Source organism: Chryseobacterium sp. 22543 (genome assembly GCF_052044565.1).
Lineage (GTDB): Bacteria > Bacteroidota > Bacteroidia > Flavobacteriales > Weeksellaceae > Chryseobacterium.
The window spans coordinates 647,850-763,192 of the sequence record NZ_JBQENH010000003.1 but is presented as its reverse complement, the minus strand read 5'-3'; the positions used below and the strand labels follow the sequence as shown (position 1 = coordinate 763,192).

Here is a 115,343-nt window from a genome sequence, read left to right as displayed (position 1 = left end):
GAAAGGAGACTTACAGGAGAACTGGGAGCATCGGATTGCTAAATCAATATTGGCTTTACCTCTCTGCGGTAGAACCAATCATTTTTTATAAACTGTCATATAAAATATAACTTTTAATTTCTGATGTAGAAAGCAATGTAAGAGTAAGATAAAAATATTTTATATTCTCTTATAATTTAACCATTTTCTTGACAAGAAGAATAAAAGAGATATTATGAGAACAATTGTAAAGGGCCACAAAAATATCTTCGATAATAGATATAAAATGAAAATACCAGCAAAAGATATAATAGAGAATATTAAGAATAATTTTTCTTTCCCAATAAGCTTTAAAAAATTATAAACAAATAACATTAGAAATCCAAAAAAAGTAAACTGTCCAAAATTATTTTGTAAATAATTGTAATTTAAAGCATTATTATAATCTGGACTTAACCAGATATAGGCGAAAAACATTACGCCGATAAAAGACATAATTAAAATAATAATATCTTTAGATTTTAGTGTTTTCATACATAATATATTTTAGCAACCTGCAGCTTCTAGACAGTCAACAGCTCCCCATCCAGCACCAACAAAGCCTATAACAGCACCTCCCCAAGCTCCGAAGAAACCTCCTGAAGCTCCTCCAACAACTCCACCAATTACAGTAGCTGCGATCATTCTTGGTTTCCATTTGGTTACACAAGCTTGGCAGGCTGGGTTTCTTTTTCCGGCCAAAGCAAGATTTTCTTCAACAATAAAATCAGCTTTTCCGATAACTCTTTCTATAAATTCTTTATTTTCACCGTTATACTTTAATTGAGGATATTTGTCATAGAGAGTTGCTAGTAAATCATTCATTTTATCAAGAGATTCTGATACTTCATCATTTGAATATCCTGTTAATTCTACGAAATACGCTTCTTTTCCACTTTCAAAATTAGCTTGATTAAAGTTCGTTCGGAAACCTTCTTTATTAGGCATATTCTCGAAAAGTGAAAATATGATACTTCCATATTCTATAAAATTCTCGTCTGTAGATAATTGTTTTACTAATTCATCTTCAGTTAATTCATCTGATTTTGCTGCTTGATTATTTGAAATGGTTTTTGATGACACAAGATTATCATCGACATTATTATCATTATTTGAACAAGATGTGAAAAGGGATAAGGACACGATTGTAAGAACAGTTAAAATTTTTTTCATTTTCTTTAGTTTAATTTGTTTGTATATATAATTGTGAATGGTTTGTGATAATACGTAAATAATTACCAAACCTTAAATTATTTACTTTAATGCTCTGGGATTTTCATGATTATTGTTATTTGACGAAAATAAATATTTTATCATATAAATCAAAATTTTATTTATATTTTTTGTTAATACTTAAATATACAAGCTTGAAACGACAAAACTAGTCGTATTAAATTTGAAGTTTCATCAGTCAACTAAGGTCCATTATTGGTCTTTTCTCTGAGGCTGAGCTGCTGTACCTTTTCCAAAGTAAAAATTTTTGTTGTGTTATTTATTAAACTGTAAATTATACACAACGTATCTTTAGTTGAGTACTTTATATAACAGATTATTTAGATGGTTTTCAATATGGTTTTTCAGAGACTACCATTTGACTTTATATATTAAGTAATACAATAATTTAAGCCATGGATAGCAATTTATGCTTTAGTAAAAATATAATACGACGTATTTTGTCGTTTTACAGATATATCTTTGCCTTATTAAAAAAAGTTAATCAATTTCATTTGGGCGAACTTTAAAAGGCTTAATTTTGCAGGCATAAAAAACATAACCATGAACAATAATTATTCTATACAGTTTGTGTATTTCTAATATACACGACTATAAACCACTATTCATTAACGTTAACTACAATATAGCATGAAAAAACTCTACATGGGTGCATTATTCTTATGCACTATTGGGATATTTGCTCAAGAGGTACTCTGGCAGAAAGACATAAAGTCCAATTCACAGGATTTTTTAAGCCAGATTACTACTACCATTGATGGGCAATACCTTATCGTGGGGAGCAGTATCCAAACGGACAAGCTCCAGCAAAACGGCAAACAAAACAATGGTTATGACTTTCACCTGATAAAATTGAATCAGCAGGGAGAACAGGTTTTCGAGAAATATTTATCAGGAAATAATCACGACTATTTATCTTCCACTGTCACTACCCAGGACGGTGGTTTTCTGATTTCTGGGACGTCCTATTCAGAAAAAGGACTTGATAAAAAAGAAGACTCAAAGGGAGGATCAGACATTTGGCTCATTCGGATCAATGAATTTGGTGATGAATTGTGGCAGAAAACATTAGGCACCTCTTCGAATGAAGAAGCGAGAGCAGTTATCCAGACTATCGATCAGGGATTCTTTGTTGCGGGGAATGTACAAAACTCCATTAAAGGTTATGGTTCTAAGGACGTCTGGATTGTAAGACTCAACAAAGATGGGAAAATATTATCTGAACAAACATTGGGAGGACGCGGACTTGATGAAGTTGAAAAGATGATCCCAACGAAAGACGGTGGAGCATTACTGGGAATTTATTCCAGAAGTGAAGCTGTAAGTGGAGATAAGACGGGTAAACAGACAGAAAACTTTGGTGAAGGCGACTACTGGATTGTGAAGCTTGATAAAAATGGCAAAGTTGAATGGGAAAAGAATTTTGGAGGGAAAAATGATGACCATATCAGAACACTAGCATTAACTTCAAATGGTTTTATTGTCGGCGGAGAATCCAGATCAGAAAGGTCAGGCAATAAAACTGTTGGTATTGAAGAAGGCATAGACCTCTGGTTGATTTCTTTAAATGAAAGAGGTGATGAGCAGTGGCAGAAATCCTATAATTTCAAGAATCGTGATATCCTGATGGGGATGAGTGTGATTCATTCAGCGGACGATAAATCATCCAAAGGAATTCTTTTAGGGGGGTATACTCAAGCTGAGGGAAGAATACAAACTGATGATGAAACGTTCTGGATGCTCTATATTGATCAGAACGGTAATGAGCAGTGGAGAAAGCACGTGGGTGGAGAATCAAGGAAAAAGGAGGAAAGGCTTTCAGATCTGAAACTCAACAGAGATGGTTCTATTATTCTGGCAGGAACCAGTGCAGAAGAGCTGGGTAAAGAAAACTGGAAGATTGTAAAATTAGGAGACAAGCAAGTAAGTGAGCTTCTTCCCCAATATGATATCAAGATCTATCCAAACCCTGTATCTGATTATGCTTATATAGAAATTGGCTTTGATTTTAAGGATGCAGATATTTTGTTGTACGATATGAGTGGAAGGCAGCTTCAGAGTCTGAAAACAAAAAATAGAGTGACAAAGATCAATACTCAGGCTTTGGTGCAGGGGGCTTATCTGGTGACGATAAAAACTGATACAAATAAAACGGCGAATGCAAAGCTGATTAAAAAATAAAATATAAATAATGAAAAAGGTATTTGTCATAATATTGTGGCTTTTAAATTTAGCTGACTTAAATGCACAAAATCAAAATAACATTAACCTTCCCACTTCACCTGAAGTGGCAATGTTTAAAAGGTTTGGAGATGTTCCTGTTGGTACATATACAGGAGTAGCACAAACGAATGTTCCTATCTATACAATTCGTGAAGCAGGATTTGAACTACCTATTAATTTGAATTATAATGCGTCCGGTATTAAACTGGATGATCAGGCTACATGGGTAGGATTAGGCTGGAATCTGATGCCCGAGGGCGTAATATATCAAGATGTCAAAGGAAAGGCGGATCAGAATGATGTAAGTTATGCTACCCCAAACGAATATACCCCATTTTATAACAGACTTGAATTATATCCGGGAGGAACAGGACGGTTTAAAGTGGTAAAACAAAAAGGATTTGTTGATTATGATTGGTGTACTATCGGTAACCAGCAAAACCCAGGATGTTTCCCTCCATCATCTCCAAGCGGATCTGATGGAAATACAGTTGTAAATGATATAGTATATAAAAAAAATGCTGAGGTAGATATTTTCAGATTTAATTTCTTTGGACATAGTGGAAGTTTTTTCATTAATCTTCAGACCCGTGAGATTCTTCAGTTGGAGAAAAGTGAAGATATAAAATTTGAAGTTTATAATGATCAGATTATAGCTACTGATGATAATGGGATAAAATATTATTTTGGTCAAAAAGAAATATTTTCCAGCTACAATGGAACGCCTTTATCAGAAGAATTTTCAAGTAGAAGCTATAAAATCAGCAAAATAGTATTTCCAAATACGAAGCAGATCTCTTTTGAGTATCAGGATGCAAATTATAATTTTTATTCTTTTTCCCAACAGAGAAATATCAGAACTTCTGCTTATAGTTTAGGCCCCACTGATATGTGTTATGGAAAAATAAATTATCAGTTTGAACCAGCACAGGCCACATTAAATAATAGTAATGTGAAAATTTTGAAAAAAATTAAAACAGATGAACTTGAAGTAATTTTTAACCTTGGAGATAGACAGGATATTAATCTATACACTTGGAACAATCTTAAGAGACTTGAATCTATTGATTTTATAAATATAAGAAATAACAAAAAATTTAAATCTTTAGATTTTATTTATACCTATTTCCCTTATCAGGATGATTTTCCATCTGCCATTACTGAATTGCAAAACTTTACTCAGATGAAAGATGCATTTGGTAAAAGATTAAAGCTGGATAAAGTTTCTTTTTTTACTTATGATAATATCGGTAACAAGATCAGTAGCAATGAAGAATTTAAATTTGACTATGAGCTTTCCGCTACCTTACCTCCAAAAGTTTCTTTTGCTAAAGATTTCTGGGGATACTACAACGGACACTATAATAATAATTTATTACCTGATTTAAGCTTTTATCTCACTCCCGCAATGGGAGTACCAGTATATTACGAAGGGAATAATAGATATTCTAATAAAGACTTTGTAAGTTCTTATATGCTTAAAAGAATTGAATATCCTACTAAAGGCTATACTGATTATGAATACGAGCTTAATTCCTTTAAGAATCAGTTTATCCCTAGCCATGACCAGATATTCAACCTATCCGAAACAATCCATCTAAATAATAATGGTATTGGGGGATATAGCCCTTTAAACAATATATATGATTTTCCATATGACAAAGGAGGTTCTTTAAACTTTCATGCTGAATTTTCAGGAGGATTTGATGGTGGTCCTACTGGACCACAGTCTAAAAGATATAATTATTATCAGATGACTAATGCTAATGCCAGTATTAAACTGTTAAAAATTAAAAAGAATGCAGATGGCGGGGAAACTGTATTGGAAGTTATTAAAGAATGGAAGTTCGGGGAACTTACTAATAATACTGATTTCAGTCAGAATTATAATTTTCAGATGGATGGGGTATTCAACTTTATCAATTATAATGATCCAACAATTCAAAATAGAGTGGTTTTAAATATTGATAACAGTATGTATCAAGCTGCAGATATTTACCATTCCGCAGGCGTTAAAGTTTCTTTTACTATCGTTAAAAAACCTGATATAGGAAGTGATTTTACTTCTTATGGTCACGGACCCAGAATAAAATCCTTAAAAAATTATTCTGGTCAGGGAACTTTAGCAGAATGGAAACAATATGAATATGAAAGTGGAGTTCTTCAAAATAAAATAAGTCCTTTAAGGCAAATGGATTATTACTGTTTTAATTGCGGACAGGCAACCAACTGTTCAGGTTCTTATTCCTATAACAGTTTTTGGTCTATTACGGACCAGATTTCGTCTGGTGAATATGATGCAGTGGGATATGGTAAAATTACTGAAAGTACAGTGGATGTTAATAACCCGTTAAAAATAAAAGGAAAAACTGAATATCATTATAATAATGTAGAAAATGCTGTAGCAGACTACTTCCCTGTAATTAAAAATCAGCTTAATGGACTTTTACAACAAAAAGTGATCAAAGATGCAAATAATAATCCTATTGAATCTGTCACATATAAATACAAAAATCTAGTACCATTTAATCAATTTTATAGTGTTAGAGCTGAAAAGAAGTTTTTATTGAGTGGAAAAGATCCTATAATAGCCTCAACTGGAGAGTATGACGGTATTGCTAAATATCATTTTTATACTACTCCTATGATGGCAGAATCTCATAAAATTGATTCTATAATGACCCAACGATATTTTGGCAATAAAATTATCGAAAGCAAAGAACATTTCACTTATAATACCCTTGGATCAGTTGAGAAACATGAAGCAATAAATCCTGACCAGACGATAATTACAAGTTATAAATATTCTGAAGGAGGTAATAATCCTTATTTATTTAGTAAAGGAATTACTGGAATTCCACTGGAAACTGAAGTAAAAAAGAATAGCAATATTATTTCCAAAATAAAAACTCAATATCCATTATCCCAAGCTGATGCAGACTTAAAAACGTCAAGCCTTCCAATACCTTATGAAGTGCTTAACAAAAATTTGTACTCTGACGATATGGAAAAAATGGTTGTCTATAATCAATACGATTCCAAAGGAAATTTACAACAATATACTGCAAAAAATGGTGTTTCAACAGTGATCGTTTGGGGTTACAACCAAACCCAGCCCATTGCCAAAATAGAAGGAGCCAAATTAGCTGATATTCAACAGTCCTTAATTGATCCTATTGTGACAGCTTCCAATACAGATGCATCAGCAGCTCCCAACAACGATGAAACAGCCTTCTTATCAGCATTGAATACCTTCAGAGCTAATACTGGATTGTCCGGTTATCAGATTACCACCTACACCTATGATCCATTAGTTGGAGTAAGAAGTATCACGCCACCATCAGGAATTAGTGAGTTTTATATCTATGATCCATCAAACCGATTAAAAGAAATCCGTCAGCAGGAAAAAGACAGCAGTGGAAATATGATTTATAAGACGCTGAAAGAATTCAAATACAATTATAAAAATTAAACACCATCATGAAAAAACTTATAATTCCTGTAGGGATTCTTATAATTGGAACTACCCAGGCACAGCTTACCAATACCGAAAATTATGTTTATTCAAAGACGTATTTATCAGATTCTACGCTCCCCAATGTTAAAAGCTCAGAAACCGTTCAGTATTTTGACGGGTTGGGAAGGCCCAAACAAATTGTTAATGTAAAAGCCTCTCCATTAGGAAAAGATGTAGTTATACCCATTAAATATGATCAGTTTGGAAGACAGGTTCACGATTACCTTCCTGTTCCACAGGGAGGAACTCTCAATGGCGGTATTATTACCGATCCATTATCCAATGTGAGCAGTACCCCTTATGGTTCAGAGAAAATCTATTCAGAGAAGATTATTGAAAATTCACCACTGGACCGTGTTTTAGGACAGAAACAAGTGGGAACTGCCTGGGATAACAAACCTGTACAATTTGGATATGATGCCAATGCCGATGGCGAGGTTAAAAGATATACTGCCACTTTTGATTATAACAATTTTACTTCGCAACTAATTTTATCAGGTTCCTACGGAACAGGGCAGCTGTATAAAAATACGGTAACCGATGAAGACGGAAACACAACTATAGAATTTAAAAACGGACAGGGGCAGGTTATATTGGTCAGAAAAGTAATCAGTGCTACAGAAAGCGCCAATACCTATTATGTTTTCAATGATTATAACCAATTGGCATTTGTGATCCCTCCCAAAGCCTCTTTAGAAGCAGATCCTAATACGGTACTGAATGATTTATGCTATCAGTATAAATATGATGGAAGAAACCGTCTTATAGAAAAGAAGCTTCCTGGTAAGGGCTGGGAATATATGATCTATAACAATGCCGATCAGTTGGTGATGAGCCAGGATGCTCTATTAAGAACAAAAGGACAATGGCTTGTTACCAAATATGACCAGTTTGGAAGAGTAGTGTTTACAGCTATTACCAATAATAATAGTACGAGACAGTCTTTGCAAACTACTATTACAGGAGCTGCTTATACGTTTGAGATAAGAAGCGCTGGCTCTTTTACAGTAAGCGGAATGCCTATTTATTATACCAATAGGGCTCTCCCGGGAAGTCTGGCCCAGGTCTTAAGTGTTAATTATTATGATACTTATCCTGCAGGCTCCTCTGCTGTCACCAATGTGTTTGCCCAGCCTCTTCTTACAGATAACCCGGCTAATGAACAAACTACCAAAGGACTCCTTACCGCTTCCTATATCAAAAATATAGAAGATGATAAATGGACCAGAAATTTTGTCTGGTACGATATCAAAGGAAGAAACATAGGTTCAAGAAGTAACAATCATTTAGGAGGGTATACAGTGGTCAACAATAAACTTGATTTTACAGGAGTTATCCTTCAGACCAATACCTACCATAAAAGGCTTGCTGCAGATCCTGAAAAGGCTGTTGTAGAAAAATTCACCTATGATACTCAGAACAGGCTTCTGACTCACACCCATCAGGTGGGCAGCAACCCTGTTGAATACCTCGCTCAGAATAAGTACAATGAAATTTCCCAACTGGAATCTAAGAAAGTAGGAGGAACGGCTGCTGTATCCCCATTACAGACCGTAGATTACCAATACAATATCCGGGGCTGGATGACAAAGATCAACGATCCTGCCAACTTAGGGAGCGATCTTTTTGGTTATAAGATCAATTATAATCAGATAGAAGGATTGGAAATGCCTAATTCAGATTTTTCTGATTTAAAGATAAAACCAAAATATAACGGAAATATTGCTGAAGTATCATGGAAAACCTTAACAGAAGATAATGAGCCGCTGAAAAGATATGGGTATGTTTATGATGGTTTAAACAGGTTATCAGCAGGGTTCTATCAGAAAACAGGAGCAGAAGCTGCTAAAGAGTATTTTGAAAAGCCGGAATATGATCTTAACGGAAATATTACACGGCTTAAAAGATCCGAAGGTATTCTTCCGGGAAGTACTGTGGCAGTGAGTATCGATAATCTTAAATATGATTATTCCGGAAACAGGCTGATAAAAGTAACCGATGAACAGCAAAATCCTTCTGGTTATCCTTATCTTGCTGTTCCTAATCCGATTGAGTATGATAATGGCAATCTCAGCGGGAATGGAAACATGACCAAACATTTGGATAAAGGGATTTCCTCTATTGAATATAATTATTTAAATTTACCAGATAAGATTACCCAAAACTCAAAATTGACAAGCTATCTTTACAGAGCAGACGGCGTAAAAGTAAAGAAGCTCTTTGGAGATCTGGAGACCCATTATCTGGATGGCTTCCAGTATAAAACTACATTTTTAAGAGAATCCTGGGATGGAGAAGGAACTTTCATTCCTGATCCTAATGAGATTCCAGAATTGAAATTGAGGATCATTCCTACTTCTGAAGGATATTATGATGCTCTTCTCAACAAGTATGTCTATAATTTTACAGATCATCTGGGAAATGTAAGGTTAAGTTATACTGATACAAATGGAGATGGTATTATCCAGCCAAGGAGATATAATACATCAACATGTTCCCCAATATTTGGTTGCCTGGGAGAATGGAAGCCGGGAGAAATTGTAGAAGTAAATGATTTTTATCCTTTTGGATTACTGCATAATTATACAGCTACAACGCAGAATGCTTATCAGTATAAATACAACGGCAAGGAGCTTCAGGAAACTGGAATGTATGATTTTGGTGCCAGAATGTATATGCCTGATATTGGAAGATGGGGAGTGCATGATCCTTTGAGTGAGTTACAGTTTGCTTACAGTCCATATTCATATGTCTATGGAAATCCTATAAGATTTAATGACCCAACAGGAATGATCGGAGAAGAAGATCCACCAAAGAAAGGTTCTACTCCTAATAATCCTATTGAAATTGGAGAGATTATATTGACAAAAAATGTAACTGATTCTAAGCTATCATTTATGGGTATCCAAAGTTTAAGTGCTTATCATGGTTCCCAGGATAGATTAGCTTTTGGTATAAGAAATAGTCAAGCAGCTCTTGCTACTGAAAAATTTGAAAGAAATCTGGCTTTTACTATGGGAACTTTCCTAATGGGTGGAAGTAATCTTGTGGCTTCTGCAGGTTGGGCTACTCTTGATGCAGTGGTTGATTATCAGGATCAGGAAACCCAAGAAGCTGTGGGAGCAATACAATTGGCGGCAGTATTATTTCAGCTAAAAAAAGGAAATATAAGTGGAATAAAAAAATTAGCTGACGATATTGTCGAACAAGGTTTTTCGTTAAATAAGCACGGTGAGCTAACTAATGGAGTATATACAGTGTCGCAAGGAGCTATGAACAGGCATGTTTTTGCTGGTGTTTATGGTAAAAGTCTTTTTTATCGAACAGTTGACGCTAATGTTGCTGTTTTAAAAGCAGCCCAATATGCTGATGAAGCAGGTTTGTGGATTGGAAATAAAGCAAAGGTTACAGTTACTAATACAAATATTGGTGTATTAGCAAATGGAAAACATACAAATGTTATTAATGTTTATAGAAAACCTAATGGTACCATTCATGGTTCTCCAGGATCAATGAGATAATTATTATGGAAAATATTACCGAGAAAATTAAAAATGTTTTATTACATGATGGAAATTGGAAGTTTTCTGATTTTTATCTTAATGTTGAATTATTAAAAAATACTGATATTCAAATCTCTTTTTGGGAAGATGAAGAGAATTGGGCAACTTTATTAAGCAATAATATAATTATAGGTTATCTATGGAAAGAATACCCTCTTTTAATTATTGAGAAAAACTATGAAAATATTGTCCGCTTAAATAAAAATCAATTTCCATTTTTGTGTACAATTATTGTTGAAAATTTGGATGACAAGAATTTAAAACTAGATTATAATATTTTGAAAAATCAATTATTAGATTGGGAAATTAATTATAATATTTTTTCAGCAAATGACTTATGGTTCAATACAAACAGTATTTGATTACCTCGGATGATACGAGCGTCTCGCTCGTTCCTATGTAAACAAAAAACCTCGCAAAATGCGAGGTTTTTTGTTTACATAATGCTTTGCAGCTTAGTTTGTTTAAGGAACGCATCAAGGAGAGCGAAGACGTGTTGTTTATCGTTCTCTTTTAGTTTCTGGATGTCGAGAATTTTAGAGACGATATTTTTTTCCAAAAGAACATCTGTAGCACCTACAAGATAATCCAGAGAAATTTCCAGAGCTTCCGCAAGTTGTGTAGCCACTTCAATAGATGGTTTTACTTCCTCACGTTCATATCTTCCCTTTGAATATTTACAATCAGCAGGAAAAAGAAAAGACCATCCTTTAAAGAATTTTAGAATAAGAACACCGAAAAGGCCTTTAATTACAGGGTTTTTAACGGAAGAAGAATTACAGAATATTGAGAAAGAGTTTAGAGAAAAGAAATACAAAAAAGGACAGTACAGTTTATTTGGAAAAAGAAACCAGGTTATTTTAGGATTAATCATTTATCAAGGCTTAAATACAGGAAGTTTGCGGGAATTAAAAGTAAAAGACATTGATTTAGAAAAAGGAATGATAAGAGTTCCGGAAGCGACAGAAAACCGTTTAAAAGAAAGAGTTTTACCGTTAGAAGCATCACAAATTTTAGAGCTGTATAAATACATCAATGAGACAAGAACCGAATTATTGCAACTCTCAAAAACCGTAAAAGAAAGCGAAAAGCTTTTTATCTTGAGCGAAAACACAAGATTTAGCAGCATAACATCTGAAATCCGAAAACAGATCAATATTGCAAGTCTACAGCTCATTAGAAACAGCAGAATCAATCTTTGGCTCAAACAGTACAATTTACGGGAAGTTCAGTATAAAGCCGGATTTAGATATTTAAGAAGTCTGGAATATTTTAATCAAACAGAACTCGAAAACCTGAAACAGGAAATTGAAAAATATATTTCCTAATATGCCACAGCAAATTACATAATCAAAATTATACGCACGGCAGCCGCAAAACGTTGTTCTCCACTCCGCAAAGCTCCGTTACGCACAAAACCCGATCAGTGCCTATAATTTGGGATTATGTAAAATGCTTTCCTTGCAACAGGCACAGCCTTTTTGCGCCAACGCTCTGCGGTTTTTGATTGGAATTTTAGCCACAATACAACTGAATCGCCGTTGAAATTGCAGTCGGTAAAAGAATGTGGATTTGTGGAAAAATCCGGAGCTGAATCCCGGCGCAATTTTTCCCACAAGTCCACATTTACAACAACACCGAGAATCATTTTTTTGTTTTTATAGCATTACTTGCCACAATAATTAAAACTGTAAATGAAATCGTAAAATAAATAATCTGATCCATGATGAAAAATTTATATTAAAAGTTATTTTGTAAAGTTAAAGCCCAGTTAAAACAGATTCTAAAGAAAATGCACTGAGTTACTTACATATTTTATCGTAAAATTATTGGATAAATCAATTTATATTTTGACAAAATGAGAATACTTATTTTTTTCAATTGAAAGAAAAATATATCTTTGAAAAAGCAACAGAGAAGCGTTCAAAAAGTAAGCGGTTGCGCGAGGAAAAATGAAGTATAGAAATCTCAAAAAATGGTGCAGACTACGGAATGTATGATTATGGAGCTAGATTCTATATGCCTGATTTGGGTAGATGGGGAGTAGTCGATCCATTGGCTACTGAAATGAGGAGTTATAGTCCTTATAACTATGCTTTTAATAATCCAATAAGATTTATTGATCCTGATGGGAGAGCTCCTGTCGGAGGCCCGGGAGATGGAACTGATGGAAAAACTTATAATATAGAGGAAATTGTAATAACGGTTAGACGAAAAACAAATAATTTTCTGATAAGAACTTGGAATGCAATCCAAAATGCTCTTGCTCATCAATATAGTTCTAAGACCAATGCCGATAAATATGGAGGATTAAACTCTTATCGCCAATGGCAGGCTAGTCCATTTTATAATGAAGGAGAAACAAAAACAGATAGGATTTTTCGATTAATTGGGAATAGTAAAAGAGAAGAAATGCTAGATTTCGGTGGTGGTGGATACAATATGTGGGGTGGCTATGGGCGAGCAACAAAAGCAGTTAATGCAATAGAAGAAGCAAGCAATTTAATACCTGCAAAAAGTACAGCACCACAAGTTGGTGAAAGCTTAGGACTAACAGTAAGAGAAGGTAATATTTCAATAGGAGGTAATGCGAATGGGCGTTTTGATTTTGTTGTTACTAAGTCAGGAGATTTAAAAGTTGGATCTGGTCATTATTATTTGTCTGGGGAAGCTAATAATGTACAAGCCGCGGGGCAAATACGATTGCACAATGGTCAAATCGTAGAAATAAATAATGTTTCAGGACATTATGCTCCTTCTGCTCGAGAAGCACAAAATTTCCCGTCAATAATATCTAAGGCAGGAGTAAACACAAGTAACGCTAAGTTAACAATATTTAAAGAATAATGAGTAAAATTAATATCACATCGCCTATAAAAGAATTATCAGATTCTTTATTTAATGATAGAAAAACAGAACAGTTAAGATATTACCCAATAGACAGATTTTATATAGTTGATAATAATTATTTAGGAAAAATATTATCAGCGAATCATTTAGAATTTCTTTTTTACAATTTAGAAAAAATGAACCCGACCTATAGTGTTCAGTTATTTGTATGTTTACCAGAGCTATGGGAAAAGCTAACTTTTAATGATGTAATCACTTTGATTGAAAACTTTACCAGTCCTTTTGCTTTGTATACTTTGGTAGAGTTTACATATAAATATTTAGAGATCGATGTAATGGATGATATATTTTATAATGAAAAAGTAGATATTAAATTTAAAAAAGACTGTCTTAGCTATTTTATGAAGACCATTGCAAACCTATATATGAATGAATTTGACTATATGGAATTAGAAGATAACTTATATGGAGTAAATATTGAACAAATAAAAAAGATACGGCAGAAATTTAAGAATGACAGTAATTTCAAAAAAGTTATGCTTAAAGAAGACGTTTATAAAAAATTATCAGCAATTCAAATATGATAAGAATTAATCTATTATTCTTAGAATAGAATTATTTAATAGATTATCCCCAATGAATTGCACTTTTACTTTGTAGAGCATGAATATAAGATAGTTATAAATAGTTTTAATGATTTTACATTGATATATTTTAATAATCAAGAACGGGTTCTCAAATTGATATCATTGTTTATTTATTATTTAATAAGTTAATAATGACTAGTCCTGAAAAAGGTTGACTAGTTTAATATTTCAAATATACTTAAATCAGAGTAGGAATTTTCCTATTCTGATTTTGTTTTTTGTATGTTTTTAATTTCACTTTGTAGTGCCACCGAGTGCCAAATATAGATAATCAGCGGCCATTGATGTAAAAAACTTTTTCTCTTTGTATCTTAAATCCTTACTCAATATTTAAGTTATGGATAACAATATAAACGAAGAACTGAAAACAGTTGAAAAGACTGGCGATAGCTTACTGGTACTCCATCATGAAACGGGTACTGTTGGGATTGTTAAGGGATTGGATGATCATGGGGAAGTAAATAGAGTAAGTCCTGAGGATCTGAATTATGATGAAATGCTAAGTATTGAGCGTAATGAGAATTCTTTTACTGAATTTTATTCAACATTTTATCACCAGCTGAAGGAACCTTCGGAGTTTTCTTTCTTTAAAGTGACGGAATATGAAGCGAAGCAGACAGCTGTAAACCTTCAGAAGTATATGGATAAGGCTACGGATGAAGAGAAAAAAGAGCTGAAGCAGTATGGGATCTCTATTGATTTGGTGGAGGCACATAGAAAGCCGGGAGAGGGGAAGACAGCAGGTAAGGGAGAGGATGATGGAAATAATTATTTATATACGGCTGAGCAGGTAGGTTGGAAGCTAGAACTATATGCTGCGTACAACCAGTATTAAAGCTCTTACCTTACTATTAACTCAACATAAAACTTCACTGATTAAAACATGAAAGGTAACAACGGTAAAAAGTTTGATGATTATTTGATTTTAAATGATGATTTCAGTACAATATTTGAGCTTAGAAAAAATCTTTAGCTAAATACAAACAGCACTTATCTTACTGTAGATTTCAAACCGCTCAATAATAAGTGTAATCGTTAATGTTTACTTAAAAAATAAATAACATTCTATTTCCTCTCTTGTTTTTATAATGTAATATTTTCGATTACAAAAAAAACTAATGCGAAAACTCTTCATGAATCTATGTGTAATGTATACTGGTCTTAGTATGTCAGCTCAAGAAGTAGTATGGCAGAAAGACATCAAATCCTATACTCAGGATTTTCTAAGCCAGATCATCACAACAATCGATCAACAATATTTAATCACAGGAAGCTCTTTACAGTCTAGAAGCCAATCGCAAGCAGCTAATAGTCAGAAGCAGAACAACGGTTACGATTTTCATTTAATAAAACTCAATCAGCATGGAGAAGAAATCTGGGAAAAATATTTCTCAGGATCAAATCATGATTATCTATCTGCTACCGTTACCACAGAAGATGGTGGATTTCTTTTAACCGGAACTTCCTATTCAGGTAAAGGTTTGAATAAAAAAGATGATTCCAAAGGAGGTTCTGATATCTGGCTGATCCGGATCAACGAATTCGGTGATGAACTGTGGCAAAAGACTTTGGGAAGTTCTTCTGATGAAGAAGCAAGAGCAGTTATTCAAACAACAGATCTAGGGTTCTTTGTTGCCGGAAATATACAGAATGCCTCAAAAGGATATGGATCTAAAGATGTCTTCATTACCCGACTGGATAAAGATGGAAAAGAGTTGTCACAAATAATCTTAGGGGGAAAAGGCTTAGATGAAGTAGAGAAAATGATTCCAACGAGAGATGGTGGAGCATTGCTTGGAATCTATTCAAGAAGTTCGCTGGGAGGAACAAAGAGAACCGAAAACTTTGGTGAAGGTGACTACTGGATCTTGAAGCTTGATAAAAGCGGAAAAGTAGAATGGGAAAAGAACTTTGGAGGAAAAGGAGATGACCATTTGAGAACTCTGGCATTAACTTCAACTGGCTTTATCATTGGTGGAGAATCCAGATCAGAAAGATCAGGGAATAAAACCGCAGGCATTGAAGAAGGATCGGATCTTTGGCTGATGTCTTTAAATGAAAGAGGTGAAGAACAGTGGCAGAAATCTTACAATTTTGGCAATCGTGATATCCTTATGGGAATGAATGTGATTCATTCAGCAGATGCTCAATCTTCCAAGGGAATTTTATTGGGAGGCTATACCCAGGCAGAAGGAAGAATAGAAACTGATGATGAAACCTTCTGGATGCTGTATTTGGATCAGAATGGTAATGAGCAGTGGAGAAAACATGTCAAAGGAGAATCCAGAAAGAAGGAAGAAAGGCTTTCTGATTTAAAGCTGAACAGAGATGGTTCAATTATTCTGGCAGGAACCAGTGCAGAGGAACTGGGTAAAGAGAACTGGAAGATTGTGAAGCTGGGAGACAAGCATGTTGATCAGCTCATTGAAAAATACAACATCAAAATCTATCCGAACCCAGTTTCCGATTATGTTTATGTAGAAATTGGCTTTGACTTTAAAGAAGCAGATATTCTGTTGTATGATATGAGCGGAAGGCAGCTACAAAGTATAAAAACAAAAAACAGAGTAACCAAGATCAATACTCAGGCACTCATTCAGGGAGCTTATCTGGTTACCATAAAAACGGATACTAATAAAACAGCGAATGCAAAACTTATAAAGAAATAAGATGAAAAAGAATATTTTGTTTTCAATAACATTTCTTGTTGGGATGTTTTGTCATGCTCAAAACTCAAACCTTACCAGTGTCTTTATAAATAAAGCAATATCTCCATCAGCATCTGTTGCAACACTTGGTTCCTATGGAAATAAGTCAGGAGTTGACAATAAAGGTAAATACAACACATCAATAGACATTCTAAATTTAAAAACAGGGAACCTAAATTATAATCTGGGAATTTCTTATTCGAGTGGCGGTTTAAAGTTAAATGACTGGGGAGGAAGACTGGGATTACTTTGGAGTGATAATTTTACATCAGCAATTTATCGAACTGTAAGAGGATTGCCCGACGAGACATCACAAAAAGTTGGAAACTTACCTATGCCTGACTACGGGCAGTTTCTGACTACATTAGACCAGATGTCAACAGCATTGGAAGGTAACTATCCATATGGAATAGATGGTGAATCAGATATCTTTGAGTACAATATATTTGGACTTACGGGAAGCTTTATGATTGTTAACGGAGAAGTACTTCAGATAAACTACACTGAAAAACTTAAAATCGAATACAGCAATAATTTTTCATCATTTACCATCACATTGAATAACGGAGATAAATATTATTATGGTGTAAATGATACTATTGAATATACTACCTATGATACAGTCTGCTCAGAAGAATATGCACCAGCACCTAAACAGAAAACGGCTTGGTTTTTAACAAGAATGGAAGATACAAATGCTTCCAGCTTTATTAATTTCATGTATTCTGATGCATATGATTATTACGTTGAAGATAAAAGCCAAACCATAACGATCAAAAATAAGTTATATCCCGGAGATGATGTTGCAGATCAAAATAACCCATATGAATGGAATTTTACTTTTAATAGCAATGAGTGTACAAGAACAAAAATATCTAATACAAAATATTTAACTTCAGTATCTTCTCCGGATTTTTCTTTAAACTTTTCTTTCTCCAATAGAAAAGACAATCCTAATGAATGGCTGATAAAAAAAATTGATCTAAAATCAAATAATAATATTTTAGTAAATACTGTAAAGTTTGATTATTTCAAATATGGAGATAATCCTGCCGAGACTCTATATGGTGATCCTATCAGATATTTTTTAAAGAAATTAACTATAGGAAAAGCTGAAGATCAAAATTACAATTTTACTTATGAGAATCCTGGTGCTTTACCTGCCCGATTTACATACGGACAGGATTTAAATGGAGTTTATAACGGATATGCAAATATAAGCTTGCTTCCCGCGGAATATGTTTCTAAAATGTTGCATATTTTTACAGTTGTAAATCCAAATGAATTTGCAATTCCTGCAATTCAAACTGGTATTCGTACTTCACATTTTCCAGAATCTTCCTATGGAATGCTAAGTTCTATTAAATATCCTACTTCAGGACAGGAGAAGATTTTTTATGAGCCCAATACTGTTATTAAAGATACTGCAACGAATATAGAAAGTGAGTATTATGGTGTAAGGACAAAAAAAATAGAATTATGGAGTAATGACAATGAAAAAACAACAAAAAATTATTTATATAATAAAACTCACTTTGATTCTATCTCTAATAAAATTACATTCGATTCTCAGGTCTCCTCAGTTACTCCGGAAGAGCTTGATGACTATGGAGGCCACTTATCTGCAACATATACCAGCGGAGCTATTCCTGTAGTGGGCTTTCACTACAAGTTTTATAAAATCAATTCAAACAAATTAACAAGTTTGGGTGTTTTTCAGGGAGATCCAATAGCATATACTGATATAACAGAAAAAATAGACAACAGATTTAACATAACGAAATATGTAGTATTTCAGGATGTATTTACTCAGCCTATTCAAGGAGAATTGAATTCCTATTCTCAAAACAGCTATTATTTCTGGAGTGCCAACCGTATTTTAAGCAAATATGATGGCGAGCTGTTGAACAGTAATTATAAAGTAAAGAAAATTTCTAAATGGCTTTATACTTTTAAAGATTACAAATTTATTGATAATTATGTTCCTGCAAGGGATTATCAGCCTTATAATGTACCTTATGGTGACAAGTGGCAGGCTTATTCAATAGGAAGATATGTAGTTCCCAACAGATGGTATAACAACTACAAAGAAAGCGAAACCATTATTCTGGATAATGAAGAGAAGCTTACCCAGCAAACAACAAATACTTATTTTGATGTTAGCAATTTTAATAATCTGAAGACAAGCGTTAAGGTTTCTTCTGATGGTAGCTCGGATAAGATAGAATATCTATATGCTAAAGATCTGTATACAAATAGTGATTTTGTTTTGAGGTATATGGTTGGAGTACCAATGTCTGTGACTCAGTACAAAAATAATACCCCTATTTCAAAGACAAAAGTAAGTTTTGGTACAAGCTGGCTTGGACATACTAAACTACTTCCACTACAGCAGAATACTGTTCCTTTAAACTTAATCAATACTTCAGGAGAATTATTTCAGCCGGAAATTACTTATGATCAATATGATACTAAAGGGAATCTAATACAATATACTACAAAAGAAGGAATCCCGGTGACAATATTATATGGATATAATCAGACATTACCCATTATAAAAATTGAAGGAATCTCATATGTTGGACTGATGGATGTTTTAGGAATGGATGATAATTTGTTAGCCTATAATAATCTGGATATCTGCCAGAAATCAAACAACGATATTGATACCGGTAGTGAAGATTTACTGATAGCTTCTCTGGACAACATCCGTCAGAATCCTAATTTATTAAGAACTCAGATTACGACATATACCTACGATCCACTTGTTGGTCTTACTTCTAAAACGCCTTCATCAGGGATGAGAGAAAAATATGTTTATGATGCCTCCAATAGACTGATTCAGGTAAAGCTTTTGGAAAAAGATGCGCTCGGAGTTTATGTATATAAAGCCAGTAAGGAATATAAGTATAACTATAAAAATTAATAGACCATGAAAAAGTTTTTTATTTTAACCAGTCTCTTTATTTTAAATGGATATACTTACGCCCAGACCACACCAAGCAGTACGGAAAATTATGTATATACAAAATCTTACCTAACTTATCCTTCACCAAGTGATCAAAATCAGAATCCCAAAACATCAGAATCTGTACAATATTTCGATGGAATCGGAAGACCTAAGCAGGTTGTTAATGTTAAGGTAACTCCTTTAGGCAAAGATTTAGTAACAACAATTCCATATGATGGGCTTGGAAGGAATGCAGATTCATGGCTTCCCGTCCCTATGAATACTCTAAATGGTGCTATTCAATCCGGCGTAGATGTTCAAGGTATCTCTTATTACAGTGACAGTAAGCCTTTTGTACATAAAATCCTTGAAAATTCTCCTTTGGATAGGGTTTATTCCTTGCTACAGCCTGGAACACAATGGCAGGCACATCCGATAGAGTTTAAATATGAAACAAATTTTAATGACGGAGTAAAGGTGCTGGTGACAAGCACTTCATGGCAAAATGGAACTATGCGTTCAATAGTGAAAACTTCAGACCAACTTAATTATGCTAATACAAAACTGTCTAAAAATACATTGACTGATGAAGATGGGAATAAGACGATAGAATTTAGGAATGGAGATGGACAGGTTATTTTAATAAGAAAAGTTTTAGAATCTGGTAAAAATGCCGATACATATTATGTTTACAACGAATATAACCTATTAGCATTTATTATTCCACCCCAGGCTTCGTTTGTTTTTTTGGATGGTGCAGGTAACAATGCCGAAATACCTGATAATATTTTAAATAATCTATGCTATCAATACCGGTATGATTCGAGAAACAGGATGGTTGAAAAGAAGCTGCCGAATAAAGGATGGGAATATATGGTGTTTGATAAGCAGGACAGATTGGTTTTAACGCAGGATGCTCTTATGGGGTCTGCAAAAAAATGGTTATTTACAAAATACGATGAATTTGGAAGAATCGTTATGACTGGAATTTATAGCAGTCCATACAATTATGGCAGTACTGGAAGAGCGTCAGAGCAAGTAAATGTAGATACCAAAGGTAGCAACAATACGTTAAGGTCTGCAACATCTGGTACAGTAGGGTTTACAAATAGTGGGATGGATGTCTATTATTATAATACGGCAAGTACCTATCCTAATTCCATTGAAAAGCTTTTAAGTATTATGTATTATGATACTTACCCTTTATATAGTTTTAATCCTAATTTCCCATCAGGTTCAATAACAGACAATTCTGCATTAAACCAGGTAAGCACACGTGGTCTTCCTGTCATGACATTTGTTAAAAATATTGAAGATGACAATTGGACAAAAAATTATAATTACTATGATGATAAAGGGCGTATCATTGGCTCACACAGTATTAATAGTTTGGGAGGATATACCAAAACGGAATTCAAGCTTGATTTTTCAGGATCACCTAAACAAAGCATTACGAGACATAAACGATTAGATACTGACACAGAAAGAGTTATTACCGAAACTTTTGAATATGACAATCAAAACAGGCTGCTTGTGCATAAGCATCAGGTTGACAGTAATCCCGTTGAAATTCTTACTCAGAATAAATATACTGAACTTTCCCAGTTGGAATCGAAGAAAGTAGGTGGTGTAAATGTAGCAAACCCTTTACAAATAATGGATTATAAATATAATATCCGTGGATGGCTCACAAAAGTAAATGACCCTACAAATCTTAATGGAAAACTGTTCGGATATGAGATAAAGTACAATAATCCTGTAAATACACAGTCAGTTGGAAAATTTAATGGAAATATCACTGAAATTGACTGGAATAACGGATCCGAAAATCTACTGAAACGCTACAACTATGAATATGATAAACTAAACATGTTGGTTAATGCTTTTTATAGAGAGCCGTCTACTGGAAATACCGGTTATTTTGATGAATATCTTAGCTATGATCTCAATGGGAATATCATGACATTGAAAAGGAATGCTCCTCCTATATCAACTGGAACTACTTTTACCCAAGTGGATGATCTTACTTATCAATACACTGGAAATCGTTTGGATAAGGTCATAGAAATTTCTACGAATGATACGGGATATGAGGGAGGAAACAATATCATCGATTACGACCTGAATGGAAATATGACCAATATGAAAGATAAGGGAATCCAGAGTATCATATATAACTATTTGAACCTGCCCAATTCATATTCAATCAGTCAGAATAGCCCGCTGGGTGTTGTCTCCGGTTTTGCTTTAAATTATATCTATAGAGCAGACGGAACAAAATTCCGAAAAGTTTATAAAAGTGAAGGTGGTAAAGGAAGTACAATGATCACTACGAACATGACAGATTATCTCGATGGGTTCCAGTACCAGCATTCTGAAGTCTCTACCTGCCTTTGGTGTCGCACAAGTGTTGCGTATGAGCAGGAAGCATTTAAAAATGAAAGCGATATTAACGCCTTAAAACCTATCCAGGCTGTATGGAAACTTGATTTTGTACCTACAGCAGAAGGGTATTACAGCTTTACAGAAAACCGTTACATTTATCAGTATAGGGATCACCTTGGAAATGCAAGGGTAAGTTTTGCAAAAAGTAGTACTGGAACTCTTGAAATAACCGACACCAATAATTATTATGCATTCGGTATGAACCACATTGGAATAAATAAAGGATTATTGGGAAGCTATATGAATTACAAATACAATGGTAAAGAGTTGCAGGAAACGGGGATGTATGATTATGGAGCGAGACTCTATATGCCAGATTTGGGAAGGTGGGGTGTAGTGGATCCTTTAGCAGAGAAATTTGTTAACTGGTCTTCTTATAATTATGCTATGAACAATCCACTCAGGTTCATTGATCCTAATGGAATGGATATTATTGAAGTAAAAGGGGGGTATAAATATACCGAAGAACATGCTGTAGATGTTTTTAACTTAATAAAAGCTTCAGTAGATTCTAAATCTGGAAAAAGGCAAGGAAGCATAGGCATAATAACATTTGGTAAGGAAAAGGTTTGGGGGGAAGCAATGAAATTTGCGGTTCCGGAATCAATAATGGCAAATGTTCCAGCTGGAAAAGGGCAGGGTGGATATGGTGATTTTTATAATGCCTTAAAAAGTATTTCTGATCAGAGTCCTGATGGAATTGGATTTTTAGGCGTATTTTCACATGGAGGTAGAGACAGAGGGAATAGACCTACTAACGGAGAAGGAATGATCTTTGCCAATGCAGATTTACATCGGGATGCAGATAATGTCTATACATCGGATTTATCTAAACTAGGCAGATCTGTCGATTCGGGAGATATCAAATTTGCAGATTTTTCCACGGTATATTTAGGAGCTTGTAATGCTTCTACAGCATATGTATCAACAAATTTTCCAAACGGACAGTCTTTTGCATTAGAATTTGCTAAAGCTACTAGAGGTGCTTTTGTATGGGGTGCTGCAAATGAACATATGAATGCTGTAAACCCTAATAACCCTCGTAATACGAAATTTTATCCTGAACGCGGTGGTACATTAATGATTAATTACTGGCCTCGTTGGAGCCCTACTGGGCAAACTGTTAAAGCAAGAGAACAAATTGTGGATGTAGTAGAACTCTCAAAAATTTATAGAAGATAATTATGAAAAATATTAAAATCCTAACAGTACTGTTATTCTCAGTTGTTTTGTTTCAATGCCAAAAGAAAGAATCACACAGAGAACACGTTTCTTCAACAGACAAGAAGAACGATCATCGTCTTGTTCTAAATATTGGTAAAGATCTTTTTTCAGCCAATGTACATTATATGAAACTTTATAAGTATAATGAACAAAACAATTGTAATCAGAGTAAGGCGGTTTCAGTAATTTATGATAATCAGCTATCTTCTTGCTTTGATTATGTTAAAACCATTAATGGAAAAGATATTGAAGATTTCTTGGGAACTATTAAAAATCCAAATACATATGGAGGAGAAGATGTAGCATGTTTTGATACCGACTATTCATTGATCCTTTATAATATAAAAGGTGAAGTCGCTGGATATATAAATATAAGTGAAAGTTGTAATAAATTAATTTCTAATCCAGAGATTAAGGGAAGAGAGTTTTATTCTAAAGATGGATTAAGAAAAGTTGGATTCTCAGAAAAAGGGAAAGAAAAAATCAAACAGATCTTAAAGCTATGATCTAGAATACTCAGTTATTATTGGTGTAAAGAGTAATATAGTAATTATAAAATTATTATATTTAAAAAGAAACACTCCACATTATCTAGTGGAGTGTTTATATTATAAATTAATTAATTTCTTTCTCTTTTTTATTGCCCTTTTAGTAGAACTTACTGATCAAGATCATTAATATTTAATGTTTATCACATTGGTTGCTATTTAAAATTTGAGTTATAAAAGTGAATACAACCTGCCTGTTAAATAAAACCTTTCCCTGCCATTATAGTAACAAACCTGTCCTACTTTATATCTTGCACAGTACACATAATTTAATTTATGGATAACAATAAAAACGATGAATAGGTTCCCGTTAGGAAAAAACAGGCGATACCTTATTGGTGCTGCATCATGAAACGGGTACTGTTGGGATTATTCAGGGATTGAGTGATAATGGGGAAGTGAATAGGGTTAGTCCTGAGGATATGAACCGCGATGAAATGCTTAGTATTGAGCGTAATGAGAATTCTTTTACTGAGTTTTATTCAACATTTTATCACCAGCTGAAGGAACCTTCGGAGTTTTCTTTCTTTAAAGTGACGGAATATGAAGCGAAGCAGACAGCTGTAAACCTTCAGAAGTATATGGATAAGGTTACGGATGAAGAGAAAAAAGATCTGAAGCAATATGAGATCTCCATTGATGTGGTGGAGGCACATAGAAAAGCTCGGGAAGGGAAGATCATAGGTAAGGGAAAGGATGCTGGAAATAGGTATGTATATACGGCTGAACAGGTGGACTGGAAGATGATGGAGAAGCTGGGCTGGAATAAGGAAAGACTGGAAGAGCTGGGGGCTTTGGAACCGATGCTGAAAGGATATAAAACCCCGATGCTTGTTCCGGTAAGTATTGAACTGGGGAAGATATCAGGTACGATTGAAGCGAGGCTTTCTCTTTAGGCTAATGATTTTGGAGAAGTGGAACTCAGGTTTCATCCGGTAAGAAGGATGCCCGACTTTTCCAAGCCTTTCTTTGGGCATGTATTTTCAGAAGAGGATAAAAGGAATCTGATGGTAAGTGGGAATATGGGAAGGGGGTGGATCTGGTTCATGGGATTACAGGGGAGTCAGTGCCTTCCCTTATCAGCAGGGACAGGCTGACCAATGAGCTGTTGCAGCTAAGGGCTGAGTGGGTGAGAATTCCATTGATGATCAAAGGAGCGACTTTGGATCAGGAGCAGAGAAAGATATTAAGGGAAGGAAAACCCTTGTTTATTGAAAATATGCTTTCAGCAAGGGGGACCCTGTTTAATACAGCGGTTCAATATAATGCGGATAAAAGATATGTGGAGTTTTTGCTGGATAAGAAGGTAAGGGGGATGGGAACGGGAGATTTCAGGCAGGTTCCGGAGGTGTTCAGAGGGAAGAGGCTTAAGAAATGGCAGGTTGAGAAGTTAAAGGCTGGGGAGGTAGCGTATGTGGATGGGCTGGTGGATATAAGCGGGAAGGGGTATCAGGGATATTTGAGGTTTGATAAGGGAATAGGAAAGTTTGAGTTTTCGTTTAAGAATACTTGGAAGGAGGAGAAGAAACAGGAGCAGGGGAAGAGTAGGAATAGAGGGAGGGGGATATGAAAGCCTTCTGTGGGAAGGCTTTTGCTTTTGGGGTGAAGCAAGTGTTTAGGGGGTTACAGTTTAATTCTTTATATTTCACTGTCTTTTAGGGAGTTGTTAATTTTAAATAAGGATACTTTTTTCTGATCTTTTTCATACTCTTAAAGTTAAAGAGTATAAGAATTATGTCCTAACAAAGTTAGCAACTCCAATATTACTTCTTTATCAATTTCTGAACAGAAATTTTATTTCCTGAATTGATTTGTGACCAATATACTCCTTGCTTTGAGATCGGCAGTTGCAGCTGTTCTGGAGTCTGAGAGCATCTGAAATTTTCTTTTCCATAAATAAGTTTACCCGAAGAATCAAAAATACCAATGCTTACTTTGGTCTCTTTTTCACATTTTATATTAATATTGTCTGAAAAAACTGTCGGGAAAATCTTGAAGTTATCTGCTTTTTTAGACTCAACAATTCCTAAGTTATTGTATGTGTATTGTGCAAGTGCAAATTTGCTGTTGCTGGGAAAATCTGAAGAAGAAGCCAATCCTGCAAGAATTATTTTTGAATCAAAAACCAACGATGAATACGGAATATCCTGAAATCCTGAAAAATCTGTAATTACAACACCGGAATTTCCGAATTGTGTATCTAAAATCCCAGATAGATTAAATTTCATCATCGCAAAATTTTCATTACCATTGGTCGCCGAGTACGTAGAACCAACTGCGATAATATTATTTGAAGAATCTAATTTCATATTTCTCAGCTGACCTCCGATACTTGGAAGAAGTGTCTGTACAACACCGTTCGTTCCGAAAGAATTTTCAAAAGAACCATCCACATTAAATTTTATTATCGTAAAGTTAGATGAAACATTGTTATTGCTTGATGAGAATGCTTCTCCGCCCAATAAAATACTTCCGTCACTTAAAACAATATTGGTATTTGACAGTGAGCTACCTATATTCGTAACATTAAAATATCTGTATCCTACGGTGGCAAATGAAGTATCCAAAGTTCCGTTTGGTAACAATCTTAATATAAACATTCTACCTTGGTTGGAGCCTGTCGTCAGCAAAAGATAGCCTGAACAAACGATTGTTCCATTTGGAGCAATATTTACGGCATTCAAATAATGGCGGTGATTAACAGGTGCAATAGTGAATAGTCCGGTATTATTAAACGTAGTATCAAATTGACCGTTCTGTAATAAACGCAAAACGTAACCTTCTGTCAATGCATTCGTGCCTCTTTTGTTACCGACCACAATTATTTTTCCGTCAGATTGCAGTTCACCGTTAAAGACATTGTCATCTGACTGAGCGCCAAAATTGATTTCCAGAATACCGTTTGTACCGAAATTTGTAACATAATTTCCATTTTCATCAACTTTACAGATGATGATGTTAAAATAGCCGTCGGTGGCAAGCTTAGTTCCGAGAATGATCATCTCGTTGTTGCTTGTCTTTAATATTTTTTCAATTGATTTAAACGGAAGCTGTTTGATTCCGTTGCTCTGAAAAGAAGTGTCAAAAGAACCATCAGAATTGTGTCTCACAAGATAAGCGCTGGTATTGTCAGTACCTCCAACCAGTATTTTACTGTTGCTCACAGCAATCATCGACCCTATTTTCTCAAGATTTGAGTTTGCATTGATGTCATAAACCATTTTTCCATTGGTTCCAAAATTATTATCAAGTACCTGAGCAAAAAAGAGGTGTACAGATGATAACAAAACAATAAATATCGCTTGATATTTCATGATTATTTATTTAACTAATTTCTGATATTTGACGATGGAGTCAGCGGTTTATCCTGAAATTCAGCAGAATTTAACCACGCAAATATAGGTAAAAACTTCAATGAAAGAACATTAATCCCACTTTTGAGAATGCTACCACTTTCATCATAAAGAAGGTTCGATAAAAATGTCTGAAAAATATCTGAATAAATTGATTCGTACATATTCTAAAATACTTCGAGTATTTTTAATAATGAATTTTGAAGTTATTAAATAAAAAAAGCATTAAAAATCAACCTTTTGTAGCCCCATCAGGGATCGAACCTGAATCTAAAGTTTAGGAAACTTTTATTCTATCCATTGAACTATGAGGCCTGTTCTAAATGAAGCGTTTCTTGCTTCTCTAAGCCGTAAGTTTGCTTATGAAGCATCAACGAAGTTGATTACATCTTTGCTGCCTTTAGAATATAAAATTTAAATAATTAAACCTTTGCGTAAAAAATGTAAGCAGTATACATATTTTTCCAGATTTTAACTGAGTCGAATAATCTTCAGAAAGCTTTATTTAAAAGGGTATATGGGTAAAAGAATCTGCCCTTTAGGGGCAGATCCAGTAGATAAATACATCTCATTTTTTTAATTAGACAACAATAAAAAGCACAGCCGACAATGCTGTGCTTAAATTTTTATTTCAAATTTAATTGCAATTTCAATAGTAGTAAGAAAAGCAAATAAAGTTTCCACTTCGATTTTTATTACATAGTAAATGTAGTAATAATTTTAATACGAAATATGAATTTAATGTTAAAATCCACAAGTTATCCACAATTTGTTGTGGATAAGTCTGTCGTTAGTTTAAAATCCAGACTTTTGCTGCCTCAATATCCATATCCTGTCCCTCTTTGGGTTCTACCGGAATGTCCGGATCTATCTTTCCATAATAGACTTTTCCGTTACGGTCCATTTCGTAAGAAGTAGCCAAAGCAAGGCTTTTACCGTCACTTAACGTATAAGGTCTGTTTGCTGAAGTATATCCTGCTGAAGGCTGACCAAATAATTTTACATTGTTTTTCCCAATAAAAGCAATGGTAGTGGCTTCTCCGGAGCTTGCTGTACTTGGGCCAATTAGTACCGCTATTTTTGACTGACCGCTCTTAAGCTCATAAGGTTCTTTAATTTTATGCGGACCAAATTTTCTGTTTTTATAGATCCATGGACTCTTTTTACCATTGTAAACAAAATAGCCCAATGTTCCTTCACCGATCAGATTACCAAGTCCACTGATCATAGGGTGCATATTTCCTCCGGTGTTAGTTCTTAGGTCTACTATCCAGCCTTTAATCGCATTTCCGGAATCCAGTTTTTTAATCATATTGTGAATCTGTAAGGCAAAAGTATCCCCAACTTCTGTATTTAAAGAAGCAAAACCCGGCACTGAAACATACCCGATGTTCTGATCGATCAGTCTGGAATCAGGCTTTGCATCATTAGTATTAGCAATTTTTTGCTTCTCAGTACGTTCTTTGCCATCAATGAAAGAATGATTATCTCCTGCCTCTCTCAGGTTTTTGATGATATAATTTAAAGCAGTATCAGTATCATTAACGGTTTTCATCCCTTTTGAAAGATAGCCCAGATTTGTTTCAATATTTTGCCAGTCTAATTTATCTGAAACTATAGAATTCTTTTTCACAATATCTTTAAACTCCTGAATATATTTTATAGAAATTTTAGAAGGCTCCTCTTTTGAAAATGCAATTTTATTGAGCTCAAAATGATCAAACCAAACGGTTCCGTTTCCTGTAAACACCCCTCCAAGAAGCAGGCTTTTTACATTTTTATCAACAGTGAAAATTAAAGAATATTTTGTCCAGTCTTTATTCACAGCAATAGACCTTTGCTGTGATTCTGAATTTCCGAAATCAATCATCCGGCCATTTTCATCTTTTACTTGGGTCCATAGATTGATTATTCCATTGGTATTTTCAGATTTTACATAAGCACTGATTTCTATTTTCTCTAATTGCTGAATGTCAAGAGGAACTTTTTGGGAAAAAGATTGGAAATTTTTGGTGTCATTAGTCTTTCCTGTCAACTGCATTGAGGCTTTTCCTCCGAAGTATTGTGTATAATCTACCTTTCCTTCGTATAAATCCGTTTTTTTAATATTCCAGTGATTGGGTAATCCATCTGTCATGTTTTCAAACCCTGCATTTTGTATTTGAGCTTCCACTGAGCAGAACAGAAATGCTGCTATCATAGTGTAGGTCAATTTTTTCATAGTTATTAATTTGGGCTAAAATAAAGAACTTGTCAACAAATTTATACCTTGTTAACAAATTTTAGTAATGGTTTAGAAGGATTAACATATTATAGACTTACCTATGATTTCTTACAATTACTGCTCAGAAAGGTATTTTAAAACAAAATCATTTAAGATTTTTTTCTCTTCATCACTGCCTTTATTGTCCATATGACCATGATTGATGGAGGTTGATTGTATCGTTATAGAATACTTCTTTTGTTCTGCTTCATTGGGAAGTACTCCTTCATCAGCCGGATAATCGTTAGAACGTAAAGTATAAATTTTAGGAACAGAAGTTCTCGGCAGGAGCATTCTCCGATTGTCCATTGTGATCAGTTTATACACCAGATTAGGATGCTGATTGCCGAATAACGCTGCCATATCACCACCATTGGAGTGACCTATTAATGTCAGATGTTTATAATCAAGTTCCGGTTTTACTTTTTTAAGTTCATGAAGTACAAACAGAATGTTATCCGAACCACTTTGCCAGAAAGGTCTTCTCACCAACTGTAAATTTCCTTCTGTTGGCAAAGGATTGTCTGTCGTCAGTTCATGTTGAATGCTTACTGTAAAATAACCTTTTGAAGCCAGTTTTTCCGTTAAATAAGAATACACAAAGTAATCTCCGCCTTTATTGAAACCATATCCATGATTGAAGATAATAATCTGTTGGTTAGAAATCTTTTTATCAGTTTTCGGCTCATAAAAGGCGACAGGAATCTTACGGTTTCTGCTTTGATCAAAAAAGGTTAAAGTATCCAGTTTTACTTCGTAATCATGACTTTCAGTGTTTTTATTTTGTACAGCACAGCTGGTTATAAAAAGAGGAATGGCCAAAAGAATAGAAAAGGAGTACTTCATGGATTGTTTTTATTTGACAGAATAAAAGAATGATCTTAGTTCATCTGCAAATATATGAGGTAATTCCAATGCGGCAAAATGACCACCTTCACTCATCTTTTTAAAGCTGGTTACATTCACGAAACGTTCTGCCCATTCTTTGGGAAACTGAGCTTCACGGGGAAATACGAGTACTCCGGCAGGGACATTGCTCTTTTGATGAACGTGAGTTCCGCTCCATAAAGCTGCAGCGTCTTCTTTGTACATTCTGGCAGAAGATCCTATCGTCTGAGTTACCCAGTAAATCATAATATTGGTGAGCATCTCATCTCTTCCTCCAAATGCAGTTTCTATTAGCTCTGGTGGAGATCCGGCGTTTATAAAGCTTATGATCCAGCCTGCAAGCCCGATAGGAGAGTCGTTTAGCCCGTAAGCAAGAGACTGGGGCTTGGTAGACTGTACCATTGCATAAGCTCCTTCACTATACCACCAGTGCTGGACAAACTGTGCGAATTGTTTTTCATCTTCACTCATTGTTGCAGGATCTTCCTGGCCGGTTGGGTATCCAACGTCTGTAAGATGAACCGCTTCCATTACATCAGGGTATTTTGAAATCAATGCTTTTACTACTCCCATACCTATATCACCTCCGGCAGCACAGAATTTTTCATATCCAAGCACTTCAGTCATCAGTTTTTTCCAAAGATCGGCGACTTTTGCACTGTTGACCGCCGTTTTATCAGAAAAGCCAAATCCCGGAATAGAAGGGATAATCAGATCAAAACTCTGTTCACCTTCGGTAAGCAAAGGAATAATTTTATGAAAACGGTAATAACTGTCCGGCCAGCCATGGGTAAGAATCAAAGGTTTGGGGTTGGAGCCTTTTCCTCTGATGTATTGAAAATGAATCAGGATTCCGTCTATGCGGGTTGTATACTGTGGAGGTTGATTTAGCTGCTGTTCATGCATCTTCCAGTTGTAATCGTTTACCCAGTAGTTGGTAAGTTCTTTTAGATAAGTTTCGTTGGTGCCGTAGTTCCAGCCAGAGCCTTCAGGTTCTTCGGGCCATCTGGTGTTTTGGATGCGGTTTTTGAGGTCGGCTATCACCGATTCGGGAATGTTAATAGTAAATGGTTCCATATCTATATATTATATTGGTGTAAAGTGATGATTTGAAAGTTGTTGACAATAAGGATGTTATCAAAGTTATAAACTTTCTCTATTAATAAGTGTTGTCAAAATCATAAATTTTTTGATTTTTTAGTGGCGAAAAAAATGTAACTTTAGTTCATTAAAATCTCGTAATACATATTACTGATTCAGGAGTCATTCTGAAACCTGAAAATCTAGGTTCAATTTCTGAACCCAATACCTCTATCATATAAAACTAAGCAAAGACAATACGTCATTTGCCCCTATCAATGTCATTAGCTTAGAATTGGCTATTGATATTTAATATAAAAAAATCATTATGAATACCTATAAAATTGCCGTAATCGGCGGAACAGGAAAATCCGGTCAATATCTGGTACAAAACCTTTTGAAAAAAGGATATTCCCTTAAACTTTTAGTAAGACATCCTGAAAATTTCACCATTCAAAATTCCTTTATTGAGTTGGTAAAAGGAGATGTAAGAGATGACACAGCTGTCCGTACACTGATTGAAGGGACTGGTATTGTAATAAGCACGCTAGGCCAGCCAAAAGGAGAGAGATCTATATTCAGTGATGCGGCGAAAAATATCATCAAAGCGATGAATCATTACGGGATCAGTCGCTATATTGTAACCACAGGTTTGAGTGTGAATACATTATCTGATCAAAAAAACGAAAACGTAAAAATGGCTACAGACTGGATGTACCAGAACTATCCTGAAACGACGGCTGATAAGCAAAAAGAGTACGAACTTCTTATGGAAAGCAATCTGGACTGGACTTTGGTAAGATTACCATTGATTCACCTCACAGAAGAAAGTTATGAAACTGAAACAAATCTTACTGACTGCCTAGGGGAAAATATCAGCGCTTCAGATCTTTCAACATTCTTAGTTTCTCAAATTGATGATGTTGAATACCTAAGGAAAAGTCCGTTTTTGTATAATCTGAAAGAATAAAAAATCAGAATATATTAATGTAATGAAGAATCAGCCACAATGTTCTGTGGCTGATTCTGTTTTAAATATCTTTATTTTTTACGGCCATACATGAGTATCCGCTTAAAAGCATAGATGGCCGGATATTTTGTAAACCTTTGTGCTATTCGGGATTTAAATTCGGTAATGAAACTTTCTTTTTGATTTCCTTCCAGAAGTTCCAGATAAGGTAATAAGGCTGTTCCTGAAATAAATTCATATAAAGCCTCATGATCATCCGCAATAATGGGATAAACTTTCTGATATATTTCTATATCCTGAATTCCGTTATCAAACAAAATCTGAGCATAATCATCCATTGAAAGTACTGGTGAATCACGGTTGAAATGATTCAACTGCGATGCATAAGGTTCTTCATTTGCCATTGCTGTCAGAATCTGATTGAGAACATTTTCTTTCTGAACGGGCATTTGAATGGCGAGCTGCCCTTCAGGAGATAGCAGTCCAATGATCTTAGGAAATAAAGTTTCATGATCGTCCGCCCATTGCAGAGCTGCATTACTGAAAACAAGATCCCATTGTTGTTCTGACTGTACAGCATCTTCAATGCTCTGAAGTTTAAAATGTAGGTTTTCATTTTCATATTTCTTCGATTTTTCAAGCATTTCTGCCGATGAATCAATTCCTAAAAATGTAGAACCTGTCAGTTTTTCGGTTAAAATGGAGGTTTGCTCTCCGGTACCACAGCCTAAGTCGATGGCTTTTATATTGTTTTCAGGCTTGATTAATGCTGCTAAATCGTAAAAGGGTTTGTACCGTACATCTTTGTACTGATCATATAATTCGGGATTCCAGGGCATAAAAATAATTTTGAAATGATACTATAAAGGTAAAGAATCTATCTTAAAAATAGGAGCCAAAATCTTCTCAGTTACTATTTTAAATTGACATAAAAAAAGCGACTATTTTTAAAACAGTCGCTTTTAATTTTATTATTCAAGTTTTTCCTTGATGTATTTTGCGGTATAAGATTTTTTATTTTTTATCAGATCTTCAGGAGTTCCTGCAAATACAACTTCACCACCATGTTTTCCTGCTTCCGGACCAATATCAATAATATAATCGGCACATTTGATGATATCCGGCTGGTGTTCAATAACAATCACAGAATGTCCAAGATCAATCAATGCCTGCAGTGATTTCAACAGCTTCTGAATATCATGGAAGTGTAGTCCTGTGGAAGGTTCATCAAAGATAAATAAAGTTTTATCCGTTGTTACTCCTTTTACAAGGAATGAAGCCAGTTTTACACGCTGTGCCTCACCACCGGAAAGGGTAGAAGAGCTTTGTCCAAGCTGCAGATATCCTAAACCGACTTCCTGAAGAGGTCTCAGTTTTGTTACAATCTTCTCTTCATTATTATCTTTAAAGAATTCCAGCGCTTCATTTACGGTCATATGAAGAATATCCGAGATGTTTTTCTCATCAAATTTCACCTCAAGAATCTCGTTTTTGAATCGTGTTCCTTTACAAACCTCGCATTCAAGCTCGATATCAGCCATAAACTGCATAGAAACGTTGATAACACCTTCTCCTTTACATTCATCACATCTTCCGCCATCTACGTTAAAAGAGAAATGTTTAGGCTTGTAACCCATCATTTTTGCTACTTTCTGCTTGGCAAAAAGATCACGGATGTCGTCATAAGCTTTCAGATAAGTTACCGGATTTGAACGGGATGATTTTCCAATCGGATTCTGATCAATAAGTTCAATATTTTTGATTAGTTTTTTCGGGAATTCTACAGAATCATAGTCTCCTTTTTTACCTCCCATTCCAAGTTGGATCTGAATGTCATTCGTAAGAATTTCTTTCATCAAAGTAGATTTTCCACTTCCTGAAACCCCGGAAATGACAACGAGGCTTTCCAGTGGAACATCTACATCTATATTTTTAAGGTTGTTCTGACGAGCTCCTTTGATATGAATCCATTCTTTTCCTTTTCTTCGTTTCTTCGGAACTTCAATTTCCAGTCTTCCGGTAAGATATTCTGAAGTGAGAGTATTTGCTTTTTTCAGATCTTTATAATCTCCGGCAAATACCAGTTCACCACCAAGATAACCTGCTTCCGGACCAATATCAATAATATAATCTGCGGCTCTCATTACATCTTCATCGTGTTCTACCACAATTACGGTGTTTCCAAGGTCACGAAGATTTTTCAATACTTCAATCAGGTTTTCCGTGTCTTTGGAGTGAAGACCAATAGAAGGTTCATCCAGGATATAAATAGAACCTACCAAAGAACTTCCTAAGCTTGTTGCTAAGTTGATTCTCTGACTTTCCCCTCCTGAAAGCGTATTGGAAGTCCTGTTTAATGTTAAATAGCCTAATCCTACTTTTAATAAAAATTCAAGACGGGTTGTGATTTCATAGATAAGCCTTTTGGCAACCTCTTTGTCATGATCTGAAAGCTGTAACCCATTGATTACCGGAGCCAGTTCATCCAAAGGAAGTTCTATCATCGACTGGATATTATGTCCGTCCACTTTTACCCAGCTGGTTTCTTCACGAAGTCTCAATCCTTCACACGTAGGACAAAGGGTTTTTCCTCTGTAGCGTGAAAGCATTACTCTGTACTGGATTTTATATAAGTTTTCTTCAAGCATTTTGAAGAAATTATTGATGGATGGAAAACTACTTTTTCCGTCACCTTTCCAAAGGAAGTTTTTCTGTTCTTTTGTTAATTGGTGATAAGGTTTATGAATAGGGAAGTCTCCTGCTTTTTTGATGAAATCTTTTTTCCATTCACTCATGGTTTCACCTCTCCAGCTGACAACAGCATCTTCGTAGATGGATAATGTCTTATTGGGAATTACAAGATCTTCGTCTATTCCGATTACTTTTCCATATCCTTCACATGCAGGACATGCTCCATATGGGTTATTAAAGCTGAAAAAATGAACATTCGGTTCAAGAAATTCCATTCCGTCAAGTTCAAACTTATTGGAGAATTCTTTTACTTTTTCAGTATCTGTATTTTTTAATGAGCAATAGCCGCGTCCTTCATAAAATGCCATCTGAATAGAATCCGCAAGTCTTTGTAAAAAGCTTTCGTCTTCTTCATAGGAAAAGCGGTCAATGACAAGATTGATAGTCATTCCTTTTTCAGGAGCAAATCCAAAGCTTTCCAGGTCTTCGATTCCGGCTAAGTTTCCATTGATTTCAAGTCTTGTGAAACCCGCTAGCTTTAAAATATTCAGTGTTTCTTTGAAATTGTCAGTATCATATTCTAAAGGAGCAGTCAATAAAAAAGAAGTATCTTTTTTGGAAGCTTTGATAAAATCTACCACGTCAGAAACCGAATCTTTTTTTACTTCTTCTCCCGAAACAGGAGAAAAGGTTTTCCCGATTCTGGCAAAAAGAAGCTTCATATAATCATAGATCTCCGTAGATGTTCCTACCGTAGAACGTGGATTGGAAGAAATAACTTTCTGCTGGATTGCAATAGACGGCGCAAGTCCTTTAATGTCATCTACTTTTGGTTTTTCTAATTTCCCCAAAAACTGACGCGCATAGGAACTTAAACTTTCAACATATCTTCTCTGCCCTTCAGCATAAATAGTATCAAAGGCCAGAGATGACTTACCGCTTCCTGAAACTCCTGTAATAACAATCAGTTTATTCTTCGGGATCAGGACGTCTATATGTTTCAGATTGTTAAGATGTGCATTCTTAACAAAAATCTGTTTTTTTATGTCTATTTCTGTTGTATTAGCCATATTTTGTTTATTCATAAAAGTAACTGTACAGCATTAAGGCTGCCAGTATAATGGTGTTTTGCCACAGAATATTCCAAGGCTGTCATCAATTGAACTTTTAAATATTTTCCTCAAAAATTAGCTTTGAAAAAGAATACTTTCATCGTAAAATTAAGACCCACAAAATTACGAATTTTTAGCGAAAATTTTATGCATATATTATTGTTAAAAATTATTATTATAAATGGTAAATCAGAGAAATAAAAATAAAATATAATCAATGGGAAATGATAAAATGAAACTGGGTTTGTGATTTATTCTTGTTTTACTGTTTATTTCACGGTATTTTATAAAGTTTTATAAATTATGTTATATTTTTTTTTGCTGAACTATTGTTTTGTGTTTTAAAATTATTTAAAATTGTACCCTTAAATATGTAATAAGAAATGAGAAAATTATTCAGAGATCTGGTTACACATTTAATGAAGAAAAGATAGAATTAATCCCTCACAAAGATGCAGCATTCCGCTGCATCTTTTTTTATGACAACTATCATTTGTCTGTCTTGGTGAACTCCCTTACTTTTGGAATCTGTTATAAAAGAAAAACTACGGAACGATTATGATCAAAAAGATAGGAAGTGCTTTTTTTCTGGGATCTTTACTTTGGGTAAATGCACAGGAGAAGACAACAGATATTGAAAGCATTGAATTTCAGGGAAAATTTATCTCTACACCTTATAAAAGTGCCAACCAGAATATCAGCGTTATCAGCAGAGAAGATATTGTAAATTCTCCGGCTAGAAGTATAGACGAAATTCTTCAGCAGGTACCAGGAATGGATATCAGAAGGAGAGGAGCCAATGGGGTACAGAGTGATATCGGCTTCCGGGGCAGTTCTTTTGAGCAAGTTCTTCTGCTTCTGAACGGAATCAGGATGAATGACTCCCAGACCGGGCATAACAATATGAATATCCCGGTTGACCTGGATGACGTAGAAAGGATAGAAATCATAAAAGGGCCCGCTGCCAGACGTTTTGGGCAGAATGCTTATGCCGGTGTTATCAACATTATTACTAAAACAGTTCCCGGAAAGAAAGTTAAGATCAGTGCAGATGGGGGAGATTTCAGTACGTATGGCCTTGGATTCAACGCGCAGATAGGAAATGAAAAGTTTACCAACTCCCTTCAGGCCAATTCTGCTTCTTCAGAAGGATATATGTTCAATACTGATTATGAGATCAGAAATGTATTTTATCAGGGAAAGCTGAATATCAAAAACGGAGACGTAAGGGTACAGGCCGGTTTTTCGGAAAAGAAATTCGGAGCCAACGGTTTTTATGCTTCCAGTGCTGCAACAAAACAATACGAGGAAACACAGGCTTCGATTGTAAGTGTAGCCCATCAGCAGACTTTTGGGAAACTAAAGCTTAATTCAAATGTATACTGGAGAAGAGGACAGGATATGTATCTTTATGACAGATGGAATCCTGATTTTTACAGAAATATGCATATTGGAAATAATGTAGGCGGTGAGGTAAATTCTAGCTACCAATGGGGATTGGGAACCACCGGAATTGGAGTAGAATTGAGAAAAGAATTTTTAGTGAGCAGTAATCTGGGGGATAGAAACCGCTTTGTATCTCAGGTTTTCTTTGAGCACCATTTTTCATTACTGGATAAAAAACTGAACATCAGTCCGGGAATTTCATGGGCCAACTATTCTAAAGAAGGAAATTTCTTTTATCCTGGTTTGGATGTCGGCTATAACTTTAATCCCAATAGTAAAATCTACGGAAATATCGCAAAAGTACATCGTATACCAACCTTTACTGAACTTTATTATGTCAGCGGAACAGAACAGGGAAATCCGAATTTACAGCCTGAAAATGCGCTTTCATCCGAGGTAGGATATCAATATCAAAATAACAGAATTTTAGCTAAAATAAGCGGGTTTTTAAGGAACTCCAGCAATTCTATTGACTGGGTTAAAAATGACCTTAAAGACAAAATTTGGTTTGCCGAGAATGTAGGAGACATCAAAACGAAAGGGATTGAAGCAGAGTGGAGTCATAGGCCGTTAGACTGGCTGAAATACACAGTTGGGTATACGTATATCGACAGTAAATATGAAGAGAAAAACGGTTTGGTTTCAAGATATATTCTGGACAATCTGAGACACCAGTTTATTTCCAAATTAGAAGTGAAATTCCTGAAAAACTTCACCAATGAGCTTGTTTACCGTTACAATGAAAGAGTAAATCTGGGAACTTATAATCTTGTTGATGAAAAGCTGAGTTTTGCTAAAAAAGACTACTCAGTTTACGTTTTGGTTAATAATATTACCAATACAAATTATACGGAAGCATTTGGGGTGGCAATGCCGCAAAGGTGGTTCCACATTGGTTTTTCTTACATAATTAATATTAAGTAGGTGTTAATTTAATATTAATGAAAGTTAATATTAACAAATTGTTAAAAAATATACATTTGCAAAAATTTTTTATGAAACGTCTTATAGGCCTAGGTTTACTACTTGGAATTTCTTTTTTTAAAGCACAGGAACATATTTCCAGCTTCAATGCAGTGACTCTGACCTATAAGTTTCATCCAAAATTTTTCCTTTATGCAGAAGGGCAGATGCGTGGTAATGAAGATTATACCTACCCCGATTATTATGAGATAAAAGGGGGAATAGGGTATAATCTTACCAAAAACCACAAGCCTTTCGTAGGATTGGGAAGATATGTCAACTATAAAGAGCACAGTTTAAGCAGAGAGGAATTCAGAGTATGGCTTCAGGATGTCATTGATTTTAAAAAAGGCATCGTAAAGTTTGAAAACCGTTTTCGTGTTGAAAAAAGCTGGTTCTATGAGCCTAAAACAGATCTTACTTCCCAGAGAATGCGTTACAGATACCGTCTGAATGTAAGTGTCCCTTTAAATTCCAAAACAATAAAGAAAGGTACTGTCTTCGCTAATGCGTATGACGAAATTTTCTTTGTAAGCCCTATGAAACCTAGCTTTGCCAGAAACAGAGTTTATGGTGGTTTTGGGTATCAGATTGATGATTACTTTGGAATCGTGAGCGGATATCTTTGGCAGCGTGAATTTGAAGCGAAAGGGAACAAAAATTTACATTTCATTTACCTTGCGTTAAACATCAACATCGATGGGACGGATCATCACACGAAGACCTACGATTTCCCAGGTGCAGATTAATTCTTACGTAAACTTGACTGAAAATTTAATAAATCCAGCTTAGAATTAAGATAGTGATCATTGAGTAATGCCCGGTATTTTTCAATCAGCAAAGATATAGCACCTACCTCATGCTCAAGATATTTGTCTTTGTTGAAGTAAATATATTCAGAATCTATAAATTCCTGTAAAAGATTTTTATCTTCACCAGTTAAGGCTTCCTTATAAGCTGAATTTTCAAGAAGTTCCCTGGTCTTTTGTTTAAAGGGTTCTTCTGCTTTTAATAGCATTCACATCAGGTGAAAGAAAAACTTTTTGTGGAGTTTTTACTTTGATTTCAGCTACAATTTAATGTGTCTTTTTAAAAATAAATTTAACAAGAAATATAAATACAAAAACTCCAACACTTAGCAATCCTGCTGCACCAAAAACGGTAAAGTAATTGAGAGAAATACTTAACAGTTTTATAGCCCCATATCCTAATAAGAATATCATCAGGAGTGAGGCGAGTATAAGTATCAGATAGATCAGGAAAAAAACTGAAATAGATACAATAGCAGAGACCAGCTTGGATTGATAAGCTGATGAAATTTCAGGAAGGTTATTAGTCATGTATTTTTTATTAATACTTCTCTATCAGATAACGGTACGCTTTCAGATATTTATTGAATCTTTTAATATCCTTAGGCGTAAGTTCTCTGTTTACTCTTCTAAGATCCATATTGTCACGAAGGTCATTCAGTTTTACGGCAACCGAGAGCAGAGATCTTTCTGTTCTTTTAATGAAATCATCGTAATCTTCTTCCGGATCAAATTTGGTAAGACAGCTGATGGCGAAAATGATATATTCAGGAAACCCCTCAGACCTTAAATAATCCAGACTGAATTCCACCGGATGGTCTTCTACGACATCATGCAGTACTCCAACGATTTTTTCGTCCAGTGTTTTGCCATATTCCATCACGCGCATCACGTGGGCTATGTATGGAGCATGGTATTTATCGGTTTGTCCTTTATGGGCTTTGTCAGCAATTTTGATTGCTCTATTCAGTAATTCTTCTTTTGTCATTTCTAATGAAAAATAGAATACAAAAATAAAAAATGCCTTAAAAAAATAAGACATTTTTATTAAGATTATTTCAATTCATTTTAAAGACTTGCCTCATTCTCTACGTGAGCATGCGGAGCATTGTTCTTTACAGACTCTATTCCGTTTTCCATGCCGTTGTCAGATTCATACATCTGGCTGGTTCCTATGATCTGTCCGTTTCCTGCTTTAAGATTGAAATAACATCTGCCGTCATTGGCTGTATTTCTTTCAAATTTTGAATCTTCCTGTGAATAGGTCTTTACAGATCCGATTCCGTTTTCGCAGGATGGTTTTGTGCTGTAACCCTGGCTGGTTAAAATTACCTGTCCGTTTCCTGCTTTGAGGTTAAACTGAAAGTCTCCGTTTGTTCTTTTAGAGATAATAAATTTTCCCATGTTTATCGTTTTTTTGAATTTGTGTTGTATTATTTAGATGGTAAAAGCTTCTTTGGACTTATCTGGAATTTGTCAGGAGTAATCGCGTTTAAAATTTTGTATTGTGAATAGTCCTTTGAGGATTCTTTCAAAGCCAGATAAGCCGTAGTATCGTTAGGTTTCTTAATCAACATTTTATAAAGTCCTATCCGGGACTGATTTGATTTCAGCGCAAAGTTTCCGGGGAATTTCCCTTTGCTGACAATTTTTACGGTATCTGTTTTTGGAATAGGAATTAAGTTTTCCTTTTTTTGTGCCGTCAGAGAAGCAGATAAAAGGAGTAGGGGAAATAATGTCTTCATATTATGTTTCGCGCTTTATGGTTTTTAGTTATAATAAAATTAGCAAAAATTATTGATCCTTCAGTAATAATCTGTAGTGTTTTGTGATTGTTTTCCCGGAAAATCTGATTGTAAGGGTTGTAGCCTCATGACTGTTATTGGTTTTATCAGAAATAATGAGAATTGAAAAATAGGAGTGATTGCCTTTTGATTCCCATTTTTTTAATGTTTCTTCCCTGTAACTCCGTAAGCTTTTATCATTCCTTTCTTTTTTTCTGTCTATCCAAAATATATCTGATCTTATATAATTCGGATAGTGATTGACAAGCTTCTTAATTTCATTTATTAAAAAAGGATAATCATTAAGAATCATCCTTGTTGTAATACATGTTTCTTCCTCAAATTCCTTCATCAGCTCTGTTCCACAAAAGGCGGTCCGTTCACTGTTAACTATTTTTTTAGGTTTCTCAGGTTTGTTTTGGTAGGCATATACTATTTTGTTTATAATCGGATCTTCCATTAGGCTGCTGCCTCTAAGGGTATCATTGGGCTTTCGTTGTGAAAAAATAATTCCGGGAATCAGAAATACAATAAAAACATATAATTTTAAATTCATCAATAAAAAATAAAGATTATTACATTAAATATATAAAAAACGCCCCGTAATGAGGCGTTTTGAATCAAATTTATGTTATTAAAGACTAATAAGCTCCTTTCTCGATATAGTGAGCCGCAACTTTTTCAGTTAAAGCTACTACATTCGGATGATTGGTATATTTTGTGAATCTTCTTAATCCTGAAAGCATCATTCTCTGTTCATCTCCTTCAGCGAAAGAAACGATTCCTTCTTTAGCAGCAGAGATGATTTTCTCAACCGCTTTGTAAAGATTAAGCTGAGCCATAGCTGCTTCTACAGATTCAGGAGAGAAGTGTTTCTCTGCTCTTAATACTGCAGATTCTGCCATATAGATTTGGTTAAGGATTTCAGAAGCGTTTAATAATAAATGCTGCTGTTTTTCAATATCCATCATGAATTTCTGAAGTGCAGCTCCGGAAACCATCAGGAATACTTTCTTAAGATTTGCGATAATAGCTTTTTCTTCACTCATGAATTCTGAATAATCTGGAACTTCAAATGAAGGGATACCCATCAATTCTTTGCTGATTGCCATTGCAGGAGATAAAAGATCTAATTCACCTTTCATTGCTCTCTTAATAAGCATTCCTACAGCCAATAATCTATTGATTTCGTTGGTACCTTCATAAATTCTACCAATTCTGGCATCTCTCCATGCAGATTCCATAGGTGTATCTTCTGAGAATCCCATTCCTCCATAAATCTGGATTCCTTCATCAGCTGTATTTTGAGTAAGGTCAGAAACGAAAACTTTAAGGATAGAAGCTTCTACTGCAAATTCTTCAACACCTTTTAATTCAGCTTGTTGATGATCCATTCCGCCAGCAACTAAGTCTGCAATTTTATCTTCAACATTTTTTGCTAAACGGTAAGAACCAGCTTCACTCACAAAAACTCCGGTTGACATTTCTGCAATTTTCTTTCTGATTGCTCCGAAAGTAGAAATAGAAACACCAAATTGCTTTCTTTCATTTGAATACTGAATAGAATGGTTTAAAATTCTTCTTTGTCCGTCAAGGTTTGCTGCAGCTAATTTAATTCTACCAACATTTAATGCATTCAAAGCGATTTTGAAACCGTTGTTTCTTTCACCTAACATATTTTCAACAGGAATTTTCATATCATTGAAGAAAACCTGACGGGTGGAAGAGGAACGAATACCTAATTTATGTTCTTCTTCACCAAATGTTAAACTGTTTGGATTTTCTAATTCTGAACGGTTGATCACAAAACCTGTAATGTTTTTATCATCATCAATTTTTGCAAATAATGTGAAAGTATCTGCAAAACCTGCATTGGAAATCCACATTTTTTGTCCATTGATGATGTAATGTTTTCCGTCTTCAGACAATTTTGCTCTTGTTTTCCCTGAATTGGCATCAGATCCTGCATCCGGCTCAGTCAAGCAATAGGCACCGAATTTTGTTCCTGTAGCTAAATCCGGAAGGTATTTCTTTTTCAATTCTTCATTCCCGTAAAGTAGAGTCGGAAGAGTTCCGATTCCCGTATGTGCTCCATAAGCCGTAGCTAATGAACCATTTCCTCCGGAAACATAATCGCAAGCTAACATTGTACTCACAAATCCCATTCCCAAACCGCCATATTCTTCAGGAACAGTGATTCCTAATAATCCCATTTCTCCTAATTTACGCATTGTTTCTTCAGTCAATGCATAATCCTTTTTCTCAAAACGGTCATGTTGTGGAATTACTTCTCTGTCTATAAATTCTTTAGCAGAATCACGAAGCATTTTTTGTTCTTCAGAAAGTTCTTCCAAAGAGAAAATTTCATTAGCTGGAATTTGTTTAATTAAAAACTCACCGCCTTTTAATGTTTTATTAAGTGTATCACTCATTATTTTTGTTTTTTAATTATAATAATTCAAAGATTGAAGCTGCGCCTTGGCCTGTTCCAACGCACATAGAAACCATTCCGTATTTGTTTCCGCGCTTTCTCATTTCGTCAAGAAGCTGAACTGTTAATTTCGTTCCTGTACATCCAAGAGGGTGACCCAATGCGATGGCTCCTCCGTTTACATTTAGAATATCAGGATTTAAGCCTAATTCTTTCTTAATGGCAACAGATTGTGATGCGAATGCTTCGTTTAATTCGATTAATTCAATATCTTTTAATTCTAAACCTGCTTGTTTTAAAGCTTTTGGAATAGCATAAATAGGTCCCATTCCCATGATTCTTGGCTCTAATCCGGCTGCTGCATAAGCAACTAATCTTGCTTCAGGCTCCAAACCTAATTCTTTTACCATTTCCTCACTCATTACCATTACAAAAGCAGCTCCGTCACTCATTTGAGAAGAGTTTCCGGCTGTTACGCTTCCTCCGTTGGCAAATACAGGTCTTAATTTTGCTAAACCAGCTAAAGAAGTATCAGCTCTTGGACCTTCATCTATTGAAAAATCAAACTTTTTAGTCTGCATTTTCTGATTTTCATCCAGGAAGTTATATTCTACAGGAATCGGAACAATCTGGTTGGCAAATTTTCCTTCCTGATTAGCTTTTAAAGCTTTCATATGAGATTCAAAAGCAAACTGATCCTGCTCTTCTCTCGTAATATTATATTGTTTTGCAACTTCTTCAGCCGTGTAACCCATTCCCCAATAGTAATCAGGGTTTGTTTTTGCGATATCCGTTTCAGGAACCGGTTTGTAACCTCCCATCGGAATGTATGACATAGATTCAGTACCACCCGCGATGATACAATCTGCCATACCAGCCTGAATTTTTGCAGAAGCAATAGCAATAGCCTCACTTCCTGAAGCACAGTATCTGTTGACGGTTACTCCCGGAACTTTATCGGTATTTAATCCCATCAAAGAGATCAGACGTGCAACGTTCAGCCCTTGTTCAGCTTCCGGCATTGCATTTCCTACGATAAGGTCATCAATTCTGTTTTTATCTAATTGTGGGAGTTCTGCCATTAATTTTTCAATAACGGTAGCCGCCATGACATCAGGTCTTGTAAATCTTAAACTTCCTTTTGGAGCTTTTCCAACGGCAGTTCTGAAACCTTTTACTATATATGCTGTTTTCATTTTGTTTTAATTAAATTATTTTTAGACTTTTTTGCCTCGTAGAGGTAAACTGTTCATAATATTTGTTTATGCTTTCTTTGTAGAGCTCCGTAGGAGCGACCTGTTAATCGCTAACCCATTCAAATAAATATTTTGGATCATATTCTATTTCAAATTTTGACATAAAATCCAGATATTCTTCTCTAAAAGTTTTCTTTTTATGATGTTCTTCCTGATTTAAAATATATTTTACAACAGAATCAACACTGCTTTTAGAATATGAAAAAGCTCCGTACCCTTCCTGCCAATTGAATTTTCCATTGATCCACCCTTTTTCATTGATGAATTTTGAAGAACCCGCTTTAATATCTCTTACTAAATCTGAAACCGAAAGGGTCGGATTCATACTTACGAGAATATGTACATGGTCTGGCATTGCAAAAACTGCGAATAACTTTTGGTTTCTATTGGACACAATACCTGTAATAAACTGATGTAATTCTTCTCTGTTTTCTTTTGAAATCAGATTTTGTCTTCCTTTTACAGCGAAAACAATTTGAATATAAATCTGAGTGTATGTATTTGCCATAAATTAACAGGCCGCCTCTACGAGGCTCTCCAATTTAAATTATTCATCTATTAACAGTTCGCTCCTACGGAGCTTCCGCTAGTTTCTTAGAGGTTTTCCGTTCTGTAACATGTACTGGATTCTTTCCAGAGTTTTTCTTTCTCCACAAAGCTGAAGGAAGGTTTCTCTTTCAAGATTCAATAGATATTGTTCTGTAACGACTGTTGGTTCAGACAGATTTCCACCTACCATTACGTTGGCTAGTTTATCTGCAATTTTCTTGTCGTGTGCAGAGATGAAGTTTCCGGTTAGCATTTGGTCTGTTCCTACGTAGAACATTCCTAATGCATCTTTACCAAGAACTTTTACTTTTTGCTCGATTGGCTGAGTATAGCCTTGTTCTGCTAATAGTTTTGCTACTTTTTTAGCTTCAGCAATTTGTCTGTTTTTGCTTACGAAAACAATGTCTTTTCCTTTTTCAAGGATTCCCATGTCATAAGCTTCATACGCAGAAGTTGCTACTTTACCCATTGCAATATTCATGAAAGCATCACGAAGTCTGTTGTTTTTAACATCATCATTATGGAATTCTCTGGAAGTTCTTAAAGTCAGTTCTTTAGTACCACCTCCGCCAGGAATTACACCTACACCAGTTTCTACTAGTCCAATGTATGTTTCTGCTGCTGCAACCACTCGGTCGGCATGCATTGTCATTTCGCATCCTCCACCCAGAGTCATTCCGTGAGGAGCAACAACTACAGGAATAGAGGAGTAGCGTACTCTCATCATTGATTTCTGGAAGTAAGCGATCGCCATATTCAAATCATCCCAATCCTGCTCGATAGCCATCATAAGGATCATAGCAAGGTTTGCTCCTACAGAGAAGTTAGTTCCCTGGTTTCCTACAACTAATCCATCATATTCTTTTTCTGCTAAATCAATTGCTCTGTTTAATCCATCAAGAACTTCACCTCCAAGAGAGTTCATTTTTGAACGGATCTCGAAGTTGATAATTCCGTCTCCTAAATCTTCAATAGAAGCACCAGAATTACTCCAAAGTGTTTTGTTTTTTCTGATATTATCTAAGATGATGAATGCATCCTGACCTGGGATTTTATTGTATTCTCCTGAATTTTTATCAACGTAAATACTTTGCCCTTCATCATTAACTTTATAGAAAGTTTCTACATTTTTCACCCAGTCAGAAACTTCGTATCCTGCATCTTTTGCCAATTCTATACCTTTGGCAACACCTACGGCATCCCAGATTTCAAATGGTCCGTTTTCCCATCCGAAACCTGCTCTCATGGCATCGTCAATTTTATAAACCTCGTCAGAGATTTCAGGAACTTTATGTGAAACGTAAGCGAATAATGCTCCTAACGATTTTCTGTATAATTCACCAGCTTTATCCTTACCTCCGATCAGAACTTTGAATCTGTCAATTGGTTTGTCAATCGCTTTTGTTAATTCTAAGGTAGGGAATGAAGATTTTCCTTGAAGTTCATACTCTAAAGTGTCAAGGTTTAATCCGTGAATTTCAGATTTTCCTTCTGCATTTTTCACTTTTTTATAGAAACCTTGTTCTGTTTTTGAACCTAGCCATTTATTATCCATCATTTTCTGGATATAGCCTGGAAGCGCAAAAACATCATTGAAATCATTAGCTTCAGCACCACTCTGGCGAACGCCGTTGGCTACCATTACCAAAGTATCAAGACCTACAACATCAGCTGTTCTGAACGTAGCAGATTTTGGACGTCCTATTACCGGACCAGTTAATTTATCAACATCAGAAACAGTAAGTCCTAATTTCTGTACATTGTGAAGAAGATCCATCATAGAGAATACACCGATTCTGTTGGCGATGAAAGCTGGAGTGTCTTTGGCTAAAACGGTAGTTTTACCTAGGAATTTCGCCCCGTAGTTCATATAGAAATCGATGATCTCAGGAGCTGTATCGTTAGTAGGGATAATTTCTAAAAGAGGAAGATATCTTACAGGATTGAAGAAGTGTGTTCCTGCGAAGTACTTTTTGAAATCTTCGCTTCTTCCTTCTGTCAGGAAATGAATAGGAATCCCGGATGTATTAGAAGAAATTAATGTTCCCGGTTTTCTGAACTGTTCAATCTTTTCGTATACAGACTTCTTAATGTCAAGTCTTTCTACTACCACTTCAATGATCCAGTCTGTGTTTTTTATTTTCGGAAGATCATCATCGAAGTTTCCGATTTTAATTCTGTCTGCAAACTTTGGTGAATAAAGAAGTGCAGGACTTGCTTTTTTAAGTTTTTCAAAGTTTTCGGAAGCAATTCTGTTTCTTACTACCTTATCATCTTTGGTCAAACCTTTTTTCTGTTCAGCTTCAGTAAGTTCAAAAGGAACAATATCCAAGAGTGATACTTCAACACCGATGTTGGCGAAGTGAGCCGCGATACCGCTTCCCATAATTCCTGAACCAAGAACCGTTACATGTTTGATTCTTCTTTTCATATGTAAATTTTTATTTTTATAAGATTATATGCCACCCGGAGGTTTCATCATAATTTATTTTCTGTTGTTTAATAATTCGTTTGCTATTTTCATGATTTCAGTCATCACATCTTTAAAAGCATCCAGCTTTTCGGGAGCAATTTTTTCCATCACCTTCTTGTTGAAGTTGACAACGACTTCCTTTGACATGTTTCTGGAGTTTAGTCCTTTATCTGTAAGCTTAATGATAACCTCTCTTTTATCAGTGGTTGTCTTTTCCTTATAGATATATCCGTTATCTTCCAGAAGTTTGATGATTCTCGTTAATGAAGTGGGTTCAATAGCCATCTTAGGACCAAGATTGGTACTTCGGGTTCCTTCTTTGGGATCAATTTTAAGAAGAGTAAGCGCCTGTACCGCTGTGGAATCATGTTCCTGGGCTAATTCTGTGTACATTTTAGAAACAGCCAACCAGGTCTGCTTTAAAATTAAATCTACGTTTTCTATTTTTTCCTTATTATTATCCATCATTTTTGCGCCAATGGTTTTACCCAAATTTAGTAAATATTATGCATGCATAGTATTTATTAACGTTAAATTTTGTTAATAACCTGAGAATAAATAGATTAAATTGTATGATTAGCATAATACTATGCATGCATAGTATGTGAATTGATCAAAGAAAATCTAGTATTAATGAATGTTTGTAATTAAATCAATGATTTCTTCAAAAGATTCACATTGGTAAGTAGAGGAATCTTTAGTAATTACCCAAAAAGCATTCTGAAAGTCAAAATTAAAGGCAGATAGGTCTTTTTGAAAGTTTTTTTGAAGCAGAGAATACAGCATTTCCTTGTGAAACTGGGGTGCCGAGATGAAAGGCGGAATAAAAGTCTCATTAATTTGAAATAATGATGCATTGGTGAGCTCCTCATGCTGAAGAAGAATGTCCTCAACAATTCCAGAATACAGATGATTGTCCTTTACATACCATATTTTATCTGCAAACTCTTTGGCTAGCCTCCAATCATGAGAAGAAAACAGGATCAATTTATTCTGTTCTTTAGCCAGTTTTCTCAAAGTTTTAAGAATAATGATTTTGTTTTTTTCGTCCAGATGAGTAGTTGGTTCATCCAGAATGATGATCGGGGAATTTTGGGTTATCGCCCGTCCGATAAAAGCCTTCTGAAGGTTTCCGTCTGACAGATTTTTCAAAAGGGTATATCGGTATTGATTTAAATCCAGTTCTTCAATGATGTGGGCCACTTCTTCACGGTCTTCTTTTTTTAACTCAAAATAAAAAGGGTAGTAGATGTATTTCCCCAAAGAAATAAGATCCTCAACCGTATAATGCTGCGGAATAACAGACTTTGAAAAAACAATAGCAATATTCTCCGCAATTTCTTTTACAGAAAGACTTTTTACATTTTTCCCGTTCATAGAAATTTCCCCATTCAGTAAAGGCAGCTGATGCAGAATAGATTTGATCAGCGTTGTTTTCCCAACCCCATTATTACCAATCAGCAGGCATACATCACCAAGCTTCAAGTCCGCATTGGCATTGGAAATTAAAGTTGTATTGTAGCCGATATTTGCCTGTTTGATCTGTAGGTGCATACTTGATTTGATTATACGCATAAGCGCAGAATGTTTTACAAAAATAAGGTTTTAAGGCGCAAGGAATCTGACTTTGTCAAAATTTTTATATTTTTTCTTTACAGGTTATTTACAATCCTTGTTACACCATTTTTGAAAACATCAGATTGAAAATTGAGTAATAACCCCAATTTGCAATTTGCCATTTTTAAATAAGTTAAAAGCTGTGCTTTATGAGTAGGCGATATATATTCAACTGTTTTTACTTCCAGAATTACTTTGCTTTCAACCATCAGATCAAGTTTAAAGGCATTGTCTATTTTCAAATCTTCATAAATGATGGGAAGAAACTTTTGTTTTTCTACTAAAAATCCAGCTTTTGTTAATTCATAGTACATACATTCTTCATATACATGTTCAAATAAACCTGCTCCAAGTTTTCTATGAATTTTTAATCCTGTTTCAAAAACAATTTTTGATAGTTTATTTTCTGTCATTTGTGGTGCCTTATTGAACTTAAATATATGAATTGTTAGGTAAGTACGGGAATGTAGGTGCAATAATTTATTTAGGTATGCTATTGGGTAAATGCAAAGGCGCAAAAAAAGCTATTAAAAGCGTTATATTTTATTAAGGCGCAAAGATTTTATCTACGATAAATTGAATACTGAATATTTAAAGCCATAGAATCATATACTCGACGCTTGCTGAAAATCCTTGATTTTCTTGCACCTTAAAATAGGCGTTAGTATAAAAAATCCTTGCGTCTTTGCGTTTATCCAACAAAAAACTACACCTTATTCTGTTTCAAAAGCATCATCAGAATCACGGGAATTCCAAATACAGAGCTTATTACATTCAGAGGAATCTGAGTTTTTTCTGCAATAACCGAGAAAAGCAGCATGATCAGCATTCCCAGAAACATATTAAGAATCCATTGCTGCCATAATTTGGATGGATTATAGACAAGTCTGCAGAAGTGAGGGACAATAATTCCTATAAAGAGAATAGGTCCTAGAAATGCAGTAACAGAAGCTGAAAGGAGAGAGGAGGCAACTATTATTAAAAGTTTCAGCTGTTTCAGATTTACTCCTAAACTTTGTGCATAGGAATTCCCAAGAGAATTTCCAATAAGTGGTTTTATAGCTCTAAAACAGATCAATACTCCAATTAAAACCAAAACAAGCAACACATAAATCTGGTTTCTGGTCACCATATTATTGGCTCCGAAAGACCATAATACATAGTTTTTCAAGCTTTGATTCTCTGCATAAAACTGAAGCAGTGATACAATTGCCCCGGCAAAAGCAGATACAAGAAACCCAAAAATAATGAGATAAGATTTGTCCTGAAATCTATTAGACATCGACAACAATATCAGCATTAAGAGCAAGCTTCCTCCAATAGCTGATAAACTGAGAAAACTGTTCTGTAAAAACTCAGGAAGTAAAATATTGTGGGAAAAGAAAATATAAAAGGCGACAGACAGACTGGCAACCGAAGTGATTCCCAATATATCAGGTCCTGCCAGCGGGTTTTGAAAATATTCCTGCATCAGAAAACCTGAAGTAGGAATTGAAATTCCGGCCAGCATCATTACCAAAACACGGTTGATGCGGATTTCGGCAATTTGGTTATGAGCAGAATCCAGAAAGAAATCCTGGAAGCTTAAACTTAAAAACCCTGTGTTCAGATTGATGACAGCACTCATAATAATGGCAATCATAAATAGCAAACACAGGATTTTAAATCTTTTTGACATGATTTAGAAAGAGTTCAGTCTATTTTATTTTAAGAAAGAATCGATTTTTGAATTTAATACATCTTCCGTCATCATTCCCAGATATTCATCGGTTTTATCTCCTTTTCTCATGAAAGTAAAAGGAATAGAGCCTCCGTCCCATTGTTTGAAATTGGAAGCGAAGAAATTCTGATCTAGTTTTTGTCCATCAAGTAAGATAACATTTTTTCCCAGCTTATTTTCTGTTGCAAAATTCTTTACAGCACCAGCCCAATCAGCTTTATCGTCAAGGTTTATGAAAGTAAATTTTACAGGTTTACCCTTCAGTTCATCCATTTTACTTTTAAAACTTGGAATTTCTCTCATGCATGGGCCGCACCAGGTTGCAAAAAAGTTGGTGACATATAAAGTATCATTGTTTTTTGCTAAATATTGACTTACATTTTCAGGAGAAAGTTCTTTGGGAACATACGTACTTTCTTCAGCACCTGTTGGTTGGGTTACAGAAAGAGAATCTGCAGCTGCAGTATTTTCAGTTTTCTGGCCTTCTTTTTTACAGCTGTACAATGCAGTAAGGAGTAACGTGGATAAAATTATCTTCTTCATAAATTATTTTTTATCTATTTTTGAATTGAAGTTATGGAACAACAAATCTATAAAGGAAAACTGATACAGTTTCATCCGTTAAAAATAGCGAAAAAGGAAGAGCTGACCAAAAATACTTTTTCTCTGGAGTTTGATATTCCTGAGAATTTAAAAGAAAATTTCAGGTTTGAAGCCGGGCAGTTCGTCAGTATAAAATTTCAGGCATATGGTAAAGAGGTTATTAATGATTACTCAATGACTTCGGCACCTTATGAGGGAAAAATATGTTTAGGAATAAAGATGAATTCCCCTGAAGGTGCTGCTTCCCAGTTATTTCAAAACTATGATGCGGATGATATTCTATGGGTGAGTGAACCTGCAGGAAGATTTACATTGGTTTCTAAGCCAAGTGAGTTCAGAACCATTGTAGCCTTTGCTGCCGGTATTGGAATTACCCCGATTTTGAGCCACTTTAAGAATATTCTTCATACAGAACCCAGAACCCGGTTATTTTTATTTTTTGGAAATAAAAGTTCAGAAGACCTGGTATACCGTGATCAATTGGATAATCTTGCCAGAACATGTGGTGACAGACTTCAGATATTTTATTTCTTCTCACAGGAGAAAACAGGAGATCAGTTTTTTTATGGCAGATTGGATGCCAAGAAATTAAATCTTATCATCAATCAGATTCTCCATTTGGATGATACCGATGAAGAATCTACGATCTGGGATGCGGTGGACGAAGTGCTGATCTGCGGAAAAGGAGAAATGATCAAGACACTGGCCAATGCCTGTTATCACCACGGAATTCCGAAAAAGAACATCCATTTTGAACTTTTTGAGGAATTTAATGATGATATTTATCCTGTAGAAAAAGAATTTCCTCTGATTGAAGATATAGAGGTTGAATTTACCATGCTTGGAAAAAAATATACAACTCATCTTCCTGATAACAAGGACAAAATCCTGCAGCAGCTTCTGATTCAGAAGTTTCCGGTTCCTTATTCATGCAAGTCCGGAATCTGCGGAAGCTGTGAATGTTCTTTAGAAGAAGGAGAAGTGGAACTGCTGGAGAATGAGTATCTTACTGAAAGAGAAGAAGAGCAGGGGCATATATTGGCTTGCATGTCTATTGTGAAAAGTAAAAAAATAAAGCTTAACTTTGATCTTAGTTGAGAGTCATTAGGAACATATTTAACCTGGGTTTTATATCATTGGAATTGGGAATTCTGATGATATGTTTCTGTAATGTGTGGGTTTTCGGGCTTACCAACGGGAGAACCTATACCAAAATCTCAAAAATCCCACCAAGAGAGGTAGCATTGGTCCTGGGGACATCTCCGAAAATGAGATCCGGAAAATCTAATCCCTATTTTACGAAAAGAATGGATGCTGTAGCTCTTCTTTACCACCATGGGAAAATCAAGAAAATTATAGTGAGCGGGGAGAAGAGTACAGGGTACAATGAACCGAGAGCAATGAAAAATTATCTGGTTTATCTGGAAGGTGTTCCGGAAGATATTATTATGGAAGACCCGAAAGGTTTCAATACCTATAAAAGTATTCTCCGTTGTAAGGATGTTTATAAAAAGAAAAATGTCATCATTGTATCTCAGGGATATCACAACCTGAGGGCTTTGTTTTTTGCAAGAAACAATGATATGAATGCTTTGGGATTTGATGCTCAGGATGTCACAAAATCTGAAAGCTTCTACAGAAACCAGACGAGGGAAATCCTCGCCCGTGTGATTGCTGTAGTCTATTTTATTTTAGGCGTTTCTCCGGATTAGAAAGGATATCCGAACGCGATATTAACAGTGGGTTTAAAAGGCTGGAAATATTTGAATCTCCATCGGTCTCCATCAGGTTTATTCGGGTCATAGATCTTGTAAGCAAGGTCAATTCTGGCCGTTACATACGCGATATTCAATCTTAATCCAAATCCACTTCCGATACCTACCTGCTTCAGGAACTTATTAAATTTAAATTCATCTCCATATCCGTCATTATAGTTACGAAGACTCCATGTATTTCCTATATCTGTAAATAAAGCACCCTCATAGGTTTTATTGAACGGAATTCGGTATTCAATATTGGTAGTAAGCTTTAAATTGTCTGTCATATAAGTACGTACTCTTTCATCCACTTGAGAATCTGCAGGACCTAATCCTCCAAATGCTACCCATGCTCTGATATCGTTGGAGCCTCCATTGAAATATGATTTGATGATTGGCATATCCTGAGAATTTCCATACGGTATTCCAACCCCGATAAACTGGCGAAGTACTAATGTCTGGTTTCCATTAAATTTGAAATATTTTCTGGCATCAATATCAAATTTTATAAACTGTGCATATGGCAGTCCGAAAATGGTTTTCTGAGGACCGGTAACAACACCTCCGTCGTTATCTTTTTTATTGAATAAGCTTAAAATGTTTCCTGCAAGCTCAACTTTCCCATTAAAATAAAATGCGTTTGGATATTCCTTTTTCCCAATTTCACTGTATACAAAGTTATAGATCATGGAAGAAATAAGAACATCCTGCGTTTGTCTGTCTTTGTTGACCAATGTTCCGGTAAATGCCGTTAAAAGATCTGTTCCCTGCTGATTCAGACTTCCACGGTAAGCATCGTTCTCGATAATTTCTTTAGAAACTTCATCTACGCTTAGTTTTCCATCTTTATAATCCTGACCAGTTTGTGCAGTTTGCGGGTTAAACATAAAATAATTCCCGAAAACTTCATCTTTTACTCTTCTGTCATTGACAAAGTAGTCGTAATAAGCATCTTTATTTTTGGTTAAACTGACCTGAGTATTGAATAAAGTAAGCTTATGGTATACCTGATCATTAACACTTGCCTGATAATTCAGTCCTGTATTAAAAATAATTCTTCCCAAACCGATGTTGTTCTGTATGGACGCCCCCAACAGAATAGATGAAGTAGGCGTATATCGTTTAGGGATAAATTTATAATAATTAAATGGAAGCAAAAGCCTTGGGAAATTCAAAGATGCCTGAGCTGATATTTCATAGGCGGCAACTCTTTTATCAATATCCTTTGTACTTCTGATAGATCCAAATGTTCCTGAAAGACTCGTGGAAAGGTTTTCTGCCCCCCTGAAAACATTACGGGTAGTAAGGTCTACGGAAGGAGAGATACCGAGATTTAAGAGCTGAGAGTAATTGATATCTGTTCCCAGTTTAAATTCATACTTTGGAAGAGGTTTCAGTACATATAAAACATCAACAATACTGTCGTTAGGTGATGCCATTCCTCCTTGTCTCAGGGAATCTCTTGCCTTAACGATGCTGAAATTGTTCATCGCCAAAAGGTTTCTCTTCGTTACGTCAAGTTTAGTCTGGTCGAAAACTTTTTTACTGTCCGGAATAATAGCTCTCCATATGGATGAAAGTTTATATTTATCATTCATCGTATGGAATCTTATTCTCCTTAAACTGTCTTTTTTTGTGTTTTTAGGGTAATCACCCGGTTCATCTACAATCGCAACATCTATATTTCCAAAAGTTGAGATTTTATACGGAGTATCCAGAGAATCTTTGTGAATTTCCAGTGTCAAAGGAACCTGTTTTCTACTTTTAAGAGAGTCAGCTACAAAATAAACCTCATCATTGGAAGCATTGAATCTATAGAACCCAAACTCTCTCATCAAATCAGTAATTCGGGTGACTTCTCTTTCAAGAACAGTCTGATCAAGAATCTGTCCGGATCTTATAAGACTTCGGTTCAAATTATAGTTGTAGTAACCTTTGATCCCCTGATCCGGAATATTATAAAAATAATCCTTGATCCGGGTAGGGTCATTATGCTTAATGGAATAATTAACAGTGGCTTTTTTAGCAGCGGAATCCAGGGTATGTTTAAACGTTACATCCGCATCCCAGTATCCTCTGTAAGTAAGTCTTTTTTTAATAGATTCAGCACTTTTTTCACTTCTGGTCTGATCAAGAATCACTGGCGGTGTTCCCCAATTATGCAATAAACGATCGAACAGCAGGCTTTTTCCAACACTGCTTTTCATATTATATTTAAGGAATAAAGAGTCTCTCAGTTTCTGATTTCTCATCTCTCCGGGATAGGTCATATATTCATTAAGTATCGTATCGTATTTCGTGTCAGCCATATTGTACAGAAGAAGACTTAATGGCATGAAAAGAAATTGCTTTTTATTAGGCTTTTGCTGAATATAATCTTTGAGTTCCTCATCGAAAAATTCTTTCTTATCCTCGAACCCTAATGTGTTCTTGGTAAGCAGATATTCGCCTTCAGGAACTTTTTTTGTTGTACTACAAGCATAAAGGAGACCAACAAATGTTGCAAATGAGATAATTTTATAATATTTTTGAGGAGAATTCTTATAATGCTTACAGCTCATACAATAAAAATTTTACAGTCTTTAGATAAAAAGAAGTTCAGACAAAAATACAATTTGTTTTTGGTTGAAGGTAATAAAATCATTTGTGAACTTTTTAATTCTAACTTTAAAGTTAAAGAAATATTATCAACCGATCCACAAAAATTGGACCGTACTGATATTCCTGTTACTCATATCTCTGAAAATGAATTAAAAAAAATTAGTTTTCTTAAAACACCAAAAGATTCCGTAGCGGTATGTTATCTTGCTGAGGAAGAAAAATGGGCGGATAAGAATATACAGCTGGTTTTGGATGGAATACAGGATCCAGGAAATTTAGGAACCATTATACGGCTGGCAGACTGGTTCGGAATAGAACAGATTATCTGCAGTGAAGATACCGTAGATGTCTACAATCCGAAAGTGATTCAGGCTACTATGGGTTCTTTTACCAGAGTTCATGTTGTGTATACTGATCTTGTGGAATATCTTTCTGCAACAGAAAATGTAAATATCGGAACGGATATGGAAGGGGAGAACATTTATACATTTGAAAAACCTGAAAAGATCAATCTGATCTTAGGAAATGAAGGGAATGGAATGAGACCGGAAACTGAAAAACTTTTACAAAAAAGTATCAGCATCCCGAGATTTGGAAAATCCCAGTCTACAGAAAGTCTGAATGTATCCATGGCTGCCGGGATTATTTTAGGACAGTTATTTTCAAAATAAAACTTAGAAATTAGGGCTTAGGGAGTGAAAATATAACATTATTTTCTAAATCCTAAGCCCTAATTCCTTATATCAATTGTTCCATGCTGGAAACACTTTTATTTTTCTGATATACTTCCATCTTTTTTCTGACATACTTCAACGCTATAGGAGCGAGGTAGATTAATGCCGCACCAATCAGTTTTTTCTTCCAGTTGGAGCTTTTCATATTCTTTTTGGCGTAGTTTCCTACGATAGCGGTAACCCCTAGTTTAACAAGGCTGTCCGTAATATTCCCTCCTTTGAAAGCGGAGCTTGCAATTCCTACAGCTGTATTTTTGTTAATCAGTAGATCTTTTACTTCTGAGGTAAGCTGTTTGGCAATGACGTCCTTTCTCAGAACCACTTTTTCATCACCGTCTTCATCTATCTTTTCCTGAAGATATTGGTCGCTTAATCCATTGGTAAATGCACTTAGGCTTTCCTTTGTGTTTTTGAAGGTAAGAAGATTCTCCAGATCATTTATTTCACCTTGAAGCAGTTTTTTCTTTCTTCTTAATTCTTCTATGCTCTCGTATTTTCTGCCCATAGTTTAATGATTTAAAAATTTAATAACCTGATCTGCAACAGCATTTACGATCTTCGTTTTGAAGGCAACAACAAATGCCATTACCAGTGCATAGAATGCAGCAACAATTAAGAATCCGTAAGAGTAATTATCCAGTGCTTTTCCAATAAGGAAAGCGATTCCAAAATTGAAAAGGATAATAAAAAAAGCAAAAGCAACAAGCAGTACTACAAAGTAAGTAATGAGCCCGGCAGAAAGGGACGACTTTTCAGTCGCTTCAATTTTCAGAAGATCTATTCTCTTGGAGGCGTATTCTTTAATAGTTTCTATCATTGTTTTTTTTTAAAGTTACAAAAAAAGGAACTTTTGCACAAAAGTTCCTTTCTGTAATTTACTTAAAAAAGATAAATTACTTATTTTTTCAGATCATTCAGTTCTGCTTCTACATCTTTTGCCAAATCTGCAGTTTTAGAAACAATTTGATCTTTATATTTGTCATATCCGTCTTTCACAGTATGTGCTACGCTGTTTGCAGTTTCTTTGAAAGTAGAAGAAATATTGCCATATTGGTCTTTTACTTTTTCAGAAACCTCTCCGTATTTATTTTTAGCCTGATCTTTAAGATCATTTGCCTTATCCTTTATTTTTTTTCTGGTTTCTTTACCTTCTTCCGGTGCATAAAGCATTCCTAAGATTACACCTGCCGCAGCACCTGCAAGAAGTCCTGCCAATATACCTGCTGTATTATTTCCTTTTCTAGACATTTTAAGTTTTTTAATAATTAATAATAGATTAGTTTTTACAGTAATAAAACTTACAATTTGTATACCAAAGGGGGCTTGAGGCCTATTAAAAATTGTTAAATCTTTTCGATGTGAGATAAAATAAGTTCAATAGTTTCTTCTTTGGTCAATTCTGAGTTATCAATAACGATAGCGTCTTCAGCCTGCTTCAAAGGGGCTATTTCGCGCTCGCTGTCAATCTTATCACGCTCTATAAGGTTCTGCTTTACCTGCTCTTTATCTGCTTCAATTCCCATACCTTGCAGTTCCAGGAACCTTCTGCTGGTTCTTTCATCAATACTGGCAGTAAGAAAGAATTTATAGTCCGCATTTGGCAGAACTACTGTCCCAATGTCACGTCCGTCCATAATGACACCTCCTTTTTCTGCCAAAGTGCGCTGTGACTGAAGCAAAAAGTCTCTTACTTCTTTTTGTTTGGCAACAAGGCTTACATTGTCAGATACTATATTGGTACGGATTTCTTTGGAGATATCCGTGTCATTAAGGAAAAGGATAAGTGTTCCGTCGTTGTTTTTAAACTCAAGGCGGATCTGGTCTAAGGAAGAGAATAATGTATTCAGATCAATTCCTCCATTTTCGTCCAGACAATGCTGCAATGCATACCAGGTAACTCCTCGGTAAAGAGCTCCTGTGTCCATATGAATAAGTCCCAGTTTATCTGCAATGATTTTAGAGATAGAACTTTTTCCGGTAGACGAGTACCCATCGATAGCAATTACAGGTTTTTTCATACTGCAAATTTCAAGATTTTTTCTTAAAAATCAAGAGGAAGTAAGAAAATTTCAGAATAATTAAGAAAATTTCAGCCGAAAAGATTACTCTCCTCTGTGGCTGGAAAGGTCCATGGAAATTCCTATCTGATTGACATTGGAAGAGTTGTGATATCTTACATGAGCATAATCTATGCGGAATCTGGAAACTTTTACTCCAAATCCTGCAGAAAGTCCGGAGAAGTTTCTTTGATCTGCAACTGCCAGCTCATTTCCTCTTTTTACATTATATCCCAATCGGATGTTGAAGTTTTTTTCCGGAAACAATTCAGCTCCCAATGAAAAGTGATCTGCTATTTTTCTGCCGGCATTCACTTTCTGTCCGTCCAGGTTATATTCTGAAGAAATATCAAATTTCTGAAGATCATGCGCTGTAATAGTAATTGCAAGAGGGAAGTTCTTGATTATTTTGGTATACCCAAGATCAATTCTGAAAGGAAGATTCTCTCTTGTTCCATTGAATGACTTCAGCTGAAAACCAAAATTTCTCATCACAAGAGAAACTACTTCTTTGTTCTTTTTATTATGATAGGTAACTCCCGCTGTTCCTGAAATTGCGGAAGAAGTATAGTTGTCAATTTTTGAGGTAACGAAATTAAGCCCTCCACCAATCGTCCAGTCTTCTTCAAACTGGTAGGCATAACCTGCACCAATGGCTACATCCGAAGCCTTGAATTCTCCGTTTTCGAAACCGCTTTCGTCCGTTCTCGGTGTACTTCCATAGCTCATATACCTGGCGTTGATGGTAGCCATATGGCCATTCTCAAAGTCTTTGGCATAAGCAATAGTTCCGTATTTTGAATCGGCAAGATAAGCTGTTGCGTTTACAGAAAGCTGTTTGTCAGAATCTCTATTTAACAGGGCAGGGTTTGCAATAGCAAAGGAAACATCATAATCTCTTATCGAAATTGCATCACCACCCAAAGCAGCCTGTCTTGCAGATACAGGTACATTTAAGAACGGATAAACATTTGTTCCTGTTTGCGCATAAGAAACAATTCCTGATAGAAATAATGAAAAAATGATAATTTTCTTCAACTCAATTTATAATTAATGCAAAAATAATCCTTTTTCGTACTTTTCAAAATATTTCTTACATTATTTCTATTTAAATATTTTTCTTTCATCAATATCTTTAATGATTATATTTGCAAAATCAAATTCAGGGGAAACCCATACTAATAAAAAGTTACTAAAAATAAAAGATGAAATATAAAAGAATCCTTCTGAAACTAAGCGGTGAGGCCTTAATGGGAAACAGACAATATGGTATTGATACCGAAAGACTGCAGGAATATGCCGTTGAGATCAAGAGAGTAGTCGAAAAAGGCTGTGAAGTTGCGATCGTCATTGGAGGAGGAAATATTTTCCGTGGTGTTGCAGGAGCTGCAAAAGGTATGGACAGAGTGCAGGGAGACTATATGGGAATGCTGGCAACTGTAATCAATGGTATGGCATTGCAGGGAGCATTGGAAGATGCAGGAATCAAAACAAGACTTCAGTCTGCTATCGAAATGGATAAAGTAGCTGAACCTTTCATCAAAAGAAGAGCTGTAAGACACCTTGAAAAAGGAAGAGTCGTAATCTTCGGAGCAGGTACAGGAAACCCTTATTTTACTACAGATACAGCGGCTACTCTAAGAGCAATCGAAATTGGAGCTGATGTGATCTTAAAAGGAACAAGAGTAGACGGAATCTATGACAGCGATCCTGAAAAAAATGCTGATGCTGTAAAATACAATTCATTATCTTTTGATGAAGTATTTGAAAAAAACCTTAAGGTAATGGATATGACTGCCTTTACCTTGAGCCACGAAAACAAGTTGCCAATTATTGTATTCGATATGAATAAAGACGGTAACCTGTCAAAAATTGTAGACGGAGAAAATGTAGGTACATTGGTTAATTTATAATCAATTTTAGTAGAAAAATATAAAAAACACCTGCCACGATTATCGTGACAGGTGTTTTTATTTTTATAATAGTTTTAACACCTATTTGTCTGCCTCAATATTTTGTGTGGCATTTTCCTTTTCAACCAAAGTGTAATTAGAGAAAATCCATTCAATGATCTGATTGATTATTTTCATGATCATTTCAAACTCGGTGACAGCAGTTACTCCCGGTACCAGTTTCACAACGGCTGGTTTGGGCAACGGCTTTGGTAGAATAAGACCAGTCACCTGAGGATCAGGTCCAGTTGCAGGAATACCATTATACATGCCTACATGTTGTACTGATAACTGAAGCATATAGTCTTGTAGAGTTTCAGGAGGTGTTTTAATGCTAATCGAGGAACTGCTTGAATGTTGCAGCTGACCTGGAAGCGATTGGTTTTGTATTCTTGTATAGCTGGCTCCTGATTTTGAAGAATCATCAATAGCCATCTTCTGTAAAGCATTTAATATGGAGGCCGTCATATGTGTAGGAGCCTGACCATATATTGTTGCAATTTTTCCCAGTTCTGATACCGGCCACGCATGAGGCACTACATCCAGATCATTCCAGTGCATAGTATTCCAGCTTTGGTAAGTACCTGCTTGTTGCTGCCATCCTGGTGGTAACGGTGGAAATTTACTGTTGAACAGGCTTGCAAATGCTGCCTCGCCCGGAGTTGGTCCGGCGGTAGGATATACAAGCGTTACACCGAAAGCATTCAGATCTTTATTTTCTTTCAGATAAAGGGCAAGAGTAGGTGATAATGCTCCTGCAAGACTGTGTCCGCAAAATATAATAGCTGTACCGGGTTCAGGATTTAAGCCTGCAAGAAACTGCTGCAGTGTCGTATTCGGTGAAGCTGCAGAATGAGGGCTTTCAAGTCCCAGAAGTATACCGATTCCTGTAGCAGTCCCTTTTGAAATATAAGGATCTGTGCCATTATAAGGTGTTGGAGTAAAATTGGAGGGATCATAAGTTGTCCAGTTGACCACTTCTGAAACAGAGAAATCTTCTGTTTCCCAATCATAAAGCGATGAGGGGTTAGTAGCTGCAATGGCCACAACATAAGTTGGCAATGTAGGCCCTCCCGGAAATGCAACAGCATCACATTTAGCTACATACAATGCATTGTCTGCAACTCCTGTAGGAACACCCTTTTCATTTTTTTCTTCAATCAAAGCAGGGCCCCAGACAAGATCCCAGCTTCCTAATACCGGCAAAACTGAAGGGTCAGCTGTTGAAGGCGTTTCCTGGCCCATTATTTTAACAGGAGGAACATTGTTAAAATAAAAAGATAAGTCATACTGAAGCTGTAATTGCAATTGGATACCTAGGCCGTTGTAGCCTCCCGCACGGTTTGCAAGACCTGCCATACCAAATACTTGTTGATAGGCATCTAAAGATGGATTTGTCATAATGTGATTGGTTTAAAATTAGTTGATAAAATGATTATGAATTATTTTACATAAAATTCTCTTTTGTGTGATATTATAATCTTTATTGAGAACTTCATTAAAATGATAAAGTAAAATAAGCCATTAAAAATGGTATACCGGTAAGTAGAAATAACCAAAATATTCTATAGGTATTTGTACCTGAAATTCATCAATTAAGATCATTAAAAACCATCTTCTTTTTTTCAAAGCAAGGACAAGTACGCAAAATACATCTGTGAAATACCTATTATTCAAAAACAATTATTATTTTTGCAGCACTGAATAGCAAAAAATAGTTTTAAACAGTGAAATAACACTGATGTTTACAGGATTTGTAAATTTTAACTGATTGATATTCAGATTAATTAATAGATGTGTAATTTATCAAACTTTAATATAATAATGGAAGAATTAGATCTTATATTAGAATCTGTAAAACAAGACATGGATGCAGCTGTAAAGCACCTGGATCACGCATTTCAAAGAATTAGAGCAGGACGTGCTTCTACATCAATGGTTCAGGATGTAATGGTAGAATATTATGGAGCAATGACTCCTATCAACCAGGTGGCAAATGTTTCTGTTCCGGATGCAATGACAATCTCTATTCAACCTTGGGACAGAACGGCAATCAATGCGATTGAAAAAGCGATCATCAATTCAAACTTAGGCTTTGCACCTTCTAACAATGGGGAAAACATCATCCTTAATGTTCCGCCTTTGACAGAAGAAAGAAGAAGAGAGCTTGCAAAACAGGCTAAAGTAGAAGCTGAGAATACTAAAGTAACTGTAAGAAACGCAAGACAGGATGGTTTGAAAGAACTTAAAAAACTGGACGGAGTTTCTGAAGATGTTGTAAAAGGAGTGGAAGAAGAAATTCAGACCTATACAGACAAATATGTAAAGCTTTGCGATGAGCATCTTAAGACAAAAGAAGCTGAAATTATGAAAGTATAATTTAGGGTTTTTGAAAAATAATAAAGAGGTTTTCGATGGAAAGCCTCTTTTTTTTCTTTTAGATAAGCTTGTTCTGTTGCTTTTAAACTATGTATTTGGTTTTTTTGTTTAGAACTTTATCGTAAAGAGGTCTCATTCCATAATATATTGATGAGTATTTGCGTTAATTCATTATATTTATAGAATTATTCCTGCAGACTTAACTTAAAACAGGAAATTAAACATTTTAAAAGTGATGACGAAGATTATTGGTGTAGGCAACTACATACCATCTGAAATGATAACCAATCTATTTTTTGATAAGCATATTTTTCTTAATGAAAAGGGGATATTATTAAAAGAAAATAATACATCTATTACAGATAAATTAAAAAAAATTACGGGCATTGAAGAAAGAAGATATGCTCATAGTACAGAGGTTACTTCAGATCTTGGATTTATTGCAGCTAAGGCTGCCATTGAAAATGCAGGAATAGATCCTGAAACATTAGACTATATTATTTTTGCCCATAATTTTGGAGATGTTCGTTTTGGAACAATTCAATCCGATGCGGTTCCCAGTCTTGCGGCAAGGGTAAAGCATTTGTTAGGAATCAGAAATAACTTCTGTGTGGCGTACGATGTTCTTTTTGGATGCCCCGGCTGGATTGAAGGAGTGATACAGGCTAATGCATTTATTAAAGCCGGTATTGCCAAACGATGCTTGGTGATTGGCGGGGAAACTCTTTCCCGTGTAGTGGATATTCATGACAGGGACAGTATGATCTATGCTGATGGAGCAGGAGCGGCTGTGCTGGAAGTGAACAACGATGATGACTCCGGAATAAAGGCCCATTTGTCAGCTTCCTATACCTTTGAGGAGAAAGATTATCTGTATTTTGGGAAATCGTACAACAATGAGAAATGCCCGGATACAAAATATATCAAAATGGATGGGCGAAAAATTTATGAGTTTGCCTTAATAAATGTTCCTGATGCCATGAAAAAATGTCTGGACAGCAGTGGGTATTCTATCAGTCAATTGAATAAAATTATTATTCATCAGGCTAATGAAAAAATGGATGAGGCTATTGTTAACAGGTTTTACCAATTGTATAATACACCGGTTCCTGAAAATATAATGCCGATGGTTATTCATAAACTGGGAAACAGCAGTGTGGCTACCATTCCGTCTTTGCTGACTATGATTTTAAACGACGAACTGGAACATCATAAAATCCAGAAGGATGATGTGATATTATTTGCTTCTGTAGGGGCAGGAATGAACATTAATGCCTTTGTTTACAAGTTTTAAACTGAGCATGAAAAAAGCTGAAATTATAAAGCATAATTTTTAGTTTTAAAATATAAAAAGAGGTTTCTATTGGAAACCTCTTTTGCTTTTACAGACATTTGATTTGTCCTTTCTGATCTCTATGCTGTAACAGAGATTGATAGTTGGTAAGCAATTTATCGGCATTACACTGCACTTCTTTACTTGGAATATTATCTGCTGTTTTTTCTTTTTGATCAGATTTTATACTGTATTTCTTTTCAAGGCATTTCAGGGGTTTGCCATGCTGAACATAAATACGGGTTTCTGTAATATCATCTTTAGTAATAGGTTTTTCCGGAGTACCACCATCAAAATTCCATACGGTTTCCTGTCTGAATATAAAGAAAGGCTTTCCATCTTTTATAAAATATTTTTCAGATCCGGAGAAATGACTGTGTTCTGCATAAAAATGCTCTATCACTTTGATCTCATTTTTGTCTGAATGAAAAGTGACTTCACCTGAAGGTTCATCATTACAATCATAAATAAACTTTGATTGACTTAGTTTTCTAGTCTCCAATTGAATCTGAAGAGCAGCATATTCTTTTTTTATCTGATCAATGGGATCCGCTGCCGTGTTGGGCTGTGCTGAATCCTTTTTTACGAAAGAACTGTCTATTGAAGCAGGTTTTTTATGAACTGCCTTATCATTTTTACATGAAAAAACAAGAAATAAACCTGCTGTGAGAAATAGGATTTTCATAAGATAAATAGTTTGGTGGCTGGATAAAAATACAAAATAATGGTACAAAAAAGGCCTTCAATTGAAAGCCTTACTTTTTATTTGCAATTTTCATTGTAATCATAAATCACTTCATTGATAATTGAAAGTTTGTCTACTGTTGAATTGCTGATTTCATCTCTAATGAACTTCCCAAGACCGGTTCTTTTCTTCTCTTCATTTTTAAGAGAACCATATTCTCCTTTAGTAATTTTTGCTTTTACATACGGGCAGTCTGCAAGGATTATTTTTGCTTTTGCCGGAGTCAGTTCTTCCACTTTTCCGCCTTTTTTAGAAAAGATATAATTGGGATTTTCTTTTAATCTTTCTGTTTCTGCGTAAGTGATGGCTTGGGTACTGTTTGCTGAAAAAGCTGTCGGATAGCCATACAGTTTATAAACCGTAATTTTTCCCTCCGTTACCACTTCTGCAAACTGATCTGTTCTTGAAAGATTATTGATCGCTTTAAACCCGGCTGCCAAACCTGTTGTGCTTTCTGAACTGTTGAGGGCTTCTCTCATATTCGAATATTTAACTGATTTAAAAATTCTTGGAGTATCACCTTCATACAGCATATATTCTTTGATATCGTCTGTGTCATACGTTTTAAACTTGATCTTGTTTTTTACTTTATCAATATCTGCAATGGCTGCAAATTTTACTTTTAACTGATTTTGCCATGGGCTGGAGTATCCTCCATGCAAATGAACGACACCTTCAGTTTTTTTTCCGCTTTTATCAATAATGTATCCGTATTTTTCACCGTTGTAGGTTCCGTTTTCATCCTGTTCCTGGGCATAGGTGTTCAGCGAAACAAGACCGAATAGGCCAATAAGTAGTAATTTTTTCATGGTATTGTTTTTTAACTTCGGCAAATATAATTTTTTATATCCAAAATAACTCAACAAAAAAGCTCCGAAAAAAATCGGAGCTTTTTACTTTTATTACTGATACCAGAATTATTGATATCTCTGATGTTCTTTACTTTTTGTAAACCTTTTGGTGATAGGCTTGAATAATGCTTTGTATTTTTCAGCATCAAATAATTGCGAATCTGTAAGGGCTTTATACGTCATCCAAACTCCAAAAGGAAGAAGGATCAGGTTAGGAAGCCACGCTGCAAGATAAGGATTCATTTTCCCGCTCCAGGACATGTTTTCTACCCCAACATTCATTACATAAAAGATAATGAAAATCACAATGGCGATGATTACAGGAAGTCCCATTCCTCCTTTTCTGATGATAGAACCTAAACTTGCTCCAATCAGGAAGAAGATAATACAGGTCACCGAATACGCTACAATCCTTTGCTGATAAATGACAACCTTGCTGAAATATTTTACATTGGAACTGTATTCATTCTTTTTAGACTCCAGTGTAGACTTCAGATTATCCAGCCTGTTGTAAGAGTTGTAAATGATTTCCAGCTTTTTGTCTCCTTTTACCGTATCCAGTTTGATCTGTGTTTTTGGAGCTACTTTATGCTTGTTGCCCTTATCCATATAAGTTACAACGGAATTGGTCTGGTTAAGAACCTCGGAACCGATATTGTCAAAGAACTGCTTATTGTCTTTTTTGTTTTTGTTAATCGTTCCGTCAAGTTGATTATAGGTCTGAAAACGGTAGTCATCCGTGATCTGCTCTTTTTCGATTGCTTTATTAATGATTTCACTGATGTCAAAGTGGGAAACCAATGTATCAAATTTAATAGCCTGATCGGGCTGTTTCTGTCTTACATTATCGCCTTTTCCGGCAAAGGCATCTTCAAAGACATATCCATTATAGAGTACAAGTTTCAGGAAATTTTTATTAGCTGCCGGAACAAACTTTCCTTTTTCTGCTACAACAGATTGTTGATTTTCATAAGCATTGGCTTTTTTATGTACAAAAACCCCTTCAATATTTTCTCCGTTTTCCCCATATATTTTATCAAACTTTACCATATACCCGGGAATCTGATCAATAAACTGTCCTGGAGTAAAGTTGATTGCCGGTTTTGTCTGGGCAATATTGAAAAGCATGTTCTTGGCCTTTTTCTGAAAATCAGGGATAATATTATTGGAGAAGAAAAACAACATAATCGCAAGGGCTGTTGAAATTCCAAGCAGAGGAGTCATTACCCTGGTCAAAGGAATTCCTGCTGCTTTCATTGCAGCAAGTTCATAGCGTTCTCCAAATTCCCCGAATGACATAATACTCGCGAGGAGGATTGTCAGTGGGAGAACCATGCTTATAACGTTTACTCCAAGATAAAAAAGAAGTTTAAGGATTTGCCAGTAGCTTAATCCTTTTCCCATAAATTGCCCTAGCTGAACCCAGATAATGTTTACAATAAAAATGAAAAACAATACGCTGAATATAAAGAAAAACGGTCCAAAGAAGGTTTTTATGATATATCGGTCTAGTATTTTTACCATGCGCCAAAATTAATCAAAAAGCCACAAAGTTTACTTGTGGCTTTTTATATTTTGTTAATTTTTTAACTTAAAAAGCAAATTTGCGTATTTGCCAATTCACTTTCAGCTTTTTAAAGTTCTGTAATTACGTAATTTTTAAACTTATTTTTGTCAAAAACAAACATATTAGGATCCAGCTGCTGATTTTCTTTGTATTCTTTTATCGCAATTACTGCCACATCTTTGTTGTTTCCGTGTTGTTCCAGTTTTACCATTTGCTTTTTCGCAGAATCTACAAAAATATATACGAACTGTATTCCATTTGCTTTTACCGGAGTAAGTTTAATAAAATCAGCATTCACACCATTGACCATCTTTTTACCATTATAAGTTACATTATAATCGTTTCTGTAAGTCGTAAGGTAGTTGATAGGGGAGAACATGGTACCGCTTCCGTTGGGCTTAGCGACTGTTACTTCCATATCATCTGCATTGATATTGTAAATCTTGCTTCCGTCGAAGATCTGTTCTGTATCCATAATCTTCAGTTTGTATTTTTCTCCCGCAACGTAATAAATACCCGGTTCTGTTTTCGTAACCTGCCCGTTAAGGCCGCTTCCAAAAGAAAATTTGAAGTAAGAATTCTTTTTAGAATTGTAGTTGGCTGTAATATCATCCAATATCTTCTTAGCCTTAGCATCAATCTTCTGAGCATTGGCCATACCTACTGCACCTACAACAAAACTTCCTAATATAACTTTTGAAATAATATTTTTCATTTTTTTATTTAATAATCTTTAGACATTTTTAATTTGGAAAGGTTAAATCATTCGATTTTTCCCTTAACTACGCAGATCTTCCAAAAACTGTTCCAAAGAATGAAGATCGCTGATCAGAACCTCTCTTGCTTTAGCTCCGTTAAAGCCTCCAACAATACCGCTGGCTTCAAGCTGATCCATAATTCTTCCTGCTCTGTTATAGCCTAGTTTCAATTGTCTCTGAAGCATTGAGGTAGATCCCTGCTGAGTGGAAACAATAATTCTGGCTGCATCTTCAAAAAGAGCATCTTTTTCGTTCGGGTCAAAAGCACCTACTGTACTTGTAGAGTCTTCAGAAACATATTCAGGAAGTAAGAATGCAGAAGCATATCCTTTCTGTTCTCCGATAAATTCAGCAAGTCTTTCCACTTCTGGTGTATCTACGAAAGCACACTGAAGTCTCAGGATCTCATTTCCGTTGAAATAAAGCATATCTCCTTTACCAATCAGCTGGTCTGCTCCCGGAGAATCAAGAATGGTTCTGGAGTCTACACTGGAGATTACTCTGAAGGCTGCTCTCGCAGGGAAGTTGGCCTTGATCATCCCTGTAATTACGTTTACAGACGGTCTCTGTGTTGCTACAATAAGGTGGATACCTACGGCTCTGGCAAGCTGTGCCAGTCTGGCAATTGGTAATTCAACCTCTTTTCCAGCTGTCATGATCAAATCTGCAAACTCGTCTACTACCAATACGATGTAAGGTAAGAAGCGGTGACCGTTTTCAGGGTTTAACTTTCTTTCTGCAAATTTCTTATTGTATTCTTTTAAGTTTTTACAGAAAGCATTTTTAAGAAGGTCATATCGGGTATCCATTTCAATACACAGAGAGTTCAGGGTATTGATTACTTTATTGGTATCTGTAATGATTGCTTCTTCTGCATCCGGCAGTTTCGCTAAATAATGTCTTTCAATTTTTGAATATAATGAAAGTTCAACTTTTTTAGGGTCTACCATCACGAACTTCAGCTCGCTTGGATGTTTTTTGTAAAGAAGGGAAGTAAGAATGGCATTAATCCCTACAGATTTACCCTGACCTGTTGCTCCGGCCATCAATAAGTGAGGCATCTTTGAAAGATCGGCCATGAAAATTTCATTAGAGATTGTTTTTCCGAAAACCACAGGAAGATCCATATCCGTATTTTGGAATTTCTGAGAAGCAATTACAGAGCGCATAGAAACCATTGTAGGATTTTTTCTTGGTACTTCAATACCAATTGTTCCTTTTCCAGGCATTGGAGCAATAATCCTTATTCCTAAAGCGGAAAGGTTCAATGCGATATCATCCTGCAGTTTTTTAATAGCAGCTACCCGGATTCCTGCTTCCGGTACAATTTCATATAATGTAACAGTAGGACCAATTGTTGCCTTGATCTCTGCAATTCCGACGTTGAAGTTTTTCAGAAGTCCAACGATCTTATTTTTATTTTCTTCTAATTCTTCTTTATTGATGGAAATTTCTTCACTGCCATAGTCCTTCAGCAATTCTACAGGCGGCATTTGGAATTTAGCCAGATCCAGCTTATGATCATACAAACCGTGTTTTTCTACAAGTTCCTGTGATTGCTTCTCAGAATCGTCCAGAATGTCAATTACAGGAGCTACTTCTATATTGAATTTAATATTTTCCTGTGCCGGTGCAGTGTTTACAGCGGAAGATGGAGCAGATGGTCTGATATCAAATGCTTCTTCCGGAGTAGAAACCGGAACAATGGGTTTTGCAGAAAGATTTAAACTTACCGGCTCCGCTTCAAAAGAAGTGTGGTTAGGAGTCGTAATAGTTTCTATATCGGTTGAAACCGGAACTTCTGGAAATCCTTTTGGAATGCTTACAGGTTCTGGTTCTCTCACAGTATTGATTGAATTATTGGAAGTGCTATTGGTAACATCACTTACCGTAACCCGGGATGCAGCTGTTTCTTCAACTTCTTCAGCTTCTTCTTTCAACTCCTCATCTGCCTCGAAATCATCATCAGAATCAGGAATCATAGATTTTACTTTTCCAATAGTATTTTCATTGATCTTATCCAGCTTTGCTTTGATAGAACTTGGACGAAGATTAAATTCAAGAATAAAATATAAAAGAATGCTTGACACTAATACAGTCCATAGGCCTACCGTTCCAATAATAGAATTAAGGTAATCCATAACCTGATATCCATACACTCCTCCTAAAACACCTTGCCCTTTCGTAAGTGCTCCCATAAAAATCGGAAGCCAGCAGATAAAGAATAAAGAGTGCCCGAAGGTTTTCCATGGTTTGAAGATTTTCTTCTTAAGAATCAGTGTGCCGACTACAAGAAATAAAAATGCAATGATGAATGAAGCAATACCAATACTTTCGAAAATGAAAATATTCCCCAGCCAATCACCAGCCTTGCCAAAGATATTGGAAGATTTTATACTCTTGTCCAGCATTGTTCCTGCCTGGCTTTGGTCTGCTTTCCAGTTCATTAAATAAGAAATGAATGAGAATGCAAGAACAACCGATAAAAGTATAAAAGTAAGCCCGGAAAAAATACGCGGCTTAGATAAAATTTTGCCTGCTTCAGGCGATTCAGTCTGTTTTTTTTGTGTCTTTTTATCCATAATATCAATGTCGCAAATTTAATGTTTTTTCAACACTAAAAGAATCTTTTTTCTCCAAAAAATATTTTGGAAATCCCGCTTTTTACAACGATTATTTAAAATTTGATTAAAAAATATTGTTCGCAATTATAAAATAAAAATAGGGCTATTTTTTTTGTTTATGCAAATCTGATGCTGTTAAATAATATTAACTAATCCATATTTACATTTCTTTAAAAAAGATAATAAAATTTCTGATCTAAATATAGAGAAATGAAAAAAATAATAATATTAAAAATTATGATTGATATTATTTAAGATCAGGGGTGTTTTTTGAACTAGTTCAAAGGTCAGGATTTAAAACAACTATAATTTTGTCTCAGAAAATTTCACACATGGAAAACACATTCAAAACTATTCTGACTTTAGGTCTGATATTTATTTCACTGATTACAATGAACGCACAAAAACAAAAAATGGAAAACACCGCATTATTAATTATCGACGTACAAAATGATTATTTCCCCGGAGGAAAAATGACATTGGAAAAGGCTGAGCAGGCTGGAGAAAATACCAAGAGGATTTTAGAATATTTCAGAAAAAATAATCTGACTATCGTTCATATCAAGCATATCTCAACGAATGAAGGAGCCACTTTTTTTCTTCCGGATACGGATGGAGCCAAGATTAATCAGTTGGTTTTACCTAAAGAGGATGAAAAAATAATCACCAAGCATTTTCCCAACAGCTTTAGAGAAACGGATCTCATGGACTATCTTCAGTTAAAGAAAATCAAAAATCTGGTAATTACAGGAATGATGACGGATGTATGTGTAGAAGCAACTACCAGAGCCGCTTTCGACTACGGTTTTCATAATACAATTATCGGAGATGCTACAGCCACCAGAAACAGGGAGCTTAATGGGGAAGTGGTGAAAGCTGCGGAGGTTCAAAGGTCTTTTTTGGCGGGAATATCTGCTCTTGGAAATCTTTATGCCCAAATAGCGAGTGCCAATGCTTTTTTTAACGGAAAATAACTTAACATAACATAGTTTTGTAAAGGTATCAATAATTTGATACCTTTATTTTGCTTAAATAAAACAATGTCCGATTTACTTCTTAAAAATATTAGTCAATATATACTCCTTTCGCAGGAGGATTTTAAACAGTTTGTAAAGCCATTTGAATACAAAAAGTTTAAAAAGAAAGAGGTTGTTCTCAAAAAAGGAGATTATTGTCTTTTTGAAGGATTTGTTCTGAATGGCTGTTTCAAAATCTATTATCTGAATGAAAACGGATTTGAACAGACTTTATATTTTGCGATAGAAGGATGGTGGATCACAGATATCGACAGTCTGATCAATAATGTTCCGAGTATTCTGAATATTGAAGCCCTTGAAGACAGCGATGTATTGATGATTTCCAAAAAAGACAAAGAGCTTTTGTATGAGACCATGCCTCAGATAGAAAAACTTTTCAGGATCATGAACCAAAAGTCTTCAGTAGCATTGCAGAGAAGAATACTTTCATTAACGGGTAAAACGGCAGATAAACGCTATCTTGAATTTCTTGGAAAATATCCGGGACTGGAACAGAAACTTACCCAGCAGCAGGTTGCTTCATATTTGGGGATTACCCATGAATTTTTAAGTAAAATCAGAAAGAAAATATCATTGTAGAAAATGGTTTATTGTTCTTTTTCTTTTCTCGGGTAATATAATTGAAGTTTATTTATTGAAAATCAGCTGTTTATTTGCTAATGTTGTGTTTTTAAATAGAAGAATTCAATCACTGATATAGGTATTATGAATCTGGATTGAAGCGATTTTTAAAATTGAATTTTCCTTAATCTTTCCAGGCTTATTAAGAATCTTTCAAAATAAGCAAAACAGAGGCCAAAGTGACAAAAAACAGCTTTTTTTAAGCTCTTTATGGTTTATCATGCTTATTTTTGCATGTCAAGTACAATAAATCATGAAGAAGCTCCAAGATATTCTTATCTCAACCAGGACAATGGCTGTATTGTTGCTGGTGTACGCATTTGCGATGGCATATGCAACGTTCTTAGAAAACGACTACGGAACTCCTACAGCAAAAGCATTAATTTATGAGGCCAAGTGGTTCGAACTGATCATGGTCCTGCTCATTCTTAATTTCATAGGAAATATCGGAAGATATAGATTATGGAGAAGGGAGAAATGGCCGGTTCTTGTTTTTCACCTTGCCTTTATTTTTATTTTTATCGGTGGTGCCATCACAAGATACATCAGTTTTGAAGGAACTATGCACATCAGAGAAGGTGAAACATCCAACGAAATTGTAACGGATAAAAATTTCTTTAAAATTCAGATTGAAGAAAAAGGTGATGTTCTTAATTATCAGGACGTTCCTTATCTGATGTCACCTTTGAACAAAGATTTCAAAGCAACTTATGACTTCCACGGAAAAGAAGTGAAAGTGTTTGCCAAGGAATACATTCAGAGAAAAAAAGACAGCCTTGTAGCTGAGCCAAACGGTGCAGAATATCTTCATTTGGTATCTACCGGAAATACTGGAAGACAGAATATTTACATCAAACCGGGCGAAACAAAATCGATCAACGGAACTTTGGTGACGTTCAACAGAGCTATTGAAGGAGCGGTTGAATTCAAAAATGAAGGAGGAAAGTTATTCATTAAAACTCCTGTAGATGCAAGCTATATGACCATGGCTACTCAGGCAACGGGAAGTACAGTGAAAAATGAATTCCAGCCTTTGGCATTAAGAAGTTTATATACCATCAACGAACTGAAACTTGTAGTACCTGAAGGTCTTAAAAAAGGAAGACTGATGGCAATTGAAGGAGACAGAAAGAAAGATGCTAATGTTCCGGATATGCTTCAGGTTGAGCTTCAAGGTCCAAAAACAAAGCAGTTGGTAGACCTTTCTGTGGAAAAAGGGAATCCTAATGCATACAAACAGGTTACTATGGACGGATTAAACATCATGGTTGGATTCGGGCCTAAAGTATATAATACTCCTTTTGCCTTGAAATTAGATGACTTCGTGATGGAAACCTATCCTGGAAGTTCATCTCCAAGTGCTTATGAAAGTCATGTGAAAATCATTGACGAAGGCAAAGAAACTCCTTATAAAATCTATATGAACCATGTTCTTAACCATAAAGGATACCGTTTCTTCCAGTCAAGTTTTGATCCGGACAGAATGGGAACAGTTCTTTCTGTAAACCACGATTACTGGGGAACTTTGATTTCTTATATCGGATATGGACTTTTATTCTTTGGAATGTTTGTGATCTTCTTCTGGAAAGGAACTCACTTCTGGAAATTAAATAAAATGCTGATTGATGCAAACAAAAAGAAGACAAAAGCAGCAGCAATACTTTTAGTGTTCCTGAGCTTAGGTTTAAACGCACAGAAAATTGAAACTCACGGAACTACGGACGGAAGCAGAGAACACATTCATGTGGAAGGTGACAATCATACCCACGCTCCGGCTCCATCTGTCCAGCCGCTTGATGGCGCTGCTCCAAAGCAGAACTCTCTGGCTACACCAATGGGGAAAATGAGATCTATTTCGCCGGATGAGATCATTGCAAGAAACAAAATCAGTGAAGAGCATGCCGAAAAATTCGGATACCTTTTGGTGCAAAGTTTTGAAGGAAGAATTGTTCCTATCAATACTGAAGCATTGGATGTTTTAAGAAAACTATACAAGAAAGATAAATTCAAAGGAACAGACGGAAAGTATCTGACTGCCAACCAATGGTTCCTTTCAATCAATACAGATACTCCAAGCTGGACTATGGTTCCTATGATCAAGGTAGGAACGAAAGGAGGTGATGAACTGAAAAATAAAACAAAGGCAGATGAAGAAGGGTATACTTCATTGATGAACCTTTTCCCGGCAGATGCCAATGGTAATCTAACCTATATTTTAGAGCATGATTACAATACTGCATTCCGTAAAAAACCAGCTGAACAAACGAACTATGATAAAGAAGTAATTGCTGTAAACGAAAGAGTACAGATCTTCAATGAGTTCTTCAGCGGTCAGTTTATGAGAATTGTTCCTGTGAAAAATGATGCCAACCACACATGGCATTCATGGTTAGATCAAAAATTCGAACCGGATATGGAATCTCAGCAGGTGATGGGTCCTTATTTTGCTGAAGCGCTTACCGCACAGAAAATCGGAGACTGGAGCAAAGCAGATACAGAGCTGGCAAAGCTTTCAGAATACCAGCAGAAATGGGGTAAGGCAGTAGTTCCTGCAAAATCTAAAGTTGATCTTGAGGTTTTCATGAATAAAGCAGATATTAACTTTAAATTATTGATTTTCTATACTCTTATCGGAGGACTTCTTTTAATCTTAGGATTTGTTGAGCTGTTTAAATCCAATAAAGTTTTAAATAAAATCATTAAAGTAATCATCGCTGTTGGTTTAGTAGGATATCTTTGCCATTTCTTAGGGCTTGTTGCAAGATGGTATATCTCAGGACATGCCCCATGGAGTAACGGATATGAAGCCATTATCTTCATCTCTTGGGTAGGTATTACAGCAGGTTTATTTTTATATAGAAATTCCAATGCATTAATTCCTGCAGCCGGATTCATGGTGGCAGTTATTATGATGGGATTTGCACACGGAGGTTCTGCTCTTGATCCTCAGATCACACCGCTGGTTCCGGTACTGAAGTCTTATTGGTTAATTGTTCACGTAGCCATTATTACATCCAGTTACGGGTTCTTTGCCTTGTCGATGATTATTGCTGTAATCTCATTGATATTCTATATTATATCTAATAAAGAAACTTATAAAATTCACCACGATACTACATTAAAGGAATTGGTAATCGTTTCTGAAATGTCATTAACTATCGGATTGTTTGCTCTGACGGTAGGAAACTTCTTAGGAGGAATCTGGGCAAACGAATCATGGGGAAGATACTGGAGCTGGGACCCGAAAGAAACTTGGGCCTTCATTTCCATCATGGTATATGCCTTTGTATTACACATGAGATTGGTACCAGGATTGAGAAGCAGATGGGCATTCCACATCGCAACAATGTTTGCATTCTGCTCAATGGTAATGACTTATTTTGGGGTAAACTATTACTTAAGCGGACTTCACTCCTATGCAGCAGGAGATCCTGTGCCAGTACCGGCTTGGGTATACATCGGAATAGGAACAATGATTCTTTTATCAGCTGTTTCTTATTTCAAGTTTAAAGCCTTAACGAAGAAATAAAAGATTGAACATATCAATTAAAATCCCGGAATTTATCTTCCGGGATTTTTTTTGCTAATGATTTATACTATTGGAAGTTTTTAATCACAAAAGGTTTGCAATGATCTTTATGGTGTTGATTGATTGTTAGCAAAGGCATTTCACTCAGCAAAATGAAATAGTGTCCTTAGCTAAACGAAGTGCCTTTGCTAACAAAAGTAAAGCACTAATAATAAATTAACTTCGTGAACTTTGCGTTTAGTTAAACACCTCGAATCACGAGCCCGTAAAAAATTCATAATTTATAATTCATAATTCAAAATTTATTACCATCTTTATGATATCAAAATAATATCAAATTAAAATTCAATTATGGAAAAAACATTAAAACCCATGTCAGGTTATATTACATTGGTCATCTGCCTTGCCTTGTTTGTGGCAGCAGTTTACTTTTTTGTTAGTGGTGTGGATCAAAGTATAGCCTATGTGGTTATTGCCATGCTTTGCTTTCTTCTTTCGTGCTTTTTCTTAAAAGGCTTAATGATCATTCAGCCCAACCATTCAAGAGTGCTGAACTTTTTTGGAAAATATGTAGGAAGTGTAAAAGAGAACGGATTATTCTTCATCAATCCTTTGTATTCATCGCAGAAGATATCTTTACGTTCTGAGAATTTACAGGGACAGACTTTGAAGGTAAACGATAAAATGGGAAATCCCATTGAAATTGCGGTGGTCATCGTATGGAAAGTAGGAGATACTTATAAAGCAGCTTTTGATGTAGAACGCTATTCTGATTTTGTAAAAATGCAGAGTGAAGCAGCGGTACGTCATTTGGCCATGAGCTTTCCTTATGATAATTTAGAAGATGATCATGCTCCTATTACTCTGAGAGAAGGTGGGGATAAAATCAATTCTATCTTGGAGCAGGAACTTACAGACCGTCTTTCAAAAGCAGGAATTGTGATTCAGGAGGCAAGGATTTCGCATTTGGCTTATGCTTCGGAAATTGCAGGCGCTATGCTTCAGAGACAGCAGGCAACAGCTATTGTAGCGGCAAGAACCAAGATTGTGGAAGGAGCTGTAGGAATGGTGGACCTTGCGTTGAAAAAGCTTTCAGAAGGCAATATCGTTGAGCTTGATGATGAAAGAAAAGCGGCAATGGTGAGCAATTTAATGGTAGTTCTTTGCGGAGAAAAAGCAGCCACACCGATATTAAATGCAGGAACACTTTACAATTAAGAAGTGAAAAATTAACAAGTAGATTGTACTGCAGATACTTTCTGCACTACAATAGTCAGAAATAATGTTAGAGAATTTTAGAAAATGAAATCAGAAAAAGCTCAGAACTCTTCAGAAAACAAAAGCAAAAAATCTTTTGTAATAAGGATAGATGAGTCTACTTATAAACTCCTTGAAAAGTGGGCCAATGATGACTTCAGAAGTGTGAACGGACAGATAGAATACCTTTTGCATCAGGGTCTGGTCAACGCAGGGAGGAAGAAGAAAGAGTAGTTTAAAAAAGATGAAGTGAGGGGTTATAAACGCTCTTTTCAGGGAATATAGTAGTCAGGAGATCGTACTTCTTCTCTTTTTTAAATTACAGAAAATATAAAAAAGGATTCTTTTTTTAGCTTTTCAATAAATAAATAACAATTCAATTAACCTTATACCAAAAAGAAAGCAGAGAAAATTTCTCTGCTTTTTTATTTTATACAACTTTGAAGACTATCTGCTCCAACGTAGAATATGACGAGCCAAATCAAGCCTTTAATGGTAAAGAAAGCAAGTCCTGCCCATCCCACACGCTTGAACCACTTCTTAAGCTTTGAGTTATTTTCTTGTGAATTTTCCATTGGTGATTATCAAAATGATTACCCTGCAAAGATAAGCATGTTTATAATTAGTCCAAATAAAAAACACATTAAAAATTAAAGTTTTGAGGTTCACATAATATTTTTATCTTTAGAGAGAACGAAAAGTAAGATTTTATGTCAAAAAAAGTAAAGGATTTCGGAATCGAAAAAACGCTGAAAAATTTAGGTATTAAAGAAGAGAACAAAGGTACCTCAACAGGCGGGAAATATTTCGCTTCAGGAAAGGTGATAGAAAGCATTTCTCCTGTGGACGGAAAGTTGATCGCTAAAGTAAAAACTTCCGGAGAAAGTGATTATGACAAAGTAATTGAAACTGCTCAAAAGGCATTTCAGGAATTCAGACTGATCCCGGCTCCCAAAAGAGGAGAGATCGTAAGACAGCTGGGCTTAAAATTAAGAGAATATAAAGATGATCTTGGTAAACTTGTTTCTTACGAAATGGGTAAATCATTACAGGAAGGGCTTGGAGAAGTTCAGGAGATGATTGACATCTGCGACTTCGCTGTAGGACTTTCAAGACAGCTTCAGGGGTACACTATGCACTCTGAAAGACCTGGTCACAGAATGTATGAGCAATACCATCCGCTGGGAGTTGTAGGAATCATTACTGCATTCAACTTCCCGGTAGCTGTTTGGTCTTGGAATACAGCATTGGCTTGGATCTGTGGTAACGTTACCATCTGGAAGCCATCTGAAAAAACACCACTTTGTGCTATCGCATGCCAGAATATCATGATGGAGGTTATAAAGGAAAATAATCTTCCTGAAGGACTTTCAAGTGTATTGGTATCAGACCACGAAATCGGACAGAAATTAGTAGATGATAAAAGAGTTGCCCTTGTTTCTTTCACAGGATCTACAAGAGTAGGAAGAATGGTTTCTTCTAAAGTGGCAGAAAGATTCGGGAAATCTATCCTTGAATTAGGCGGAAATAACGCAATTATCATTACAAAAGAAGCTGATATTGATATGTCTATCATTGGAGCTGTTTTCGGAGCGGTAGGAACTGCAGGTCAGAGATGCACTTCAACAAGAAGACTGATTATCCATGAAAGTGTTTACAATGAAGTGAAAACAAGATTAACAAAAGCTTACGGGCAGCTGAAAATCGGAAATCCATTGGATGAGAACAACCATGTAGGTCCTCTGATTGATACTGATGCTGTAAACCAATACGAAGAAGCCATCAAGAAATGTAAAAAAGAAGGTGGGAAATTCGTTGTTGAAGGCGGAGTTTTAACCGGAAAAGAGTACGAATCCGGATGCTACGTGAAGCCATGTGTTGCAGAAGTGAAAAACTCTTATGAGATCGTTCAGCATGAAACATTTGCACCGATCCTATATCTGATTAAATATAAAACACTGGAAGAAGCTATCGCTATTCAGAATGATGTTCCACAAGGACTATCTTCAGCGATTATGACCCAGAACTTAAGAGAAGCAGAATTATTCCTTTCTCATGCAGGTTCAGACTGTGGTATTGCCAACGTAAATATCGGAACTTCGGGTGCTGAAATTGGTGGAGCTTTCGGTGGTGAAAAAGAAACCGGAGGAGGAAGAGAGTCTGGATCTGATGCTTGGAAGTACTATATGAGAAGACAAACCAATACTATCAATTATACTGCTCAACTTCCTTTGGCACAAGGCATTAAATTCGATTTATAAAAGCTTTACTTAAAGCATTCAAAAAACAAAAAAAATAATAACCTGAATGATCAAATGCTTCATTCTTTGAGTCATTTGATCATTCACTTATTAAATCACACTACAAATTTATTATGGAACAGACATTAGATATAAAAGCAAATAAAGTAAAAGAAACTGTAGGAAAACATGTGTTGGCAGACGGTTTCGATTTTGTGATGGATATTGAAAGATCACACGGATCATGGCTTTATGATAAACTTACAGACAGAGAATATCTGGATATGTTTTCTATGTTCGCATCAGCATCCATCGGATACAATCACCCTTATCTTTTAGAAAGATCAGAATGGTTGGGAAGAATGGCTGTGAACAAACCTACTTTGGCTGACGTGTACTCGGAAGAATATGCTCATTTCCTTGAAGTATTTGAAAGAGTAGTTATTCCTGAAGAATTACAATATGCTTTCTTTATCGAAGGCGGAACTATGGGGGTTGAAAATGCAATGAAAGCATGTTTCGACTGGAAAACCCGTAAAAACTTTGCAAAAGGAATAGAAACAGAAGCTGGAATCTGTATCCACTTCAAACAGGCTTTCCATGGAAGAAGCGGTTATACCTTGAGCTTAACCAATACTTCTGACCCAAGAAAGTACCAATATTTCCCAATGTTCAACTGGCCGAGAATTTTAAATCCAAAATTAAAGTTCCCGATTACAGAAGAAAACCTTGAAGAAACAATCAAAAATGAAAACCTTGCTTTACTTCAGATTGAAGAGGCTATTCTGATGCACCCTGATAAAGTGGCATGTATCATCATAGAACCTATTCAGGCAGAAGGAGGTGACAACCATTTCAGAGACGAATTCCTGTTGGGATTAAGAAGAATCTGTGATGACAACGAAATCTTACTTATTTTTGATGAAGTTCAGACAGGTATTGCCATTACAGGGAAAATGTGGGCATTCCAGCACTTTACAGCAAAACCGGACATCATTTCTTTCGGTAAAAAAGCACAGGTTTGTGGTGTTTTGGCCAATAAAGAAAAGTTTGATGAAGTTCCGAATAACGTTTTCAGAGAAAGCTCAAGAATCAATTCTACATTTGGAGGAAACTTTATTGATATGCTTCGTTTCCAGCTGGTAATGGAAGTGATCGAAAAAGAAAACCTTGTGGAGAATGCAAGAGTAGTTGGCGATTTCTTATTGGAAAGCCTGAAAGCCCTTGCTGAAAAATATCCTGAAAAAATTTCAAATGCAAGAGGAAGAGGCCTGATGTGTGCTGTTGATCTGCCATCCGCAGAACAGAGAAATCACCTGATGAATGAGCTTTTCAATGATGGATTAATAATTCTTCCATGTGGAGATCAGTCTCTTCGTTTCAGACCTCATTTGAATGTGACAAAGGAAGAAATTCAACTTGCACTAGACAAAATTGAAAGCAATATTAATAAAATTTAAAACCCGGGATTTGTAATTTAAAAAAAAACATCGTATATTTAGATACTCAAACAATTAGAATATGGAAAGAAGTACGAGAGTATCAGTTTATGAAAGTGATAACCCTTCTGAAATTCAGTTGGTTAAGTCTAAATTGGATGATGCGCAAATTACAAATACTGTTGAAAATAACTATCTTACGTTTACCACAACCCCAACAGCAACTTCGCTGAAAGTAATGGTAGATCTGGAAGAAGAAAAAAAAGCATTTGAAATTATTGATGCTTACCTTCAACAAAGTGAAAATCAATAAACAATTTCATAATTTTAAATTTTACTACTTCGAACCGAAAATTAATTAAGATTAATTTTCGGTTTTTTAATTAACTACAAACCATTAAAAAATTATTCTTGCAATTATTAGTTATTCTAATTTTTTAATCATTCAATCTTTTAATTTTTAAATCAAATGTTACACATGAACCCGGAGATCAAAATAAGACAATCGCAAATTGAAGACAGAAACAGGATTTGGGAAATTATCCAGCAATCTATTGAAAGAAGAAGACAAGACGGAAGTACCCAATGGCAGAACGGATATCCTAATTTGGGGACTGTAGAAAGTGATATTGCTAAAGGTTTCGGACATGTTTTGACCGTAGACGGAGAAATTGCAGTATATGGAGCTTTGATTCTGAATGATGAGCCAGCGTACAGCACCATTGAAGGAGCTTGGCTGAGTGATGGGGAATTCGTAGTCGTTCATAGAGTGGCTGTAGATGAAAAATTTGCAGGACAGGGAATGGTGAAAAAATTTTTTGATCATATCGAAGAATTCACCAAATCCCATGACATTCAAAGTATTAAAGTAGATACCAACCATGATAATATTGCCATGTTGAAAATCCTTGAAGGCAGAGGGTATTCCTATTGTGGAGAGGTTCTTTTAAGAGATGGCATGAGAAAAGCTTTTGAGAAGATTATAATTTAAGTAAAAAGTTAAATCATCTTTCATTGAATTTTTAAACCGGCCTGTATTTATAAACTCTATCGGGTTTGTTCGTTTGGTTCTGAACTAATTTTTACTTTTGTTCAAATTTTTATATATGCACCAGAGTATAGAAATTGATGAGAAAATTTTTCAGGATGCCGTAAGATTTTATGGCACCGTGTTCAGCTTACCCCCTTTAGCATCGAAAATCTATTCCTACCTTCTTTTTGACTATGAGAAAGTAGGAATTACTTTTGACGAATTTGTTGAAGTGCTCTCCGCGAGCAAAAGCTCCGTTTCTACCAGTATTTCATTATTGTTAAATGCTCAGCTTATTGTTGATCATAACAAAATGGATGAGCGGAAGCGGTATTTTTTCATCAATGATGAATACAAAAAAATACGATTCGAGAAAATTGTCCAGAAAATGCAGGACGAAATGAAACTATTAGATGATTTAAACAATTTTAAAAAAAGTAAAGACGATGGATACAATGAAAGAATAGAAGTTTACAAAGCACTCTTAAACAAAAACATAGAAAATATTCAGGAATCTCTTAATAAACTATAAAATGAATAATAAGCTAGTTATACTTTCCATTGCAGCGCTTTCACTGACTGCCTGCAAAAAAGAAGCTCCGAAACAGGATGGTGCCAAACCGTATCCTGTTATTTCCGTGGAGTCAAAAAATATAGTGGGTTATCAGATGTTTCCGGCTACCATCCAGGGTAGGGTAAACAATGATGTACGTGCAAAAATACAGGGATATATTACCCAGGTATTGGTAGATGAAGGACAATATGTTACAAAAGGACAGCCTTTGTTCCGTTTGGAAACCAATATTCTGAACGAAAATGCGGCCGCTTCCAAAGCAGGAATCGGTGCTGCTGAATCCAGTATTGCAGCTGCTCAGGCTTCTGTAAATGCTGCTCAGGTTGAAGTAAACAAACTAAAACCTCTGGTTCAGAAAAACATCATCAGTAATGTACAGCTACAGACTGCTCAGGCTCAGCTGGCTCAGGCCCAGGCTCAGTTACAGCAGGCCAATGCTTCCAAAAGACAGGCACAAGCCAATTATAAAGGAGTAGAAGCCAATATCGAATATTCTATCATTCGTGCTCCTATTTCAGGGGTGATCGGAAGACTGCCGTTAAAAGTAGGAAGTTTGGTAGGACCGTCTGATCAGACAGCTCTGACAACGATTTCTGATACTTCTGAGATCTTTGCTTACTTTGCAATGAATGAAAAAGAATATTTTGATTTTCTTGAAAAATCTCCGGGAGCTTCTATGCCTGAAAAAATCAAAAACTTACCAATGGTTGAGCTTCAGCTGGCTAATGGAAGTCTTTATCCTGAAAAAGGAAAAATTGAAGCCATTACCGGTCAGATTGATCCTACAACAGGGACTATTCAGTTCAGAGTTGCTTTCTCGAATGCTCAGAAATTATTAAGTAATGGTAATAGCGGAACCATCAGATTCCCTCAGCAATATGATAATGTTCTTGTAGTTCCTGAAAGTGCGACCTATGAACAGCAAGGTATTGTTTACGTATATAAAGTAGAAAAAGGAGATACTGCCAGAAACGTTGTTGTAAATGTGATTGACAGAATTGACAATTTAGCGCTTATCAAATCTGGAGTTAATAAAGGTGAAAAAGTTATTGCAGCTGGTATCGGAGGTTTGAAACCGGGAACAGCAGTAAAACCGAAACCAATCAAAATGGATAGTCTTGTTCAATCAATAAAACCGAAATTCTAATGATAAAAAACTTTATTAACAGACCGGTTTTATCTACTGTAATCTCAATCTTGATTGTGATTCTCGGTGTGTTGGGACTGATCTCGTTACCGGTTACGCAGTATCCGGATATTGCACCGCCTACGGTAAGTGTTTCCGCAAACTATACGGGAGCCAATGCTGAGACGGTGATGAAAAGTGTAGTAGTGCCTTTGGAAGAACAGATCAACGGGGTGGAAGGTATGGATTATATCACTTCCAGTGCCGGAAACGACGGTTCTGCTCAGATCCAGGTTTTCTTCAAACAAGGAATAGATCCGGATATTGCAGCGGTAAACGTACAGAACCGTGTGGCCAGAGCGACACCTCTTTTGCCGTCTGAAGTAACCCGTTCAGGGGTTGTAACCCAGAAGCAGCAAACCAGTGCCCTGATGTATATGTCTTTCTATTCTGAAAATAAAGATCTTGATGACGTATACCTTCAGAACTTTTTGAATATTAATATTATTCCAAACCTGAAAAGGGTAAATGGTGTAGGGGATGCCAACGTTTTCGGTGGTAAAAATTACTCCATGAGAATCTGGCTGGATCCTGCAAAAATGGCTGCCTACAGCGTAACTCCTACCGATGTTACCAATGCCATCAATGAGCAGAGTAGAGAAGCAGCAGCAGGTTCTATTGGTCAGAACAGCGGTAGTTCTTTTGAATATATCATCAAATACGTAGGTAAATTCAACGATAAAGAACAATACGATAATATTATCATCAAATCTCTTGCAAACGGACAAAACCTGATGCTGAAAGACGTTGCTAAGGTAGAACTGGCAGGTCAGTCTTACACAGGAATCGGGGAAAACGGAAACAATCCTTCCATCAGTATGGGGATCTTCCAGACTCCGGGATCCAACGCACAGGAGATTATTAAAAATATCAAAGCCTATCTGAAATCAGCCGAGGGAACTTTTCCAAAAGGTGTAAAATATACTTTCAACTTTGATACCAACGAATTCCTGGAAGCTTCTATTGAAAAGGTAGTACACACCCTGATTGAAGCCTTCATTCTGGTATTTATTGTAGTATATATTTTCCTACAGGATTTCAGATCTACCCTGATTCCGGCCATCGCGGTTCCGGTATCTATTGTAGGGGCGTTCTTCTTCCTGAATCTTTTCGGATATTCATTAAACCTCTTAACCTTATTTGCATTGGTGCTGGCGATTGGTATTGTAGTGGATGACGCCATCGTCGTCGTCGAGGCCGTTCACGCGAAGATGGAACATGGTATTTCAGATGCTAAAAAAGCAACGGTAGAAGCAATGGATGAGATTACAGGGGCTATTATCTCTATTACTTTGGTAATGGCAGCAGTATTTATCCCGGTAACGTTCATTACAGGACCTACAGGGGTATTCTACCAGCAGTTTGGTATTACGCTGATTATAGCAATTATCATTTCTGCTATTAATGCATTAACGCTGAGTCCGGTTTTATGTTCATTATTCCTAAAACCTCACGCAGAGCATCATAAAGAGTATAAAAATTTAAATCTGTTACAGAAGTTTTTCTATAAGTTTAATATCGCTTTTAAAACAACTACTGAACGTTACGGAAGAGGATTTGTATTCCTGTTAAGACATAAATGGGTAACCCTGATTATTTTTGCTGTTACCGGAGGTATCTTATTCTGGGCAAGCAGCAGTATGAAAAAAGGATTTGTACCTACAGAAGACAGAGGGATTATCTTTACCGATGTTCAGCTTCCTCCGGGAGCTTCTATGGAAAGAACTTACAACGCATTGAAAACACTTCAGGCTAAAGCATTGAAAGTTCCGGGAGTGCAGAATGTAACGATTTCTACGGGAAGAGGGTTCTTATCCGGAAACGGAAGTAACAACGGTCTTGCCTTTGTTAAGCTAAAACCATTTGAAGAAAGAAAAAAAGACGGACAGACTTCTGAAGATATCACCAAAAAATTATTTGGAATTGTAGGAGCTGTTCCTGATGCTAAAGTTGTATTCTTCCAACCGCCAAGTGTACCTGGATTTGGTAACAGTGCAGGTTTTGAAATGGTATTGCTGGATAAATCAGGGGGAGAATATGCTGATCTGGATAATAAAACCAATGAATTTATCGGTAAGCTGATGGAGAGACCGGAAATTCAGTTTGCGCAGACTTCATTCAATACTAAATATCCTCAGTATCAGATGGAGATTAATGTTCCTTTGAGCAAACAGCTTGGAGTTTCTGTAAATGACATTCTGTCTACCATGCAGGGATATATTGGTGGTATTTATACTGCCGACTTTACCAAGTATGGAAAACAGTTCAGAGTGATGGTTCAGGCTCTTCCTGAAAACAGAAAAAATATCGAAAACCTGAACCAGCTTTATGTCAGAACAGGATCAGGCATCATGTCTCCGATTTCACAGTTTGTAACATTGACAAAAGCATACGGACCACAATCTGTTAGCCGTTATAACCTGTTTACTTCAGTGAAGGTGACAGGAGCAAACTCAGACGGATACAGTTCCGGGGATGCAATTGCAGCGGTACAGCAGGTAGCTAATGAAACTCTGAATCAAAACTATGCAGTAGAATTTACAGGGTTGACCAGAGAAGAATTAAATTCAGGATCTCAGACGCTTTTGATTTTCGGGCTAAGTTTGATCTTCGTTTACTTCATCCTTTCTGCACAGTATGAGAGTTATATTCTTCCGCTGATCGTTATTATTTCTCTTCCTCTTGGGGTAATGGGAGCCTATTTCGGACAGAAGATTATGGGATTGGAAAATAATATTTACTTCCAGATTGCCCTGATCATGCTCGTGGGATTATTGGCGAAAAATGCGATCCTTATTGTTGAATTTGCTGTTCAGAGAAGACATCATGGTGAAACCATTGTAATGTCAGCCATCAATGCAGCGAAAGCCAGAGTAAGACCTATTCTAATGACATCATTCGCCTTTATCTTCGGTTTATTACCGTTAGTGCTGGCAAGTGGAATTGGTGCAGTAGGTAACAGATCTATTGCTACTGGTGCGGCAATCGGGCTATTGATAGGAACTATTTTGGGATTATTTGTAATTCCGGTTCTGTATGTGATCTTTGAAACACTGCAGGAAAAAATTAAACCTATCAAAAAAGAAGAGATCAATTTAGCAGAATAAAATTAAAAATTTGAGGTAGTGGAAGTTAGTCATTCATCTAGCTTCCAACCTCTTATTTCTAACTTCTAATTTTACATAATGAAGAGTTTATTAAACATCATAAAAGGAATCACTTTTTCAGTTTTCATACTCGGGGCCATTTCATCTTGTATGGCAAGAAAAGAATATGAAAGACCGAAGAACGTTGTGGACGAAAAGCTTTTCCGTACGGATATGCTTCCTTCTGACAGTACCAGTATCGCAGATATTTCATGGAAAGAGATATTTACAGATCCAATATTGCAGGGGCATATTTCTAAAGCACTGGCAAACAACCTTGATATCAGAATCGCTTTAGAGAGCATTAATTCTGCAGAAGCATATCTTAAACAAAGCAAAGCTGCTTATCAGCCGACACTTTCTATTGGGCCCAACTATACTTTTCAGACCCAGTCTATCAACACCCAGTTTGGGCAGATCATTGGAGAAAGACGTTATGTAAACCAGTTTGACATTACGGCGAGTATTGGATGGGAAGCAGATATCTGGGGGAAATTAAGAGCACAGGAAAAAGCACAGCTGGCTACCTATTTAGGAACTGTTGCTGCTCATAAGGCGGTAAAAAGCAGTCTGGTATCTTCCATCGCTTCTGCTTACTATCAATTGTTAACTTTTGATGCGCAGAAGAGGATTATTACAGAAACCATTGCGGTAAGAGAGAAAAACCTGGAAGCTACAAAGGCTTTAAAAATTTCAGGAACAGTTACAGAAGTTGCGGTACAGCAGAGTGAGGCTCTTGTGTTCAACGCAAAATCATTACTGATTGATATTGATACACAGATCCAGCTTCTTGAAAATACCATGAGTCTTTTAATGGGAGAACCTTCTCATTCTATTGAAAGATCTACATTAGAAGGACAGAACCTTCCGATTGATTTAAAATTGGGATACCCAACTCAGCTGTTGGCTAACCGTCCGGATGTAATGAGAGCAGAATACAGCTTAATGAATGCTTTTGAACTGACAAATTCTGCCAAAGCTCAGTTTTACCCAACTTTAAAATTGACAGGAAGCGGAGGACTTCAGTCTGTGGATATTGATCACTTATTCAGTGTAAATTCATTATTTGCGAATGTAGTAGCAGGCCTGGCTCAGCCGATTCTAAATAAAAGACAGATCAAGACCAACTATGATGTAAGTCTTGCCAATCAGGAAACGGCTTATTTAAACTTCAGAAAAACAGTTCTTACTGCTGGAAAAGAAGTTTCGGATGCCATCAGAGTCTTCTCTGTACAGGATTCATTTATTGAATTAAAACAAAAAGAACTGGATGCCTATAAAAAATCGGTTGACTATTCTCAGGAATTGGTGAACTACGGTATGGCCAACTATCTTGAAGTATTGAATGCAAGCGTAAATTCATTGAATGCAGAGTTGAACATCTCAAATGCAAGATACAGTAAAATGAAAGCTGCTGTAGAGCTTTATCAGGCTTTAGGCGGAGGCTGGAAGTAAGCGTATTTTGTAATCTAATATCATAAAAACGTATGTCAGTAATGGCATACGTTTTTTCATATAGATAGATGTTTAAAGGTTATTGCATGTAATTATTGATCATGCTAAAACTATTTAATAGGTAAAATCAATTTGTATATATGTATTCAACTACGTAGTTTTATACTTTAAAATGCAGACACTATGAAACTAGAAATACAACCCATAGGAAATTCTTATTCGGAGCAGGCCATTGATTTGATTTTGACCATTCAACAGAAAGAGTTTAATATTCCGATTACAATAAAAGATCAGCCTGATCTTTTGCAGATTGAAAGTTTTTATACGGAAGCAGGAGGTAACTTTTGGGGAGCTTTCGTGGATGGTGAACTGGTAGGTTCCATTGCACTGGTTAAGTTTGATGAAAGGGCAGGAGCAATCAGAAAAATGTTTGTTAAAAAAGAATTCAGAGGCAAAGAACTGAATATTGCCCAGGAACTATTGGAAGTTTTAATTTCTTTCTGCCGCGAAAACGAAATTGATGATTTATATTTGGGAACCATAACGGTACTGAAAGCAGCACAGCGTTTCTACGAAAGGAATCAGTTCGTAAAGATTGAAAAAGGAAATCTTCCTGTAAAATTCCCTTTGATGAGCGCTGATAATATTTTTTACCATTTAAATATTGACTGAATATGAATGTGATCAACGAAGCAGGGATTCTTGCTATATCAACGAGACTTCATCGTCTCAGTGAACAATTGAGAAAAGATGGAGCGCTTATCTATAAAGCATTCGGAATCGATTTTGAGCTTAAATGGTTTCCGGTGATCTTTACCATTTATAAAAAAGAGATCGCAAGCGTTGTCGAAATTGCCAATGAGATCGGGTACACCCATCCATCTACCATAACCCTGCTCAAAGAACTCGAAAAACTGGAGTTGATACAATGGGAAAAAGATAAACAGGACGAACGGAAAAGATTATTTATCCTGACTTCAAAAGGAAAAGAACTCATTGAGAAAATGAAACCGGTTTGGCAACTGATGTCCCAGATTCTGGGAGATATTACCGATAACAATAATAATCTGCTGGCAGCTATTGATGAAGCCGAGGAGAAAATTGCAAGCCAGTCTTTTTATCAGAGGGCATTTCAGGCGAAGAATTCGAAATAAAATAATACCTATGAAAGAGTTGTACCCAATCAGTAAAACTCTTTTATTCTATCATGATAGCAACCGGATTTCTGGCAGACATTATATTTTTTAAATATTCTTTGTCTTCTTCAGTTAATTCATTGGTGGCAAGAGCAATATCTTCCCAGGCTTTTCCATCTTTGCGTTTCAGGGCAAATTCAATGGAGTTAATTACTGGTTTTTTATTCAGCCCTAAAGGCCTTAAATCTATTCGTTGCCCTTCATTAATTTCGCCCTCTGTAATTTGTCCTAGTAAGAAAAACGGTCTTCCTGTAATCTGGATAGTATCATTGAGCTTAAACTGAGCAACAATTAAATGATGCCAGCTATATCCACAATATCTGCATTGTTTTGCATATGGAGTACGGGCAAGTTTGTTGCATTTCGGACAATTATTGAAAAAAACTTTTTCAGGAGTTTCAGTCATTATCCGAGTTATAATGTTTTGTTTAAAAACTTCATATCCATTTTCTAATAGATTGGTGATTTTAGGATCAGAACTTATCCAGTTCTTTTCTATCATTATCTTTCTGAATTTTGGATTTTCATTACTCTTGAAAGAAGAAATTTGATGTTTTAGGGCTAAATTTTCATGTTTCGTCATCAATTCACTGAAATAGTTGATAATATAATTCGTCGTTTCCTGATCCATACCCAATTGAAAAGAGTTAAATGATTTTGATTATTTTTCTTGTCTAATGTATTATTTATTTCTTTAAAATAGCTATATAATATAAAAGAACCCGCCAGAATTGGCGGGTTCTTTTAATTCATTATTGAAATGATGCTGTATTAGAATCTTAAAGTCGCTGCAACAGACCACGTCCTTCCAAAACCAAGGAATCCTGTGTTACCATCAGCAATACCCTGATAAACTCTTCCGGTTTCCTGGTAAGTTTTTCCGGCATTTGGGCCGCTGGCAATTTTGTCCCCTGCGAAAATATTGGAGCTTAATTCAGAAATATAATATTTGTTGAATAAGTTGTACACATTCGCTCTCAATGTTAAAGACTTTTTCGCATCAAGTGTGAATTTGTAAGAAGCACCTACGTCAAATAAATTATAACTTGGCAGTTTTACAATTCCTTTTTCTCTTGCTGCTTCAGTAAGGAAGTTGATTGGGTTAAACTGTGCATATAGCTTGTCATAATATTCCCAGTTGGCATCAATACTGAAAGCTTTGGTAATGTTATAATCAACTCCAAGGCTTGCTGTAGTTTGTGCAGCATCTCCCACCTTTAGATCTTTGATATTGATAACTCCTGTAGCTCCTGCCACCTCCTGATTGTTTTGAACATCAAGAATATTGAAATTTGCATTTCCTTTGTACTTCCAGTTCCCCAATGATAACATCCCTCTCAGTCTAAGGTTAGCAAATGGTCTTGCCTTCGCTTCCAGTTCAATACCCTGGTGTATCTGTCCAACGTTCAGTGCGTTGTAGAAATAAGCATTTCCAAGCTGTAATTGTGAGAAGTTGGCTACGTCTGCAGCTCCTGCATTAAAGGTTCTTGAAATAAATCTGTCATCCCACTGCGTTCTGTAGGCATTGATATTTACATCTACATAACGGGATTTGAAACCATATCCTAACTCCACAGAGAAGATTCTTTCATTCTTTGCATCGTTATAGATATTTTGGTTTGAAGGGAACAGAGCATTGAATAATGGCTGCCTTGAAATAACTCCTGTATTGAAAAATACATTATGATGCTCATCTATATTATAGTTGGCACCTCCTTTTACAATATAACCCGTTTTGTGGTACCATTTTGTTTCCTGGTTTCCTGGAGTATACAGCATATAGTCTCTTCTTTTGTAGTACTGTTCAGAAACTGATCCCTGAACGGATGCACTTAGTTTTTCAGAGCTGTATTCAACCATTCCATATAAACCTGCCCATTTTACCAGACCTTCGTTGTGTATAGATACCTTTTGAGCATCCTTAAGTTTAGTAAGAGGTTCCGGTTTTACGTTACTGTTGATATAATAACCTTTTGGAGCGTTTGCCGTACTGGAAACAAATAATGCATCAGATCCCAACATGTCAGTCACAATATCGTAAAGTGCTCCTTTGTAAGTTTTAAGATCAATACCTCCGTTAAAGGTCCAGTTATTTTTTTTGTAATTAAGATCTGCGATTACTCCATACCAGTCATGAGCATTGATACTCTGTTTTCTTACGATACCATTGGTACCGTTCAGTGTAGCCACATATTGTCCGTTATAATCAGTAGGAGAGCCTGCAGGTGCAGTAAAGGTTGATTTCTGGAAAGTGTTTCCGTTATAATCTGTTACAATACCCCCTCTGTTATAGCGGTAAATCATATCCCAGTTGATAGTACCGTCACCGCCTGCACCGTAATTCATAAAATTCATGGTTTGTCCGCTGCCGTTTTTGATAGAACCGTTCAATCCGGTACCACCGCCGCCACGTCCCCATGAACCATAAAGAACGGTAGATAGTTTCAGGTTATCATTCATCGTCCAGTCCCAGTTCAATGATGCAATAGGCTTATGATAGAAGTTAGGAGCCAGATTGAACTGAGAACCATTCAACATCCCTGTCTGAGGGTTGTATCTTCTTCCATACGTATCAAATTGCTGTAGAGTAGCCACATTCGCTCCGGTTGCTGAAGACCTTCTCGTATCATGTACCTGTGGTGCTCCGGTTGCAATTAAATTAAACGCATGCTTTTCATTGGGCTTAAACCCTGTTGAGAAAAACCATGAATAACCTTCTCCTTTCGTTCCGTTGATGTAGCCGTCACCTTGCCAGCGGGAAAGCAATACGGTTGTTCCCCATTTGTTTTTTAAGCCGGAAGAGTACATCGCAGATATTCTGGAGTAGTTATCGTTACCCACTTCTCCTTTGATCATTGCTTTCTGCTCAGAATCTGTAGCTTTGGTCACAATATTGATCGTTCCTCCTACAGAAGGAACTACAAATTTTGAAGCTCCCAAACCTCTCTGAATCTGGATGTTGCTCGCAATGTCTGCCAACCCGGTCCAGTTAGACCAGTATACAGTTCCTCCCTGCATGTCATTCACCGGCTGTCCGTTGATGATCACTGCAATGTTAGCCCCATCGAAACCTCTCATATTGATTCTGCTGTCTCCAAAACCTCCGCCCACTTTGGTAACGTACACGGATGGGGTAGACTTCATAATCTCAGGAAATTCTCTGTTTCCTAACTTCTCCTGAATTTCCGCTGCCTTGATGGTGGAAACTGCAACAGGAGTTTTTCTTTCTTTGGCTGTTTGGGAAAGGTTTCTACCTACCAACATCACCTCATCAATAGATTTTGATTTCTCTAAAGAATCCTTCGTACTTTGCCCGTAATAAAGGGCGGCCGTAGGTAATACAAGCGCTATAATTAGTCGCTTTTTAAAAATAATGCTCATGAAATAAACTAGCGTTTTTGAATTTAAGGCTGCAAAGATGGATAATTATTTTTGAATTAAGTATTAAATCTTCACGAAGTGACTTCCTACTGTGTGCTTATAATGCATTATTATTCATTTTTTTGAGTGTATTAATTATTTCAGATATTTAATTTACAATTTGTTATAAAAGTGAATTATTATAAACTGGAAATGTATTTAAATGAATAAAATAATTATGCGATTCCTATAAACTTCATCATTGCCTGTCTTTTACTGAATGATTTCAATTATTTTTGATTTGATTTGTATCATTTTTAATATTTTTGTAGATATTATTTGTATCAGTTTTATTTCGTCAGATAACATAAGATTTTCTACTATTTTAAAAATGTGAAAAAATGACCCAACTCAGTTTATTCGACTCAGAAGATTTATATGAATTTCCAAAAGACCTTCTGGAATACAGAGAACATTTCCTGAATCAGGAAGAAGCTGATAACCTTAAAGATCATCTGCTTGAAACAGCTCCCTGGAAACAACGTACCCAGAAAATGTATGATAAAACGGTTTTGACACCACGCCTAACAGCTTGGTATGGTGATCAGAAAACGGCTTACCCATTGGGAGATGTTGAAGTGGAGAATAATCTCTGGACTCCTGAGCTGTTTTCTTTAAAACAAAGGATAGAAAAAGAGTTTAAATATAAATTCAATTCCGTATTGCTTAATCTCTACAGAAATCACAATGATTCTGTTGCCTGGCATCGTGATAAGGAAAGCAGATATGGAAAACGCCCGGTAATTGCTTCTTTAAGTTTAGGACAAACCAGAAATTTTGATTTCCGGAAAAAAGATCATCATCAGAGTAAATACAGCCTGCCTCTTCCTCATGGCTCATTACTGATTATGAAAGGAGATCTGCAGGAAAACTGGGAACACCGGATCGCTAAATCTGTAACTTCTATGAAAGAACGTATAAATCTTACATTCCGGCTAGTTCATAAAGAATGAGGTTAATTTATTCCTGAGACAGGTTCTGCTTAAAATTAGTTAGTAAATCCTCCGCGCTTGGGAGATTTCCTAGATTACTTTTAATTCTTTCCAGAAGATCGCTGAATAAAGCTTCTCCGTTTAAGACTTTCAATGAATATTCGAAAGGATATAAAGAAATAACACCTCCGTTATTGTCATATTTTAAGGTCATGAATCGTAAAGGAAATTCCGGAGTTTTATCTCTGTACAGTTTAAATCCAAATTCATGGATCATATAGTATGAAAATGCTATCGTTAGCATCAGTCCAATCTGTTTGTCTTCCTGATCAAATGATTTACAATACTGATAAAATCCTGGTTCTGTAGTAACGGCCTTGTCTATATTGTTAGGGTGGTAGACAGGGTTCTCTATAGCCAGTGTTACTTTATTATCGATAAAAAAGCTGCTTAACATTCTGAATGAACCGTCAACCAGAACATCCTCTGACAAAAGCTCATCTTCAGTATATCTGTTCCTGAAATATTCATCTGTATATATTCCGTCTATTCCTGGACTTTCAGACTGCTGCTGACCAGTTGTATCTGGATTTTTTGAAAAAAATTTTTTGAAGAAGTTCATGGTTATCGTTTCTATAGTGTATCTGACAAATATAAAAAATATTCGTAATCCCAATAAAAAGCAGGATGCATTTTATTTTTCTGTAAAAAAGCTGCACCTTTGCCCAACAATGGGGTGCTACAGATAACGCTGGCTGAGATGATACCCAGGAATATATTTCCACACCTGATCCGGATAATGCCGGCGTAGGGATTGCTTACTTATCATCTCATCATTTGATTTCTAACAATTAATATGATGCAGGACATTTTAAAACAAATTACCTTACCGGAATGGTTTGGAGTCTTATTTTCAGTCATTCAGGTCTTACTGGCCCGTAAAAACAATGTCAATAATTATCTTTTCGGGATTGCAGGTATTCTGCTTACGCTGTATGTGATGCTTACTTCCAAGCTTTATGCTGAGTTTACCTTAAATCTTTATTATCTGGTCATGAGCATCTACGGATGGATGTATTGGAAATTCGGGAAACAAAAATCTGAAATGGAAATTTCTGTTACCTCAACTACCGAAAAATGGATTACCGGAGGAATTGTTTTGGGAACCTTTATCTTATTCTGGTCTTTTCTGACGCATTTTACCGATTCGGATGTCCCGGTTTGGGATTCTCTGGTAAGTGCTTTTGCCTGGGCAGGGATGTGGCTGATGGCAAGACGGAAAATTGAAAATTGGGTGATCCTCAATGTCAGCAATATCATTTCAATCCCTTTAATGATTCATAAAGAATTATATCTGTATGCTGTTTTAACGTCATTCTTATTTTTAGTGGCGATCTCAGGATATATCGAATGGCAAAAAATTATTAAAACCAAAGCGAATGCTGAGTACTAAAGACATCAGACAAGACCTTCAGGGTGCTTCTATAGTTTCTGATAAGGTGATCCAACATATACATGAAGAAGGATGGCTTAAGATCTGGGTACCGAAAAAATATGGTGGCTTGGGTTATCGTTTTGAAGAAGGACTTAAAGCATTATTTGGCTGGGCCGAAACCGATGGAAGCTTTGGCTGGATGCTGACATTGTGTGCCGGAGCCAATTACTTTTCCAGAAATATAAAACCTGAAATTGCTGAATTACTGTTTACCAATTCTAACATTTGTTTTGGAGGAAGCGGAATGGTTGGCGGAACTGCGGAAAAGCAAAATGATAATACCTATATCATCAATGGATTATGGAATTTCGCAACCGGAGCTCCCCATCTGACCCATTTTACGCTGAATGCCAGGATTACAGAAAACGGTAAACCAATAATTGATAACAATGGAAATGAAATCATCCGCTCATTCATAGTTCCTAAAGAGCAGGCTGAAATTATCCCCAACTGGAGATCTATGGGAATGAAAGCCAGCGGGACCTATTCCTTTACCCTTAAAAATCTTATAGTAAGCGAAGATTACAGTTTTGTTTACGATCATTTTTTCACGGATGATATTCTGGACAGCATTCCGTTTCGGGTTTTTGCAGATTTGACACTTTTGGTGAATTATCTGGGAATGGCTTCTCATTTTATTGAAGAAGCAGAACTTATTCGTCCTGAGATCAGTTTCAAAAGTTTTGCAGAGTCTGTTGAAAAGCATTTAAGAAAAGTATTAAGTATTGCCAGAGACATAGAAAATATACTCAGCGATCACAAAGAGATTTCTGATGATCAACAGAATGAGATTCATACTTATGGAACAGAATTAACCAAGCAATTATCCCATCAGATCCTTACTGTTTATATACAGCTGGGAATCAGGGCAACAGATACCAATTCTGCAGTTTATCAGGTATTCTGTGATTATTTTACGGCAGCAATGCATTCCAATTTCAGGCCTTCAGCGGATGATTTAAACTTTTCTTTCTGAAAAATAGGCGGAAAATATTTCTGTGAAAATCCGGAGAATAGTTATTGCTGAGAATTTAAACTTAATATAAATTTAATGTGATTACCATAGCTTTTAGATACTTTTGTACCATCAGTTTTGAGTTCAAAGACGTATTAAAGGATGGATCATTTTAAAGAAATATATTCCGGTTACAAGCACAGGGTGTATTTTTTTGTGGCCAAATACCTTTCGGAAGAAGAAGATATTGAAGAAATTGTTCAGGATATTTTTATGCATGTCTGGAAGTACTTATCCAAAACCAACTCACCTTCAGAAATTGAAGCACTTATTTTTAAATCTGCCAAACAGGAAATCTCCAATTTCTACCGTAAAAGAAAAATGATCTTCGTTCCTCTTGAAAACTTTCCGGAAAATCATGATGAAGAAAGTGCTGAAATCGAAAAACAGCTACAGCAGGAAGATCAGCTCAAAAAAATAGAAAATCTTCTGGAGCAGGTTCCCGAAAGAAGCCGTGAATTTTTCATCCAAAATAAAATCCAGAATCTCAGTCTTTTTACCATCGCTCAGGAAAATGATATTTCCAAAACAGCTGTTGAGAAGCATGTTAATAAGGTACTGAAGTTTCTGAGATCCAACTTGAGTTTTTTCTTTTAACTTTCGTTTATATTGATAACAAACTTCACTTCAAATCTCTTTCTAAACGGGTGTAAAATTGTCATTGATTACGTCGAATCTTCGATTTCTGACGAAGGAAGAATCTCATATACAGCCTGGATTCTTCATTTCACTGCGTTACATTCAGAATGACAGAGTCATCATAATAAGATAGCAGGATTAATGTAAAATTGTATATAATTATCTTAAATAAAATCAATTTTAACCCAATAGCAACCAATATGAACAAATCGTTAAATCAAAAAAATAGAGGTTGACGATTCTACACTTCCTGCGTATTCTCTAATAAAGATCAAAAAGGAACGTATGGATTTCGACAATCAATGGAAATCAGTTAAAGAAGAAAACCGGAAAATGAAAGATTCGGCAGATCAGCGAATCTGGAATGGGCTTGAGAATAAAATCAGATTCAGAAACCATACAAAAAGGTTTTTGTGGGCTGCGGCTGTTCTTTTGCCCTTATTTACCGTGATGACTCTGTTCTTTACTGAAAATGCTCTAAGCTCTTCATCTCATCAGCAAATGGTTTTCAGAACGGAAACGATGCAAAAGGAATTCACCTTGCCGGACGGAAGTATTATTATCCTGCAACCAGAAAGTGAATTGATGCTGACAGATGATTTCGGAAAGAAAACCAGAAATGTCTCTTTTAAAGGGAAAGCATTTTTCAGTGTTGCTAAAAATAAAGCGCTGCCGTTTATCATTGATGCCAATGGATTTAAAGTAAAAGTGTTGGGAACTCAGTTTTTGCTTGATCAGAGATCCACAGATAAGAAAGTCTATCTGAAGGAAGGAAAAGTAAAAATTGATTTCAAAGGGAATACAACATTTCTTCTGCCCAAAGAAACCTGGCTTGCTGACAAAGACGGAACCGAGAAACATTTCTACGATCAGGATGTTGTAAGAACATTTGATTTTAATGAAATGAAATTTGGGCAGGCCATTTCTCAACTGGAGAAGACTTACAATGTTTCCATAACATATCCTCAGCATTACAAAGAGAATGTGATAAATGGAGACATCACCGGAGATCTGGATAAAGTTATTAAAACAATAGGGTTTCCATTTAATCTTACTGCAGGAAAACAATCAGCAAATCATATCATTTTAGAAAAATAATGCACCAGTAATTGGGGTTACCGATGCATTGAAAATAAATCAGTCAAATAACAACTAATTTCAGCAAAGCTATGAAAAAAACAACAATTAGCATGATGTTGTTGGGTCTTTTGTGTGCGCCACATTTTACCTTCGCAGAGGCTAACAAATGTTTTCAACAGTCCGTTATTCAGCGGAAAACGCCTTTGATTAAAATCTTTGAAAAACTTTCAAAAGAGCATGGCGTAAAATTCTTTTATTCGGTTTCAGATCTGAAAGAGATCCAGGTGGATGAATCTCAGATGAACTATCAGTCATTATCAGCATCTTTAGACTATCTGAAGAAAAATGTCGGTCTGGATTTTAATGTAGATCAGAAAACGGTAACCGTTCGTCTCAATGCAAGAGCGATGGCAAAAATTCAGAGAACCAATGCTCAACAGTCTGCAGAGTATGTAAATCCAATTAAAGACACGGTAAAATCAAGAGAAAAAAATATTGATGAGGTTGTTTTGGTCGGGTATGGGAAGCAGAGTAAGAAAAACAATTCAGGTTCTATTTCTTCCATTGACGAGAAGCAGATGAAAGGAGTGGCTTCCAGTAATTTTGGAGATATTATTGCAGGAAAAGCAACCGGAGTTCAGATTACTCAGGCTAATGCAACGCCGGGAGGTTCACCATCAATAAGAGTAAGAGGTATCGGGACGTTGACAGCAGGGTCCAATCCTTTGATCGTCGTAGACGGGCTTCCATTAACTGAAGGTTCTAACCTGAATGCTATTGATCCTAATTCCATTGCCAAAATTGATATCTTAAAGGATGCTGCCTCTGCCGCAATCTACGGTTCCAGAGGAGCAAACGGAGTAATTATCATTGAAACAAAGCAGGGGAAAAAGGGGAGAATGGCAGTTTCTTTCGATTCCTATTACGGAATGCAGATGAGAAGTGATAATGTGAAACTGGTCAACGCTTATGATATGGCCACTTTTCTGAAGGAAGCCAGAGACAATAATTATCTTTCTAAAGGTAGTAACAGAAGTATTTCCGATAATAATGCCACAAGAATTAGCAAAGGTGCTTCTTTAAGAGAATTAATTCCCGATTATTTGGCTCCTTATCTTGCAAAGCAGCCGGGATTAACAGATACCGACTGGTTGAATACTGTTATGAAACCAGCACCTATCAGTCAGACTTCACTGAATGTTACCGGAGGAAGCGATAAGAGCAAATACGCTTTTACCATAAGCTATTTTAACCAAAAAGGACTGGTCATCGGGACAGATTACGAAAAATTTTCAACCAGTATCAACCTTTCAACTGAACTTACAGATAAATGGAAAGTGGGTGTAACCATGACACCGTCTTATGCAACGGGGACAATCAATGCTGCAGAAAATTCAAGAAGTTACAATCCTTTGCAGATGGCTACGGCAATGTATCCTTTTTTTAAACCTTATAATGATGACGGAAGCCTTGCCATTTCTCAGCAGATTTTGGGAAATACAGCAACGGACGGAGCTTTGGTAGAAAATCCGGTTGCTGTTCAGGAAATGACCAACAGAAAGTATACATTATTTAAAACATTCGGGAATATTTTCACCGAGCTTGAATTGCTGAAAGGTCTGAAATACAGATTGTCTGTAGGCGGAGATTATTCAAATTACGAATATAATTTCTTCGATCCTTCTACCGTGGGAGCGTACAGAGCGGCAGCTCCGGATGTGACTTTTGCCAACAGAACAGAATATATCCGCAAAAATTATTTAATTGAAAACTTACTTTCATTTGATCAGAAATGGGGTTCTCACCGGGTGGATGCCATTGCCGGACAGTCTTTCCAGCAGGAAGATAATACACAGCTTTTAACCGAAGCCACTGCATTTCCAGATAACAGCATCCGAAATATTGCAGGCGGAACTTCATTTAAAAATACATTGACACAGTACAAATGGCGGCTGATGTCTTATTTTACCAGAGTTAATTACACGTTTGACAATAAATATAACCTGATGGCTTCCTATCGTAGAGATGGTTCTTCGCGTTTCGGGAAAAACTCTAAGTGGGGAAATTTCTATGCTTTTTCTGCAGGCTGGACCGTCAGTAATGAAAATTTCTTTCCTGAAAACAATTTCGTAACGGATTTAAAACTCAGATACAGTCTGGGAAGCAACGGAAATAATCAGATTCCTAATTTTGGGGCACTTTCATTGATGAATCAGGATAATTATAATTTTGGTGGAACTTTAATACCTGGTTACACAACGGCAACCGCTCCCAACCCGAATATTTCCTGGGAAAAGTCCAGATCAAACAATTTCGGAATTGATTTTTCTTTGTTTAAGAATATACTGAACATTTCTGCAGATTATTATATCCTGAACAGAGACGGTTTGTTATTGGATGTTCCTGTTCCGCAGCAATCCGGTTTCAGTACTTCACTTCAAAATATTGGTAAGATCAAAAATTCAGGATTTGAATTACAGATTGCGTCAAAAACGTTTACCATCGCTAAAGATTTTACGTATTCGGGAAGCTTTAATTTTTCAACTAATAAAAATGAAGTGTTAGCATTGGCCAACGGGCAGAACCAGATTATCACAGGAGAAAATAACTTCTCTGTAACCAAAGTAGGAGGTTCAATTGGTGAAATGTATGGCTATAATATCCTTGGAATCTATAAAACTCAGGAACAGATCAACAATTCGCCACACATTACCGGAACAATGGTAGGAGATTATATTATGGAAGATCTGAATGGTGACGGAAAAATTGATACCAACGATAAAAGAAGTTTTGGAAGCGGTGTTCCGAAATACATTCTCGGTTTCAATAATAACTTCAGGTATGGACTTTTTGAATTAAGCTTCTCATTGTACAGTGAAATTGGTAAGAAAATCTATAATGCTGATGCGGTCACCACGTTAGAATCAGGAGAAGGATTCGGAATGGCTTCCCAATATTATTTTGATAACCGTTATAACGCAGTAACCAATCCTGATGGTTTTTTTGGGATGCCGAATATGAACTTTTCCAACAACAGAAAAGAGGCCAGAACTTCAAATTTATACTTTAAAAATGCAGATTATGTAAGATTAAGATCGCTTCGTGTGGCTTTTAATTTCCCTAAATCTATGCTTCGAAATATCGGGATAGAAAACGCACAGATCTATCTGGTAGGAAACAATCTTTTCACCCTGTCAAAATACAAGGGAATGAATATCGATGCCACTTCAGATAATGTTCTTACACAGGGATTTGATCAGGCTTACTATCCGGTCGCTAAAATTTATTCTATGGGCTTTAACCTTAAATTTTAAAATCATGAAAAAAATATTCATTACAATATTCAGTATTTCGGTGATGTGCTCATGCTCGTCTGATCTTTTGGATGTGAACCCTGAAGCGCAGAAAGTATCATCACAATTTTATACCAATTCCTCTGAAATTGAGCAGGGTATCATCTCAGTGTACAGCGCTCTTCAATACACGGGACAATATCAGCTGGCAATGCCGGCTTTCGGAGAATTGCCTTCAGATAACACCTATGATGAGGTTCCTGCCAATGATTCTTTTACATATGGTGAAATGGATTTTTTCACGATTCAGCCTAATAACAGTCTTATTGCAAGTGCATGGAAGGATCATTATATCGGTATTCAGCAGGCTAATATTATTCTTACCAGAATTGGAAAAATTCCTGATATGACTGATGCTCTGAAGAATACAAGAATTGGCGAAATGAAATTTCTTCGCGCATTGATGTATTTTAACCTCGTAAGAATTTATGGTGATGTTCCGTTGGTTTTAAAAGAAACTACAAATGTTAACGATTATTTCGGACAGGCAAGAACTCCTATTGCAGAGGTGTATTCTGCCATAGAAAAGGATTTGAAAGAAGCTATTGATCTTTTACCGACAACGACCTCGCAAAAGGGAAGAGTGACTAAAGGAGCGGCATTGGGAATTATGGGAAAAGTGCTTCTGACACAAAAGAAATTTGGTGAATCATTGACTTATTTAAATCAGGTTGAATCTTTAGGCTACCAGCTTTTGCCTGATGTCAATAAAATTTTTGATGTCACCAATGAAAATAATGCTGAAATTATTTTTGATGTACAGTTTACTTCCGGGTTGAATGGAAATTCGGAAGGAAGTATGGCATTTCAAATGTTCAGCCCTTCCGGATCGGTTTCGGGAGCGAAAGGACACAATCTTCCCACCAAAGAAGTCTACAATCTTTATTCAGCCGGAGATACCAGACGTTCTGCCTATATTGGTCTTACTTCAAACGGAATTCCTTTCAGTAAGAAATTGGTGAAAACATCCAATACCATTGCAGATGGAGGAAGCAATTTTGTGGTGCTGAGATTAGCCGATGTTTTCCTGATGATGGCAGAGTGTTTTGCAGAGCAGAATGACATTGCTAATGCCAATTTATATCTGAATAAAATTAAAACCAGAGCAGGAATTGCTCCCGTAAACCTTTCAACAAAAGATCTTCTGCTTAATGAAATTGATCGTGAAAGGAGACTTGAATTTGTAGGAGAGGGCCACCGTTGGTTTGACCTTTTAAGAACCGGAAAGGCTATTTCTGTGATGACTGCTCATTTTACTAATAATGCAGGTTACAGTACTGCACAGATCAAACCTCATCATCTTCTGATGCCGGTTCCACAGGGACAGATCAATACAGACCCTGCCATTAAACAAAATCCCGGATATTAATTAAACATTTGAAATTATGCTAAACAATAAATTATTACAAGTATTCCTTTTTTCTTTTTCTTCACTGTTCATTGCGCAACAAAAGAAAATTTCACTTTCTGATTTTCCTGATGATAAAGTAATGGTGGTTGCCCACCGCGGGGATTGGAGAGAAGCTCCGGAAAACTCAGTATGGGCAGTAAAAAAAGCAATTGAAAAAGGAGTGGATATGGCTGAAATAGATCTTGCCATGACCAAAGACAGTGTCTTGATCCTGATGCACGACAATACCATTGACAGGACAACAACAGGAAAAGGAAAGCCGTCTGATTTTACACTGGACGAAATCAAAAAACTCCATCTGAGAGATGGTCTGGGAGTAGAAACGCAAATGAAAGTTCCCACATTACAGGAAATTCTGGAAGTCTCAGACGGAAAAATTCTTCTGAATCTGGATAAAGGTTTTGATTACATCAAACAGGTATATCCTTTGGTGAAAAAACGAAATATGCTCGATCAGATTTTGTTTAAAGGCCACGAATCTTACCCTGAATTTAACCAGAAGTATGGCGATATTAAAAATGAGATTCACTATATGCCGATTATTCAGTTAGGCAAAAGTGAAGATCTTAAAAAAATCTCAGATTATATCAAAAACTATAAAATCTATGGCTTTGAATTTACAATAGGAACAACGGAAAAGGATCTGATTGATTTTAAATCTTTAAGAGAAAAAAAGATCAAAATCTGGGTCAATTCATTGTGGCCACATCATAACGCCGGAAATAATGATGATCTGGTCCTGGAAAATGCGGATGTTTATGATTGGTATATAATTAAAGGGGTCAACGTTATTCAGACGGACCGACCGAAAGAGCTTATCAATTATCTGAAACGTAAAAAGCTTTATTTTTAATAATTATAAGCGCTGAAATCAAAGATTTCAGCGCTTTGTCTATTAAATAATGATTTTATGGAGAATAAAGGATTTGAGTTTGATTGTCGTAAGTAATAATGGGAAAAAGCTCGATAGAAGAAAAAATATTTCCTGTTTGGTTAATGAAGTGTTAATGTAAGATGAGTGCTGATTTGTTATTAACTTATTTCTCTACATTTGGTGAATAAACTAAATAACTATGAAAAAACTATTACTTATCGCAAGTAGTGTATTATTGTTTTCTTGTACAACCGGCGAAGAATTAGAAACTTCGGCAAATACAGAATCAAACTCAAAACAAATTACTTTACAGAAGGCTAAATCTGGAGCCAGTCTTTTGGTAGGTGAAAACATCACATTAAAATGTAATGGATCATCAAATTTCCAAAATCCTATTAATGTAAATCCTAACTATCCTTACATAAGTTCTTATGAAGTGCTTTATCGTGATTTAGCACCATTGTATGGAAGAAATCAACTCAGGCTTTCAGAGTTTGTTGCAAAACATATTTGGGGATATGGCGGGCCTTTTACCAGTCTCACTGAGATTTATATTGGATACAATGCCATGAATGATTTTAATAACTCAAGTGTGAATTATAGTTATATTCAAGATTATACAATAGGTCAGGACGGAGATAATGCGCAAATATATGGAGATATGTTTGGAAGCAACAGCGTTCCTATGACAAATGATGCAGCCAATACAGTTTATCATGGTTTTAAAGCTAAGATAGACCAATTAACTTCCCAAGGAAAGCAAATAACAGCTGTTCACCTTTACACTGACGGCCTGCTATGCATTCCCAGTGTGAGATTTATTAAAATGACTGTAAAAGTATTATAAATAGTTCTGTTAAAAATCAAGCCCCTTAATTGGGGCTTTTTTATTTACTGTTCTATCAAAAACAAAAGGTGGACTGCAATAATCCACCTTTCTTTATAATAGCTGTGTTCTGTTAAGACTGGATAAATTCCAAAAGATCTTTGTTGATCGTTTCATGTTCTGTAGTTGGCATTCCGTGAGGGAAACCTGGGTAAGTAATCAGTTTACCGTTCTTTAATAACTTCGCTGATTTTATAGCAGAATTTTCGATTGGAACAATCTGATCATCCTCTCCATGTAATACCAAAACAGGAATATCAACTGCTTTCAAATCTTCTGTAAAATCAGTTTCAGAAAATGCTTTAATACCGTCATAGTGAGCAACAATTCCACCCATCATTCCTTGTCTCCACCAGTTTCTCTGAATTCCGTCTTTGATATTGGCACCTTCTCTGTTGTAACCGTAGAAAGGAAACGTCAGATCAAAATAAAACTGGTTTCTGTTGTTCAAAGTCTGCTCTCTGATACCATCAAAAACTTCCATTGGAACTCCGTCAGGATTGTTTTCACTTTTTACCATAACCGGAGGAACAGCGCTGATTAATACAGCTTTTTTTGCTCTGCCGTTAGCATATTTATGTACATATCGGATCACTTCACCACCACCTGTAGAGTGTCCTATATGAACAACATCTTTCAAATCAAGAAATTCTACAAGTTCCGCAGCATCAGAAGCATATTGTTCAATGGTATGGTTATAGATATTCTGGCTTGAACGGCCGTGGCCTCTTCTGTCATGAGAAATTACTCTGTAGCCTCTCTGTAAGAAAAAGATAACCTGTGCATCCCAATCGTCAGATGATAATGGCCATCCGTGGTGAAACATTAATACTGGTCCTTGTCCTTGGTCTTTGTAAAAAATTTCAGTTCCGTCTTTTAATGTAAGTGTGCTCATAGTTTTAAATTTTTAATGTTAATGATTAATTTGTATAATAATTTTTTGTTGTCTTAATTCTTTAGCAAATGTAGGACAGTTTGAGTTCTCTGAAATTAATCTAGTTTAATTTCGTTCATATTTAATAAAAAATTTTTATTGGGATGTCAGATCTGTTTTTTGCCTGCATTCTTTTGGATAACCAAATTTTTACAGGAAAGGCACTAACCAAAGATGATTAATGCCTTTTTTGCTGTCATTTCAATATATCCTTCTCTAGAACGAGTTGTTTGACTATTCAGTTGGATAGGGATAATATTATTCTATCCATAAATGTCCCATAGAATAGGTTTTACCTTTACCCGCAACGATAACTCTTTCATTTTTATTTTCGCAATACAGCTGTCCGCCTCTTTCAGACAGCTGGCGGGCAAAAAGTGTATCTTTTCCTAATCTTGAAGACCAGAACGGAATGAGCGAGCAGTGGGCAGAACCGGTTACAGGATCTTCGAGAATAGAGGACTGCGGAGTAAAATATCTTGAGACAAAATCACTGTCTGTACCGGCTGCCGTTACAACAAGACCGCCAGGATCCAGATTGATAAGGTCAAAAACAGATCTTTCAATTTTGATATTTTTGATGTCGTCCTCAGAATCATAGAGCAGAATATAATCTCTTGATTTGAAAACTTCTTTGGGCTGTATATTGAGTGCTTCGGATATGCTGTCCGGAAGAGCAGCTGCTTCAGGCATTCTTGAAGGAAAATTCATATAGTAAACACCATCTTTAACCTCAACCGTTAACTCACCGCTTTTAGTTTCAAAAATGATTGTATTACTCTGATAGTTTAAGATGGAGATGAGGCAGTGCGCTGTAGCAAGAGTAGCATGTCCACATAAGTCCATCTCTATTTCGGGCGTAAACCATCTCAGGTGAACAGTACTGCCATTGTTGATAAAGAAAGCTGTTTCGGCTACGGCATTTTCGCGGGCAATTTTTAAAAGTAACTCATCGGGTAACCAGTTTTTTAAAGGAACAACACAGGCAGGATTTCCATGGAAAATTTTTTCAGTAAATGCATCTATTTGATATAATTCTAACTTCATGATTGATAAAAATTTCTGTCTCTAACGAAGATACTCTATTTTTCAGACAATTGTTGACAGATTCATCACTCTGCTGTTTTTTCTTTTTTCAGCTGACTGATAAAATAGGAAGGACTTACCCCGGTTTCTTTTTTAAATATAACCGCAAAAACTTCTCTTGAAGAGAAACCGCAAGCTTCTGCCAGATAGCTTATTTTATATTCTCTGAAGATAGGAGTATCATATAACTTATTTGTAATGAATTGAATCCGAAGCCCATTAATATAATTATTGAAGCTTTTATTTTTATACTGTTTGATAATCTCTGACAGATATCTTGGGTTGGTAGCCAGTGAATTGGATAAAGAGGTTAGTGTCAGATCTTTTTTCAGGAACTTTTCAGATTTTTCAAATTTTGAAAGTTTACTCAGTAACAGAGTCGTAGTTTCTTCAGAGATGATTAGATTATTTTCTGGTCCTTTATTTTCTGGTTTGATTTCAGTGTCTTGCTTTTCAGTAACCTGTACTTCTTTTTTCAGATTCTCAATAATTGTTTCATATCGCTGATGAAGCTTATTTTGATTTCGTTTCCAATACCACCATCCTCCTGTAACAAGAACCAGGGCTATGATAAAAAAAACGGCGGCGAACTGTAAGATATTATTCTGATGAACTTTATCTTTTTGCAGATTTATTTTTTTAATAGTTTTATCAGCAGACATCTTGTTTGAATGGGCTAAACTATCGCTAAGGTTTGAATAAAGAGCCATATATTTGATGGTAGAATCTTTATTTTTAAGACTTTCAAAAGAATTGGTCAAAGTAGCATATGCAGCTACTCTGCTGGCAGGGGAATGTGTTCTCTTTTCTAATTGTAAAACTTCCTGTGCATACTCAATGGCTTCTGTATTTTTACCCTGTTCCGAATAGAAGTGTCCCAGATAATTTAATATAGGAATTTTATCAACTTTCATCTGAGTAAATTTCCTTTGATTCAGGATGTTTAAAGATTTTTGCAGGTATTCTTCAGCAATATCCAGTCGTTTGGGATTTGAAATCATCGCATAATACATTCCTATATTCATATAAAGATATGAGATCATGTCATACTTTTCATCTGTCTGCCGGGTATTCTCAAGATCACTTATTTTTTCTGCTTCCTGCAGGCTTTTTTTGAAATACAATAGAATAGTGTCCTGATGAGCTTTTTTAGGAATATAATAGCCGGCCGTTAAACCCTGGTAAATATGTGCCCTGTTAAAGTGTTTTTTGTTTTCATCGGTAAGTTTATTAACGAAATATTCTGCCTTATGAAGTTCTTTATAGTTTTCATCAAAAAGACCAAGTGCTGAAAGAGCAGTTCCTCTCTCAATATATGCCATAGCAATAGATTCGTTATCGCCAGCTGCCTTGGCTGCCTTTTCTACTTCATAAGAGTATTCAATAGACTTTTCATTTTCATCAATATTATGATAGAGCATCATTATGTTCTTTACGCTTGTAAGGATAGATTCTCTGTCATTAATGTCTTTAGCATCTTGTAATATCTGTAAATAAAGCTGAATCTTTTTCTTAGGATCAAGAGATATATTTTTAGCGGATGCTAATTTCTTGTTGATACTTTGTTTGGTAATGGTTCGGTTATCTATTTGTGCGTGGTAAAAACCGAAAATGATACAGGCGAACAAAAGAATAATGTTGTTTTTCATCCTAGTTAAATTGTTTTTTCTGTTTGCAATTTTAGCGTTATTTTAAGTAATTATCTTTCATTTAAATGTAATTATTTCGGAATTTATATGGCTGTTTTTATAGATAAATATCTGATTATTAATTTTATCCGTGTTAATCGGTGTTTTCATACATTGTCATTTCTTTTTATTCTATTATGTGATTTTAACCCTGGATTTTGCCTGTTCCGAAAATGTAATATAAACCGAATTTCTTACTACACACACTCATTTGGTGTATGCCAATCATCTACATTTGCGATTGAAGAATGCTTTATGCTGTGATAAAGATTTAAAAAAATATATCAGTTAAATTTAAATAAATGTGCAATAAAACAGCCTTTGATATAAACACAAAATTCTAAAACAAAAACCTGAATGATGAAAAAAATAACTGTAAAAATCTTCCGCAATGATTCTGGATCTTAAAAATATTCATATAGGATCTTTGATAAAGCTGCGTATTGAAGAATGGAATATCAATGTACTCCGGATATGTAAATTTCTGAAATGTACAGAAGACGAATTGAATTCTATGTTATCAGAAAAGTCTCTGGATTCTGAAATCATATTGAAACTAAGTACACTGCTGGAATATGATTTTTTCAGGCTTTATTCTCAGTATCTGATCCTTTATGCTCCTCAAGCAATTTCAAATGATTCTGAAAAGAAAACCGCCCTTCCCCAATACCGGAAAAACATATATACAAAAGAGATGGTAGACTTTATTTTGGATCAAATTGATAGTGGAGGTAAAACACAAATGCAAATTGTAAAAGAGTATAGAATTCCAAGATCTACTTTGTACAAATGGGTGAGCAAATATGCACAATCAAAAAAGAAAGATTAATTAAATGAAGAACACGCCTGATTATAAAAAAATTTTTAATGATATAATCAATATAAAATTCCCTGAAAAAAAAGAGATATGCAGCCATTTATTAGATAAATCAGATTTATCGGTACTTGATATTATAGATCTTAATGAGCTTCTTTTCAGAAACAGTTCCAAAGAAAACAGTGTTTTTAACCAGAAACACCGCTCTTATAATGAATCCGTGATTTATCAAATATTAGAATATCAGAAAAAGAACCGGCTGAACAATTCCCAACTTGCCGGACATTTTAAATTAAGCAGGAATACTGTTACTAAATGGAAAAGTCTTTTTCCGATCTAATATTTTTTAACCTTTTAAAAGATCTGTCATGGATCAAACTTCAATAGTTCAATTAAAAATATAAAACAGATGAATAAAAAAATGATCATAGTAATACTGGGGGGTATGCATGGTTTTTTTTCTCCGGTAGATGCCCAAACAGGGATAGGTACCTCTAATCCTCAGGGTATTTTACATGTAGATGGTGCCCAAGATAATGCTGCTGCCGGAATGCCAACAGTTACCCAGGCTGCAAACGATTTTATTATCAATAAGACTACAGGTTTTTTAGGGCTGGGAGTTCTTGCACCTAGAGTAAAGCTTGATATGAGGTCTGCAGGCCCGGAAAATGCTCTGGGCCTAAATACCACCACAATGAGTGCGGCTTCGGCAGGAGCAGGAGCTGTACGGTACGATGTCATCAACGCACCTGTAGGAGCAAAGATTGAAGTATCAGATGGTTCGGTGTGGAGTAAGGCCTATGTTGCTCCCCAGAAGGCGGTTGTAGTGGCACGTAAAATTACAAGCCAGTCAATAACACAGGGCTCGGCAACTAATATTGGTAACTGGAATGTGGTACGTGATATGAGCAATAGTTTTGATGCCAATTTTGGAGTTTTTACAGCTCCCCGCGATGGTACCTATACTTTTTTGTTAACCTTTAATTTTAATGGAGTAGTTATTAATGACGGCTCCAGAGTTGAATCACAATTTTACAATACAACAACAAACACTGTTCTGGCGAGTGTGTATAAAACCTTCGGGCAATCAATGACAGGTACTTCTGATGATGCTAATGCAACCCGGTCTACACAAGCCGGGGGATCAAGTACGGTTACACTTACATTGAGTGCAGGTACAAAAGTAGTGACGAGGCTCTGGCATAATCTTATTTCGAGCGGTGCTGTTACACTCAGGGTCACAAGTAACTCTACAGATCCCACCAATCCGGATGATGGGTTTAATAATTTAACAATTATCGAACATTAAAAAAATCAATATGATGAAAAAGAATAGGAATATACTCTATACACTGCTTGCCTATATTTTATGTTTTTCCTCAGGTAATCTCGTTGCGCAGGTAGGTATTTTTACTCATAATCCTGCACAGACTTTACATATAGATGCCGCAAAAGACAACGGTAATACCCCGGATGCATTGAAATTATCTAATGATATCGTTGTAAGCACAACAGGCAACATGGGAATTGGTCTGCTGAATCCGATTACTAAGCTGGATCTTCGTTCTGCAGATAATAAAGGAATTATAGGGCTGGGAACAAGTGTACAAACACCGGTTGAGGCCGGTGCCGGTGCTATACGTTATAATACAAGTGGATTTTTAGAATACTCAGATGGAGAGCAATGGATTGCCCTGCCTCTTACAGCGCCAACCAAAGCACTTGTGAATGCCAATAAGACCTCTGTGCAAAGTATTGGAAATAATACATCCACTCCAATATCAGGCTGGAATGAGACTGTTGATTTAGGTACTGCTGTTCCCAATGGGGACTTTGATCCTTCCAATGGTACTTTTACAGCTCCCCGCGACGGATTTTATCTGGTGTCTTTTAATATTACACTAGCTAATGGAAACATTCCTAAAAATACTTTTATAGAAACCGCAATAGAAAGTAATCAGAGTGCTGAGAATATTCCCATATTCAAAACATTAAACTCTTATCCTGCGTTTCAGGCAGGAGCAGTAAGCAATTTTATAAGCGGAAACTGTAACGCCATTTTCAACCTGAAGACAGGTAATACGATTAAATTCAGCGTTAAACATAATCTAGGTTCTGCAAGGAATACCTTAAATGATGGAAAATTAAATAATCTAAGTATTAGTGAGCTATAAAAATAAAATGATGATACAGCCATATAAAATCAAAGAAATATCCTTAGTCTTCACTCTTCTGCTTCTGGGAGTGCTTCATGTGAGTGCACAAATAGGATTTGGAGTAGGAAATCCTACAAATCCCGTTGAAATCAATACCGATGCCGGGAAGGTTGTTATAGACAATACGGGAAGGTTGGGAGTAATGGTTCCCAGTCCCAGGGTTGCTGTAGATTTACGCAGTGGAAATAATGGTTCAGTGGCAATAGGCAATACAGATAAAACGGCCAGCCAGGCTGGGGCAGGAGCTTTACGGTATGTTGCAAGTCCGGCCATTGGGGTAAAAGGATATTTAGAATTTTCTGATGGTATAAACTGGGTAAGTTTTTTTCCTAAAGGTAAACCCCGTATTGTAGTAATGGCCAATAAGGTAACCCAGGATACCTATCTGTTTGAAAGTGCAACACCCTCAGAAATAGGAACTAAACCTGGTATTGTACAGCGCAGGTCGTCCTACTTAACCAATTGGGTAGAAAAACTTGACTCAGATTCAGGGGTGCCTACAAACAATTTTGATCCGGCTACAGGAGAGTTTGTTGCTCCCCGAACCGGAGTATATTTTGCGACCTTTACTTTTGCACTGCAGTCCAGCCAGGTTAATACTGGAGGAAATAACCAGACAGAAGCCATTTGGGAGGTCAGAAATCAGGGAGGTACAATCACTCAAAGGGTAAAAACAAATAATGGATATGCTTCTGATACAGGAGCCAGTCCCAATGCTGTGGCAGTAGGTTCTGCATGTACCGTAAGTGTTTATTTGAACAAAGGAGACCGGTTAAAACCTTTTACCTGGATCACAGTAGCGTTTGACGGTACAATAAGCCAATTTGATATATCAGGAAGCGGAGCATACAATTCTCTGACGATCGTAGAACAATAGCGATATTGATTCATAAGCAGGTTCTGAAAATATAAATTTTAATTATGGGAATCTTGCTGCTTTATCATTGTTTGACTAACAGCAATTGACTGAAAACAATACACAAATGTCTTAATATATATTTAGAGGCATCCTTTTCAGGGTGCCTCTCAAATTATTTTTATCTGTTATTACTGAATTCCTGATTTTTAATAAAATATCTTCCTGTTCTGAACTTTTATTAAATGTGCATTATGCATTTTTTTAATTGTTCTGATAACTGTTTCCACGCGTAGTCCCGTTAAATTAGCTAACTGCTGTCTGGTGAGGGGAATCTGGAATGAATATTTGTTATTATCATTATTACCCTTCAGATAATCCATTACCGTTTTGAGCTTATTTAAGGGATTCGGTGAGGAAACATTAAATAACATCACATATTTGTAATATAGCCGCTCAGCCAGGCATTTAAACATTTTGGAGGAAACTTCCGGATTTTGTTCCAGTAAACTGAAGAAATCCGTTTTGGATAATTTAAGAACAGTACAGGTAGTTTTAGCTGTAGCATTGGTAGGATATACCTTTTCATCAAAGAGAAAAGATTCTCCAAAACTTTCTCCGTCATACAAAATGTTTTGAATAAATTCTTTGCCGTCTTCGTGATAATTGTTTAGTTCAACAATACCATTAATAATCTGATAATAAAACTTTGGCAAATTTCCTTCATGAAAAATCGTTTGATTCGCTTCAAAACTTTCATAATTTGCACCGTAGGCTAATAATAAATCTTTACTTATTATCATGTCTTTGAATTTTATAAGTTAATAATGAATTATTTTTAAAAAATTTATAAAACGCACAACAAAAAGCAAACCATATTCAGCAATTTTTGGAAAAAAAATACCACATTTTTTGCTTGCTTTTTTTAATTCCTTCACGACCATCTAGAATAAAAAAATCCCTGCCAGAAGGGATTTAATATATTTTAACATAAGTTTTATGATCTAAGTCATAATGTCAGAACTCATATTTCACTATATTTGGAATAATAAAACTAACCATGAAATAAGGATAACATAAAAGCTTGTTAAACTAAAATTATTAAAGATTATCAAAGATTATGAAAGACTTATTTTCATTAAAAGGAAAGAGGAAGGAACATATTATGAGGTATTTCAAGAAAAAGATGTACCAATTGATCGAAAAGGGTGACTGGATTACCTTTACAATTAAAAAATGGTACAGGACCATGACTATATCCTGTTTGATATGTAATGATTTAGTTACTTTAATTATTGTGAGAATAAAGATAACTCCATTTTATGAAAAATACACAGTGTTGTAGTTTTATATATACAGCGGTATTCTACGCGTATTAAGTAAAAATGAAATCCCAAAATATTTTGTTCTTCGATGGGCAGGTTGTATGTGATCAAAGGCTCCAGTTTTTTATTCCTCGCTGTTTTCTGTGGAGTAGATGCTACTTAAAAAAGAGATAATAAACTAAAACAATCCATCCTATTGGGGAACATAGCCAAGTGATGATTCCGAATAGTTTTTCAAGCCAATCCGAACTTTGAAATAATAAGCAGTCTATAATAAATTCTTTCATATTTCTAAGTTACTTTTATAGAATGTATTCTGGTTACGGAAACCCATAACGATTATTTTTTTTATGTTAAATCTCTTATTTAGGAATAATTTTTATATTTGATCCTAAACTAAAATCAAAACCATGAAAAATTTAAAGAAAATTTCTAAGGAGAAATTAAGAAGTATTAATGGGGGGCAAAAGGTATGTTTACCGGGACAAAGAGAAATGCATTGCCCTAACAGTCCGATACCACAATGCTACTGGAGAGAAAATACAATGGAATGTCCAGATTTTTAAAATACAATCCCTCATCAAGAGGGATTTTTTATTATGGGTATTTACTTATGCTTTATGAAATGATCTTTATTCCATGCTGAAATATTGATAGTTCATCTTTTACAAGATTCAAATAATAATTCCAACGTTTTTATGATTTTGGTTATTTGATTACACTTATTGTCTATCCATTCACACTTACTAATTGTTTCTTGCCTTGGATTTTGTCCATCTTTAATTTTACAGCCTAATCAAAAATTTTTATTATGAAAAAATTATCAAGAAATGCCTTAAAAACAATTGGAGGAGGCTTTGCATGTAACTGTGGTACCAGATATATTGGAGAATTTGGCTCAATGGAATCTTGTATTTTTGCTTGTAGCGTTATTATTAAAGCGCCATGGGATCCGGAAGTTCATTAAATCATAAAGGTCGGTTATCCGGCCTTTTTTATACTCCTACAGCTGGTGTTTATTGGATTCATTTGCTGTTTTATAACGCGTTTTACTGGCAGTCAAAAGGTCACGGGTTCGAATCCCGTATTCTCTATGGAATACATTTTTTTCTAAAAAAACAAAACCCCAGTTTTAAGTGGGGAAAGACTAATAAGGTACTCAGTGATGACAATTTTTTTATTAATGATTAAAATACGTCTGCAAACAGCTATGTAGTTCTGCTTTTCCTTTGTCAATAAGTGCTGGTCTATGATTAGATCTTAAATCCAATCCTTCAACACGGATCAACTGAAGTTGGTTTATTCCCATAAAAC

The 115,343-nt window shown here is 35.8% G+C and carries 96 protein-coding genes, 1 tRNA gene and 1 pseudogene (1 of these 98 only partly in view); 54 read left to right on the top strand and 44 right to left on the bottom strand.

Annotated elements, in window-relative coordinates; translation table 11 throughout:
• Positions 1–525 precede the first annotated feature (525 nt).
• Complete coding sequence (locus ACTJIP_RS14300; protein ID WP_149831900.1) at positions 526–1,191, bottom strand: hypothetical protein; 666 nt, start codon at positions 1,189–1,191, stop codon at positions 526–528.
• A 690-nt stretch (positions 1,192–1,881) separates the two neighbouring features.
• Between ACTJIP_RS14300 and ACTJIP_RS14295 the strand changes: the two genes are divergently transcribed.
• From ACTJIP_RS14295 to ACTJIP_RS14280, 4 genes are read left to right on the top strand one after another with little or no spacing between them, the layout of a single operon-like run.
• Positions 1,882–3,432: a T9SS type A sorting domain-containing protein gene (locus ACTJIP_RS14295; protein ID WP_440704751.1), complete on the top strand. Its 1,551-nt coding sequence runs from the start codon at positions 1,882–1,884 to the stop codon at positions 3,430–3,432.
• Positions 3,433–3,442: 10 nt separating this feature from the next.
• A complete protein-coding gene (locus tag ACTJIP_RS14290) occupies positions 3,443–6,946 on the top strand; it encodes a hypothetical protein (RefSeq protein WP_440704750.1) in 3,504 nt (1,167 codons plus the stop codon).
• Positions 6,947–6,954: 8 nt separating this feature from the next.
• Complete coding sequence (locus tag ACTJIP_RS14285) at positions 6,955–10,512, top strand: DUF6443 domain-containing protein (protein ID WP_440704749.1); 3,558 nt, start codon at positions 6,955–6,957, stop codon at positions 10,510–10,512.
• A gap of 5 nt (positions 10,513–10,517) precedes the next feature.
• A complete protein-coding gene (locus tag ACTJIP_RS14280) occupies positions 10,518–10,916 on the top strand; it encodes a hypothetical protein (protein WP_219072619.1) in 399 nt (132 codons plus the stop codon).
• 74 nt (positions 10,917–10,990) lie between these two features.
• On the opposite strand, the gene ACTJIP_RS14275 is transcribed toward ACTJIP_RS14280, so the two are convergent.
• Positions 10,991–11,428, bottom strand: a complete 438-nt coding sequence (locus ACTJIP_RS14275; RefSeq protein ID WP_257468897.1) for a helix-turn-helix domain-containing protein — start codon at positions 11,426–11,428, stop codon at positions 10,991–10,993.
• Here ACTJIP_RS14275 and ACTJIP_RS14270 point away from each other — a divergent pair.
• From ACTJIP_RS14270 to ACTJIP_RS14225, 10 genes and pseudogenes are all read left to right on the top strand, one after another.
• The gene (locus tag ACTJIP_RS14270; protein WP_257469002.1) at positions 11,340–11,882 is read left to right on the top strand and encodes a site-specific integrase; all 543 of its coding nucleotides are present in this window, start codon (positions 11,340–11,342) and stop codon (positions 11,880–11,882) included. The two genes, ACTJIP_RS14275 and ACTJIP_RS14270, sit on opposite strands and share 89 nt — an antisense overlap.
• A gap of 661 nt (positions 11,883–12,543) precedes the next feature.
• Positions 12,544–12,690 (top strand): annotated as a pseudogene (locus tag ACTJIP_RS14265) (RHS repeat-associated core domain-containing protein); the annotation flags it as partial.
• Between the two features lie 710 nt (positions 12,691–13,400).
• Entirely contained in the window at positions 13,401–13,988 is a 588-nt protein-coding gene (locus ACTJIP_RS14260) for a hypothetical protein (protein ID WP_219072621.1), read from the top strand.
• 400 nt (positions 13,989–14,388) lie between these two features.
• A complete protein-coding gene (locus tag ACTJIP_RS14255) occupies positions 14,389–14,886 on the top strand; it encodes a hypothetical protein (protein ID WP_440704748.1) in 498 nt (165 codons plus the stop codon).
• Positions 14,887–15,217: 331 nt separating this feature from the next.
• Entirely contained in the window at positions 15,218–16,720 is a 1,503-nt protein-coding gene (locus ACTJIP_RS14250; protein ID WP_440704747.1) for a T9SS type A sorting domain-containing protein, read from the top strand.
• A 1-nt stretch (position 16,721) separates the two neighbouring features.
• Positions 16,722–19,685 carry a hypothetical protein gene (locus ACTJIP_RS14245; RefSeq protein WP_440704746.1) on the top strand — a complete coding sequence of 988 codons (2,964 nt, stop codon included), beginning with the start codon at positions 16,722–16,724 and terminating at the stop codon, positions 19,683–19,685.
• 6 nt (positions 19,686–19,691) lie between these two features.
• Complete coding sequence (locus tag ACTJIP_RS14240) at positions 19,692–23,336, top strand: DUF6443 domain-containing protein (RefSeq protein ID WP_440704745.1); 3,645 nt, start codon at positions 19,692–19,694, stop codon at positions 23,334–23,336.
• A 2-nt stretch (positions 23,337–23,338) separates the two neighbouring features.
• Positions 23,339–23,884, top strand: coding sequence for a hypothetical protein (locus ACTJIP_RS14235; protein ID WP_440704744.1), 546 nt, complete (start codon positions 23,339–23,341; stop codon positions 23,882–23,884).
• 380 nt (positions 23,885–24,264) lie between these two features.
• Positions 24,265–24,822, top strand: a complete 558-nt coding sequence (locus ACTJIP_RS14230) for a DUF4099 domain-containing protein (protein ID WP_440704775.1) — start codon at positions 24,265–24,267, stop codon at positions 24,820–24,822.
• A gap of 137 nt (positions 24,823–24,959) precedes the next feature.
• Positions 24,960–25,496 (top strand): DUF3945 domain-containing protein, encoded by a 537-nt coding sequence (locus ACTJIP_RS14225; RefSeq protein WP_440704743.1) that lies wholly within the window; start codon positions 24,960–24,962, stop codon positions 25,494–25,496.
• 193 nt (positions 25,497–25,689) lie between these two features.
• Here ACTJIP_RS14225 and ACTJIP_RS14220 read toward each other — a convergent pair whose 3' ends face one another.
• The 5 genes from ACTJIP_RS14220 to ACTJIP_RS14200 form a co-directional block, all read right to left on the bottom strand.
• Positions 25,690–27,240 carry a T9SS type A sorting domain-containing protein gene (locus tag ACTJIP_RS14220; RefSeq protein WP_440704742.1) on the bottom strand — a complete coding sequence of 517 codons (1,551 nt, stop codon included), beginning with the start codon at positions 27,238–27,240 and terminating at the stop codon, positions 25,690–25,692.
• 282 nt (positions 27,241–27,522) lie between these two features.
• Positions 27,523–27,594: transfer RNA gene (locus ACTJIP_RS14215), tRNA-Arg, on the bottom strand.
• Between the two features lie 475 nt (positions 27,595–28,069).
• Positions 28,070–29,500: a S41 family peptidase gene (locus ACTJIP_RS14210; RefSeq protein WP_440704741.1), complete on the bottom strand. Its 1,431-nt coding sequence runs from the start codon at positions 29,498–29,500 to the stop codon at positions 28,070–28,072.
• 117 nt (positions 29,501–29,617) lie between these two features.
• A complete protein-coding gene (locus ACTJIP_RS14205; RefSeq protein ID WP_440704740.1) occupies positions 29,618–30,388 on the bottom strand; it encodes an alpha/beta hydrolase family protein in 771 nt (256 codons plus the stop codon).
• Between the two features lie 9 nt (positions 30,389–30,397).
• Positions 30,398–31,507: an epoxide hydrolase family protein gene (locus tag ACTJIP_RS14200; protein WP_219072626.1), complete on the bottom strand. Its 1,110-nt coding sequence runs from the start codon at positions 31,505–31,507 to the stop codon at positions 30,398–30,400.
• A gap of 331 nt (positions 31,508–31,838) precedes the next feature.
• Between ACTJIP_RS14200 and ACTJIP_RS14195 the strand changes: the two genes are divergently transcribed.
• Positions 31,839–32,480 carry an NAD(P)-dependent oxidoreductase gene (locus ACTJIP_RS14195; protein ID WP_428168471.1) on the top strand — a complete coding sequence of 214 codons (642 nt, stop codon included), beginning with the start codon at positions 31,839–31,841 and terminating at the stop codon, positions 32,478–32,480.
• A gap of 71 nt (positions 32,481–32,551) precedes the next feature.
• On the opposite strand, the gene ACTJIP_RS14190 is transcribed toward ACTJIP_RS14195, so the two are convergent.
• Both ACTJIP_RS14190 and uvrA read right to left on the bottom strand, forming a co-directional pair.
• Positions 32,552–33,319, bottom strand: coding sequence for a methyltransferase domain-containing protein (locus ACTJIP_RS14190; RefSeq protein WP_077417812.1), 768 nt, complete (start codon positions 33,317–33,319; stop codon positions 32,552–32,554).
• Positions 33,320–33,451: 132 nt separating this feature from the next.
• Positions 33,452–36,241 carry an excinuclease ABC subunit UvrA gene (uvrA, locus tag ACTJIP_RS14185; protein WP_440704739.1) on the bottom strand — a complete coding sequence of 930 codons (2,790 nt, stop codon included), beginning with the start codon at positions 36,239–36,241 and terminating at the stop codon, positions 33,452–33,454.
• Positions 36,242–36,841: 600 nt separating this feature from the next.
• Between uvrA and ACTJIP_RS14180 the strand changes: the two genes are divergently transcribed.
• Both ACTJIP_RS14180 and ACTJIP_RS14175 read left to right on the top strand, forming a co-directional pair.
• A complete protein-coding gene (locus ACTJIP_RS14180; protein ID WP_440704738.1) occupies positions 36,842–38,653 on the top strand; it encodes a TonB-dependent receptor plug domain-containing protein in 1,812 nt (603 codons plus the stop codon).
• 71 nt (positions 38,654–38,724) lie between these two features.
• Complete coding sequence (locus tag ACTJIP_RS14175; protein ID WP_440704737.1) at positions 38,725–39,441, top strand: DUF2490 domain-containing protein; 717 nt, start codon at positions 38,725–38,727, stop codon at positions 39,439–39,441.
• On the opposite strand, the gene ACTJIP_RS14170 is transcribed toward ACTJIP_RS14175, so the two are convergent.
• The 15 genes from ACTJIP_RS14170 to ACTJIP_RS14100 all read right to left on the bottom strand — a co-directional run bounded on the left by ACTJIP_RS14170 (position 39,438) and on the right by ACTJIP_RS14100 (position 51,874).
• Positions 39,438–39,710: a hypothetical protein gene (locus ACTJIP_RS14170; protein ID WP_077417806.1), complete on the bottom strand. Its 273-nt coding sequence runs from the start codon at positions 39,708–39,710 to the stop codon at positions 39,438–39,440. The genes ACTJIP_RS14175 and ACTJIP_RS14170 overlap by 4 nt on opposite strands.
• A 58-nt stretch (positions 39,711–39,768) precedes the next feature.
• On the bottom strand, positions 39,769–40,032 hold the full coding sequence (locus ACTJIP_RS14165) for a hypothetical protein (protein WP_077417804.1): 264 nt from the start codon (positions 40,030–40,032) through the stop codon (positions 39,769–39,771).
• Between the two features lie 10 nt (positions 40,033–40,042).
• Positions 40,043–40,489 (bottom strand): phosphohydrolase, encoded by a 447-nt coding sequence (locus ACTJIP_RS14160; RefSeq protein WP_077418113.1) that lies wholly within the window; start codon positions 40,487–40,489, stop codon positions 40,043–40,045.
• Between the two features lie 80 nt (positions 40,490–40,569).
• Complete coding sequence (locus ACTJIP_RS14155; RefSeq protein WP_077417802.1) at positions 40,570–40,905, bottom strand: YegP family protein; 336 nt, start codon at positions 40,903–40,905, stop codon at positions 40,570–40,572.
• A gap of 29 nt (positions 40,906–40,934) precedes the next feature.
• The gene (locus ACTJIP_RS14150) at positions 40,935–41,246 is read right to left on the bottom strand and encodes a hypothetical protein (protein WP_180563659.1); all 312 of its coding nucleotides are present in this window, start codon (positions 41,244–41,246) and stop codon (positions 40,935–40,937) included.
• 49 nt (positions 41,247–41,295) lie between these two features.
• Positions 41,296–41,841 carry a hypothetical protein gene (locus tag ACTJIP_RS14145; RefSeq protein WP_077417798.1) on the bottom strand — a complete coding sequence of 182 codons (546 nt, stop codon included), beginning with the start codon at positions 41,839–41,841 and terminating at the stop codon, positions 41,296–41,298.
• Positions 41,842–41,926: 85 nt separating this feature from the next.
• On the bottom strand, positions 41,927–43,717 hold the full coding sequence (locus ACTJIP_RS14140; RefSeq protein WP_077417795.1) for an acyl-CoA dehydrogenase family protein: 1,791 nt from the start codon (positions 43,715–43,717) through the stop codon (positions 41,927–41,929).
• Between the two features lie 16 nt (positions 43,718–43,733).
• Complete coding sequence (locus tag ACTJIP_RS14135) at positions 43,734–44,912, bottom strand: thiolase family protein (protein WP_047384701.1); 1,179 nt, start codon at positions 44,910–44,912, stop codon at positions 43,734–43,736.
• A 103-nt stretch (positions 44,913–45,015) separates the two neighbouring features.
• The gene (gene tnpA / locus ACTJIP_RS14130; RefSeq protein ID WP_077417793.1) at positions 45,016–45,480 is read right to left on the bottom strand and encodes an IS200/IS605 family transposase; all 465 of its coding nucleotides are present in this window, start codon (positions 45,478–45,480) and stop codon (positions 45,016–45,018) included.
• 78 nt (positions 45,481–45,558) lie between these two features.
• Positions 45,559–47,952: a 3-hydroxyacyl-CoA dehydrogenase/enoyl-CoA hydratase family protein gene (locus tag ACTJIP_RS14125; protein ID WP_440704736.1), complete on the bottom strand. Its 2,394-nt coding sequence runs from the start codon at positions 47,950–47,952 to the stop codon at positions 45,559–45,561.
• Positions 47,953–48,006: 54 nt separating this feature from the next.
• Complete coding sequence (locus ACTJIP_RS14120; protein WP_034694513.1) at positions 48,007–48,459, bottom strand: MarR family winged helix-turn-helix transcriptional regulator; 453 nt, start codon at positions 48,457–48,459, stop codon at positions 48,007–48,009.
• Positions 48,460–48,624: 165 nt separating this feature from the next.
• Positions 48,625–49,569, bottom strand: a complete 945-nt coding sequence (locus tag ACTJIP_RS14115) for an ABC transporter ATP-binding protein (RefSeq protein WP_228408865.1) — start codon at positions 49,567–49,569, stop codon at positions 48,625–48,627.
• Between the two features lie 77 nt (positions 49,570–49,646).
• The gene (locus ACTJIP_RS14110; RefSeq protein ID WP_440704735.1) at positions 49,647–50,024 is read right to left on the bottom strand and encodes a GxxExxY protein; all 378 of its coding nucleotides are present in this window, start codon (positions 50,022–50,024) and stop codon (positions 49,647–49,649) included.
• A 293-nt stretch (positions 50,025–50,317) separates the two neighbouring features.
• On the bottom strand, positions 50,318–51,289 hold the full coding sequence (locus tag ACTJIP_RS14105; RefSeq protein WP_440704734.1) for an iron chelate uptake ABC transporter family permease subunit: 972 nt from the start codon (positions 51,287–51,289) through the stop codon (positions 50,318–50,320).
• A 24-nt stretch (positions 51,290–51,313) separates the two neighbouring features.
• Positions 51,314–51,874, bottom strand: a complete 561-nt coding sequence (locus tag ACTJIP_RS14100; protein ID WP_077417785.1) for a TlpA family protein disulfide reductase — start codon at positions 51,872–51,874, stop codon at positions 51,314–51,316.
• 33 nt (positions 51,875–51,907) lie between these two features.
• On the opposite strand from ACTJIP_RS14100, the gene ACTJIP_RS14095 reads away from it, so the two are divergent.
• Positions 51,908–53,032 carry a ferredoxin--NADP reductase gene (locus ACTJIP_RS14095; RefSeq protein WP_047384720.1) on the top strand — a complete coding sequence of 375 codons (1,125 nt, stop codon included), beginning with the start codon at positions 51,908–51,910 and terminating at the stop codon, positions 53,030–53,032.
• A 56-nt stretch (positions 53,033–53,088) separates the two neighbouring features.
• Positions 53,089–53,646: a SanA/YdcF family protein gene (locus tag ACTJIP_RS14090; RefSeq protein WP_410493603.1), complete on the top strand. Its 558-nt coding sequence runs from the start codon at positions 53,089–53,091 to the stop codon at positions 53,644–53,646.
• On the opposite strand, the gene tamL is transcribed toward ACTJIP_RS14090, so the two are convergent.
• Positions 53,643–56,252, bottom strand: a complete 2,610-nt coding sequence (gene tamL, locus ACTJIP_RS14085; RefSeq protein WP_428168467.1) for a translocation and assembly module lipoprotein TamL — start codon at positions 56,250–56,252, stop codon at positions 53,643–53,645. The genes ACTJIP_RS14090 and tamL overlap by 4 nt on opposite strands.
• On the opposite strand from tamL, the gene ACTJIP_RS14080 reads away from it, so the two are divergent.
• A complete protein-coding gene (locus ACTJIP_RS14080; protein WP_440704733.1) occupies positions 56,238–56,963 on the top strand; it encodes a TrmH family RNA methyltransferase in 726 nt (241 codons plus the stop codon). The two genes, tamL and ACTJIP_RS14080, sit on opposite strands and share 15 nt — an antisense overlap.
• A gap of 67 nt (positions 56,964–57,030) precedes the next feature.
• Here the strand turns inward: ACTJIP_RS14080 and ACTJIP_RS14075 are convergent, their stop codons facing one another.
• The 5 genes from ACTJIP_RS14075 to porQ all read right to left on the bottom strand — a co-directional run bounded on the left by ACTJIP_RS14075 (position 57,031) and on the right by porQ (position 60,121).
• On the bottom strand, positions 57,031–57,531 hold the full coding sequence (locus ACTJIP_RS14075; RefSeq protein WP_077417775.1) for a phosphoribosyl-ATP pyrophosphatase: 501 nt from the start codon (positions 57,529–57,531) through the stop codon (positions 57,031–57,033).
• 3 nt (positions 57,532–57,534) lie between these two features.
• Positions 57,535–57,843: a phage holin family protein gene (locus ACTJIP_RS14070; RefSeq protein WP_077417773.1), complete on the bottom strand. Its 309-nt coding sequence runs from the start codon at positions 57,841–57,843 to the stop codon at positions 57,535–57,537.
• Between the two features lie 80 nt (positions 57,844–57,923).
• Positions 57,924–58,274: a YtxH domain-containing protein gene (locus tag ACTJIP_RS14065; protein WP_047384732.1), complete on the bottom strand. Its 351-nt coding sequence runs from the start codon at positions 58,272–58,274 to the stop codon at positions 57,924–57,926.
• Between the two features lie 95 nt (positions 58,275–58,369).
• Positions 58,370–59,044, bottom strand: coding sequence for a (d)CMP kinase (gene cmk / locus ACTJIP_RS14060; RefSeq protein WP_180563664.1), 675 nt, complete (start codon positions 59,042–59,044; stop codon positions 58,370–58,372).
• Positions 59,045–59,128: 84 nt separating this feature from the next.
• Positions 59,129–60,121: a type IX secretion system protein PorQ gene (gene porQ, locus ACTJIP_RS14055; protein WP_077417769.1), complete on the bottom strand. Its 993-nt coding sequence runs from the start codon at positions 60,119–60,121 to the stop codon at positions 59,129–59,131.
• Between the two features lie 167 nt (positions 60,122–60,288).
• Here porQ and pyrH point away from each other — a divergent pair, with 167 nt between their 5' ends.
• Complete coding sequence (pyrH, locus tag ACTJIP_RS14050; RefSeq protein ID WP_077417767.1) at positions 60,289–60,996, top strand: UMP kinase; 708 nt, start codon at positions 60,289–60,291, stop codon at positions 60,994–60,996.
• Between the two features lie 81 nt (positions 60,997–61,077).
• On the opposite strand, the gene ACTJIP_RS14045 is transcribed toward pyrH, so the two are convergent.
• The gene (locus ACTJIP_RS14045) at positions 61,078–62,436 is read right to left on the bottom strand and encodes a lipase family protein (protein ID WP_440704732.1); all 1,359 of its coding nucleotides are present in this window, start codon (positions 62,434–62,436) and stop codon (positions 61,078–61,080) included.
• 423 nt (positions 62,437–62,859) lie between these two features.
• Here ACTJIP_RS14045 and frr point away from each other — a divergent pair, with 423 nt between their 5' ends.
• Positions 62,860–63,414 carry a ribosome recycling factor gene (gene frr / locus ACTJIP_RS14040; protein ID WP_047384743.1) on the top strand — a complete coding sequence of 185 codons (555 nt, stop codon included), beginning with the start codon at positions 62,860–62,862 and terminating at the stop codon, positions 63,412–63,414.
• 232 nt (positions 63,415–63,646) lie between these two features.
• Complete coding sequence (locus ACTJIP_RS14035; protein ID WP_077417763.1) at positions 63,647–64,708, top strand: 3-oxoacyl-ACP synthase III family protein; 1,062 nt, start codon at positions 63,647–63,649, stop codon at positions 64,706–64,708.
• Between the two features lie 88 nt (positions 64,709–64,796).
• On the opposite strand, the gene ACTJIP_RS14030 is transcribed toward ACTJIP_RS14035, so the two are convergent.
• The 5 genes from ACTJIP_RS14030 to ACTJIP_RS14010 all read right to left on the bottom strand — a co-directional run bounded on the left by ACTJIP_RS14030 (position 64,797) and on the right by ACTJIP_RS14010 (position 71,250).
• Positions 64,797–65,432 (bottom strand): hypothetical protein, encoded by a 636-nt coding sequence (locus ACTJIP_RS14030; RefSeq protein WP_440704731.1) that lies wholly within the window; start codon positions 65,430–65,432, stop codon positions 64,797–64,799.
• 77 nt (positions 65,433–65,509) lie between these two features.
• Complete coding sequence (locus ACTJIP_RS14025; protein ID WP_077417759.1) at positions 65,510–66,301, bottom strand: hypothetical protein; 792 nt, start codon at positions 66,299–66,301, stop codon at positions 65,510–65,512.
• Between the two features lie 108 nt (positions 66,302–66,409).
• Positions 66,410–67,867, bottom strand: a complete 1,458-nt coding sequence (locus tag ACTJIP_RS14020) for an LptF/LptG family permease (protein WP_077417757.1) — start codon at positions 67,865–67,867, stop codon at positions 66,410–66,412.
• A gap of 110 nt (positions 67,868–67,977) precedes the next feature.
• On the bottom strand, positions 67,978–68,625 hold the full coding sequence (locus ACTJIP_RS14015) for a LolA family protein (RefSeq protein ID WP_219072635.1): 648 nt from the start codon (positions 68,623–68,625) through the stop codon (positions 67,978–67,980).
• Positions 68,626–68,688: 63 nt separating this feature from the next.
• Positions 68,689–71,250 (bottom strand): FtsK/SpoIIIE family DNA translocase, encoded by a 2,562-nt coding sequence (locus ACTJIP_RS14010; protein ID WP_077417753.1) that lies wholly within the window; start codon positions 71,248–71,250, stop codon positions 68,689–68,691.
• A 374-nt stretch (positions 71,251–71,624) separates the two neighbouring features.
• Here ACTJIP_RS14010 and ACTJIP_RS14005 point away from each other — a divergent pair, with 374 nt between their 5' ends.
• The 15 genes from ACTJIP_RS14005 to ACTJIP_RS13935 all read left to right on the top strand — a co-directional run bounded on the left by ACTJIP_RS14005 (position 71,625) and on the right by ACTJIP_RS13935 (position 89,960).
• Positions 71,625–72,266 carry a cysteine hydrolase family protein gene (locus tag ACTJIP_RS14005; protein ID WP_440704730.1) on the top strand — a complete coding sequence of 214 codons (642 nt, stop codon included), beginning with the start codon at positions 71,625–71,627 and terminating at the stop codon, positions 72,264–72,266.
• A gap of 66 nt (positions 72,267–72,332) precedes the next feature.
• Positions 72,333–72,908, top strand: coding sequence for a Crp/Fnr family transcriptional regulator (locus ACTJIP_RS14000; RefSeq protein ID WP_077417749.1), 576 nt, complete (start codon positions 72,333–72,335; stop codon positions 72,906–72,908).
• 295 nt (positions 72,909–73,203) lie between these two features.
• The gene (gene ccsA / locus ACTJIP_RS13995; RefSeq protein WP_440704729.1) at positions 73,204–76,479 is read left to right on the top strand and encodes a cytochrome c biogenesis protein CcsA; all 3,276 of its coding nucleotides are present in this window, start codon (positions 73,204–73,206) and stop codon (positions 76,477–76,479) included.
• A 351-nt stretch (positions 76,480–76,830) separates the two neighbouring features.
• The gene (locus ACTJIP_RS13990; protein ID WP_440704728.1) at positions 76,831–77,697 is read left to right on the top strand and encodes an SPFH domain-containing protein; all 867 of its coding nucleotides are present in this window, start codon (positions 76,831–76,833) and stop codon (positions 77,695–77,697) included.
• 84 nt (positions 77,698–77,781) lie between these two features.
• Positions 77,782–77,970, top strand: coding sequence for a hypothetical protein (locus ACTJIP_RS13985; RefSeq protein ID WP_047384775.1), 189 nt, complete (start codon positions 77,782–77,784; stop codon positions 77,968–77,970).
• A 476-nt stretch (positions 77,971–78,446) separates the two neighbouring features.
• The gene (amaB, locus tag ACTJIP_RS13980) at positions 78,447–79,997 is read left to right on the top strand and encodes an L-piperidine-6-carboxylate dehydrogenase (protein ID WP_047384777.1); all 1,551 of its coding nucleotides are present in this window, start codon (positions 78,447–78,449) and stop codon (positions 79,995–79,997) included.
• A gap of 113 nt (positions 79,998–80,110) precedes the next feature.
• A complete protein-coding gene (gene lat / locus ACTJIP_RS13975) occupies positions 80,111–81,436 on the top strand; it encodes an L-lysine 6-transaminase (protein WP_077417743.1) in 1,326 nt (441 codons plus the stop codon).
• A gap of 61 nt (positions 81,437–81,497) precedes the next feature.
• Positions 81,498–81,728, top strand: a complete 231-nt coding sequence (locus ACTJIP_RS13970) for a DUF2007 domain-containing protein (RefSeq protein ID WP_047422808.1) — start codon at positions 81,498–81,500, stop codon at positions 81,726–81,728.
• Positions 81,729–81,893: 165 nt separating this feature from the next.
• Positions 81,894–82,406, top strand: coding sequence for an N-acetyltransferase family protein (locus ACTJIP_RS13965; RefSeq protein WP_440704774.1), 513 nt, complete (start codon positions 81,894–81,896; stop codon positions 82,404–82,406).
• Positions 82,407–82,521: 115 nt separating this feature from the next.
• On the top strand, positions 82,522–82,977 hold the full coding sequence (locus ACTJIP_RS13960; protein ID WP_047384788.1) for a hypothetical protein: 456 nt from the start codon (positions 82,522–82,524) through the stop codon (positions 82,975–82,977).
• Between the two features lies 1 nt (position 82,978).
• On the top strand, positions 82,979–84,166 hold the full coding sequence (locus ACTJIP_RS13955; protein WP_077417742.1) for an efflux RND transporter periplasmic adaptor subunit: 1,188 nt from the start codon (positions 82,979–82,981) through the stop codon (positions 84,164–84,166).
• The gene (locus ACTJIP_RS13950) at positions 84,166–87,312 is read left to right on the top strand and encodes an efflux RND transporter permease subunit (protein WP_077417740.1); all 3,147 of its coding nucleotides are present in this window, start codon (positions 84,166–84,168) and stop codon (positions 87,310–87,312) included. Before ACTJIP_RS13955 ends, ACTJIP_RS13950 begins: the two co-directional genes overlap by 1 nt.
• A gap of 78 nt (positions 87,313–87,390) precedes the next feature.
• On the top strand, positions 87,391–88,806 hold the full coding sequence (locus tag ACTJIP_RS13945) for an efflux transporter outer membrane subunit (RefSeq protein ID WP_052198577.1): 1,416 nt from the start codon (positions 87,391–87,393) through the stop codon (positions 88,804–88,806).
• 183 nt (positions 88,807–88,989) lie between these two features.
• On the top strand, positions 88,990–89,478 hold the full coding sequence (locus tag ACTJIP_RS13940; RefSeq protein ID WP_180563668.1) for a GNAT family N-acetyltransferase: 489 nt from the start codon (positions 88,990–88,992) through the stop codon (positions 89,476–89,478).
• 2 nt (positions 89,479–89,480) lie between these two features.
• On the top strand, positions 89,481–89,960 hold the full coding sequence (locus tag ACTJIP_RS13935; RefSeq protein ID WP_077417736.1) for a MarR family winged helix-turn-helix transcriptional regulator: 480 nt from the start codon (positions 89,481–89,483) through the stop codon (positions 89,958–89,960).
• Positions 89,961–90,003: 43 nt separating this feature from the next.
• Here ACTJIP_RS13935 and ACTJIP_RS13930 read toward each other — a convergent pair whose 3' ends face one another.
• Positions 90,004–90,585: a hypothetical protein gene (locus ACTJIP_RS13930; RefSeq protein WP_440704727.1), complete on the bottom strand. Its 582-nt coding sequence runs from the start codon at positions 90,583–90,585 to the stop codon at positions 90,004–90,006.
• Between the two features lie 188 nt (positions 90,586–90,773).
• Positions 90,774–93,383 (bottom strand): TonB-dependent receptor, encoded by a 2,610-nt coding sequence (locus tag ACTJIP_RS13925; protein WP_440704726.1) that lies wholly within the window; start codon positions 93,381–93,383, stop codon positions 90,774–90,776.
• A gap of 380 nt (positions 93,384–93,763) precedes the next feature.
• Here ACTJIP_RS13925 and ACTJIP_RS13920 point away from each other — a divergent pair, with 380 nt between their 5' ends.
• Positions 93,764–94,375: an alpha-ketoglutarate-dependent dioxygenase AlkB family protein gene (locus tag ACTJIP_RS13920; RefSeq protein ID WP_440704725.1), complete on the top strand. Its 612-nt coding sequence runs from the start codon at positions 93,764–93,766 to the stop codon at positions 94,373–94,375.
• A 7-nt stretch (positions 94,376–94,382) separates the two neighbouring features.
• Here the strand turns inward: ACTJIP_RS13920 and ACTJIP_RS13915 are convergent, their stop codons facing one another.
• A complete protein-coding gene (locus ACTJIP_RS13915; protein WP_180563672.1) occupies positions 94,383–94,976 on the bottom strand; it encodes a hypothetical protein in 594 nt (197 codons plus the stop codon).
• A 234-nt stretch (positions 94,977–95,210) separates the two neighbouring features.
• On the opposite strand from ACTJIP_RS13915, the gene pnuC reads away from it, so the two are divergent.
• From pnuC to ACTJIP_RS13875, 8 genes are all read left to right on the top strand, one after another.
• Positions 95,211–95,807, top strand: coding sequence for a nicotinamide riboside transporter PnuC (gene pnuC / locus ACTJIP_RS13910; protein WP_077417728.1), 597 nt, complete (start codon positions 95,211–95,213; stop codon positions 95,805–95,807).
• On the top strand, positions 95,794–96,825 hold the full coding sequence (locus ACTJIP_RS13905) for a hypothetical protein (RefSeq protein ID WP_428168455.1): 1,032 nt from the start codon (positions 95,794–95,796) through the stop codon (positions 96,823–96,825). Before pnuC ends, ACTJIP_RS13905 begins: the two co-directional genes overlap by 14 nt.
• Positions 96,826–96,966: 141 nt before the next feature.
• Entirely contained in the window at positions 96,967–97,461 is a 495-nt protein-coding gene (locus ACTJIP_RS13900) for an RNA polymerase sigma factor (protein ID WP_077417724.1), read from the top strand.
• A 327-nt stretch (positions 97,462–97,788) separates the two neighbouring features.
• A complete protein-coding gene (locus ACTJIP_RS13895; RefSeq protein WP_077417722.1) occupies positions 97,789–98,601 on the top strand; it encodes a FecR family protein in 813 nt (270 codons plus the stop codon).
• Between the two features lie 71 nt (positions 98,602–98,672).
• Positions 98,673–101,897: a SusC/RagA family TonB-linked outer membrane protein gene (locus ACTJIP_RS13890; protein ID WP_440704724.1), complete on the top strand. Its 3,225-nt coding sequence runs from the start codon at positions 98,673–98,675 to the stop codon at positions 101,895–101,897.
• A gap of 4 nt (positions 101,898–101,901) precedes the next feature.
• Positions 101,902–103,305, top strand: coding sequence for a RagB/SusD family nutrient uptake outer membrane protein (locus ACTJIP_RS13885; RefSeq protein WP_440704723.1), 1,404 nt, complete (start codon positions 101,902–101,904; stop codon positions 103,303–103,305).
• A gap of 16 nt (positions 103,306–103,321) precedes the next feature.
• Positions 103,322–104,200: a glycerophosphodiester phosphodiesterase family protein gene (locus tag ACTJIP_RS13880; protein ID WP_440704722.1), complete on the top strand. Its 879-nt coding sequence runs from the start codon at positions 103,322–103,324 to the stop codon at positions 104,198–104,200.
• A gap of 220 nt (positions 104,201–104,420) precedes the next feature.
• The gene (locus ACTJIP_RS13875; protein ID WP_180563677.1) at positions 104,421–105,068 is read left to right on the top strand and encodes a hypothetical protein; all 648 of its coding nucleotides are present in this window, start codon (positions 104,421–104,423) and stop codon (positions 105,066–105,068) included.
• A gap of 112 nt (positions 105,069–105,180) precedes the next feature.
• Here the strand turns inward: ACTJIP_RS13875 and ACTJIP_RS13870 are convergent, their stop codons facing one another.
• The 3 genes from ACTJIP_RS13870 to ACTJIP_RS13860 all read right to left on the bottom strand — a co-directional run bounded on the left by ACTJIP_RS13870 (position 105,181) and on the right by ACTJIP_RS13860 (position 108,776).
• Positions 105,181–106,002 (bottom strand): alpha/beta fold hydrolase, encoded by an 822-nt coding sequence (locus tag ACTJIP_RS13870; protein WP_047384836.1) that lies wholly within the window; start codon positions 106,000–106,002, stop codon positions 105,181–105,183.
• Between the two features lie 297 nt (positions 106,003–106,299).
• Positions 106,300–107,088: a PhzF family phenazine biosynthesis protein gene (locus ACTJIP_RS13865; protein WP_077417712.1), complete on the bottom strand. Its 789-nt coding sequence runs from the start codon at positions 107,086–107,088 to the stop codon at positions 106,300–106,302.
• 65 nt (positions 107,089–107,153) lie between these two features.
• Positions 107,154–108,776 carry an AraC family transcriptional regulator gene (locus ACTJIP_RS13860; RefSeq protein WP_428168450.1) on the bottom strand — a complete coding sequence of 541 codons (1,623 nt, stop codon included), beginning with the start codon at positions 108,774–108,776 and terminating at the stop codon, positions 107,154–107,156.
• A gap of 430 nt (positions 108,777–109,206) precedes the next feature.
• On the opposite strand from ACTJIP_RS13860, the gene ACTJIP_RS13855 reads away from it, so the two are divergent.
• The 5 genes from ACTJIP_RS13855 (at position 109,207) to ACTJIP_RS13835 (ending at position 112,725) form a co-directional block, all read left to right on the top strand.
• Entirely contained in the window at positions 109,207–109,644 is a 438-nt protein-coding gene (locus tag ACTJIP_RS13855) for a helix-turn-helix domain-containing protein (RefSeq protein WP_317043624.1), read from the top strand.
• A gap of 4 nt (positions 109,645–109,648) precedes the next feature.
• Positions 109,649–109,972: a transposase gene (locus ACTJIP_RS13850; protein ID WP_077417708.1), complete on the top strand. Its 324-nt coding sequence runs from the start codon at positions 109,649–109,651 to the stop codon at positions 109,970–109,972.
• Between the two features lie 81 nt (positions 109,973–110,053).
• Positions 110,054–110,941 (top strand): hypothetical protein, encoded by an 888-nt coding sequence (locus ACTJIP_RS13845; RefSeq protein ID WP_228408863.1) that lies wholly within the window; start codon positions 110,054–110,056, stop codon positions 110,939–110,941.
• 10 nt (positions 110,942–110,951) lie between these two features.
• Positions 110,952–111,806 carry a hypothetical protein gene (locus ACTJIP_RS13840; RefSeq protein WP_440704721.1) on the top strand — a complete coding sequence of 285 codons (855 nt, stop codon included), beginning with the start codon at positions 110,952–110,954 and terminating at the stop codon, positions 111,804–111,806.
• Between the two features lie 7 nt (positions 111,807–111,813).
• On the top strand, positions 111,814–112,725 hold the full coding sequence (locus tag ACTJIP_RS13835) for a hypothetical protein (RefSeq protein WP_428168448.1): 912 nt from the start codon (positions 111,814–111,816) through the stop codon (positions 112,723–112,725).
• 188 nt (positions 112,726–112,913) lie between these two features.
• Here the strand turns inward: ACTJIP_RS13835 and ACTJIP_RS13830 are convergent, their stop codons facing one another.
• Entirely contained in the window at positions 112,914–113,507 is a 594-nt protein-coding gene (locus ACTJIP_RS13830; RefSeq protein WP_180563680.1) for a Crp/Fnr family transcriptional regulator, read from the bottom strand.
• A gap of 932 nt (positions 113,508–114,439) precedes the next feature.
• Between ACTJIP_RS13830 and ACTJIP_RS13825 the strand changes: the two genes are divergently transcribed.
• Positions 114,440–114,595: a bacteriocin-like protein gene (locus ACTJIP_RS13825; RefSeq protein WP_219072645.1), complete on the top strand. Its 156-nt coding sequence runs from the start codon at positions 114,440–114,442 to the stop codon at positions 114,593–114,595.
• 245 nt (positions 114,596–114,840) lie between these two features.
• Positions 114,841–114,996 carry a hypothetical protein gene (locus tag ACTJIP_RS13820; protein ID WP_180563681.1) on the top strand — a complete coding sequence of 52 codons (156 nt, stop codon included), beginning with the start codon at positions 114,841–114,843 and terminating at the stop codon, positions 114,994–114,996.
• A gap of 213 nt (positions 114,997–115,209) precedes the next feature.
• On the opposite strand, the gene ACTJIP_RS13815 is transcribed toward ACTJIP_RS13820, so the two are convergent.
• A protein-coding gene (locus tag ACTJIP_RS13815; RefSeq protein ID WP_440704720.1) for an FMN-dependent NADH-azoreductase crosses the window boundary here: on the bottom strand, positions 115,210–115,343 show its end. It continues 514 nt past the right edge of the window; only the last 134 of its 648 coding nucleotides appear in the window; the start codon falls outside the window, past its right edge; its stop codon occupies positions 115,210–115,212.

What these genes read in the sequence shown, in the direction of transcription:
- ACTJIP_RS14030 (WP_440704731.1), bottom strand. Translation starts at nt 65,432, where the DNA reads ATGAAAATCCTATTTCTCACAGCAGGTTTATTTCTTGTTTTTTCATGT.
- uvrA (WP_440704739.1), bottom strand. Translation starts at nt 36,241, where the DNA reads ATGGCTAATACAACAGAAATAGACATAAAAAAACAGATTTTTGTTAAG.
- ACTJIP_RS13945 (WP_052198577.1), top strand. Translation starts at nt 87,391, where the DNA reads ATGAAGAGTTTATTAAACATCATAAAAGGAATCACTTTTTCAGTTTTC.
- ACTJIP_RS13935 (WP_077417736.1), top strand. Translation starts at nt 89,481, where the DNA reads ATGAATGTGATCAACGAAGCAGGGATTCTTGCTATATCAACGAGACTT.
- ACTJIP_RS13850 (WP_077417708.1), top strand. Translation starts at nt 109,649, where the DNA reads ATGAAGAACACGCCTGATTATAAAAAAATTTTTAATGATATAATCAAT.
- tnpA (WP_077417793.1), bottom strand. Translation starts at nt 45,480, where the DNA reads ATGGCAAATACATACACTCAGATTTATATTCAAATTGTTTTCGCTGTA.
- ACTJIP_RS13870 (WP_047384836.1), bottom strand. Translation starts at nt 106,002, where the DNA reads ATGAGCACACTTACATTAAAAGACGGAACTGAAATTTTTTACAAAGAC.
- frr (WP_047384743.1), top strand. Translation starts at nt 62,860, where the DNA reads ATGGAAGAATTAGATCTTATATTAGAATCTGTAAAACAAGACATGGAT.
- ACTJIP_RS14245 (WP_440704746.1), top strand. Translation starts at nt 16,722, where the DNA reads ATGAAAAAGAATATTTTGTTTTCAATAACATTTCTTGTTGGGATGTTT.
- ACTJIP_RS14170 (WP_077417806.1), bottom strand. Translation starts at nt 39,710, where the DNA reads ATGCTATTAAAAGCAGAAGAACCCTTTAAACAAAAGACCAGGGAACTT.
- ACTJIP_RS14105 (WP_440704734.1), bottom strand. Translation starts at nt 51,289, where the DNA reads ATGTCAAAAAGATTTAAAATCCTGTGTTTGCTATTTATGATTGCCATT.
- ACTJIP_RS14070 (WP_077417773.1), bottom strand. Translation starts at nt 57,843, where the DNA reads ATGATAGAAACTATTAAAGAATACGCCTCCAAGAGAATAGATCTTCTG.
- ACTJIP_RS13845 (WP_228408863.1), top strand. Translation starts at nt 110,054, where the DNA reads ATGATCATAGTAATACTGGGGGGTATGCATGGTTTTTTTTCTCCGGTA.
- ACTJIP_RS14260 (WP_219072621.1), top strand. Translation starts at nt 13,401, where the DNA reads ATGAGTAAAATTAATATCACATCGCCTATAAAAGAATTATCAGATTCT.
- ACTJIP_RS14220 (WP_440704742.1), bottom strand. Translation starts at nt 27,240, where the DNA reads ATGAAATATCAAGCGATATTTATTGTTTTGTTATCATCTGTACACCTC.
- ccsA (WP_440704729.1), top strand. Translation starts at nt 73,204, where the DNA reads ATGAAGAAGCTCCAAGATATTCTTATCTCAACCAGGACAATGGCTGTA.
- ACTJIP_RS14000 (WP_077417749.1), top strand. Translation starts at nt 72,333, where the DNA reads ATGTCCGATTTACTTCTTAAAAATATTAGTCAATATATACTCCTTTCG.
- ACTJIP_RS14120 (WP_034694513.1), bottom strand. Translation starts at nt 48,459, where the DNA reads ATGGATAATAATAAGGAAAAAATAGAAAACGTAGATTTAATTTTAAAG.
- ACTJIP_RS13890 (WP_440704724.1), top strand. Translation starts at nt 98,673, where the DNA reads ATGAAAAAAACAACAATTAGCATGATGTTGTTGGGTCTTTTGTGTGCG.
- ACTJIP_RS14195 (WP_428168471.1), top strand. Translation starts at nt 31,839, where the DNA reads ATGAATACCTATAAAATTGCCGTAATCGGCGGAACAGGAAAATCCGGT.
- pnuC (WP_077417728.1), top strand. Translation starts at nt 95,211, where the DNA reads ATGATGCAGGACATTTTAAAACAAATTACCTTACCGGAATGGTTTGGA.
- ACTJIP_RS14285 (WP_440704749.1), top strand. Translation starts at nt 6,955, where the DNA reads ATGAAAAAACTTATAATTCCTGTAGGGATTCTTATAATTGGAACTACC.
- ACTJIP_RS14090 (WP_410493603.1), top strand. Translation starts at nt 53,089, where the DNA reads ATGATATGTTTCTGTAATGTGTGGGTTTTCGGGCTTACCAACGGGAGA.
- ACTJIP_RS13905 (WP_428168455.1), top strand. Translation starts at nt 95,794, where the DNA reads ATGCTGAGTACTAAAGACATCAGACAAGACCTTCAGGGTGCTTCTATA.
- ACTJIP_RS13955 (WP_077417742.1), top strand. Translation starts at nt 82,979, where the DNA reads ATGAATAATAAGCTAGTTATACTTTCCATTGCAGCGCTTTCACTGACT.
- ACTJIP_RS13855 (WP_317043624.1), top strand. Translation starts at nt 109,207, where the DNA reads ATGATTCTGGATCTTAAAAATATTCATATAGGATCTTTGATAAAGCTG.
- ACTJIP_RS14275 (WP_257468897.1), bottom strand. Translation starts at nt 11,428, where the DNA reads ATGATTAATCCTAAAATAACCTGGTTTCTTTTTCCAAATAAACTGTAC.
- ACTJIP_RS14005 (WP_440704730.1), top strand. Translation starts at nt 71,625, where the DNA reads ATGGAAAACACATTCAAAACTATTCTGACTTTAGGTCTGATATTTATT.
- ACTJIP_RS13895 (WP_077417722.1), top strand. Translation starts at nt 97,789, where the DNA reads ATGGATTTCGACAATCAATGGAAATCAGTTAAAGAAGAAAACCGGAAA.
- ACTJIP_RS14255 (WP_440704748.1), top strand. Translation starts at nt 14,389, where the DNA reads ATGGATAACAATATAAACGAAGAACTGAAAACAGTTGAAAAGACTGGC.
- ACTJIP_RS14250 (WP_440704747.1), top strand. Translation starts at nt 15,218, where the DNA reads ATGTCAGCTCAAGAAGTAGTATGGCAGAAAGACATCAAATCCTATACT.
- ACTJIP_RS13825 (WP_219072645.1), top strand. Translation starts at nt 114,440, where the DNA reads ATGAAAAATTTAAAGAAAATTTCTAAGGAGAAATTAAGAAGTATTAAT.
- ACTJIP_RS14010 (WP_077417753.1), bottom strand. Translation starts at nt 71,250, where the DNA reads ATGGATAAAAAGACACAAAAAAAACAGACTGAATCGCCTGAAGCAGGC.
- ACTJIP_RS14045 (WP_440704732.1), bottom strand. Translation starts at nt 62,436, where the DNA reads ATGACAAATCCATCTTTAGATGCCTATCAACAAGTATTTGGTATGGCA.
- ACTJIP_RS14020 (WP_077417757.1), bottom strand. Translation starts at nt 67,867, where the DNA reads ATGGTAAAAATACTAGACCGATATATCATAAAAACCTTCTTTGGACCG.
- ACTJIP_RS13950 (WP_077417740.1), top strand. Translation starts at nt 84,166, where the DNA reads ATGATAAAAAACTTTATTAACAGACCGGTTTTATCTACTGTAATCTCA.
- pyrH (WP_077417767.1), top strand. Translation starts at nt 60,289, where the DNA reads ATGAAATATAAAAGAATCCTTCTGAAACTAAGCGGTGAGGCCTTAATG.
- ACTJIP_RS14190 (WP_077417812.1), bottom strand. Translation starts at nt 33,319, where the DNA reads ATGCCCTGGAATCCCGAATTATATGATCAGTACAAAGATGTACGGTAC.
- ACTJIP_RS14135 (WP_047384701.1), bottom strand. Translation starts at nt 44,912, where the DNA reads ATGAAAACAGCATATATAGTAAAAGGTTTCAGAACTGCCGTTGGAAAA.
- ACTJIP_RS13830 (WP_180563680.1), bottom strand. Translation starts at nt 113,507, where the DNA reads ATGATAATAAGTAAAGATTTATTATTAGCCTACGGTGCAAATTATGAA.
- ACTJIP_RS13875 (WP_180563677.1), top strand. Translation starts at nt 104,421, where the DNA reads ATGAAAAAACTATTACTTATCGCAAGTAGTGTATTATTGTTTTCTTGT.
- ACTJIP_RS14100 (WP_077417785.1), bottom strand. Translation starts at nt 51,874, where the DNA reads ATGAAGAAGATAATTTTATCCACGTTACTCCTTACTGCATTGTACAGC.
- ACTJIP_RS13880 (WP_440704722.1), top strand. Translation starts at nt 103,322, where the DNA reads ATGCTAAACAATAAATTATTACAAGTATTCCTTTTTTCTTTTTCTTCA.
- ACTJIP_RS13965 (WP_440704774.1), top strand. Translation starts at nt 81,894, where the DNA reads ATGAACCCGGAGATCAAAATAAGACAATCGCAAATTGAAGACAGAAAC.
- ACTJIP_RS14300 (WP_149831900.1), bottom strand. Translation starts at nt 1,191, where the DNA reads ATGAAAAAAATTTTAACTGTTCTTACAATCGTGTCCTTATCCCTTTTC.
- ACTJIP_RS14180 (WP_440704738.1), top strand. Translation starts at nt 36,842, where the DNA reads ATGATCAAAAAGATAGGAAGTGCTTTTTTTCTGGGATCTTTACTTTGG.
- ACTJIP_RS14015 (WP_219072635.1), bottom strand. Translation starts at nt 68,625, where the DNA reads ATGAAAAATATTATTTCAAAAGTTATATTAGGAAGTTTTGTTGTAGGT.
- ACTJIP_RS13900 (WP_077417724.1), top strand. Translation starts at nt 96,967, where the DNA reads ATGGATCATTTTAAAGAAATATATTCCGGTTACAAGCACAGGGTGTAT.
- ACTJIP_RS14175 (WP_440704737.1), top strand. Translation starts at nt 38,725, where the DNA reads ATGAAACGTCTTATAGGCCTAGGTTTACTACTTGGAATTTCTTTTTTT.
- ACTJIP_RS14280 (WP_219072619.1), top strand. Translation starts at nt 10,518, where the DNA reads ATGGAAAATATTACCGAGAAAATTAAAAATGTTTTATTACATGATGGA.
- ACTJIP_RS14240 (WP_440704745.1), top strand. Translation starts at nt 19,692, where the DNA reads ATGAAAAAGTTTTTTATTTTAACCAGTCTCTTTATTTTAAATGGATAT.
- ACTJIP_RS14115 (WP_228408865.1), bottom strand. Translation starts at nt 49,569, where the DNA reads ATGCGTATAATCAAATCAAGTATGCACCTACAGATCAAACAGGCAAAT.
- ACTJIP_RS14155 (WP_077417802.1), bottom strand. Translation starts at nt 40,905, where the DNA reads ATGGGAAAATTTATTATCTCTAAAAGAACAAACGGAGACTTTCAGTTT.
- ACTJIP_RS14150 (WP_180563659.1), bottom strand. Translation starts at nt 41,246, where the DNA reads ATGAAGACATTATTTCCCCTACTCCTTTTATCTGCTTCTCTGACGGCA.
- amaB (WP_047384777.1), top strand. Translation starts at nt 78,447, where the DNA reads ATGTCAAAAAAAGTAAAGGATTTCGGAATCGAAAAAACGCTGAAAAAT.
- ACTJIP_RS13840 (WP_440704721.1), top strand. Translation starts at nt 110,952, where the DNA reads ATGATGAAAAAGAATAGGAATATACTCTATACACTGCTTGCCTATATT.
- ACTJIP_RS14145 (WP_077417798.1), bottom strand. Translation starts at nt 41,841, where the DNA reads ATGAATTTAAAATTATATGTTTTTATTGTATTTCTGATTCCCGGAATT.
- ACTJIP_RS13915 (WP_180563672.1), bottom strand. Translation starts at nt 94,976, where the DNA reads ATGAACTTCTTCAAAAAATTTTTTTCAAAAAATCCAGATACAACTGGT.
- ACTJIP_RS13820 (WP_180563681.1), top strand. Translation starts at nt 114,841, where the DNA reads ATGAAAAAATTATCAAGAAATGCCTTAAAAACAATTGGAGGAGGCTTT.
- ACTJIP_RS14095 (WP_047384720.1), top strand. Translation starts at nt 51,908, where the DNA reads ATGGAACAACAAATCTATAAAGGAAAACTGATACAGTTTCATCCGTTA.
- ACTJIP_RS13920 (WP_440704725.1), top strand. Translation starts at nt 93,764, where the DNA reads ATGACCCAACTCAGTTTATTCGACTCAGAAGATTTATATGAATTTCCA.
- ACTJIP_RS13885 (WP_440704723.1), top strand. Translation starts at nt 101,902, where the DNA reads ATGAAAAAAATATTCATTACAATATTCAGTATTTCGGTGATGTGCTCA.
- ACTJIP_RS13860 (WP_428168450.1), bottom strand. Translation starts at nt 108,776, where the DNA reads ATGAAAAACAACATTATTCTTTTGTTCGCCTGTATCATTTTCGGTTTT.
- ACTJIP_RS13925 (WP_440704726.1), bottom strand. Translation starts at nt 93,383, where the DNA reads ATGAGCATTATTTTTAAAAAGCGACTAATTATAGCGCTTGTATTACCT.
- ACTJIP_RS14290 (WP_440704750.1), top strand. Translation starts at nt 3,443, where the DNA reads ATGAAAAAGGTATTTGTCATAATATTGTGGCTTTTAAATTTAGCTGAC.
- ACTJIP_RS14200 (WP_219072626.1), bottom strand. Translation starts at nt 31,507, where the DNA reads ATGGAACCATTTACTATTAACATTCCCGAATCGGTGATAGCCGACCTC.
- ACTJIP_RS14075 (WP_077417775.1), bottom strand. Translation starts at nt 57,531, where the DNA reads ATGGGCAGAAAATACGAGAGCATAGAAGAATTAAGAAGAAAGAAAAAA.
- ACTJIP_RS13835 (WP_428168448.1), top strand. Translation starts at nt 111,814, where the DNA reads ATGATGATACAGCCATATAAAATCAAAGAAATATCCTTAGTCTTCACT.
- ACTJIP_RS14235 (WP_440704744.1), top strand. Translation starts at nt 23,339, where the DNA reads ATGAAAAATATTAAAATCCTAACAGTACTGTTATTCTCAGTTGTTTTG.
- lat (WP_077417743.1), top strand. Translation starts at nt 80,111, where the DNA reads ATGGAACAGACATTAGATATAAAAGCAAATAAAGTAAAAGAAACTGTA.
- ACTJIP_RS14160 (WP_077418113.1), bottom strand. Translation starts at nt 40,489, where the DNA reads ATGACAAAAGAAGAATTACTGAATAGAGCAATCAAAATTGCTGACAAA.
- ACTJIP_RS14295 (WP_440704751.1), top strand. Translation starts at nt 1,882, where the DNA reads ATGAAAAAACTCTACATGGGTGCATTATTCTTATGCACTATTGGGATA.
- ACTJIP_RS14025 (WP_077417759.1), bottom strand. Translation starts at nt 66,301, where the DNA reads ATGAAAAAATTACTACTTATTGGCCTATTCGGTCTTGTTTCGCTGAAC.
- ACTJIP_RS14165 (WP_077417804.1), bottom strand. Translation starts at nt 40,032, where the DNA reads ATGACTAATAACCTTCCTGAAATTTCATCAGCTTATCAATCCAAGCTG.
- ACTJIP_RS14125 (WP_440704736.1), bottom strand. Translation starts at nt 47,952, where the DNA reads ATGAAAAGAAGAATCAAACATGTAACGGTTCTTGGTTCAGGAATTATG.
- ACTJIP_RS14080 (WP_440704733.1), top strand. Translation starts at nt 56,238, where the DNA reads ATGCTTACAGCTCATACAATAAAAATTTTACAGTCTTTAGATAAAAAG.
- ACTJIP_RS13990 (WP_440704728.1), top strand. Translation starts at nt 76,831, where the DNA reads ATGGAAAAAACATTAAAACCCATGTCAGGTTATATTACATTGGTCATC.
- ACTJIP_RS13865 (WP_077417712.1), bottom strand. Translation starts at nt 107,088, where the DNA reads ATGAAGTTAGAATTATATCAAATAGATGCATTTACTGAAAAAATTTTC.
- ACTJIP_RS14065 (WP_047384732.1), bottom strand. Translation starts at nt 58,274, where the DNA reads ATGTCTAGAAAAGGAAATAATACAGCAGGTATATTGGCAGGACTTCTT.
- ACTJIP_RS14205 (WP_440704740.1), bottom strand. Translation starts at nt 30,388, where the DNA reads ATGAAGTACTCCTTTTCTATTCTTTTGGCCATTCCTCTTTTTATAACC.
- ACTJIP_RS13985 (WP_047384775.1), top strand. Translation starts at nt 77,782, where the DNA reads ATGAAATCAGAAAAAGCTCAGAACTCTTCAGAAAACAAAAGCAAAAAA.
- ACTJIP_RS14110 (WP_440704735.1), bottom strand. Translation starts at nt 50,024, where the DNA reads ATGACAGAAAATAAACTATCAAAAATTGTTTTTGAAACAGGATTAAAA.
- ACTJIP_RS13940 (WP_180563668.1), top strand. Translation starts at nt 88,990, where the DNA reads ATGAAACTAGAAATACAACCCATAGGAAATTCTTATTCGGAGCAGGCC.
- ACTJIP_RS13970 (WP_047422808.1), top strand. Translation starts at nt 81,498, where the DNA reads ATGGAAAGAAGTACGAGAGTATCAGTTTATGAAAGTGATAACCCTTCT.
- cmk (WP_180563664.1), bottom strand. Translation starts at nt 59,044, where the DNA reads ATGAAAAAACCTGTAATTGCTATCGATGGGTACTCGTCTACCGGAAAA.
- ACTJIP_RS14210 (WP_440704741.1), bottom strand. Translation starts at nt 29,500, where the DNA reads ATGAAAAAATTGACCTACACTATGATAGCAGCATTTCTGTTCTGCTCA.
- tamL (WP_428168467.1), bottom strand. Translation starts at nt 56,252, where the DNA reads ATGAGCTGTAAGCATTATAAGAATTCTCCTCAAAAATATTATAAAATT.
- ACTJIP_RS14140 (WP_077417795.1), bottom strand. Translation starts at nt 43,717, where the DNA reads ATGAGTGATACACTTAATAAAACATTAAAAGGCGGTGAGTTTTTAATT.
- ACTJIP_RS13960 (WP_047384788.1), top strand. Translation starts at nt 82,522, where the DNA reads ATGCACCAGAGTATAGAAATTGATGAGAAAATTTTTCAGGATGCCGTA.
- ACTJIP_RS13930 (WP_440704727.1), bottom strand. Translation starts at nt 90,585, where the DNA reads ATGACGAAACATGAAAATTTAGCCCTAAAACATCAAATTTCTTCTTTC.